This is a genomic window from Streptococcus sp. 3109, assembly GCF_013276905.1.
Classification (GTDB): domain Bacteria; phylum Bacillota; class Bacilli; order Lactobacillales; family Streptococcaceae; genus Streptococcus.
In genome coordinates, this window is sequence record NZ_VMLY01000011.1 from 1 (window position 1) to 115,343 (window position 115,343).

At 39.8% G+C, this 115,343-nt stretch carries 117 protein-coding genes, 3 pseudogenes and 1 riboswitch (1 of these 121 running past the window's edge); of the genes and pseudogenes, 87 read left to right on the top strand and 33 right to left on the bottom strand.

What is annotated here, in order from left to right:
• Nucleotides 1-1,188: FIVAR domain-containing protein (locus HT698_RS05980; protein WP_173264389.1), on the top strand; the 1,188-nt coding region annotated here is incomplete at its 5' end.
• 251 nt (nucleotides 1,189-1,439) lie between these two features.
• On the opposite strand, the pseudogene HT698_RS10520 reads toward HT698_RS05980, so the two are convergent.
• The 5 genes and pseudogenes from HT698_RS10520 to HT698_RS06015 all read right to left on the bottom strand — a co-directional run bounded on the left by HT698_RS10520 (nucleotide 1,440) and on the right by HT698_RS06015 (nucleotide 5,859).
• Nucleotides 1,440-2,916 (bottom strand): annotated as a pseudogene (locus tag HT698_RS10520) (IS66 family transposase).
• A complete protein-coding gene (locus tag HT698_RS06000) occupies nucleotides 2,891-3,097 on the bottom strand; it encodes a transposase (protein ID WP_101514840.1) in 207 nt (68 codons plus the stop codon). The pseudogene HT698_RS10520 and the gene HT698_RS06000 overlap by 26 nt, the downstream one beginning before the upstream one ends.
• Nucleotides 3,097-3,501, bottom strand: a complete 405-nt coding sequence (gene tnpB / locus HT698_RS06005) for an IS66 family insertion sequence element accessory protein TnpB (protein WP_240147151.1) — start codon at nucleotides 3,499-3,501, stop codon at nucleotides 3,097-3,099. The genes HT698_RS06000 and tnpB overlap by 1 nt, the downstream gene beginning before the upstream one ends.
• Complete coding sequence (locus HT698_RS06010) at nucleotides 3,482-3,667, bottom strand: hypothetical protein (protein WP_173218616.1); 186 nt, start codon at nucleotides 3,665-3,667, stop codon at nucleotides 3,482-3,484. Before HT698_RS06010 ends, tnpB begins: the two co-directional genes overlap by 20 nt.
• Nucleotides 3,668-3,762: 95 nt before the next feature.
• Complete coding sequence (locus HT698_RS06015) at nucleotides 3,763-5,859, bottom strand: GH92 family glycosyl hydrolase (RefSeq protein WP_173218606.1); 2,097 nt, start codon at nucleotides 5,857-5,859, stop codon at nucleotides 3,763-3,765.
• A gap of 170 nt (nucleotides 5,860-6,029) precedes the next feature.
• Between HT698_RS06015 and HT698_RS06020 the strand changes: the two genes are divergently transcribed.
• The 12 genes from HT698_RS06020 (at nucleotide 6,030) to HT698_RS06075 (ending at nucleotide 24,825) form a co-directional block, all read left to right on the top strand.
• The gene (locus tag HT698_RS06020) at nucleotides 6,030-7,310 is read left to right on the top strand and encodes a glycoside hydrolase family 125 protein (protein WP_173218608.1); all 1,281 of its coding nucleotides are present in this window, start codon (nucleotides 6,030-6,032) and stop codon (nucleotides 7,308-7,310) included.
• Nucleotides 7,311-7,407: 97 nt separating this feature from the next.
• The gene (locus HT698_RS06025) at nucleotides 7,408-10,053 is read left to right on the top strand and encodes an alpha-mannosidase (RefSeq protein WP_173218610.1); all 2,646 of its coding nucleotides are present in this window, start codon (nucleotides 7,408-7,410) and stop codon (nucleotides 10,051-10,053) included.
• 83 nt (nucleotides 10,054-10,136) lie between these two features.
• Nucleotides 10,137-11,006 (top strand): ROK family protein, encoded by an 870-nt coding sequence (locus HT698_RS06030; RefSeq protein ID WP_173218618.1) that lies wholly within the window; start codon nucleotides 10,137-10,139, stop codon nucleotides 11,004-11,006.
• A complete protein-coding gene (locus HT698_RS06035; protein ID WP_173218612.1) occupies nucleotides 11,000-12,880 on the top strand; it encodes a beta-N-acetylhexosaminidase in 1,881 nt (626 codons plus the stop codon). Before HT698_RS06030 ends, HT698_RS06035 begins: the two co-directional genes overlap by 7 nt.
• A 784-nt stretch (nucleotides 12,881-13,664) precedes the next feature.
• A complete protein-coding gene (locus tag HT698_RS06040; RefSeq protein WP_050242789.1) occupies nucleotides 13,665-14,180 on the top strand; it encodes a hypothetical protein in 516 nt (171 codons plus the stop codon).
• Nucleotides 14,181-14,521: 341 nt separating this feature from the next.
• Nucleotides 14,522-15,109: a hypothetical protein gene (locus tag HT698_RS06045; RefSeq protein ID WP_173220124.1), complete on the top strand. Its 588-nt coding sequence runs from the start codon at nucleotides 14,522-14,524 to the stop codon at nucleotides 15,107-15,109.
• A 14-nt stretch (nucleotides 15,110-15,123) separates the two neighbouring features.
• Nucleotides 15,124-15,468: a hypothetical protein gene (locus HT698_RS06050; RefSeq protein WP_050252545.1), complete on the top strand. Its 345-nt coding sequence runs from the start codon at nucleotides 15,124-15,126 to the stop codon at nucleotides 15,466-15,468.
• Complete coding sequence (locus tag HT698_RS06055; protein ID WP_023937337.1) at nucleotides 15,468-15,902, top strand: protein-export chaperone SecB; 435 nt, start codon at nucleotides 15,468-15,470, stop codon at nucleotides 15,900-15,902. Before HT698_RS06050 ends, HT698_RS06055 begins: the two co-directional genes overlap by 1 nt.
• Nucleotides 15,903-16,497: 595 nt before the next feature.
• Complete coding sequence (locus HT698_RS06060; RefSeq protein ID WP_173220086.1) at nucleotides 16,498-20,406, top strand: YSIRK-type signal peptide-containing protein; 3,909 nt, start codon at nucleotides 16,498-16,500, stop codon at nucleotides 20,404-20,406.
• 868 nt (nucleotides 20,407-21,274) lie between these two features.
• Nucleotides 21,275-22,204 carry a sugar ABC transporter permease gene (locus HT698_RS06065; RefSeq protein ID WP_007284784.1) on the top strand — a complete coding sequence of 310 codons (930 nt, stop codon included), beginning with the start codon at nucleotides 21,275-21,277 and terminating at the stop codon, nucleotides 22,202-22,204.
• Between the two features lie 13 nt (nucleotides 22,205-22,217).
• The gene (locus HT698_RS06070; protein WP_000818350.1) at nucleotides 22,218-23,141 is read left to right on the top strand and encodes a carbohydrate ABC transporter permease; all 924 of its coding nucleotides are present in this window, start codon (nucleotides 22,218-22,220) and stop codon (nucleotides 23,139-23,141) included.
• A 208-nt stretch (nucleotides 23,142-23,349) separates the two neighbouring features.
• The gene (locus HT698_RS06075) at nucleotides 23,350-24,825 is read left to right on the top strand and encodes an ABC transporter substrate-binding protein (protein WP_173220083.1); all 1,476 of its coding nucleotides are present in this window, start codon (nucleotides 23,350-23,352) and stop codon (nucleotides 24,823-24,825) included.
• 148 nt (nucleotides 24,826-24,973) lie between these two features.
• Here HT698_RS06075 and HT698_RS10325 read toward each other — a convergent pair whose 3' ends face one another.
• Nucleotides 24,974-25,360 carry a hypothetical protein gene (locus tag HT698_RS10325; protein ID WP_240147152.1) on the bottom strand — a complete coding sequence of 129 codons (387 nt, stop codon included), beginning with the start codon at nucleotides 25,358-25,360 and terminating at the stop codon, nucleotides 24,974-24,976.
• A gap of 183 nt (nucleotides 25,361-25,543) precedes the next feature.
• On the opposite strand from HT698_RS10325, the gene HT698_RS06085 reads away from it, so the two are divergent.
• Genes HT698_RS06085 through HT698_RS06095 form a run of 3 tightly spaced genes read left to right on the top strand, consistent with a single transcriptional unit; the run spans nucleotide 25,544 to nucleotide 27,975 of the window.
• Nucleotides 25,544-25,891 carry a LytTR family DNA-binding domain-containing protein gene (locus HT698_RS06085; protein ID WP_112444768.1) on the top strand — a complete coding sequence of 116 codons (348 nt, stop codon included), beginning with the start codon at nucleotides 25,544-25,546 and terminating at the stop codon, nucleotides 25,889-25,891.
• Complete coding sequence (locus HT698_RS06090; RefSeq protein ID WP_112444770.1) at nucleotides 25,888-26,637, top strand: response regulator transcription factor; 750 nt, start codon at nucleotides 25,888-25,890, stop codon at nucleotides 26,635-26,637. Before HT698_RS06085 ends, HT698_RS06090 begins: the two co-directional genes overlap by 4 nt.
• Before the next feature lie 3 nt (nucleotides 26,638-26,640).
• The gene (locus HT698_RS06095; RefSeq protein WP_112444772.1) at nucleotides 26,641-27,975 is read left to right on the top strand and encodes a GHKL domain-containing protein; all 1,335 of its coding nucleotides are present in this window, start codon (nucleotides 26,641-26,643) and stop codon (nucleotides 27,973-27,975) included.
• A gap of 106 nt (nucleotides 27,976-28,081) precedes the next feature.
• Here HT698_RS06095 and blpC read toward each other — a convergent pair whose 3' ends face one another.
• Genes blpC through blpA form a run of 3 tightly spaced genes read right to left on the bottom strand, consistent with a single transcriptional unit; the run spans nucleotide 28,082 to nucleotide 31,805 of the window.
• Nucleotides 28,082-28,222 (bottom strand): quorum-sensing system pheromone BlpC, encoded by a 141-nt coding sequence (blpC, locus tag HT698_RS06100; protein ID WP_112444774.1) that lies wholly within the window; start codon nucleotides 28,220-28,222, stop codon nucleotides 28,082-28,084.
• Nucleotides 28,223-28,279: 57 nt separating this feature from the next.
• On the bottom strand, nucleotides 28,280-29,641 hold the full coding sequence (locus tag HT698_RS06105) for a bacteriocin secretion accessory protein (protein WP_112444776.1): 1,362 nt from the start codon (nucleotides 29,639-29,641) through the stop codon (nucleotides 28,280-28,282).
• Between the two features lie 10 nt (nucleotides 29,642-29,651).
• A complete protein-coding gene (gene blpA / locus HT698_RS06110; protein WP_173220080.1) occupies nucleotides 29,652-31,805 on the bottom strand; it encodes a peptide cleavage/export ABC transporter BlpA in 2,154 nt (717 codons plus the stop codon).
• Between the two features lie 309 nt (nucleotides 31,806-32,114).
• Here blpA and HT698_RS06115 point away from each other — a divergent pair, with 309 nt between their 5' ends.
• The 7 genes from HT698_RS06115 (at nucleotide 32,115) to HT698_RS06145 (ending at nucleotide 37,216) form a co-directional block, all read left to right on the top strand.
• Nucleotides 32,115-32,342: a Blp family class II bacteriocin gene (locus HT698_RS06115; protein ID WP_173220077.1), complete on the top strand. Its 228-nt coding sequence runs from the start codon at nucleotides 32,115-32,117 to the stop codon at nucleotides 32,340-32,342.
• A 51-nt stretch (nucleotides 32,343-32,393) separates the two neighbouring features.
• Complete coding sequence (locus HT698_RS06120; RefSeq protein WP_173220074.1) at nucleotides 32,394-32,768, top strand: immunity protein; 375 nt, start codon at nucleotides 32,394-32,396, stop codon at nucleotides 32,766-32,768.
• A 5-nt stretch (nucleotides 32,769-32,773) separates the two neighbouring features.
• Nucleotides 32,774-32,992 carry a hypothetical protein gene (locus tag HT698_RS06125; protein WP_173213201.1) on the top strand — a complete coding sequence of 73 codons (219 nt, stop codon included), beginning with the start codon at nucleotides 32,774-32,776 and terminating at the stop codon, nucleotides 32,990-32,992.
• A 79-nt stretch (nucleotides 32,993-33,071) separates the two neighbouring features.
• Nucleotides 33,072-33,320, top strand: coding sequence for an immunity protein BlpZ (gene blpZ / locus HT698_RS06130; protein WP_173220071.1), 249 nt, complete (start codon nucleotides 33,072-33,074; stop codon nucleotides 33,318-33,320).
• A gap of 538 nt (nucleotides 33,321-33,858) precedes the next feature.
• On the top strand, nucleotides 33,859-35,052 hold the full coding sequence (locus HT698_RS06135) for an OFA family MFS transporter (RefSeq protein ID WP_173220068.1): 1,194 nt from the start codon (nucleotides 33,859-33,861) through the stop codon (nucleotides 35,050-35,052).
• 195 nt (nucleotides 35,053-35,247) lie between these two features.
• Nucleotides 35,248-36,234, top strand: a complete 987-nt coding sequence (locus HT698_RS06140) for a rhodanese-related sulfurtransferase (RefSeq protein WP_173220065.1) — start codon at nucleotides 35,248-35,250, stop codon at nucleotides 36,232-36,234.
• A 121-nt stretch (nucleotides 36,235-36,355) separates the two neighbouring features.
• Entirely contained in the window at nucleotides 36,356-37,216 is an 861-nt protein-coding gene (locus tag HT698_RS06145; protein ID WP_173220062.1) for a DUF4299 family protein, read from the top strand.
• 199 nt (nucleotides 37,217-37,415) lie between these two features.
• On the opposite strand, the gene HT698_RS06150 is transcribed toward HT698_RS06145, so the two are convergent.
• From HT698_RS06150 to HT698_RS06170, 5 genes are all read right to left on the bottom strand, one after another.
• Nucleotides 37,416-38,480 carry a DUF6574 domain-containing protein gene (locus HT698_RS06150; protein ID WP_173219416.1) on the bottom strand — a complete coding sequence of 355 codons (1,065 nt, stop codon included), beginning with the start codon at nucleotides 38,478-38,480 and terminating at the stop codon, nucleotides 37,416-37,418.
• Nucleotides 38,481-38,542: 62 nt separating this feature from the next.
• Complete coding sequence (locus tag HT698_RS06155) at nucleotides 38,543-39,454, bottom strand: DUF4097 domain-containing protein (protein ID WP_173219419.1); 912 nt, start codon at nucleotides 39,452-39,454, stop codon at nucleotides 38,543-38,545.
• A complete protein-coding gene (locus HT698_RS06160; RefSeq protein ID WP_023941404.1) occupies nucleotides 39,447-40,040 on the bottom strand; it encodes a DUF1700 domain-containing protein in 594 nt (197 codons plus the stop codon). Before HT698_RS06160 ends, HT698_RS06155 begins: the two co-directional genes overlap by 8 nt.
• Complete coding sequence (locus HT698_RS06165; protein ID WP_000273855.1) at nucleotides 40,027-40,353, bottom strand: PadR family transcriptional regulator; 327 nt, start codon at nucleotides 40,351-40,353, stop codon at nucleotides 40,027-40,029. Before HT698_RS06165 ends, HT698_RS06160 begins: the two co-directional genes overlap by 14 nt.
• A gap of 139 nt (nucleotides 40,354-40,492) precedes the next feature.
• Nucleotides 40,493-41,659 carry an MFS transporter gene (locus HT698_RS06170; protein ID WP_173219422.1) on the bottom strand — a complete coding sequence of 389 codons (1,167 nt, stop codon included), beginning with the start codon at nucleotides 41,657-41,659 and terminating at the stop codon, nucleotides 40,493-40,495.
• Between the two features lie 57 nt (nucleotides 41,660-41,716).
• On the opposite strand from HT698_RS06170, the pseudogene HT698_RS10525 reads away from it, so the two are divergent.
• From HT698_RS10525 to HT698_RS06180, 3 genes and pseudogenes are all read left to right on the top strand, one after another.
• A pseudogene (locus HT698_RS10525) lies at nucleotides 41,717-41,864 on the top strand (glycosyltransferase family 2 protein); the annotation flags it as partial.
• Entirely contained in the window at nucleotides 41,844-42,644 is an 801-nt protein-coding gene (locus tag HT698_RS06175) for a glycosyltransferase (RefSeq protein ID WP_188109850.1), read from the top strand. The pseudogene HT698_RS10525 and the gene HT698_RS06175, both read left to right, overlap by 21 nt.
• Before the next feature lie 85 nt (nucleotides 42,645-42,729).
• A complete protein-coding gene (locus HT698_RS06180) occupies nucleotides 42,730-44,580 on the top strand; it encodes a nucleoside-diphosphate sugar epimerase/dehydratase (RefSeq protein ID WP_173219427.1) in 1,851 nt (616 codons plus the stop codon).
• A 113-nt stretch (nucleotides 44,581-44,693) separates the two neighbouring features.
• Here the strand turns inward: HT698_RS06180 and HT698_RS06185 are convergent, their stop codons facing one another.
• From HT698_RS06185 to sdaAB, 3 genes are read right to left on the bottom strand one after another with little or no spacing between them, the layout of a single operon-like run.
• Entirely contained in the window at nucleotides 44,694-45,326 is a 633-nt protein-coding gene (locus HT698_RS06185; RefSeq protein ID WP_112444490.1) for an HAD family hydrolase, read from the bottom strand.
• A gap of 21 nt (nucleotides 45,327-45,347) precedes the next feature.
• Nucleotides 45,348-46,220: an L-serine ammonia-lyase, iron-sulfur-dependent, subunit alpha gene (gene sdaAA, locus HT698_RS06190; protein WP_112444492.1), complete on the bottom strand. Its 873-nt coding sequence runs from the start codon at nucleotides 46,218-46,220 to the stop codon at nucleotides 45,348-45,350.
• Between the two features lie 8 nt (nucleotides 46,221-46,228).
• The gene (gene sdaAB, locus HT698_RS06195; protein ID WP_000838912.1) at nucleotides 46,229-46,900 is read right to left on the bottom strand and encodes an L-serine ammonia-lyase, iron-sulfur-dependent subunit beta; all 672 of its coding nucleotides are present in this window, start codon (nucleotides 46,898-46,900) and stop codon (nucleotides 46,229-46,231) included.
• A gap of 241 nt (nucleotides 46,901-47,141) precedes the next feature.
• Between sdaAB and HT698_RS06200 the strand changes: the two genes are divergently transcribed.
• Nucleotides 47,142-47,762: a LysM domain-containing protein gene (locus HT698_RS06200; RefSeq protein WP_173219430.1), complete on the top strand. Its 621-nt coding sequence runs from the start codon at nucleotides 47,142-47,144 to the stop codon at nucleotides 47,760-47,762.
• Between the two features lie 36 nt (nucleotides 47,763-47,798).
• Here the strand turns inward: HT698_RS06200 and HT698_RS06205 are convergent, their stop codons facing one another.
• The gene (locus tag HT698_RS06205) at nucleotides 47,799-48,650 is read right to left on the bottom strand and encodes a helix-turn-helix transcriptional regulator (protein ID WP_173219433.1); all 852 of its coding nucleotides are present in this window, start codon (nucleotides 48,648-48,650) and stop codon (nucleotides 47,799-47,801) included.
• Between the two features lie 926 nt (nucleotides 48,651-49,576).
• Between HT698_RS06205 and HT698_RS06210 the strand changes: the two genes are divergently transcribed.
• From HT698_RS06210 to mnmG, 9 genes are all read left to right on the top strand, one after another.
• A complete protein-coding gene (locus HT698_RS06210; protein WP_112444496.1) occupies nucleotides 49,577-50,164 on the top strand; it encodes a hypothetical protein in 588 nt (195 codons plus the stop codon).
• 285 nt (nucleotides 50,165-50,449) lie between these two features.
• Nucleotides 50,450-52,558, top strand: a complete 2,109-nt coding sequence (locus HT698_RS06215; RefSeq protein ID WP_173219436.1) for a bacteriocin-associated integral membrane family protein — start codon at nucleotides 50,450-50,452, stop codon at nucleotides 52,556-52,558.
• Complete coding sequence (locus HT698_RS06220; RefSeq protein ID WP_173219439.1) at nucleotides 52,555-53,196, top strand: ABC transporter ATP-binding protein; 642 nt, start codon at nucleotides 52,555-52,557, stop codon at nucleotides 53,194-53,196. The genes HT698_RS06215 and HT698_RS06220 overlap by 4 nt, the downstream gene beginning before the upstream one ends.
• A gap of 206 nt (nucleotides 53,197-53,402) precedes the next feature.
• The gene (locus tag HT698_RS06225) at nucleotides 53,403-54,209 is read left to right on the top strand and encodes an ABC transporter substrate-binding protein (RefSeq protein WP_001038474.1); all 807 of its coding nucleotides are present in this window, start codon (nucleotides 53,403-53,405) and stop codon (nucleotides 54,207-54,209) included.
• A gap of 16 nt (nucleotides 54,210-54,225) precedes the next feature.
• Complete coding sequence (locus tag HT698_RS06230; RefSeq protein ID WP_173219442.1) at nucleotides 54,226-55,422, top strand: argininosuccinate synthase; 1,197 nt, start codon at nucleotides 54,226-54,228, stop codon at nucleotides 55,420-55,422.
• A 28-nt stretch (nucleotides 55,423-55,450) separates the two neighbouring features.
• Nucleotides 55,451-56,845, top strand: a complete 1,395-nt coding sequence (gene argH / locus HT698_RS06235; RefSeq protein ID WP_173219445.1) for an argininosuccinate lyase — start codon at nucleotides 55,451-55,453, stop codon at nucleotides 56,843-56,845.
• A 155-nt stretch (nucleotides 56,846-57,000) separates the two neighbouring features.
• Nucleotides 57,001-58,122: a tRNA 2-thiouridine(34) synthase MnmA gene (gene mnmA, locus HT698_RS06240; protein ID WP_001282955.1), complete on the top strand. Its 1,122-nt coding sequence runs from the start codon at nucleotides 57,001-57,003 to the stop codon at nucleotides 58,120-58,122.
• A 141-nt stretch (nucleotides 58,123-58,263) separates the two neighbouring features.
• Complete coding sequence (locus HT698_RS06245) at nucleotides 58,264-58,719, top strand: NUDIX hydrolase (protein WP_173219448.1); 456 nt, start codon at nucleotides 58,264-58,266, stop codon at nucleotides 58,717-58,719.
• Between the two features lie 9 nt (nucleotides 58,720-58,728).
• Nucleotides 58,729-60,642: a tRNA uridine-5-carboxymethylaminomethyl(34) synthesis enzyme MnmG gene (mnmG, locus tag HT698_RS06250; protein ID WP_173219451.1), complete on the top strand. Its 1,914-nt coding sequence runs from the start codon at nucleotides 58,729-58,731 to the stop codon at nucleotides 60,640-60,642.
• A gap of 201 nt (nucleotides 60,643-60,843) precedes the next feature.
• Here mnmG and HT698_RS06255 read toward each other — a convergent pair whose 3' ends face one another.
• Nucleotides 60,844-62,523 (bottom strand): ribonuclease J, encoded by a 1,680-nt coding sequence (locus tag HT698_RS06255; protein WP_050205233.1) that lies wholly within the window; start codon nucleotides 62,521-62,523, stop codon nucleotides 60,844-60,846.
• 1 nt (nucleotide 62,524) lies between these two features.
• A complete protein-coding gene (locus tag HT698_RS06260; RefSeq protein ID WP_000639572.1) occupies nucleotides 62,525-62,758 on the bottom strand; it encodes a DNA-dependent RNA polymerase subunit epsilon in 234 nt (77 codons plus the stop codon).
• A 280-nt stretch (nucleotides 62,759-63,038) separates the two neighbouring features.
• Between HT698_RS06260 and HT698_RS06265 the strand changes: the two genes are divergently transcribed.
• On the top strand, nucleotides 63,039-63,254 hold the full coding sequence (locus HT698_RS06265) for a hypothetical protein (protein WP_173219454.1): 216 nt from the start codon (nucleotides 63,039-63,041) through the stop codon (nucleotides 63,252-63,254).
• A gap of 323 nt (nucleotides 63,255-63,577) precedes the next feature.
• Here HT698_RS06265 and cibB read toward each other — a convergent pair whose 3' ends face one another.
• Together cibB and cibA are read right to left on the bottom strand one after the other, a co-directional pair.
• Nucleotides 63,578-63,730 (bottom strand): fratricide two-peptide bacteriocin subunit CibB, encoded by a 153-nt coding sequence (cibB, locus tag HT698_RS06270; RefSeq protein ID WP_000974044.1) that lies wholly within the window; start codon nucleotides 63,728-63,730, stop codon nucleotides 63,578-63,580.
• 1 nt (nucleotide 63,731) lies between these two features.
• Entirely contained in the window at nucleotides 63,732-63,917 is a 186-nt protein-coding gene (cibA, locus tag HT698_RS06275; RefSeq protein ID WP_173219457.1) for a fratricide two-peptide bacteriocin subunit CibA, read from the bottom strand.
• Between the two features lie 177 nt (nucleotides 63,918-64,094).
• Here cibA and tsaB point away from each other — a divergent pair, with 177 nt between their 5' ends.
• From tsaB to HT698_RS06360, 17 genes and pseudogenes are all read left to right on the top strand, one after another.
• Nucleotides 64,095-64,778, top strand: coding sequence for a tRNA (adenosine(37)-N6)-threonylcarbamoyltransferase complex dimerization subunit type 1 TsaB (gene tsaB, locus HT698_RS06280; protein WP_173219460.1), 684 nt, complete (start codon nucleotides 64,095-64,097; stop codon nucleotides 64,776-64,778).
• Nucleotides 64,775-65,212 carry a ribosomal protein S18-alanine N-acetyltransferase gene (gene rimI, locus HT698_RS06285; protein ID WP_112444512.1) on the top strand — a complete coding sequence of 146 codons (438 nt, stop codon included), beginning with the start codon at nucleotides 64,775-64,777 and terminating at the stop codon, nucleotides 65,210-65,212. Before tsaB ends, rimI begins: the two co-directional genes overlap by 4 nt.
• The gene (gene tsaD / locus HT698_RS06290; protein WP_173219463.1) at nucleotides 65,202-66,212 is read left to right on the top strand and encodes a tRNA (adenosine(37)-N6)-threonylcarbamoyltransferase complex transferase subunit TsaD; all 1,011 of its coding nucleotides are present in this window, start codon (nucleotides 65,202-65,204) and stop codon (nucleotides 66,210-66,212) included. Before rimI ends, tsaD begins: the two co-directional genes overlap by 11 nt.
• Nucleotides 66,213-66,318: 106 nt before the next feature.
• Nucleotides 66,319-67,182 carry an XRE/MutR family transcriptional regulator gene (locus HT698_RS06295; RefSeq protein WP_050271615.1) on the top strand — a complete coding sequence of 288 codons (864 nt, stop codon included), beginning with the start codon at nucleotides 66,319-66,321 and terminating at the stop codon, nucleotides 67,180-67,182.
• 719 nt (nucleotides 67,183-67,901) lie between these two features.
• Nucleotides 67,902-68,864: a ThiF family adenylyltransferase gene (locus HT698_RS06300; protein WP_050271616.1), complete on the top strand. Its 963-nt coding sequence runs from the start codon at nucleotides 67,902-67,904 to the stop codon at nucleotides 68,862-68,864.
• Entirely contained in the window at nucleotides 68,845-70,068 is a 1,224-nt protein-coding gene (locus tag HT698_RS06305) for a hypothetical protein (RefSeq protein ID WP_000603362.1), read from the top strand. The genes HT698_RS06300 and HT698_RS06305 overlap by 20 nt, the downstream gene beginning before the upstream one ends.
• Before the next feature lie 201 nt (nucleotides 70,069-70,269).
• Nucleotides 70,270-70,554, top strand: coding sequence for a hypothetical protein (locus HT698_RS06310; RefSeq protein ID WP_000415011.1), 285 nt, complete (start codon nucleotides 70,270-70,272; stop codon nucleotides 70,552-70,554).
• A 226-nt stretch (nucleotides 70,555-70,780) separates the two neighbouring features.
• Complete coding sequence (locus HT698_RS06315) at nucleotides 70,781-71,476, top strand: AzlC family ABC transporter permease (protein WP_000659737.1); 696 nt, start codon at nucleotides 70,781-70,783, stop codon at nucleotides 71,474-71,476.
• On the top strand, nucleotides 71,466-71,789 hold the full coding sequence (locus HT698_RS06320; RefSeq protein WP_000253947.1) for an AzlD domain-containing protein: 324 nt from the start codon (nucleotides 71,466-71,468) through the stop codon (nucleotides 71,787-71,789). The genes HT698_RS06315 and HT698_RS06320 overlap by 11 nt, the downstream gene beginning before the upstream one ends.
• A 103-nt stretch (nucleotides 71,790-71,892) precedes the next feature.
• Nucleotides 71,893-72,723, top strand: a complete 831-nt coding sequence (locus HT698_RS06325) for an amino acid ABC transporter substrate-binding protein (RefSeq protein ID WP_049513066.1) — start codon at nucleotides 71,893-71,895, stop codon at nucleotides 72,721-72,723.
• A 153-nt stretch (nucleotides 72,724-72,876) separates the two neighbouring features.
• A complete protein-coding gene (locus HT698_RS06330; RefSeq protein ID WP_023948487.1) occupies nucleotides 72,877-73,731 on the top strand; it encodes a MetQ/NlpA family ABC transporter substrate-binding protein in 855 nt (284 codons plus the stop codon).
• A gap of 99 nt (nucleotides 73,732-73,830) precedes the next feature.
• Nucleotides 73,831-75,204, top strand: coding sequence for a M20/M25/M40 family metallo-hydrolase (locus HT698_RS06335; RefSeq protein ID WP_173219465.1), 1,374 nt, complete (start codon nucleotides 73,831-73,833; stop codon nucleotides 75,202-75,204).
• Nucleotides 75,197-76,258 (top strand): methionine ABC transporter ATP-binding protein, encoded by a 1,062-nt coding sequence (locus HT698_RS06340; protein ID WP_000085666.1) that lies wholly within the window; start codon nucleotides 75,197-75,199, stop codon nucleotides 76,256-76,258. Before HT698_RS06335 ends, HT698_RS06340 begins: the two co-directional genes overlap by 8 nt.
• Before the next feature lies 1 nt (nucleotide 76,259).
• On the top strand, nucleotides 76,260-76,952 hold the full coding sequence (locus HT698_RS06345; RefSeq protein ID WP_000444652.1) for a methionine ABC transporter permease: 693 nt from the start codon (nucleotides 76,260-76,262) through the stop codon (nucleotides 76,950-76,952).
• 131 nt (nucleotides 76,953-77,083) lie between these two features.
• The gene (locus tag HT698_RS06350; protein WP_164226291.1) at nucleotides 77,084-77,953 is read left to right on the top strand and encodes an Rgg/GadR/MutR family transcriptional regulator; all 870 of its coding nucleotides are present in this window, start codon (nucleotides 77,084-77,086) and stop codon (nucleotides 77,951-77,953) included.
• Nucleotides 77,954-78,138: 185 nt separating this feature from the next.
• Entirely contained in the window at nucleotides 78,139-79,383 is a 1,245-nt protein-coding gene (locus HT698_RS06355) for a transporter (protein WP_173219467.1), read from the top strand.
• A 28-nt stretch (nucleotides 79,384-79,411) separates the two neighbouring features.
• A pseudogene (locus HT698_RS06360) lies at nucleotides 79,412-79,624 on the top strand (hypothetical protein); the annotation flags it as partial.
• A gap of 194 nt (nucleotides 79,625-79,818) precedes the next feature.
• Here HT698_RS06360 and HT698_RS06365 read toward each other — a convergent pair.
• Nucleotides 79,819-80,388, bottom strand: coding sequence for an MptD family putative ECF transporter S component (locus tag HT698_RS06365; RefSeq protein WP_112444527.1), 570 nt, complete (start codon nucleotides 80,386-80,388; stop codon nucleotides 79,819-79,821).
• A 134-nt stretch (nucleotides 80,389-80,522) separates the two neighbouring features.
• Here HT698_RS06365 and HT698_RS06370 point away from each other — a divergent pair, with 134 nt between their 5' ends.
• From HT698_RS06370 to nrdI, 5 genes are all read left to right on the top strand, one after another.
• A complete protein-coding gene (locus HT698_RS06370; RefSeq protein WP_112444529.1) occupies nucleotides 80,523-81,137 on the top strand; it encodes a DUF624 domain-containing protein in 615 nt (204 codons plus the stop codon).
• On the top strand, nucleotides 81,115-82,785 hold the full coding sequence (locus HT698_RS06375; protein ID WP_345789462.1) for a sensor histidine kinase: 1,671 nt from the start codon (nucleotides 81,115-81,117) through the stop codon (nucleotides 82,783-82,785). The genes HT698_RS06370 and HT698_RS06375 overlap by 23 nt, the downstream gene beginning before the upstream one ends.
• A gap of 11 nt (nucleotides 82,786-82,796) precedes the next feature.
• Nucleotides 82,797-84,083: a response regulator transcription factor gene (locus HT698_RS06380; RefSeq protein WP_173219471.1), complete on the top strand. Its 1,287-nt coding sequence runs from the start codon at nucleotides 82,797-82,799 to the stop codon at nucleotides 84,081-84,083.
• Between the two features lie 60 nt (nucleotides 84,084-84,143).
• Nucleotides 84,144-84,677: a hypothetical protein gene (locus HT698_RS06385; RefSeq protein WP_000729017.1), complete on the top strand. Its 534-nt coding sequence runs from the start codon at nucleotides 84,144-84,146 to the stop codon at nucleotides 84,675-84,677.
• A 77-nt stretch (nucleotides 84,678-84,754) separates the two neighbouring features.
• On the top strand, nucleotides 84,755-85,225 hold the full coding sequence (nrdI, locus tag HT698_RS06390) for a class Ib ribonucleoside-diphosphate reductase assembly flavoprotein NrdI (RefSeq protein ID WP_049539619.1): 471 nt from the start codon (nucleotides 84,755-84,757) through the stop codon (nucleotides 85,223-85,225).
• 285 nt (nucleotides 85,226-85,510) lie between these two features.
• On the opposite strand, the gene HT698_RS06395 is transcribed toward nrdI, so the two are convergent.
• From HT698_RS06395 to HT698_RS06405, 3 genes are all read right to left on the bottom strand, one after another.
• Nucleotides 85,511-86,773 (bottom strand): NRAMP family divalent metal transporter, encoded by a 1,263-nt coding sequence (locus HT698_RS06395; RefSeq protein WP_173219177.1) that lies wholly within the window; start codon nucleotides 86,771-86,773, stop codon nucleotides 85,511-85,513.
• 215 nt (nucleotides 86,774-86,988) lie between these two features.
• Complete coding sequence (locus HT698_RS06400; RefSeq protein ID WP_173219180.1) at nucleotides 86,989-87,447, bottom strand: DUF3021 domain-containing protein; 459 nt, start codon at nucleotides 87,445-87,447, stop codon at nucleotides 86,989-86,991.
• The gene (locus HT698_RS06405; RefSeq protein ID WP_173219183.1) at nucleotides 87,444-87,884 is read right to left on the bottom strand and encodes a LytTR family DNA-binding domain-containing protein; all 441 of its coding nucleotides are present in this window, start codon (nucleotides 87,882-87,884) and stop codon (nucleotides 87,444-87,446) included. Before HT698_RS06405 ends, HT698_RS06400 begins: the two co-directional genes overlap by 4 nt.
• Nucleotides 87,885-88,089: 205 nt before the next feature.
• Here HT698_RS06405 and mutL point away from each other — a divergent pair, with 205 nt between their 5' ends.
• From mutL to HT698_RS06420, 3 genes are read left to right on the top strand one after another with little or no spacing between them, the layout of a single operon-like run.
• Nucleotides 88,090-90,039: a DNA mismatch repair endonuclease MutL gene (gene mutL, locus HT698_RS06410; protein WP_173219186.1), complete on the top strand. Its 1,950-nt coding sequence runs from the start codon at nucleotides 88,090-88,092 to the stop codon at nucleotides 90,037-90,039.
• A 15-nt stretch (nucleotides 90,040-90,054) separates the two neighbouring features.
• Complete coding sequence (ruvA, locus tag HT698_RS06415) at nucleotides 90,055-90,648, top strand: Holliday junction branch migration protein RuvA (RefSeq protein WP_173219189.1); 594 nt, start codon at nucleotides 90,055-90,057, stop codon at nucleotides 90,646-90,648.
• Between the two features lie 9 nt (nucleotides 90,649-90,657).
• Nucleotides 90,658-91,221, top strand: coding sequence for a DNA-3-methyladenine glycosylase I (locus tag HT698_RS06420; RefSeq protein WP_173219191.1), 564 nt, complete (start codon nucleotides 90,658-90,660; stop codon nucleotides 91,219-91,221).
• Between the two features lie 84 nt (nucleotides 91,222-91,305).
• Here HT698_RS06420 and HT698_RS06425 read toward each other — a convergent pair whose 3' ends face one another.
• The 7 genes from HT698_RS06425 to HT698_RS10330 form a co-directional block, all read right to left on the bottom strand.
• Nucleotides 91,306-91,569 (bottom strand): SemiSWEET family transporter, encoded by a 264-nt coding sequence (locus tag HT698_RS06425; RefSeq protein WP_000166114.1) that lies wholly within the window; start codon nucleotides 91,567-91,569, stop codon nucleotides 91,306-91,308.
• Nucleotides 91,570-91,674: 105 nt separating this feature from the next.
• Nucleotides 91,675-92,709, bottom strand: coding sequence for a S66 peptidase family protein (locus tag HT698_RS06430; protein WP_173219194.1), 1,035 nt, complete (start codon nucleotides 92,707-92,709; stop codon nucleotides 91,675-91,677).
• Between the two features lie 273 nt (nucleotides 92,710-92,982).
• Nucleotides 92,983-93,660: a DUF1129 domain-containing protein gene (locus HT698_RS06435; protein WP_173219197.1), complete on the bottom strand. Its 678-nt coding sequence runs from the start codon at nucleotides 93,658-93,660 to the stop codon at nucleotides 92,983-92,985.
• 11 nt (nucleotides 93,661-93,671) lie between these two features.
• Entirely contained in the window at nucleotides 93,672-94,616 is a 945-nt protein-coding gene (locus HT698_RS06440; protein WP_000815623.1) for a magnesium transporter CorA family protein, read from the bottom strand.
• Between the two features lie 160 nt (nucleotides 94,617-94,776).
• Nucleotides 94,777-95,943 carry a site-specific integrase gene (locus HT698_RS06445; protein WP_173219200.1) on the bottom strand — a complete coding sequence of 389 codons (1,167 nt, stop codon included), beginning with the start codon at nucleotides 95,941-95,943 and terminating at the stop codon, nucleotides 94,777-94,779.
• A 160-nt stretch (nucleotides 95,944-96,103) separates the two neighbouring features.
• Nucleotides 96,104-96,928 carry a KilA-N domain-containing protein gene (locus HT698_RS06450; protein ID WP_078748291.1) on the bottom strand — a complete coding sequence of 275 codons (825 nt, stop codon included), beginning with the start codon at nucleotides 96,926-96,928 and terminating at the stop codon, nucleotides 96,104-96,106.
• Nucleotides 96,929-97,405: 477 nt separating this feature from the next.
• Nucleotides 97,406-97,963 (bottom strand): helix-turn-helix domain-containing protein, encoded by a 558-nt coding sequence (locus HT698_RS10330; RefSeq protein WP_240147153.1) that lies wholly within the window; start codon nucleotides 97,961-97,963, stop codon nucleotides 97,406-97,408.
• Between the two features lie 207 nt (nucleotides 97,964-98,170).
• Here HT698_RS10330 and HT698_RS06460 point away from each other — a divergent pair, with 207 nt between their 5' ends.
• From HT698_RS06460 to HT698_RS06580, 25 genes are all read left to right on the top strand, one after another.
• Nucleotides 98,171-98,371 carry a helix-turn-helix domain-containing protein gene (locus HT698_RS06460; protein WP_000040966.1) on the top strand — a complete coding sequence of 67 codons (201 nt, stop codon included), beginning with the start codon at nucleotides 98,171-98,173 and terminating at the stop codon, nucleotides 98,369-98,371.
• Nucleotides 98,372-98,385: 14 nt separating this feature from the next.
• Nucleotides 98,386-99,012: a Rha family transcriptional regulator gene (locus tag HT698_RS06465; protein ID WP_173219203.1), complete on the top strand. Its 627-nt coding sequence runs from the start codon at nucleotides 98,386-98,388 to the stop codon at nucleotides 99,010-99,012.
• Between the two features lie 280 nt (nucleotides 99,013-99,292).
• Complete coding sequence (locus HT698_RS06470) at nucleotides 99,293-99,802, top strand: hypothetical protein (protein WP_173219205.1); 510 nt, start codon at nucleotides 99,293-99,295, stop codon at nucleotides 99,800-99,802.
• Nucleotide 99,803: 1 nt separating this feature from the next.
• The gene (locus HT698_RS06475; protein WP_173219208.1) at nucleotides 99,804-100,004 is read left to right on the top strand and encodes a hypothetical protein; all 201 of its coding nucleotides are present in this window, start codon (nucleotides 99,804-99,806) and stop codon (nucleotides 100,002-100,004) included.
• A gap of 1 nt (nucleotide 100,005) precedes the next feature.
• Nucleotides 100,006-100,221 (top strand): hypothetical protein, encoded by a 216-nt coding sequence (locus HT698_RS06480; protein WP_173219211.1) that lies wholly within the window; start codon nucleotides 100,006-100,008, stop codon nucleotides 100,219-100,221.
• Entirely contained in the window at nucleotides 100,218-100,559 is a 342-nt protein-coding gene (locus tag HT698_RS06485) for a DNA-binding protein (RefSeq protein WP_173219213.1), read from the top strand. Before HT698_RS06480 ends, HT698_RS06485 begins: the two co-directional genes overlap by 4 nt.
• Complete coding sequence (locus tag HT698_RS06490) at nucleotides 100,552-100,827, top strand: XRE family transcriptional regulator (RefSeq protein WP_173219216.1); 276 nt, start codon at nucleotides 100,552-100,554, stop codon at nucleotides 100,825-100,827. The genes HT698_RS06485 and HT698_RS06490 overlap by 8 nt, the downstream gene beginning before the upstream one ends.
• The gene (locus HT698_RS06495) at nucleotides 100,820-100,975 is read left to right on the top strand and encodes a hypothetical protein (RefSeq protein WP_173219219.1); all 156 of its coding nucleotides are present in this window, start codon (nucleotides 100,820-100,822) and stop codon (nucleotides 100,973-100,975) included. The genes HT698_RS06490 and HT698_RS06495 overlap by 8 nt, the downstream gene beginning before the upstream one ends.
• Nucleotides 100,976-100,978: 3 nt before the next feature.
• The gene (locus HT698_RS06500; protein WP_173219222.1) at nucleotides 100,979-102,208 is read left to right on the top strand and encodes an AAA family ATPase; all 1,230 of its coding nucleotides are present in this window, start codon (nucleotides 100,979-100,981) and stop codon (nucleotides 102,206-102,208) included.
• Between the two features lie 458 nt (nucleotides 102,209-102,666).
• Entirely contained in the window at nucleotides 102,667-103,173 is a 507-nt protein-coding gene (locus tag HT698_RS06505; protein ID WP_173219225.1) for a hypothetical protein, read from the top strand.
• A gap of 185 nt (nucleotides 103,174-103,358) precedes the next feature.
• Nucleotides 103,359-103,517: a DUF2292 domain-containing protein gene (locus HT698_RS06510; protein WP_080710203.1), complete on the top strand. Its 159-nt coding sequence runs from the start codon at nucleotides 103,359-103,361 to the stop codon at nucleotides 103,515-103,517.
• 83 nt (nucleotides 103,518-103,600) lie between these two features.
• Entirely contained in the window at nucleotides 103,601-104,200 is a 600-nt protein-coding gene (locus tag HT698_RS06515; protein ID WP_240147154.1) for a hypothetical protein, read from the top strand.
• A complete protein-coding gene (locus HT698_RS06520; RefSeq protein ID WP_023935898.1) occupies nucleotides 104,200-104,439 on the top strand; it encodes a hypothetical protein in 240 nt (79 codons plus the stop codon). Before HT698_RS06515 ends, HT698_RS06520 begins: the two co-directional genes overlap by 1 nt.
• Nucleotides 104,440-104,502: 63 nt before the next feature.
• The gene (locus HT698_RS06525; RefSeq protein ID WP_023935896.1) at nucleotides 104,503-104,769 is read left to right on the top strand and encodes a hypothetical protein; all 267 of its coding nucleotides are present in this window, start codon (nucleotides 104,503-104,505) and stop codon (nucleotides 104,767-104,769) included.
• 130 nt (nucleotides 104,770-104,899) lie between these two features.
• Entirely contained in the window at nucleotides 104,900-105,160 is a 261-nt protein-coding gene (locus HT698_RS06530; protein WP_240147155.1) for a replication protein, read from the top strand.
• A complete protein-coding gene (locus HT698_RS06535; protein WP_173219231.1) occupies nucleotides 105,147-105,395 on the top strand; it encodes a hypothetical protein in 249 nt (82 codons plus the stop codon). Before HT698_RS06530 ends, HT698_RS06535 begins: the two co-directional genes overlap by 14 nt.
• Nucleotides 105,396-105,698: 303 nt before the next feature.
• Nucleotides 105,699-106,121, top strand: a complete 423-nt coding sequence (locus HT698_RS06540; protein ID WP_173219234.1) for a DUF1492 domain-containing protein — start codon at nucleotides 105,699-105,701, stop codon at nucleotides 106,119-106,121.
• Nucleotides 106,108-106,446 (top strand): hypothetical protein, encoded by a 339-nt coding sequence (locus tag HT698_RS06545; RefSeq protein WP_173219237.1) that lies wholly within the window; start codon nucleotides 106,108-106,110, stop codon nucleotides 106,444-106,446. Before HT698_RS06540 ends, HT698_RS06545 begins: the two co-directional genes overlap by 14 nt.
• A gap of 94 nt (nucleotides 106,447-106,540) precedes the next feature.
• A complete protein-coding gene (locus HT698_RS06550; RefSeq protein ID WP_173219240.1) occupies nucleotides 106,541-106,699 on the top strand; it encodes a hypothetical protein in 159 nt (52 codons plus the stop codon).
• A 373-nt stretch (nucleotides 106,700-107,072) separates the two neighbouring features.
• Nucleotides 107,073-109,904 carry an excinuclease ABC subunit UvrA gene (uvrA, locus tag HT698_RS06555; protein ID WP_173219243.1) on the top strand — a complete coding sequence of 944 codons (2,832 nt, stop codon included), beginning with the start codon at nucleotides 107,073-107,075 and terminating at the stop codon, nucleotides 109,902-109,904.
• Nucleotides 109,897-110,958, top strand: a complete 1,062-nt coding sequence (locus tag HT698_RS06560; protein ID WP_049493919.1) for a Xaa-Pro peptidase family protein — start codon at nucleotides 109,897-109,899, stop codon at nucleotides 110,956-110,958. Before uvrA ends, HT698_RS06560 begins: the two co-directional genes overlap by 8 nt.
• Before the next feature lie 57 nt (nucleotides 110,959-111,015).
• Nucleotides 111,016-111,166, top strand: a riboswitch (M-box (ykoK) riboswitch).
• A 194-nt stretch (nucleotides 111,167-111,360) separates the two neighbouring features.
• Nucleotides 111,361-114,021 carry a magnesium-translocating P-type ATPase gene (gene mgtA, locus HT698_RS06565; RefSeq protein WP_173219246.1) on the top strand — a complete coding sequence of 887 codons (2,661 nt, stop codon included), beginning with the start codon at nucleotides 111,361-111,363 and terminating at the stop codon, nucleotides 114,019-114,021.
• A 135-nt stretch (nucleotides 114,022-114,156) separates the two neighbouring features.
• Nucleotides 114,157-114,555 carry a transcriptional regulator Spx gene (gene spx, locus HT698_RS06570; protein WP_000591165.1) on the top strand — a complete coding sequence of 133 codons (399 nt, stop codon included), beginning with the start codon at nucleotides 114,157-114,159 and terminating at the stop codon, nucleotides 114,553-114,555.
• Nucleotides 114,556-114,620: 65 nt separating this feature from the next.
• Nucleotides 114,621-115,190, top strand: a complete 570-nt coding sequence (locus tag HT698_RS06575) for an SP0191 family lipoprotein (RefSeq protein ID WP_004269739.1) — start codon at nucleotides 114,621-114,623, stop codon at nucleotides 115,188-115,190.
• 86 nt (nucleotides 115,191-115,276) lie between these two features.
• Nucleotides 115,277-115,343 carry the beginning of an IreB family regulatory phosphoprotein gene (locus HT698_RS06580; protein ID WP_000507059.1) on the top strand. It continues 200 nt past the right edge of the window, so only the first 67 of its 267 coding nucleotides appear in the window; it begins with the start codon at nucleotides 115,277-115,279; its stop codon lies beyond the right edge, outside the window.

Sequence of the window (115,343 nt, forward strand, 5' to 3'; positions counted from 1 at the left end):
AATGATATAACACAAGCGCAAGCAGTAGCAAATAAAGGTGATGATGCGACAGCAACAGAAGTATCAGAGGCACAAGCGAAGGTAACCGCAGCACAAGCGAAATTAGACGAAGCTAAGAAACTGTTAGTACCGCAGTCAGACAATTCAGGATTAACAGCAGCTAAGAATGGATTAGATACAGAGGTTAATAAGGTTGTAGATACAGAAGGTAAGACACCAGCGTCAGTAGCAGAGTACAATGCAGCAAAACAAGCAGCACAAGCAGCATCTGCAGCAGCGCAAAAAGTATTAGACAACCAAAACGCAACAGAACAAGAAATCCAAGCAGAGATAACGAAAGTAAATGCAGCGAAAGATAAGTTAACAGCGGCAGCAAATGGATTAAAACCAGCAGCAACAGCGCAAGCAAAACAAGGATTAGAGGCACCAGTATCAACAGACGGAATGACACCAGATAATAGTGGTAACACTCCAGTCCCTGGTGTGACGACAGACGATAGTAGCAACATCATTCCTGCTACTCCATCGTCTACTGTTGGACAGGCTCAAGCAAGTACTCCAGCTCAAGAAACACCAGTTTCTACAAACACTCCAAACAATTCAGGCAATACGGTGACTCCTAGCGAGACTCGTCCTGTTGACAAGTCTGAGCTTGCTCGATTGGTTGAAGAACTGGAAACTCGTTTGAAAGACTTGGATGGTATAGATAGTACAACGCTTGAGTCAGCTAAAGCTCTTCTTACAGAGATTAAACAAGCTCTTAATGACGAAAGTTTGACAGGGTTCGATTTGCGTGATATTGTTAGAAGAATGAGAGAGGTAATAGACTCCTTGAAAGGTGTGAAAGAAGACCAGCAAAATCAAGAAAAAGATCAGATGAAATACGATAGTCAGACAACTACTGAATTTTCATATGTAGTAATGCTTGGCAGTCTAATTGCCCTCCTTGGTCTCCTTCTCTTCCTCATCGCTCGTCGTAAGAAAGAGTCAGAACTCAAGAAATTACTCAAGGAACTAAGCAAGCTTGAAGCAGAATTGGATTCTACAAGTGTAGATGCGAAAGTTCTCGACCAAGCACGAGAAGCACTCGCTCAAGCAGTTGCCTTCCTAGCCAATGAGAAAGAGTCTGACCACACAGAAGATGAGTTGATTGAGAAACTCAAAGCTATTCTTGCTCAGCTAAGATAAGCAAAGTTTAGACGAGTCGTAAACTAGCTAGAATAGTGATTGAAAGAATGTTGGAAAAACTCAATTTGAGGTGAACATTCAGAAAATCTTTCTCTGATAAAACGCATAATATCAAGCTTTTTAAGGCAAGGTATTATGCGTTTTTATCATTTTGAAACTTTTTCTTCCGTAACGTAACCGCCCAATAACGAAGTCTATTGAAAAATCTCCAGACTAGAGAACTCACGGATAGTTCCTAATCTGGAGATTTCTTATTTGCACTTTTCTTGTACAACTTTAGTCCATGGTAAATAAGCCTCTAAAACCTCTTTGTTTACGAGAGTTTCCTCGTTTGGAAGACATTCTAGAAGATAGGATAGATATTTCTCACTATTTAGTTGATGACGTTTAGCTATTTCCAATAAGCTCATAATAATAGCTCTTGCTTTAGCTCCTTCAAAACTTTGAGAAAACAACCACCCTCGCTTTTTTAAACTGAGCTCAGGCTAAAAGAGTCCACTGGACTCTTTTACTCCGTCCCATAACCAATGATTTAATGGCGCGTTCAGCTAGATTATTGGAAAGGACCAGATGTCCGTCTTTCAAAATGGCCTTAAAGGTTTCTTCATACTTGAGACTGTATTCAATTGCCCTTCCTAGTTTTGAACCAGGTAAAACTGACTGACGCCGACACCAAGCAAAGAAGTCTTCCATTAGGGGTTGGAGCTCTTCTTGACGTTTCTGTAGTCGTTCATCAGCTGGCAAAACCTCCCAGTCTCTTTCCAAGGCAAATAACTGGTCACAATAAGCTAAACCTTTAGCTCCTAAGGATGACTTATCTGCTTGCTTGGGGGTGGATTCAAAAAACTTCCTTCTCACATGCGCCCAACATCCAACAAGTTCAGCTTCTTCCAGTTGACGATAAGCTTCTAGCGGTTCGCAGTTTACCAAGCTTAGCGTCGCCTTGCTCCTAAACCTTGGACTGCTATCCCATAGGCAGAACTAGAGGACTAAAGTCCTAAGTTACTGCCGTAACATGTCACAATGCACATATCCAGAATAATCTCCTAGGAATTCTTGTACTACTGAACCACTTCGACGCTGATCATGGTGGTACAGCGTGATTCCTTGCTTCTCAGCTTTCCCAGACAAAAAAGTCCAATAGTAGGTCAGATGGCTATCACTCTCTAGCACCCTATAAGAAGTTTCATCCGCATGAAGTAAGGGCTGAGTCAATAGTCTCTCTCGCAAGAGGTTATAGAGGGGCTCCAAATAGTATTGACTCGCCTTGATATGCCAATTAGAGATTTCCTTACGTGTGATTGGTAAACCCATCTTAGCCCAATCTTCTTCTTGGCGATAATTGGGGACCTTCAGATTAAACTTCTGATGGATGGTGTGAGCGATAATAGAAGCTGAGCCAAGGCTATGCGCCAAAGGGGCTTTAGGGATAGGAGCTTTCACAATTTTATCACTCGGATTTTTCTCACTGCATGCTTGGCACTTATAAGCGTGTTGGGTATGATCTATTCGTTTTAATTGCGCAGGAATAAAGACTAATTCTTGTCCTTGAAAACTCGCTCCAATCTCTTTTAGCTCTCCCTGACAGTCAGGGCAAATGCAGTCCTCTAAGCGATGATGAACTTCTTCTGAATCAAATTGGGCAAGAAGAGCTTGACGTTTCCCTTTAGCTTTCTTACGTTTATAGGTGATTTCTTCTCTTTCAACTGGGAACCTCTCCATCTTCATCAGATGAAGCTTCCTCCTCAAAAAGGCTGACTTGTCCAGATGGACAAACACTTTTCTCAGAGGATTTTCCATAGAGCTTTTGCGTTAGATAAGCCACTTGTTCACGCAGAAGGGTAAGTTCATTGGTGAGACTATCAATTGTAGCACTCTGTTGTTGAATGATTTTTAATAAGTCTTTCATCATCTTCCCTCTCTGTTTTCTAACTTTATTATACTAAAAAGAAAGTCCTCATTTAAATAGAAATCACGACTTTCTGATGAATTTATTTGGGGAGTGATAGAAAAGCCCTTCATAAGCCAATCTACTTGTTCAGGCGTGAGAGCTTTGACATCCTTTTCTGTACTTGGCCAAGTCAGTTTACCATTCTCAAAGCGTTTATAAAGTAGCCAAAATCTTTGACCATCCCAGTAAAGGGCTTTAAAGCGGTCTTTACGTCCACCACAAAAGAGAAAGACTTGATCTGAGAAAGGATCCAATTCAAAGTTGGTTTTAACGAGATAAGCCAGTGAATCAATGCCTTGTCTCATATCCGTTTTCCCACATACGAGATAGACCTGCCCTAGGCTAGATAGATGAATTGTCATAAAGCAACACCTTATCCAAAAGCCGTTCTACCATTTCGAGATTGAGAGATTGAAAAAAACTTAGTTCAAGCTTGCCAATACGAACTTTAAGCAGAATATCATTTCTCTTTTTAGAATAAAAAGGACGAGATTGTGGAATCTCTACAGGAACAATAGGCTGTGGTATTACAATATCCTCCAATAGTTTTACTTTACGAATAGTATACAGGAGGTCTTCCATGAATGATAGATACCTTGTTATGACGCGCTTACTTTTGTATTTCAGGAAGTGAACGGCTGACTTGGTAACCAGCTGAGGGTAAAGGTTAACTGCTCAACTTTTAGGAGATCTTGGTGTTGAATAGTTGATACTAGTTTTTTGTCCAGTCGGCATTCTTTGACAAAGTTGAAGTGGCTGTGGTTTTGCTCCGTATGAATATCTAGCCATTTATTTTCTTTAGCAAGGTAGATACGGAGATGGTCAAAGAGAGGGATTCCGAGATCATAGATTGATTTTCCTGGACAGGTCGGATAAAATCCGAGAGCTGACCAGATGTACCAAGCAGAGAGACTACCATTGTCTTCATCGCCAGGATAGGCTTGCCAGCTTGGATGAAAGGCTTTCTGACGGAGTGTCTTGATAAGAAGGGCAGTATAGTCAGGGTAGTTACTGTAGCGGAAGAGATAAGGAATGTGGAAGCTAGGCTGGTTGGAAATAGCTATTTGTCCAAAAGGAGCAGTAGCCATTTCGCTCATTTCGTGAATCTCGTAACCATAGCCTGTTGTCTCAAAGAGGGGAGCATCTTGACAGGCTTTCAAAAGATAGTTGCTGAAGGCTTCTTTTCCACCCATAAGTTGGATTAAGTCTGGGATGTCGTGGAGGACGCCTAAAGTCGCTTGAATGGCAGAGCATTCGGCATAATCACGTCCCCAACTATAAGGAGAGAAGTCAGGGCGGAAGTTGCCTTGCTTGTCTCGCGCTCGCATGTAACCTGTCTCAGCATCAAATAGATGGCGGTAATTTTGTGAAGCAGTCCTATAGGTTTCCGCGATGTCATTCTGACCAAGTTTTTTGGCACAGCTGGCGATACAAAAGTCACTATAGGCATAGTCTAGGGTATGACTGACACTTTCGTGGTTGTCGGTAGAGAGGTAGCCTAGTTCTTGGTATTGGGCTAGTCCGTGGCGACCATTGATGCCGAGAGGGTCGAACTTGCTGGCTGTTTCAAGCATGGCTTGAAGGAGTTCTTCTTCCAAGTTGGGAGCCATGTCCTTGCAGGCGCTATCTGCGATAATGCCGTCTAAAAGAGTACCCGGCATCATGCCACGTTCATCTGGAGCCAACCACTTTGGAAGGTAACCAGTATCGCGGTAGCTATTGAGAAATCCTTCTAAAAAGCGACGATAGTGTTCCGGTATGATAAGGGCAAAGAGGGGGAAGGTGGTGCGGAAGGTATCCCAGAAACCATTGTTGCTGAAGAGAACCCCGGGCTTGACAGTACCAGTAGCCAGATCCATGTGGATGGCTTGCCTTGACTCATCAACCTCATAAAAAGTCTGTGGGAAGAGGAAGAGTCTGTAGAGGCAGTGGTCAAAGAAGGTTCGGTCAGCCTCTCCTGTCTCTATAACGTCAAAACGATGGAGGAGATTTTCCCAGTCCGCTTGGGCATTTGTTTTACAGTTATCAAAATCGTCTGGAGGTAGATTAAGAACAGCTTGAGAGTGAGAGATGAAAGAAGTGGCTAGCTGAATTTCAGCATGACTACTTGCTAAGTCAATTCGCCAGTCCCCACCTTCTTGGCTGATAGCAAGAACATCCGTATTCATTTGCAGGGCAGTGAACATCGTTAGTGGATTTTTGTTGGTTTCAGTTTTTCCTTCTTGTCGTAGGGCAAGATTCCTCTTATCTACTTGCTCCACGGTCAGTTCATCTGCTGCGTGAAGATAGAGGGAGAGGGCTTTGCCTTGCTTTTGCTCCAAACGAATAGAAGCACCGTAGCAAGTCGGTGTGAGCTGGGTTTCAATCTGATAGCGCAGGGAGAAAATTTTCAGATAATGAGGTTGGAAAGAGGCCTTATCCATATCATAGGAAGACTGACGATGGAAGAGGCTGTCTCCACCTAGCTGGCCTGTGACAGGAGTCAGGAGGAGCCAAGAGTAGTCCCCAATCCAAGGACTGGGCTGGTGGGTTAGTCGAATCCCCTGAAAGATAGGCAGATGCGGATCGAAAAACCAAGAGCCCTCCTGGTCACTGGTCTGGGGTACAAAGTAATTCATCCCAAAAGGCACGCCTGTGTATGGCAGGGTATTTCCCCGAGAAAAGGCATGCTTGCTGGCAGTTCCAAATCGGGTATTGATGCTTTCAAGTAGTGGTTTCATAGTCTTTCCTTTAGCTGTTTTTCTACATTATATCAGAAAAAGATAGCCTTTAGAAAAGGAGTTTCAAAGATAACTATTTTGTAGAAAAATGACTATCATTTGTGTATGTATTTTCTGTCTCAAAAGCTATATACTGAAAATGAAACTTGTTTGAAAGAGGATACTGCACGATGATTTATTCAAAAGAAATTGTTAGAGAATGGCTAGGTGAAGTAGCAGAACGTGCTAAGGACCATCCAGAGTGGGTGGATGTTTTCGAGCGTTGCTACACCGACACCTTGGACAATACAGTTGAAATCCTAGAAGATGGTTCAACCTTTGTGCTCACAGGAGATATTCCTGCTATGTGGCTTCGGGATTCGACAGCTCAACTCAGACCCTACCTGCATGTGGCTAAAAGAGATTCGCTCCTGCGTCAGACCATTGCAGGTTTGGTCAAACGTCAGATGACCTTGGTACTCAAGGATCCTTATGCCAATTCCTTCAACATTGAGGAAAACTGGAAGGGGCACCATGAGACTGACCACACAGACCTTAATGGCTGGATTTGGGAACGCAAGTATGAGGTGGACTCGCTTTGCTATCCTTTGCAGTTGGCTTATCTCCTCTGGAAAGAGACTGGCGAGACTAGTCAGTTTGATGAGACTTTTGTCGCAGCGACTAAGGAAATTCTCCATCTTTGGACGGTGGAACAAGACCACAAGAACTCTCCTTATCGTTTTGTCCGAGATACGGACCGCAAGGAAGACACCTTGGTAAATGATGGCTTTGGACCTGATTTTGCAGTGACAGGCATGACCTGGTCAGCCTTTCGTCCGAGTGATGATTGCTGTCAGTATAGTTACTTGATTCCGTCAAATATGTTTGCTGTAGTAGTCTTGGGTTATGTGCAAGAAATCTTTGCAGCATTAAACCTAGCTGATAGCCAGAGTGTTATCACTGATGCTAAGCGCCTCCAGTCTGAAATCCAAGAAGGTATCGAAAACTATGCTTACACCACCAACAGCAAGGGCGAAAAGATTTATGCCTTTGAAGTGGATGGTCTAGGAAATGCTAGCATCATGGATGATCCAAACGTACCAAGTCTGCTGGCTGCACCTTATCTGGGCTACTGCGATGTCAACGATAAAGTGTATCAAGCAACTCGTCGTACCATTCTGAGCCCTGAAAATCCCTACTTCTACCAAGGAGAATACGCTAGTGGTCTCGGAAGTTCTCATACCTTCTATCGCTATATCTGGCCAATCGCCCTTTCTATCCAAGGCTTGACAACAAGAGATAAGGCAGAGAAAAAATTCTTGCTGGATCAGCTGGTTGCTTGCGATGGTGGTACAGGTGTTATGCACGAAAGCTTCCACGTGGATGACCCAACTCTCTACTCTCGTGAATGGTTCTCTTGGGCCAACATGATGTTCTGTGAGTTGGTCTTGGATTACTTGGATATTCGCTAAGGAGCGCGCTTTCGCTCAACCGATTCTTGTCAGAATCACAAATTTACATTTAAAACGTTAACAATAAAAATTTAAATTTAGAATGAGGTTTTACTTCATGGAAAATGTTGTCGTACATATTATCTCACATAGTCACTGGGACCGTGAGTGGTACTTGCCTTTTGAAAGCCACCGTATGCAGTTGGTGGAATTGTTTGACAATCTCTTTGATCTCTTTGAAAATGACCCTGAGTTCAAGAGTTTCCACTTGGATGGACAAACTATTGTCCTTGATGATTACTTGGAGATTCGCCCTGAAAATCGCGACAAAGTCCAACGATACATCGACGAAGGAAAATTGAAAATTGGTCCCTTTTACATCTTGCAAGATGACTACTTGATTTCAAGTGAAGCCAATGTCCGCAATACTCTTATTGGTCAGCAAGAAGCTGCCAAATGGGGCAAATCAACCCAGATTGGTTACTTCCCAGATACCTTTGGAAATATGGGACAAGCGCCTCAAATCCTTCAAAAATCAGGCATTCACGTGGCAGCTTTTGGTCGTGGTGTGAAGCCGATTGGATTTGACAACCAAGTCCTCGAAGATGAGCAGTTTACTTCTCAGTTTTCAGAAATGTACTGGCAGGGTGCGGACGGAAGTCGTGTCCTCGGTATCCTCTTTGCCAACTGGTACAGTAACGGGAATGAAATCCCAGTTGATAAAGAAGAGGCCTTGACCTTCTGGAAACAAAAACTGGCAGACGTGCGTGACTATGCTTCGACCAACCAGTGGTTGATGATGAACGGCTGTGACCACCAGCCTGTACAGCGAAATCTGAGCGAAGCTATTCGTGTGGCAAATGAACTCTTCCCAGATGTAACCTTTGTTCATAGTTCTTTTGATGAATATGTCCAAGCCGTGGAAAGTGCCCTACCAGAGCAATTATCAACGGTTACAGGTGAGTTGACCAGTCAGGAAACAGATGGCTGGTACACACTTGCCAACACTTCTTCATCTCGTATTTATCTCAAACAAGCCTTCCAAGAAAATAGCAACCTCCTAGAGCAAGTTGTAGAACCCTTGACAATTATCACTGGGGGTCATAACCACAAGGACCAGTTGACCTATGCTTGGAAAACTCTTTTGCAAAATGCGCCGCATGATAGTATCTGTGGCTGTAGCGTGGACGAAGTTCACCGAGAGATGGAAACTCGTTTTGCCAAGGTCAACCAAGTAGGAAACTTTGTTAAGGCCAATCTTCTCAACGAGTGGAAGGGTAAAATTGCTACGGCTAAGGCTCAAAGTGACTATCTCTTTACGGTTATTAACACAGGCTTGCATGATAAGGTTGATACTGTCAGCACAGTGATTGATGTGGCGACTTGTGATTTCAAGGAATTACACCCAACGGAAGGCTACAAGAAGATGGCTGCTCTTACCTTGCCAAGCTACCGTGTGGAGGATTTGGATGGGCGTCCTGTAGAGGCTAAAATCGAAGACCTTGGGGCTAATTTTGAGTACGATTTACCAAAAGACAAGTTCCGCCAAGCTCGTATCGCTCGACAAGTGCGCGTGACCATTCCAGTTCACCTAGCGCCACTTTCTTGGACAACTTTCCAATTGCTGGAAGGAAAACAAGAACACCGTGAGGGTATTTACCAAAACGGAGTGATTGATACGCCATTTGTAACGGTGAGTGTGGATGACAACATCACAGTCTATGATAAGACAACTCACGAAGCCTATGAAGATTTTATCCGCTTCGAAGACCGTGGTGACATCGGAAACGAGTATATCTATTTCCAACCAAAAGGAACAGAGCCAATCTATGCAGAGCTTAAGGGCTACGAGGTCTTGGAAAACACAGCTCGCTATGCTAAGATTTTGCTCAAACATGAATTGACCGTGCCTGTCAGTGCCGATGAAAAACTAGAAGAAGAGCAAAAAGGCATCATCGAGTTTATGAAGCGTGAAGCTGGACGTTCAGAAGAATTGACAAGCATTCCTCTTGAAACAGAGATGACTGTCTTCGTTGATAATCCACAAATCCGTTGCAAGACTCGCTTTACTAACACTGCCAAAGACCACCGTATCCGTCTTTTGGTTAAGACTCACAACACGCGTCCAAGCAATGATTCTGAAAGCATCTATGAGGTGGTGACACGACCAAACAAACCAGCAGCTTCATGGGAAAATCCTGAAAATCCTCAACACCAACAAGCCTTTGTTAGTCTGTATGACGATGAAAAAGGGGTGACTGTATCCAACAAGGGATTGAATGAATATGAAATCCTTGGAGACGACACCATTGCAGTGACCATTCTGCGTGCGTCAGGTGAGCTAGGTGACTGGGGTTACTTCCCAACACCAGAAGCACAATGCTTGCGTGAGTTTGAAGTCGAGTTTGCACTTGAATGCCACCAATCCCAAGAACGCTTCTCAGCCTATCGTCGCGCCAAAGCCTTGCAGACACCATTTACCAGCCTTCAACTTGCTAGACAAGAAGGAAGCGTGGCTGCGACTGGTAGCCTCTTGAGTCATGCGGCCCTCAGCTTACCGCAAATCTGTCCAACAGCCTTTAAGGTAGCTGAAAATGAAGAAGGCTATGTTCTTCGTTACTACAATATGTGTAGTGAAAATGTACGTGTACCAGAAAGTCAACATCTCTTCCTTGACCTACTTGAACGACCATACCCAGTTCATTTAGGACTATTGGCTCCACAAGAAATTCGTACAGAATTGATTAAAAAAGAAGAAATCTAATTTCAAAAAGTAAACATAAAAAGAAAGGAGGGGCGAAAAGGTAAGAACTAACTGCTGATTCGCCCCTTTTTATGGTAAAAACAATGACCATTGCAACGATTGATATCGGAGGGACTGGGATTAAGTTTGCCAGTCTGACTCCTGATGGGAAAATACTAGATAAGACAAGTATTTCAACGCCTGAAAACTTGGAGGATTTACTAGCGTGGCTAGATCAACGCTTGTCAGAACAGGATTACAGTGGGATTGCTATGAGCGTTCCAGGTGCGGTCAATCAAGAGACAGGTGTGATTGATGGCTTCAGTGCGGTGCCCTACATTCACGGATTTTCTTGGTATGAGGCGCTTAGCTCTTATCAGATTCCTGTCCATCTGGAAAATGATGCTAACTGCGTTGGACTCAGTGAATTACTAGCTCATCCAGAACTTGAAAATGCAGCCTGTGTCGTAATTGGGACAGGGATTGGCGGAGCCATGATTATCAATGGTAGACTTCATCGAGGTCGCCACGGTCTGGGTGGAGAATTTGGCTATATGACAACCCTTGCCCCTGCTGAAAAGCTCAACAACTGGTCGCAACTAGCGTCAACTGGGAATATGGTGCGATACGTGATTGAAAAATCTGGTCAGACTGATTGGAACGGTCGCAAGATTTACCAAGAGGCTGCAGCTGGGAATACTCTTTGTCAAGAAGCTATTGAGCGCATGAACCGCAATCTGGCGCAAGGCTTGCTTAATATCCAGTATCTCATCGACCCAGATGTCATTAGTCTGGGAGGCTCTATCAGTCAAAATCCAGATTTTATTCAAGGTGTTAAGAAGGCTGTCGATGAATTTGTCGAAACCTACGAAGAATATACGGTCGCACCAGTTATCCAAGCCTGCACCTATCATGCAGATGCCAATCTCTACGGTGCCCTTGTCAACTGGTTACAGGAGGAAAATCAATGGTAAGATTTACAGGAATTAGTTCCAAACAAACTCAAGCTATAGAGTTGCTTCAAAAGCACATTTCGCTACCAGATATAGAGGTAGCTATCGCTCAGTCAGACCAAGCCTCTATCTCTATCAAGGGTGAGGGTAGCCGCTATCAACTAACTTATCGCAAACCTCACCAACTTTATCGTGCCTTGTCCTTGTTGGCAACAGTTCTAGCAGAAGGTGATAAAGTAGAGATTGAGGAACAAGCAGCTTACGAAGATTTAGCCTATATGGCTGACTGTTCGCGCAATGCGGTGCTGAATGTCGCTTCTGCCAAGCAGATGATTGAACTCTTAGCTCTCATGGGCTATTCAACCTTTGAACTTTACATGGAAGACACTTACCAGATTGAAGGGCAGCCTTACTTTGGCTATTTCCGTGGAGCCTACTCAGCTGAGGAGTTGCAGGAAATCGAAGCCTATGCCCAGCAGTTTGACATGACCTTTGTGCCATGTATCCAGACCTTGGCTCACTTGTCAGCCTTTGTTAAATGGGGTGTCAAGGAAGTGCAGGAATTCCGTGATGTGGAGGACATTCTTCTTATCGGCGAAGAAAAGGTTTATGACCTGATTGATGGCATGTTTGCTACTCTGTCTAAACTGCAAACCCGCAAGGTCAATATCGGGATGGACGAAGCCCACTTGGTTGGCTTGGGACGTTATTTGATATTGAACGGTGTTGTGGATCGTAGTCTCCTAATGTGTCAACACTTGGAGCGCGTGCTGGATATTGCTGATAAATATGGATTCCACTGCCAGATGTGGAGCGATATGTTCTTCAAACTCATGTCAGCGGATGGTCAGTACGACCGTGATGTGGAAATTCCAGAGGAAACGCGTGTCTACCTAGACCGTCTCAAAGACCGAGTGACTTTGGTTTATTGGGACTATTATCAGGATAGCGAGGAAAAATATAACCGCAATTTCCGTAATCACCACAAGATTAGCCAAGATCTTGCCTTTGCAGGGGGTGCTTGGAAGTGGATTGGATTTACACCTCACAACCATTTTAGCCGTCTAGTGGCTATCGAGGCTAATAAAGCCTGCCGTGCCAATCAGATTAAAGAAGTCATCGTAACTGGTTGGGGAGACAATGGTGGTGAAACTGCCCAGTTCTCTATCCTACCAAGCTTGCAAATCTGGGCAGAACTCAGCTACCGCAATGACCTAGACCGACTGTCTGCTCATTTCCAGACCAATACAGGTCTATCGGTTGAAGATTTTATGCAGATTGACCTTGCTAACCTCTTGCCAGATTTGCCGGACAATCTCAGTGGCATCAATCCTAACCGCTATGTCTTTTATCAGGATGTTCTCTGTCCAATTCTTGACCAGCATATGACACCTGAACAGGATAAGCCACACTTCGCTCAGGCTGCTGAGACGCTTGCTGACATTAAAGAAAAAGCAGGGAACTATGCCTACCTTTTTGAAACTCAGGCCCAGTTGAACCAGATTTTAAGTAGCAAAGTGGATGTGGGACGACGCATTCGTCAGGCCTATCAAGCGGATGATAAAGAAAGTCTGCAAGAAATCGCCAGACAAGAATTACCAGAACTCAGAAGCGCGATCGAACACTTCCATGCCCTCTTTAGCCACCAATGGCTGAAAGAAAACAAGGTCTTTGGTTTGGATACAGTTGACATCCGTATGGGCGGACTCTTGCAACGCATCAAACGAGCAGAAAGCCGTATCAAGGCTTATCTGGCTGGCCAGCTTGACCGCATCGACGAACTAGAAGTGGAAATCCTGCCATTTAACGACTTCTACGCAGACAAGGGCTTCGCAGCCACAACAGCCAACCAATGGCATACCATTGCGACAGCTTCAACGATTTACACGACCTAAAACAAGAACACCTTGCTTGGCGCAGGGTGTTTCGCGTGAAACAGAAGAATTATCTAGTTTCAAATGCCACAGTTAGACAAACTTATGATAAAATAGCAGAAAGGGAATGTTTCCTAAGAGCAATTCTATCGATTAGCAATTGGAGGTATTGTGGTACACTTAAAATTAGTAAAACAAGTGTTTTTTTTGTGATGGTTTCAGATAAGAGAGTTTTTTAATACTCAATGAAAATCAAAGAGCAAACTAGGAAGCTAGCTGTAGGTTGCTCAAAACACTGTTTTGAGGTTTCAGATGGAAGCTGAGGAGGTTTGAAGAGATTTTCGAAGAGTATAAATTTGTTGAGCGTGTAGCTAATACGTATCAAGTCTGGTAGATTGAGAAAACTTGACAAAAAATTAGATAGTGCTAGAATAACATTAACGAAAGACATTTGAGGGCAGAAAGATTCCTGTCACACCTTGCAAAAGGGTATCTGAGATTCTGGGTACACCGACCAGCCAAAGGGTCCGTTATTTCAAAGGAGGGGCTTAAATGCTCCTTTTTTATTTAAAAATTTCAAAATAGATTACACTCACCGCAGGCTTAGGCTTGCGTTTTTTTGTTTGACAAAATTAAAAAAATGTGTAATAATAAGTAGAATTGAAAACAGGAAAACTCACCTCCTTTCGATTCGTCTAGCCTTTTCGTGAGGCAATGAGGGGGCGGAGAGACGCGCTCGTCAACAGAAGTATCTCATTGGAAATGTTGCTCACTTTTTAGTGAGCTTTTTATCTAGGGAATAGAAATGAAAAGCAAAAAGTTAAAATTAGGTCAAATTGATTTAAAAATGTGCAAGGATTACGACCTTATTCAAGCGATGGACTATGACTTTAAGACGAAGGAAGTAATGAATAAAGGAAGGGGATTTGCGGTAACTGTTGTCAAAATACAGGGGCTAACTTTCTTGATTCCATTTAGAAGTTACATTCCTAAAAAGTATCAATTGAAGTATAAGCTTAGAAATTCAGCAAAAGAAGGATATGTTGAAGGATTAGATATTGGTAAAACATTGATTTTAGAAGATAAAAGTTATTTACTAAATACCACTTTTCGCCTTCGGAAAGTCGAAGATTATTATAAAGTAATGGATAATGATAAAGCTATAATCAATAAGTTAGTGAAAGCTATTATAGACTATAACCGTGCTTTAGAAATGAACGATAGAAACAAACTTGAAGATCCTAAACGCTTTAAATTCTCAACATTCCAGAATTATTCTACTAGATTAAGAGTCATAACAGAAAAAGACTATTTAGAATAGATAATGTTTCCGCAGGCTTAGGCTTGTGTTTTTTTATAGTAGATTGAAATAAGATTTGAACAAATTGATTAGGAAAGTCAAATTAATTTCTAGCAATGTTTTAGTAGTCGCAGTGTACTGTTCTAGTTCCAATTCACTCTATTCTTCAAAAAATCCCGATTTTATGGGGTTTTAATTCTGATAAAATCCGATAATTTCGGCATGATAAGGTGAGGTAGTTATTGTCTTAATGCTCAGTTACATTCTGGAAATCGCTAGAATTTTTTCAAAAAAGCCCGTAATAGTTGAATTATCTAAACTTTAACAGTATAATTAAGCTAGTAGCTTCATCAGGAGGTTCTATGCTACAATATAGTGGGTGGCACGGTACCACCAATAAAAGGAAAGAAAAAATTCTATCTGCTGGGTTTTCTTATGAGAAATATAAACCTGGTATTCATAAACAGAGACATCCGAACGACTTGGGTAATGGTATTTACTTTTTTCTACCTTTTGACAAAGATACTGGTAAAACGATTGCTTCTGCTTATGTCGCAAAGTATAAGTCATTTGAACTAAGCAAACCTGGGGTTAGGCCTGAGTTAATTCATGCTGAAATCACCCTAAAATCTATAGATAAGATTTTTATTTTAGATAACCCAAAAAACCAAAGGTTATTAGAGGAATATCGACAAGCGGCATCTATTCAAATTGAACGTGAGATTGCAGGTATTTCAGGTAGCGGAGCCAAAAATAGAGCTACTCTTCTTAACCAAAATCAAGGATTAATTATTGAGCTGTTGCTTGATTTAGCGTCTCAGCATGGGAAGAATTATGAAGCAGTGCAGTCCAAAACATATACTGCTATTCCATCTTTACCAGTAATTGACGGAAAGAATGGAGAGGAAATTTGTATCCGTGATTTAAATTGTATTACAAACATTTTATAAATAAGGAGGCTTTTATGAGTTTATTGTCAAACTTTTTAGGAACTGAAGAATTTTCTTTGATGGATTCTCCAATGTTCCAAGAATTAGTTGAAAATATTAAGGCCAACAAAATTTATTCAGTAAACAATGAATTTGATTATGATTTGAATATATCAGGAAGTCTTAAAAAATATAAAGATGAAATCCATTTTACTCCTCAATTAAATAATCAAAAAGAGTTTGATGATTTGAATTCTGTAACTAAAGTAAATGCAATGCCTGAATATAATATAAAAAACAAGAAGTCATGTTTTTCATATTTACCAATAGATTCTGAAAACTTAATTACAACAAAAGAAAATAGTGAGGTGGCAGCTTAATGTCCTCTTTACAATTTAAAGATTATTTTTTAAATGAAGTATCATACCGAAGAAATCCTAGTTTTGACCAAACAAATAGTACTATTAATTTACATCCTGAATTGTCTGCACAGATTTTAATAAGAAAATCTGAAAACCTTGCTTATGTTAACTTGATAACAAAGCAAGGAAATATAGATTCAGATGATTCTGCTTTTGAGCTTATTGTAGATATTGTTGGAGAATTTTCATTTATATATGACGAGACAGAATTTGATATTGATTTTGAAACTTTTCTTAAAGAGAATGGTTTAGCAATTCTTTGGTCCTATATTCGGCCTATCGTATCTGATATGATTACTCGGGGTAATGAGTTCCCCAACTTCATATTGCCTGTCGTTAACATTAAAAAAATGCTTGAAGACAAAGATTCTATCAAGTTAACATACGAATAAAAACAGTGTATGTATTTTTCAAAGCTCCAATGAAATACTTTCACATTTAAAAGGTATTCGGAGAACTATAAATCAAAATTGTGATAAAAATAAATAGGATCAAAGAGTTTTGTATGATAGTAGTTGCAATTTAAACTCTACCTTCTTCAAGACTCAGCTATCAATGAAAATCACCAGAAGGGCAGTATTTTAACGGCTCTTCTGGTGGTTTTTGAATTGTTTGGTTAGTGTGAGATATGAATAATTTGGAACTTAATACTCTTTGAAAATCTCTTCAAACCACGTCAGCTTCCATCTGCAACCTCAAAACAGTGTTTTGAGCAATCTGTAGCTAGCTTCCTAGTTTGCTCTTTGATTTTCATTGAGTACAAAAACAAGAACACCTTGCTTGGCGCAGGGTGTTTCGCGTGAAACAGAAGAATTGGATAAGATGCATGATACCAAGCTTAGTTCATAACATTTGATTTATAAAACAAAAAAGAGTATAATAACTTATGCCAGTCTAAAATATGCATAAATATTTTAGGGGGGGCTTTTTATTTGTCCTTCCATTATATATTAACCGATAATTATCGGAAAAGGAGCAAAATGATATATGTTTTATAAAGGTAATGAAGATAGAGAAAAACGCTTGCGGTTTTCGATTCGTAAGGTTAGTTTTGGAGCTGCTAGTGTTGCAGTAGCAGCCTTGTTCATGTTTCCAGGAAATGGGACAGTGTCTGCCACAGAGCCAAGTGTGACTCTTAATGCTTCCGAAAAGGAAATTTTAAACCTTCCATCTGATGAAACAAAAGATAAGAACTATCAGAATGGAGTTAATGCAAAGGATATTGTAACTACAAACCATGAGGGAGCAGTTGGAAATAGTACTGCTACAGAATCAAAATCTACGGAAGTAGAAATTCTGAACAAGGAATCTTTAACAAAATTAATTGAAGAGATCGATGGGAAATTCACTAACGGGAAATATGCTTCTAAAACAGAAGATAGTGTACAACAATTAAAAGTAGCTTTAGAAGAAGCAAGAACAGTTTTAAGCAATGCAAAAACACAAGAAGAGTTAACTAGGGCCTACAATAAGCTTGTTACAGCAACTACACAGCTAAAGACAAAACCAGAAGAGAAAAAAGAAGCACCAGCAGTTGATACGACAAATGGAAAAGCTACTGTAGGTATTAAAGCAACGAATACTGAAAAAACTACAGAAACTAATTCAATTGCACACTCAGGTTCTAGAGATGAACGTAATGGAAAAGCGTTGAATACAAATAACCCATTCCGTACAGATGCAACTACTACAAATGATGACCCGTCTGCGAATCAAACGTATACAGCTCCAGCTGAGAATGCGGATTTAGGAACTTTAGTGGAGAAACTAAAAGGGTTAGACTCTACAGTTGAAAATAACACAAAACTTTCACAAAATATGGATAGTTTAGGTGATAGTAAGAAAGTAGCAAAAGGTGCTGTAAAAGAAATTACCGAGTTCGGAGGCTGGAAAGCAGTAGATGGTGGTAAATTTGTCATTGCTAGAAAAACTGAAGCAGGAGTTTATCCTTTAGAAACAATTAATTCAACTTTAAATGACACTGTTTGGTTGCAAGAACAAGCATTGGATAGAAGAACAGAGTATACTTTACTACTTTCAAAGAGTATAACCAGAGCAAATCAAAAAGAAGCAGCTTGGGATAGTAGTGTATATAGACCAACTGGAGTAGCTAGTGGAGTTACCAAGAATGTTGCTGGATATAACGGGATTGAAAAAACATTTACAGCTTATTCAACTTTATATGGTTCAGATGTAGTAGTTAAGTTTAAACCTGGTTATGTTGGAGATAGTGATGGTTTTAAAGCTAACTATAAAGTTCAAGTCTATAGTATTACAGGAAATCAAGAGAAATTAGTATATGAAACAACTTTTGATCCTTCAAAAGATGCAAATGATGACAAAAAAATTGTTACAAAAGCAACGGATGGAAAAAATAAAGTCTCAATTAGAATTTCTAAAACACCAAATAGAACTACAATAGATGGTGGAGTAGATCATACTAAACGTGTAGATTTTATTGAAAAAAGTGCAGCAGAAAAGTTAATGGCGCAACCTGGAAATAAACCAAATGGAGCGGCTGGGACATTTACTAGTAAGCCTATTGCATTACCTAAAGGTGCAGATCATTATAAAGTTAGAATTTCTTTAGCAGATCAAAATCGTACAGGAATGAGTTATCAAGCATGGGATGAAAAATATTCATTACCTGTTACGGGATTAGATTTTTCGATTGCTCAAGATACAAGTAATGTAGCGAAAAATCTTTTACAAAGAATTTACGATAAGTTAAAAGCAACTGAAACAGCAGATACAGATGGAAAGACAAATGAAACAAAAGCTGCGTATTTAGCAGAATTAGAAAATATTAAGACACTTGTAACGAGTACGGATGTTAAGAAGACAGCAGAATATAAAGAAGCTTTAGAGTCCACTTTGTCGAAACAATTGGCATTAAGAGTTGATAAAACAGGTTTAACAGAGTCAAAAACTTTACTTGATGGTTTAGTGAACGAAGATCCAACACCAGGGAAGACTCAAGATACTGCTACTGCTTATAATGCAGCAAAACAAGAAGCTATTAAAGTGATTGAAGCAGCAAAAACAGTTATTGATAATGAAAATGCAACTGTAGCAGAGGTTAGAGATGCTTTAGCAACAGTAAATGCCAAAAAAACAGCTTTACAAAAAGCTAAGGATGGATTAATAGAAGCAGCCACAGCAGACGAAAAAGCTAAATTAAAAGCAGATTCTGAAGCATTGAAAAAAGCAGATACAACAGGTAAAACACCAAATAGTATTGATAAATATAATGAAGAGTTTAAAAAGTTTGAACAAGATTACAATTCGATAAAAACAGAAGTATCTAATATTATAGCTAAAGGGAATAATGCAACTAAAGCAGAGGTTGATACGGCATTAAGCAAGGTAGCCGAAATAAAAAGAAAATTAGATACAGCTGCAGGATTGTTAGTTAATAAAGGAAACAAAACAGAGTTAGAAAAAGCAGTAAGAGAAGAATCTACTGTTAAAGGAAACTTTAAATATTATAATGCAAACAAAAACAATAAGAATGCGTATGATTCAGCGATTACGAAGGGGAAAGATGTAATTAATAATCCAAATGCGACGCAAGCCCAAGTAGATGCAGCCTTAACAGCCATCACAGAAGCTAAACAAGCATTAAATGGAGCACTAACTGATAAAGAACAATTGATAAACACCACTGACGCATTAAATAATTTAATTTTAGAAGATTCGACAAAAGGAAAAACCAAAGCGACGATTGATGAGTATAAAAAAGTACAAGAAGAATCAGAGAAAGTTTTAAAAGAAGTTAAAAAAGTTATTGATAATAAAAATGCTTCACAAATTGAAGTTAACAAAGCCTTAGAACTAGCAATTCAGGCAAAAGATGCTTTAGAAATTGCGAAAAAATCATTACTTGATGCTGTAGAAGCTAGAGAAGTAGTTGAAACGACAGCAAATGAAAAAATTGCAAGTATCAAAGCAGATAAAAAACTTTTTGATGAAGAAAAGCAAAAAGCACTTGATACAGTTGAAGCCTTAAAAGAAAAAGCATTAGAAGCAATCAACAACTCCACAAAACAATCAGACCTTGATAAAGCACTCAGAACCTTCTTATACCAAGTTGATCAAGATGCACTTGTAGCTGATCTTCCAGAATTAAAACTAGAAGATGCCCTGAAAGCTTTAATCAATGGAGTAGTGAAAGTTGAACGCGGTACAGCCCTTTCCCAAGCAGATGTGTTAGCGAAATTAGATTTACCAGAAGAAATCTCAGTCATCAAGATGGTATTGCCTGATACGAATACTGTCGGTACTAAAGTTGCTACAGTGACATTAAGATTAGCGGATGGAAGCGTACAAAAACTTGAAGTTCCAGTTGAAGTGATTTCACCAAAAAATCAAAATATCATACCTCCATATAATGGAGGAAACGATGGACCTTCTGCTGATAACGGAACGACTAACACTGACGCAAAAGTGAATAAATCTAAGTTAGAAAGTGCTATTCATCAGCTAGATGAGCTAATCATCCAAGAATCAGCTAAGCTTGATGCAGAAACTGCAAAAGAAGCGAATGCATTATCAGCAGATGCTAAGAAAGTATTTGCTAACGTAGACGCAAGTCAAGCAGAAGTAGATACAATGGTGAAACGTATTGAAGACTTCATGGCTAAAGTTTCTCCAGCAGCTGACCATGTAACTCCAGCTGAGGATCAAGCATCTCAAACACCAGCTGTAGCTCCAGCTACTACTCAAGCAGCAGCTAATGCTAGCCAAGAAGCAGCAACAAACGTGCGTAAAGCATCTAAAGAATTGCCAAATACAGGTACAGCAGATTCTACTGTAGCTATGGTAGCAGCTGCCGCAAGTGCCTTACTTGGTCTTGGTCTTGCAGGCCGTCGTCGTAAAGAAGACGAAGAAGCTTAATTGGTAGATTGTTTGATAATTATCAGATGATAAGTCCGATTTTCAAAGCTGAAACAAGTACCTCTCATAAGAAAATCTCCTAGTAGGAAAGCCTGCTAGGAGATTTTTGCATGTCAGGAAGTGGACGGCAAACTATAACCGTTCAATAACGAGGTATATTGAAAAATTTTCAGACTCGAGAACTCACTGATAGTTACTAAGCTGGAGATTTCTTATTTGCACTTTTTGTAGGGAGTCAGTCTCGGAGAAATCAGACACTATAATGAACTGAGTCTGGACTAGTACAATATCGCTTCTAAAACATTGTTATAAATTGATTTGGCCTTGCCTTATACTCAATGAAAATCAACGAGCAAACTAGGAAGCTAACCGCAGGTTGCTCAAAACACTGTTTTGAGGTTGCAGATGGAAGCTGACGTAGTTTGAAGAGATTTTCGAAGAGTATTAGCTTTCTAAAAAAGTTGAGAAAAGTAGTACCTTTATTTTTAGACAGAGCTCATGATGAGTTTTGAGAAAAAACGTTAAAAAGAGAAAAACGCCTATGGTCAAAAGTCTAAGGAACTTGATAATAGGCTTTTTTTAAAAAAATAGTGGGCTTCATTGCTCCTAAAATTTTGTTTGAGAGACTAGCACAGGATAACAGAGTGACGCCATCACTGGGCTAATAGAGATAAAATAAACAATTGATTTAGGACATTTGTTTGATAGTGGTGATAAAGTTTTAAATCCGCTACATAATTTGTGGAGTTTTTTCTATAATTAGGAGTTTAACCTCATCTGCAAATAGGAGTATACTAATAATGTAATCGTTATCAAAAGTCTAAAAAGGAATTTTTAGATGGATATCAAAATAAAAAGGGAGGAAATTATGAATAAGTTTTCAAAAACCTTGAGAGACAACTGGATCTTTCTCTTGATGGTTTTGCCAGGGGCACTCTGGTTGATTCTATTCTTCTACATTCCAGTATTTGGGAACGTGGTTGCCTTCAAAGACTACCACATGACCAGTAATGGTTTCATAGATAGTATCATAAATAGTAAATGGGTCGGACTCGATAATTTCAGATTCTTATTTAGTTCAAGAGACGCCTTTATTATCACACGAAATACGGTCCTCTACAATCTTGGCTTTATCTTTCTAGGTTTAGTTGTATCTGTAGGGATTGCCATTATCCTCAGCGAGCTCCGTTCCAAGAGAATGGTGAAGATTTTCCAAACTTCTATGTTGTTCCCTTACTTCTTGTCTTGGGTTATCATCAGTTTCTTTACAGATGCCTTCCTAAATATTGATAAAGGGGTGTTCAATCATTTATTGGAAAGTCTTGGTCTCAAAGAAGTCAACTTCTATGCTGATTTGGGAATTTGGCCCTATCTCCTACTTTTCTTAGGTATTTGGAAAGGTTTTGGATATAGCAGTGTCATGTACTATGCGACAATCATGGGAATTGATCCAACCTACTACGAAGCAGCGACAGTGGACGGGGCCAGCAAATGGCAGCGCATTCGCAATGTCACCATTCCGCAGTTGACACCGCTGGTAACTGTATTGACCATCCTTGCAGTCGGAAATATCTTCCGTGCAGACTTCGGTCTTTTCTACCAAATCCCTCACAATGCTGGTCAGCTTTATAACGTAACCAATGTCTTGGACGTATATGTATATAATGGATTGACCCAGACAGCAGATATCGGGATGGCTTCAGCAGCAGGTCTCTACCAATCAGTAGTCGGATTGATTCTGGTGGTTCTATCAAACTTACTTGCAAGACGAGTTGATCCAAACTCAGCTTTGTTCTAGAAAGGAGGAGAATATGGCAGAAAAGAAAATTAAAAAAGAAAAAATTGATAATGTCGGCATTCACTCCTTCAGTAAGAAAGCAGATATCTTCTTCAGTACCATTTCGGGTTTGATTGCCCTCTCTTGTATCCTACCCTTCGTATTCGTTATCATTATTTCAGTGACGGACGAGAAAAGCCTCCTCCAATACGGCTACAGCTTCTTCCCATCCCAATTTGGATTAGACGGTTTTGAGTTTTTGGCACAGTTTAAGGATAAAATCTTACAAGCCCTCTTCATTTCTGTCTTTGTAACCGTAGTTGGGACATTTACAAATGTCTTTATCACAACAACCTATGCCTACGCTATTTCACGGACAACCTTTAAGTATCGCAGATTTTTTACCATCTTCGTTCTGCTCAGTATGTTGTTCAATGCTGGTTTGGTACCAGGTTATATCATGGTGACCCGTGTGCTTCAGCTTGGTGACACTGTTTGGGCCTTGATTGTTCCAATGCTTCTCTCACCCTTTAACATCATCTTGATGCGTTCCTTCTTCAAGAAGACCATTCCAGAAGCCATTCTCGAATCGGCTCGTATCGATGGTGCTAGTGAGGCTCGGATTTTTTTCCAAATCTGTTTGCCATTGTCACTACCAGGTATCGCAACCATCACGCTTTTGACAGCTCTTGGTTTCTGGAATGACTGGTTCAACGCCCTTCTTTACATCAAGAGTGACAACTTGTATCCATTGCAATATTTGCTCATGCAAATCCAACAAAATATGGACTATATTGCCAAAGCGGTCGGCTTGACTGGTCAACTGGGAGTTGCTCTACCGAAAGAAACAGGTCGTATGGCCATGGTTGTGGTTGCAACCCTTCCAATCGCGATTTTGTATCCATTCTTCCAACGCTACTTTGTAAAAGGTTTGACTATCGGTGGTGTGAAAGAATAGTGCTTGTTGAGAAAAAACATTTCTCAGTTCCCAACTTCCCTTGTGTGAAGTTAATACTCTTCGAAAATCTCTTCAAACCGCGTCAACGTCGCCTTGCCGTATAGATGTTACTGACTCCGTCAGTTCTATCTGCAACCTCANNATTTTCATTGAGTATAAGATCATTACATTGTTTATAAGTTTAAAAATAAAAAAAGGAGTTTTTATCATGAAAAACTGGAAAAAATATGCTTTTGCATCTGCTAGTGTAGTCGCTTTGGCTGCAGGTCTTGCTGCTTGTGGAAACTTGACAGGTAACAGCAAAAAAGCTGCTGATTCAGGTGACAAACCTGTTATCAAAATGTACCAAATCGGTGACAAACCAGACAACTTGGATGAATTGTTAGCAAATGCCAACAAAATTATCGAAGAAAAAGTTGGTGCCAAATTGGATATCCAATACCTTGGCTGGGGTGACTATGGTAAGAAAATGTCAGTTATCACATCATCTGGTGAAAACTATGATATTGCCTTTGCAGATAACTATATTGTAAATGCTCAAAAAGGTGCTTATGCTGACTTGACAGAATTGTACAAAAAAGAAGGTAAAGACCTTTACAAAGCACTTGACCCAGCCTACATCAAGGGTAATACTGTAAACGGTAAAATTTACGCTGTTCCAGTTGCAGCCAACGTTGCATCATCTCAAAACTTTGCCTTCAACGGAACTCTCCTTGCCAAATATGGTATCGATATTTCAGGTGTTACTTCTTACGAAACTCTTGAGCCAGTCTTGAAACAAATTAAAGAAAAAGCTCCAGACGTAGTACCATTTGCAGCTACTAAGAACTTCATCCCTTCTGAGAACTTTGACTATCCAGTAGCAAACGGGCTTCCATTCGTTATTGACCTTGAAGGTGATACTACTAAAGTTGTAAACCGTTACGAAGTGCCTCGTTTCAAAGAACACTTAAAGACTCTTCACAAATTCTATGAAGCTGGCTACATTCCAAAAGACGTCGCAACAAGTGACACTACATTTGACCTTCAACAAGATACTTGGTTCGTTCGTGAAGAGACAGTAGGACCAGCTGACTACGGTAACAGCTTGCTCTCACGCGTTGCTAACAAAGACATCCAAATCAAACCAATCACAAACTTTATTAAGAAAAACCAAACAACACAAGTTGCTAACTTTGTCATTTCAAACAACTCTAAGAACAAAGAAAAATCAATGGAAATCTTGAACCTCTTGAATACGAACCCAGAACTTTTGAACGGCCTTGTTTACGGTCCAGAAGGCAAGAACTGGGAAAAAATTGAAGGTAAAGAAAACCGTGTTCGCGTTCTTGATGGCTACAAAGGAAACACTCACATGAGTGGATGGAACACTGGTAACAACTGGATTCTCTACATCAATGAAAACGTTACAGACCAACAAATTGAAGATTCTAAGAAAGAATTGGCTGAAGCTAAAGAATCTCCAGCGCTTGGATTTATCTTTAACACTGACAATGTGAAATCTGAAATCTCAGCTATTTCTAACACAATGCAACAATTTGATACAGCTATCAACACTGGTACTGTAGACCCAGACAAAGCGATTCCAGAATTGATGGAAAAATTGAAATCTGAAGGTGCCTACGAAAAAGTATTGAACGAAATGCAAAAACAATACGATGAATTCTTGAAAAACAAAAAATAATCAGCTAAATTGATTTCGTGTATTCATTCCTAACTCCTAAAATAAGAATCACTGCTTTCCTCAGGTTGGTCTGAGGAGGGCAGTGATTTTTTGAAAGTTGTTGAAGCCATGTATGCTGAGGAAATGTATAAAGACTACCAAACCTAATTTATTTCAGGTTGTTATAAATACCATCTAAATATGAGTGAATTTCTTGTCGTATAGATTGTAAAGAATGATTTCTAGCTGTATCAATGACACCGAATATTCTGTAATGACTACGGAAAAGTTTATCATAATCAATGTAACTTCCTATGATGATAATGTTGGCAAATTCAGAACGGAGTTGTATATCTTCTATATAAGAATACATTGTATCTGAAGATAAGAACATTGATTTTATGATAAAATAGGTAGTAGTGTTATAGGAATAGATGATACGCCTAGAAGCTATAATTCTCGTTTTTGTTGATAAGTTTTCTTTAATATAAGAATTGATGTCACTTGTGATGATATATCCTAATAATGAAAAATGTAGAATTTGAATTGTATCCATATTTCTCCTCTGGCTCTATCATATCAAAAACATCCGATAGAAGATGTCGAAATCTTAGATTGTATAACTGTTAGCATGAAATGTTGAAAAATAACCATTTATGATAACTCAGATACCTTTTAAGATTTTTTCCATCATAGGATACTAGTTTTGATATGATATAGGAGAGTAAGGAGGAAAAATATGCAAGAATATATTTTAAGCCAAGGCAGAGCAGTTGTTAAAGTGCCTCATTCTAAGGTTTACTATGTGACAACACATCCTACGAAGGCACATGCTGTTATTTTTATTACAGCTGATGGAGTATTTGAGAAGTATATGAGCCTAGCTAGAGTTGAGGAAATGAGTCTGGGGAAATTGTTCAGGTGTCATAGAAAGTTTCTTGTTAACTTATCCAAAGTAATAGGATTGAAGTATGAAACGAAGACCATTTTATTTATGGATGAAAGAGTATCGGATATTATCTGCTCTAGAAGATATTTTAAAACTGTAAAAGAAAGATGGTTAAATACTAAAGGAGACGAGAAATGAATATCTTTATATTAGAGGATGATTTTATACAGCAGACTAGGATGGAAAATCTGGTGTATGATATTTTAGAGAAGAATTGTTGGGAAGTAAAGCACTGTGGTGTTTATGGTAAACCAAATCAATTGTTAGAAGATATGATGGAACGTGGAGGTCATCAACTTTTCTTTTTGGATATTGAAATTAAAAACGATGTTAGAAAAGGGTTAGATATTGCTTTGGAAATCAGAGATAGAGATCCAAATGCAGTCATTGTTTTTGTAACAACTCATTCAGAATTTATGCCTGTTAGTTTTCAATATCAAGTATCAGCTTTAGATTTTATTGATAAGGAATTACCTGAAAGTGCTTTTAGGGAACGTGTGGAAAAAGCAATCGCTTATGTTCACAAGAATAAACATCAACTAATGACTGAAGATTCTTTTGTGTTTACAAATTCTAAAGCACTCGTTCAGGTTCCGTTTTCGGATTTGCTTTATATAGAAACGTCAATGATTCCTCATAAGCTAGTTCTTTATTCTATGAGAGAAAGAATAGAGTTTTATGGTAAAATTTCTGATATATTGAAGCAAGAACCAAGATTGGTTCAGTGTCATCGCTCTTTTATTGTGAATCCTTATAATATCTCTTCAATAGATAAGGAAGAAAAACTAGTCTATTTGAAGAACGGGTCAAGTTGCCTAGTATCTAGGTTAAAAATGAGGGCATTGCTGAATATAGTTAAAGATTTACATGATAGTAAGGAGTAGTAAATGTCTTTTGTGTTAGTATCTTTGAATTTTTACATACTTTTATTTCTTCATGCAAAAATTTATGGCTATCAATTGACTATAAAGAGATCTTTAGAGTTATTGTTTTTCTATTTTTTATTAGAGTTTTTACTTTTAACCTTGATTAAGATGTTCTATATCCCTGTTGTTATTACAGTACTAGATTATCCCATCTTTTTTATTATCTATACATTGTTGTTGGATAAAAAGAAATACAGTCTGCTATCGACACTTTTTTATGCTCTGTTTCCTATCACATTTTGGTCGATCATCTATGATTTTTTTGTTGATTTTATTATTCCTAATTTTGCTAGTTTAACAGACATATATGTTTATTACGATGCTACCATTTTCTCAATTTTAGCAAGTCTCCTATCTTTGCTTATAATAAAAGTTTTTCAGTATGATTTTAGCTATCTAAGAAGTAAAGTGTTGGATAAACATTTAGCTCAAATAATGAGGATTGCTAATGCTGCAATGTTGGGTTATTTTATCTTGGTTCCTTTTATTGGTTATATTAAAAAAATCTTGAACTTATCTATAAATCATTATCAAGGAGCTATAACTGCAATCTATTTCTTTTTATTTATCTATTTTGTCAATATACTGGATAGAAATGTACGTGAGGAATTGCAAAAAGATTTAGTACTTCAAAAAGAGATTCAACTTCAAAATCTTAAGAGCTATAGTAAACAAGTAGAAGGACTTTATCAAGAGGTTAGAAGCTTTAGGCATGATTATGCAAATATCTTAACAAGTTTAAAGATAGGAATAGACCGAAAAGATATTGATTTAGTTGCTCAAATTTATGACAGTGTCTTGAAAGACTCAGGGAAAAATTTAAAAGATACAAAATTTGATGTAGTGAGATTGAGAAATATAGAGGATTTATCCTTGAAGAGTTTATTAATCTCAAAATTATCCGAGGCTCAGAGTTTACTAGTGCCAGTTTCTTTGGAAATAGAAAAACCAATCGTTATCAAAAAGATTGAGGAAATTGATTTTTTAACAGTTGTTTCTATATTGTTAGATAACGCGATAGAGGCCGCTGCAAGCGCCACTGTCGAGGAACCTCTAAGTGTTTGTTTTTTTGAAGATATGAGAAATAATAAGCAAGTTTTAATTATCCAAAATCCGACCCTAGATAGAGAGATTGATGTTACAAAAATATTTGAGAGAGGAATGTCGTCTAAAGGGCAGAATAGAGGAGTTGGTTTGTCTAATGTTAATAGTATTTTGACAAAATACCCAAATATCATTCTAAAAACTACAAGTTCTAATTTTAGATTTAAACAAGTCTTAGAGATAGAAGTATAGGTGGGGATGGGTGACTTGTATCTTCTATAATCTTTTCATGATAAAACGCATAGTATCAGTCATTTTGAAATCTGATATTATGCGTTTTTATAATTCTATAGATTTTTTATGGTTTGAAAGTAGTCCGTAATTTTAATGGTGTTGTTATAGTTTCATATAGCTCTTCCCACAATCCTCCACCTGTAATCTGGTTGAGTTCAGTAGTTGTTAGTTTTTGAAATGAAGTTAGGTTTTGTTTCTTATCCATGTTATGATTCTCCTTTTTGATAAGATAATAAATTAGTTATAGAGTGTTATCTGAAAATTAATCAGAATGTGTTAAAATTTTATCTTTGAAATAATCAAAATATGTTTTCTTTGCAGTTACACTAGTGACGCGACCTTGTAAGCCGTATTGGATGAGTTTACTATCCTCATTAGATAGTTTTGCAAGAGCGGTTAATTTAAAGAGATTTCCTTGCTCTGTTCTGGTAGGAGTTTGATCAATTGTCTGAAGTTGGCCGATGATGGTAATGCCGTGATTTCCAATTTTCTCCAGTTTTAATCTTACAGTTTGTCCTTTATCTAGTAGAGGTAGATAGTCAGAAGATACGTAGTAAGTGATTAGTACTTCTCTTGTATCTGTGATGACAGGGAATATTTGAGCAATTTCTGTACCAGTTGGAATTCTATTTTTACCTTCAAATTCACTGTTTAAGTGAATGATACCTTTACTTGGGGCGGTTAAGGTATTGTTTTCTAAGCGCTGCGTTGCTTGATCTAGTTGTACTTTTAATTCTGTTAATTGATTCTCCACGGTTAGTTGTTGCTGTGAGGCTGTTTGTAAAAATTGAGTACGGAGTACTTCAATTTTGGTTGCTAAACTATTGTCATAAGTTGCTACACTTCCGATACCAGCTTGCTGAATTTTGAGGCTTGCGATAGATGATTCAAGACCTGCAATACTTTGATTAATTTGAGATAAAAATGGCTCCTCTGCAGTTCCTTGTGTTTGTTCTTGTGAGGCTACAAGATAACGATTCAAAATTGACTGGTGCGGATTGCCAGTTGGTAAGCGAGCCCTTTTATTTATGATAGCATCTCTCAGCTCTTGATATTCTCCAATTTGTTGTTGAACTTTTGTGATTTCTTGTTCGATGGCTGATGAACTGCTATTGGCAAGATTAGCTTGATTTGAAACCTCAGTGTTAGTCTTTGTGATACCCAGTTCAATATCATGGGATTGTTTAGTAAAATTCCTAAAGGTATTATGGTAGCCAAATTCATCCTCGCCAGAAAAAAGATCAGTCGCTGTTTCTAAGCTTTGTTTCAAAATTCCAAGTCCTTCTTTTTGCTTCTCAAGTCTTTGTAATTGAGTTTCTAAGGCAGTTTTCTGACTTTCTTCCATTGTTTCAGAGTATTTGATGAGTAAGTCCCCTTTTTCAACTACTTGATTTGCCACTAAATGATTAGCAAGGATAGGATTATCACTGGTTGACTGAATGGATGCAATGACACTTGTAGGGGCGATTTCTCCTTGGGAAGTAACAGTAATTTCTTTTGTGGCAACAAGGGAGAAAATCAAGATGAAAGTAAATAATAATGAAAGAGGTATGATTAACACTGTCGCATAGTTATGGTAACGTCTCTGATAAAACTCGACGCTTCTAAAAAGATTAGGATTCATGACATTCTCCTTATTTATTGAACAGATGATGGTAGAAGCCTTGCGCCTGCATTAACTCTTGGTGACTACCCACTTCAATGATTTTCCCCTGGTCAAGAACAATGACACGGTTAGTTCGTTCGGCTATACTGAGACGATGGGCTACAAAGAGAATGGTTTTATCAGTTAGGGACATAAGATTATCTATAACCTTTTTCTCAGTCAAGACATCAAGACCGCTAGTAGCTTCATCCAGTATTAAAACAGGAGCTTTAGTTAAAAGAGCACGAGCGAGGGCTATTCGTTGCTTTTGTCCTCCTGATAGACCAGCTCCATCAGAGAGCTGAGTTTGATAGCCCATAGGCATTCTTTCAATGTCTTGACGGATTTCAGCTAATTCACAAGCTCTTAGAATATCTTCTTGGCTAATCATATGATTACCACCCAAGGTTAAGTTTTCCAAAATAGAGCCATTAAAGATATAGGCTTGTTGGGGTAGGTAATTAATATGACGGCGCAAGACTTTTTTATCAATGTTTTTAATATCCTGATGATTGATGGAAATATGTCCTTTGTAGGGTTCAAAGAAATTGACAATCATTTTGGCTAAAGTTGTTTTACCAGAACCACTAACTCCAACTAGGCTAACCTTATCTCCTTGTTTAATCGTGAGATTAATATCTGTTAAGGTATCTCGTCCAAAACCATACTTATAAGAAAGGTCATCAAATTCAATATCGCCCATCAAAAAATGTGAATGAACAGGGTTTTCTTGAACTTGAAATTCAGATTCGACTAGATAGACTTCGTTCAAACGGTTATTAGCAACCTTCGCAGATTGGAGTTTGGTTTGGAGGTTGATAATATTTTCCATAGGAGTTGTAAAGTAAGAAAGAAGTGTGTTAAAGGTAATCAACTGACCGATAGAAATCTTACTAGATATGACTAATTGAGAGCCAAACCATAGGATAAGGATATTCAGAACTAATTTTGTTCCCTGCTTTAAACTCGTTTGTAAAATAGAATACTTACTGAGCTTAAAGGATTTTTCCAAATAATCTACAAATTCGCTGTCTATATTTTGATAGCGATTTTCTTCACTCGTGAGCGACTTTATAGTTTCAATCCCGTTGATATCTTCGATAATGGCAGAGCTAACCATAGAATTACTTTGCATGACATCATGGTTCATTTTTTCGAAAGGCTTTATAAAAGAGAAGATGATGAACATGTATATAGGAATGGAAATAAGAGAAAGAAGGAAGAGATTAGGGTTTTGTGCCAGTAAGACGCCTCCTACAAGAATCAGAATAGAAACATCCAGAAAAAGAGAAAGAATGGTAGAAGCCAAGGCATCTATAATAGAGTTAGCATCTGTGAACCGTGAAATGATTTCTCCTGTACGACGTGTCGCAAAGAAAGACATAGGAAGTTCAAAAATATGGCGAATATAGGATAAAATCACATCAATGCTTAATCTCTGACTCAGAACAGTTAGGAGATAATCTCTGGAGAAGCCCATGACTTGTTGGAGGATATAGGTGATAACCAGACCAACTGAGATGATTCCTAAAGTTGATTTCATCTGATTTGGGATGTATTCATCCAAGATTCCTTGAAGATAATAAGAACCACCGATATTGATAATCGTGACCAATAAGCTTGAGAGAACAATGTAAGCAATGAGAGATTTTTGTTTGAAAATCAAAGGAAGGAAGCTTAGTAGACCATTCTTTTTATCTTTATGGGGTTGATAGCTGGGTTTGGGAGCTAGAAAAATAGCTACTCCAGTCCATTCAGAGAAAAAGCGTTCTTTTGACATTTTAGTGATTTTTACAGAAGGGTCAGGATCACCAATAATCAGATAGTCTTTCTTTGTTTGATAGACAACATAGTAATGTTGGAGTTTTCCTTCTTTGTTAACGTGAACGATAAATGGATAGGGGACATCACTCATGTTAAAGAGCGTTTTATCTGCTTGAACAGGTCTTGTTTCAAAGCCCATTTCATCAGCGGCTTTTACAATGCCAAGAGCAGTCGTTCCTTCTTTATTGGTCTCTGCAAGTTCTCTCAAGTGAGCTAGAGAAAAATCTGAACCATAGAATTTAGCAATCGAGGCTAAGGCAGCAACACCACAGTCTCTAGCATCTATTTGAGGAACAAATGTACGTTTATAAGAAGTCATTGGCAATCCCTTTCATATAGTAGATAGATATATTATGCCAAACTTTACTAAAAAACTTCCTGCTAAATCGTAAACGGTATTTATATTGTCATGAACAGTAATTTTTATTAAGTAAGATGAACCATTGATTTTTATAGTTGACGATAGTATATATTAGTTTTGGTCTTTGATAAAATTTATGAAAAACATTTCGTGATGAAAAAAAGACATTTTATGATTTTAAAGAAATGATATCAGTTGATTATGATATATTGATGTTGTCAAGGTTGCAACAAAACAAAAATTAAAAATAAAAAGGAGGTATTCATCATGAATACAAAAACAATGTCACAATTTTCTGTTATGGATAATGAAATGCTTGCTTGTGTTGAAGGTGGAGATAAAGTAGGGGCTGGAGAAGTTGTTCAAGCATTAGGAATTTGTACAATAGGAGGTGCAGCTCTGGGGAGTGTTATCCCAGTTGTGGGAACTCTTGCCGGCGGGGTTTTAGGAGCACAGTTTTGTACAGCGGCTTGGGGAGCTTTTAGAGCAAGTTAAACTTTTAGCGATATAGTAGATTGGAAATAGTAGTAAAAGGAGGTGATTTATATGAAATACAGATTATTTTTTGTTATTTTATTGAGTAGTATGTTGGATATTCTTTTAGGTACATTTTTGAAAATCTCGAATGTATCGATTGGGTGGATTGTTCTCTACAGTGGCTTATTTGAAGCAGGAGTTTTCCTTCTTGCTAATAAAGGTTTGGCGGTAAAAATCAAGGAAGCAGACATTCAAAAACGCTTTAAATTTATTTTTGGAAAAACGTTATGGTTTCAAATTCTTTTGCTCATCTTTTTGGCGGTAAAACTTTATCTTGGTTTGGATGAGAGACTGATTTTACTTTATGGAAATATTTTCATTGTCTTTAATGCCTTAGTTTATCTTTTGTCTACTAGCCAAATTAATTTAACAAAGAAAGCGTGAAAAGAATGGAACAATCAGTAAATAATTTTATCATTTTATCCGATGAAAAATTAACAATGATAACAGCTGGTGATAAACAACTTGCAGACAGATTTTTAAGTGGAGTAGGTGGTGCAGTTGAGGGGCTTTCGCTTTGTGCACAGACAATCCCTTTCCCAACTCCGCAGATTTATTTAATTTGTGCAGCTGGTGGGGCGGCAGCTTCAGTTTTATGGCCACATTAGAGGATTTAGTTAGGATATAGAATTATTAATCTGGGTATCTCTTTGCGCTTATACTCTCTATACTGTATAGGAACGTATCATGTATAAACACTTATTTTTTCCATATTCAAAAATCTTAGACTGGTTGACACCCTATATTCTAGTCTTGGTTTCTGACACCATTGCATTTAATGTTTTTGTGCTAACCTTTGTATCTGTAGTGGTTTTTTCTTTCCTGAATCCCATGCTAGCTTTTATAGCTATATTCTTAGGGGCTGGCTATGTTGTCGGATTTTGGTTATTAAAATGGTTTGTTTTAGAGAGATTGGAGGTAAAGGATGACTTGTAGGAAGGTGTACTTAGTGTTTAAGTGGTTATCTTTATGGTCGTTTTCAATAAAGATTATACCTTGTTTTTGATTTTTAGTATAGTAACGTCAAATGTAGCTCCTTACATTCATTCCTAACTCCTAAAATAAGAATCACTGTTTTCCTCAGGTTGGTCTGGGGAGGGCAGTGGTTTTTTACCTTATTTAGATAATTATCCGAATTAGATGATATAAACAATATTAAAATGATAACAGATGATTAAAATATTAAAATTTCTTATATCTTTATTAATTTTTCTTAAGTAGATTTTTAGAATAAAGTAGCTTATAATAAGAGTACAATGAAAGCGCTTAACATTGTGAAAATTCATCTTGTTCTGATTTAAGAGATCTATAGATACAAATTTTTAAGCAGTCGTATATAGATGTATATCATTTACATAGTTCTATATACTTAAAAATTTATACAATGATCAATTTAAACGAGATAGGTGAAAAAATGATAAAAGTTGTTCTCTATTCTTTTTAGGAACAAGAAATTTTACATGAGGTTATTCAAATGAAAAAAACACCCAATCGATGGTTAATTTTGGCAGCAGCCATTTTAACGAATCTATCTCTAGGTGCTGGTTACGCCTGGTCAGTTTTTCAAAAGGCGCTGCTAGAAACCAATTCTAGTCAAGGATGGGTTCAATCCCAAACTTCTTTGGCCTTTAGTATTTCTTTTGCAATGGTACCTGTTGGTATGATTATTTTCGGTCCTAAGGTTGATTCAGCAGGACCTAAGAAATTTGTATTCCTAGGTGGTATTCTCTTCGGTGCTGGTATGTTTGCTACTGGATTTGCTACTTCTCTTCCAGTCCTTTACCTCACTTACGGGGTTGTCCTAGGACTTGGTATTGGTTCAGCTTATGGAGCATCTACTTCAGTTGCCACTAAGTGGTTCCCAGATAAAAAAGGTTTAGCTGGTGGTTTGACAGCAGCAGGTTTCGGGTTAGGCCCGCTCATTATCGGTCCAGTTGCCAAAGCTTTGATTGCTTCTATGGGTGTTTACTCAACATTCAAAGTATTGGGTATCATTCTTCTAATTGTTATTTGCACTTCTTCATTGGTAATGGAGAAAGCTCCTGCAGCAGCGCCGGCATCTGGAACAGCTCAACCAGAAGGTAAAACTTACAAAGAAATGCTTCGTGATGGAAATTACTGGCTTCTATGGTTGATTTACGTTCTTGGTGCTACTGGTGGAATGATGATTATCGGTACTGCAGCATCAATTTCTGACCAGTATAAACTTGTAGGAGAAGCTACACTCTTTGTTATGCTGGTATCTATCGCTAATACATTTGGTCGTATCTTCTGGGGTACGGTATCTGATAAGATTGGTCGCTATCCTACTGTTATTGCCATGTTTGGAGCGGTTGCTACTGGTTTGTTGCTCACAGCCTTATTCAAAGGTCCTGGAAGCATCTTGGCCATCCTTGGAATTATGATGGTTGCCTTGTCATTTGGAGGCTTCCTAGGTTCATTCCCAGGAATTACTGCTGAAAACTGGGGAGTTACATACGTAGGGACAAACTATGGATGGATGTTTACTGCTTATGGCGTAGCTGCTATTGCTGGTCCTCAGTTAGGAGCACGTCTTGCACAGGCAAACCAAGGAGATTATACAATGGCCTTCTTTATCGTTATCGGCATGGCTATCCTTGGTATTTTACTCCAACTGTTCTATATGGCTAAAGCTAAAAAAGTTTAAAAATGAATCCTTGGAAAATCCAAGGATTTTTTAAAATATGATTGATACTAAGTGTAGTGTACAAGAAATTTTTTTCTAAATTGAAATATAGCAATTTCCAGTCAAATAAATTGCATTCGTTTTCTCAAGCAGGTATACTAGTATGGATAAATAAAAAATTTAGAAAATTTAAGAATAGAAAAGAGAACAAATCTTATGGCAAAAGATATTCGTGTCTTACTTTACTACCTTTATACTCCAATTGAAAATGCAGAGCAATTTGCTGCAGACCACTTGGATTTCTGTAAATCGATCGGCCTTAAAGGCCGTATCCTAGTCGCTGACGAGGGAATTAACGGAACAGTTTCAGGTGATTATGAAACAACTCAAAAATACATGGACTACGTTCACAGCCTCCCAGGTATGGAAGACCTCTGGTTCAAGATTGACGAAGAAAATGAACAAGCCTTCAAGAAGATGTTCGTTCGCTACAAGAAAGAGATTGTCCACCTTGGTTTGGAAGACAACGACTTTGACAATGACATCAACCCACTTGAAACAACAGGTGCTTACTTGTCTCCAAAAGAGTTCAAAGAAGCGCTTCTTGATAAAGATACCGTTGTCCTTGACACACGTAACGATTATGAGTACGACCTAGGACATTTCCGTGGGGCTATCCGCCCAGACATCCGCAACTTCCGTGAGTTGCCACAGTGGGTTCGTGATAACAAGGAAAAATTCATGGACAAGCGTGTCGTGGTTTACTGTACAGGTGGCGTTCGCTGTGAGAAATTCTCAGGCTGGATGGTCCGTGAAGGTTACAAAGATGTCGGCCAATTGCACGGAGGAATCGCAACTTACGGTAAAGACCCAGAAGTTCAAGGTGAGCTTTGGGATGGAAAAATGTATGTCTTTGACGAGCGTATCGCCGTTGATGTCAACCATGTCAACCCAACTATCGTAGGGAAAGACTGGTTTGATGGAACACCATGTGAACGTTATGTCAACTGTGGAAATCCATTCTGTAACCGTCGTATCTTGACATCAGAAGAAAATGAAGACAAGTACCTTCGTGGATGCTCACACGAGTGCCGTGTTCACCCACGTAACCGCTATGTTTCAGAACATGAATTGACACAAGCTGAAGTGATTGAGCGCCTAGCCGCTATCGGTGAAAGCTTGGATCAAGCAGCTACTGTATAAGATCAAACAGTCCTCAGGGGCTGTTTTTCTATGCTTTGTACTCAAAAATCTAAAGTTTGTTTCTGTATCTTTCAGGAAAATAAGGTTTACTGTATGTAAACGATTTCAAAGGAGTCCAGTTATGGCGAAAACATTTTTTATTCCAAATAAACAGAGCATTTTAGGAGAACAGGAGATTTTGACTGCCAAGTCTATCTTGGCCTTGGTAGATGGCTTGGAGTCACATAGCTATGATGCAGTCTATCTCCGTCAGCCTCTTAACCGTCTTGAGTATATCGAGTGTGCGATAGTGGGGCAATCACAATTTCTTTTTAAGGTCAGTTATGCTGATGGTCAAAAGGCTTACCGTGTCGATCTTCCTGACCTACTAACGCAGATAGACTGGGAGATCATCAAGTCATTTTTAGATGCTTTGCTTGCTTATACAGGAACTGAGATTGAGGGACTCGATGATTTTGACTTTGAAGATTATTTTCAAGCAAGTATTCAAGCCTATCTGGCAGACACTGCAGCCCGCTTTACGATTTGCCAAGGAATTTTTAACCCTGTTTTCTTTAGTCATGAGGACTTGGAAAGCTTTTTAGAGGAAGATGGTTTGGCTCAGTTTGAAGCGTGTGTGCGTGCGGTTCAAGAGACAGATGCTTACTTTGCAAGAGTTTCCTTCTATCAGGATGGAGAAGCCCAAGTGCACGGTGTTTACCATCTGGCTCAAGGGGTCAAGACTGTTTTACCGAGAGAACCATTTGTACCTGCTGCCTATATTGAGCAATTGGTGGATAAGGAAGTCCAGTGGGAGATTGACTTGGTTCAAATCACAGGAGACGGCTCTAAACCAGAAGACTATGAAGCCATTGCCCGATTGGACTATGCAAAATTCCTAGAGTCACTACCATCAGCATCTTACCACCAACTAGACGCCAATCAATTAGAAGTACAACCCATCTTAGACAAATATTTTAAAGCATTAGCACAAGAAAAGTAAAGCAGAAGCAGGTCAATCGACTTGCTTTTTTGGCATAGAAAAATCCTGCCATGAAAGACAGGATTGCTACTCAATGAAAATCAAAGAGCAAACTAGGAAGCTAGCCGCAGGCTGCTCANNGACTGACAAAGTCAGGAACATATATCTACGGTAAGGCGAAGCTGACGTGGTTTGAAGAGATTTTCGAAGAGTATGAAGTTTAAAGAAGGGCCAAGATACGAAGATAATCTCCAATCAGTGCGACTTCAGCTACAAAGAAGAGGAGGATAATAACTCCGTTCACAAGGACAGACAAGAATAATTGATAGAAGGAGTCGGCTTCACTTGCTTGACTTGGTCTGGTAATGATATGGAGACTAGCAAGCAGAATGATTCCAATGCTAATCACACATAAAAGGGCTGAAAATCGTAGGCTATCAAAGAAGGCAAAGAAACTAGCAATAGCAGTGAGGAAGATTGGAATTGCCAAGAGTTGACTATATTGTTGGAGAACCTTTTCTAGCGTCCAGTCCTTTTCTTGGTAGATAAATCGTCTCACGACGAAACTACCCAAGAGGAATGAAAAGAAGAAGAGTGTTGTCGCTACTAGGATAGAGATGATCGAAAAGAGATTTAATGAAGCAAATTGTTCAGGGAAGTGATTATGCATAGTTGCTATATGTCCATAGTAAGCATGTTTGATATGGTAGATACTAAAGAAAAAGGAAGATGCAGAAAACAGAATGAGCAAGAGAAAGGCTGTGTAGCTGTGTGTGCTACTTGTTTCAAGCTTGCTTGTAGGAGATTTGAGAGCCTCCACTAGCCAAGACCAAAAATCAAGTACTTGCTCTTTCCATCTATCCGTAGATTTTGGAGCTTGGTCGGGGATATAGGGACTTTCTAAGGATTTACTGAGAAGAAGAGGCTCTTTCAAGATTGTTTTTTGCTGAGGAAGTGCTTCTTGGCTTTCTTCAGCTTTAGTGACTTTTTCTGTTTCCTCAGAAAGATCTTGCTCTTCTTCAGTAGAATTAGATGCCTTCTTTTCTTCTATTTCTGTTCTCGCTTCACCGCCTTCAGGAGTTTCAATTTTCTCTTCTTGCTGGCTTTCCAGTTCGACTTCAGCTTGAGAGACTTCCTCCTCTACTTGAGTATTTTTTTCAATTGGTGTATCGAGATCGGCTATCGTTTCTTCAGCCTTGTCTGCAACCTCTTGAGCTTGCTCTTCAGGCTTGTTCTTGCTTGTTGTTTTTACAAAATCATTACTTTCAAACCATTCTTGTTTCATGGTAGAACCTCCTTTTTAGTTAGATAAATATGCTTCTATAGTAGCAGATGTAAGCGTTTTTGTCAACGTCTGCTTGGTGTGGATATTAGTTCAATATCATCATCAGATCTCGCAATGAGTTGATCCTTGACATCGGTTTTTTCAGTTTTGTAAGGGTTGCTTAATTCCGTACCTCTTGATTCAGGCTCTTCTCTTGTGAATTGGAAGATAGAACCATAGTTGCTTGAGATGTCCCAGTTAATTCGTTGGCTTTCTTTCTGGTCTAGGATGATTCGGAGATAATCTTTGGCAGTCAGTTCAACCTTACCATGGACTTGGATATTTTCAGCGTGGAAGTGATGTTCTGTTGACTCTAGCTGACTATCTGTCAGATTTGTATCAAAGATATTAACGATATTGGGCGTTGTGAGTTTACTGTTTTTGATACGACTTCCTTCAATTCGGAGGATATAGCCGTTTGTATTGAGGGTCGTATTTTCAAGGCTAGCATTTATGATGGTGGTTTGTCCGCGATTGGCTGAGATGTTGATCCCTTTTAGAGTTCTCCCTTTCGGTAGTCCGATGATGACATCATTAAAACGATTAGATGAACTACTTACAATATGGAGAATCCCATCAATTCCAGAAGAGATAAATGGACTTTCAGATAGTTTCTTATCAGTGAGACTCAGAGTTCTATCGTTCTGATTTGTGATAAGATCATGGTGAGCAGAAAGTGATGGATGATAAGAAATGTGGATTTGATCATCGAAAGAGTCTGTGATGGTCAGCGCGTGTTGGTGGAGAGTAATTTCTAGGTTTTCGACTTCCTTGCCAAAGGTTAGCTCTTCCGTACGGCTATCATAGACAGGTTCTTTGGACATGGAAAGTAGGCTCTTGATTCCGTCAGATTGGATGCCTACAAAGAGCAGGATAAAGCCGATAACGGTAGTCACCACACCAAAAATGAGAAATCCTTTTGTCAATTTACGCATGCTGGTCACCTCTCTTTCCTTTTTTAAGAACAAATTGCACCAAGCGAACAATGAGTAGACCGAAGAAACGAGCTACATAGGAAATGCCTAGTAAAACTAGTGAAGAAGCACCGATAGCCAGTAAACCAGAACCGAAAATCAAGATAAAGGCTGGTTTGGCTTGGGCTAAGACAGTGAAACTTTCAACTAAAAATAGGAATCCGCCAATGATACCAAGTATGGAAATCGCAAAGAAAGCCAGAATGACAGTCAAAGCGGCCACAAGGATTGCGAACAGGGTCACGAGGATGGCGATTCCCAGAGGAATGCCGATAGGTGCTGCAAGGAGAGCTAACAAGGCGATATGTAAAATTTGTCGGTTATTTTTTTGAGCGGGTGCCTCATTGATTTTTTTATCGAGAAGATTGGATAGAACTTCGTGGGCTGCTTCTTTGGGAGTTCCCAAACTGGCAATGAGTTCTTCTTCTCCTTCGACTCCAGCATCGTCAAAGAGTTCCCTGAAATAGTCCATGGCTTCAATTTGGTCAGCCTGAGGCAGTTTTTTGAGATAAAGTTCTAGCTGAGTCAGGTATTCAGTTCTTGTCATGGCGGATACTCCCTTCTATGATGCCATTGATGGTGTCTGTATAGAGTGTCCATTCATCTTTTAGGGTCAAGAGCTGCTCTATACCACCATTTGTCAAGGAGTAGTATTTGCGCATGCGACCTTGGAACTCTCTAGAATAGGTTGTCAGAAAGCTATTGCCTTCCAATTTTTTGAGAATGGGATAGAGTGTGGATTCTTTGATATTAGCGATCAGCTTAATGGTCTGGCTAATCTCATAACCATAAGAATCCCCTTTTTCCAGTACGGCCAAGATGAGAAATTCAATCAAGGCAGAGGATGTTGGAAAGTACATGGGAAACCTCCTTTTCTGATGTGTAGGATTTTTATATATAATTTTTCTATACATACATTGTACATCTAAAAGAAAGCCCTGTCAAGAGAAATGTGTAAAATTTTTATATATAAAAAAACTTCTAGGAAAAACTAGAAGTTTAGAGGATTTTATCAGCTCTGTCTACTATAAAGAGTGAGATAGTCATCAGGATATCGACGAGTAAGAGGGCAGCTACAGCTGGTACCCAAGAGTGGAAAAAGTCAAAACTGTAACCAAAGAGGGTTGGCCCAAAGGCTGCTAGGATATAGCCTCCTGTTTGAGATAGACCTGACAATTGGGCTGTCTTTTCAGGAGCGCTTGTCTTGAGTGAAAAATTGACCATGAGATAAGGGAAGAGGGCGCTGGTTGCGGTTCCGATGAGGAGATGGATGGCAAGCCAGTAAAAGAAATTACCGACTGGGAAAAAGAGCATGGAAATGCCGATAACACCAGCTAGTGAAACCAGAGTGAGCATGAGCTGACGGTTGCGAGTAGATAAGCTGGTTGTCAGGCTTGGGATGGTCATTGAAAAAGGAATGCTAATCAGAGAGAAGATAGAGGTCAGCAAGCCAGCTTCGTGACTGGATAGGCCTGCATGGATAGCCATGGTAGGTAGCCAGGTCATAGCGGTGTAAAAGAGCAAGGATTGAAAACCGGCAAAGACAATCACTGCCCAGACCTGTTTATTATGCATGACCTTTGCTTTGCTTTTTTGTTTTGTTTGTGGAGCCAGTCTGTGATTATAGCAGTGATTAGGCAGCCAGACCAAAAAAGTTGCTAGGCAGAGCAGGGTGAGGAGGATGATAAGTCCTTTCCAAGAACTAGCTTGTGTAATAGGCACGGCTAGATAGGAAGCCAGAGCCGTTGCAATCCCCATAGAGGTTACATATAAGGTGGTCAGAAAACCAATCTTCTTTGGTTGATTGGCTTGGATAAGACTAGGAAGCAGCACATTGATGACTGCGATACTTGCCCCAACCATCAAGGTTCCTAGATAGAGCAGGTGCAGATTGATTAGTCGAATGAGAGAACCGATGGTCAAGAAGAAGAGGCTGTAGGTGAAGAGATGCTCCAAGCCGATTTTCTGAGCCAGTCGGGTAGAAAATGGTGAAAAGAGGGTAAACATAAGGAGAGGAAGGCTGGTCAAGACACCAAGCGAACTAACTTCTACTCCCAGCCCTTGCGAAATATCTCCCAATATAATGGGTAAAACAGTAAAAGGAGTCCGCAAGGAAACACCAATTAGTATAATACCTGGAACAAAAAAGAGTGATTGCTTTTTCATAAAATACCTCTTCTAGCTGATTTTAATAACAGCTTATTTTAAGGCTTTTTCCCTATAATGTCAAGTAAGGTTTCTGGCTTTCAAGATAAAAATGGGAAAGTCTTGAAAATTATGATAAAATAGTGGAAGGAAATCTATACATTGGAGAAAAACTGTGTCTGAAAAGCAAAAAATCAGCGTATTGATGTCGGTCTATATCAAGGAAAATCCGACATTTTTAAAGGATGCTATTGAGAGTGTTCAAAATCAGACCCTGAAACCGAGCGAATTGGTTCTGGTTGAGGATGGGCCTTTGACACCTGAGCTCTATCAGGTATTAGACCAGCTTGAAGCTGAGTCTGATATTCCAGTGAAACGCTATCCTCTTGAGCAGAATCAAGGTTTGGGTCTGGCTCTTCGACAGGGTGTTTTGCGGTGTCAGTATGATATTATTGCCCGTATGGATACGGATGATATAGCTGTTCCAGACCGTTTTGAGAAACAGGTTCAGTTAATGGAGAAGGACAATCTTGACCTATTAGGTGGCCATATTGCAGAATTTATTGATAATCCTGATGAGATTGTTTCTTACCGTCGTGTTCCAACCCAACATGCAGATATTGTAGCTTATCAAAGGATGAGAAGTGCCTTTAACCACATGACTGTTATGTTCAAGAAGGACATGGTTCTCAAGGCAGGCAACTATGAGGATGGCCTTTATATGGAGGATGACCTCCTCTGGCTCAATATGATTGCTGCAGGAGCCAAGACTGGAAATCTGGATCAAATCTTGTGTCAGGTTCGTGTCGGAGCAGGGATGTTTGAGCGTCGTGGGGGACTGCGTTACCTCAAGCTCTATCGTCAGGCTCGTCAACGGATGCTGAAGCGAGGACAAATTTCTTACATGGAGTATGCCAAGAGTGTTGCGATTCAGATGGTTGTTGCTCTTTGTCCAGGATTTGTCCGACAGTTTATTTTTATGAAACTGTTACGAAAAAGCAAGTAAAAGATTGTAGCAAATCGTAAACTGGATAAAAAGTGTTATAATAACAATATAAATATCCAGCTCTTTTAAGGAGGAGTAAATTTCTATGAATAAAAAACTCACAGATTATGTGATTGATCTGGTGGAAATTTTAAATAAACAACAAAAACAGGTTTTCTGGGGAATATTTGATATTTTCAGTATGGTGGTTTCCATCATTGTATCTTATATCTTATTCTACGGCTTGATTAATCCAGCACCTGTTGACTACATTATCTATACGAGTTTGGCCTTCCTGTTCTATCAATTGATGATTGGATTTTGGGGCTTGAATGCTAGTATTAGTCGTTACAGCAAGATCACAGATTTTATGAAAATCTTTTTTGGTGTGACTGCGAGCAGCGTCTTGTCATATAGTATCTGCTATGCCTTCTTGCCACTCTTTTCAATCCGTTTCATCATTCTCTTTATCTTGTTGAGTACCTTCTTGATTTTATTGCCACGGATTACTTGGCAGTTAATCTACTCTAGACGCAAAAAAGGAAGTGGCGATGGAGAACACCGTCGAACCTTCTTGATTGGTGCTGGTGATGGTGGGGCCCTCTTTATGGATAGTTACCAACATCCAACCAGTGATTTGGAACTTGTTGGTATTTTGGACAAGGATGCTAAGAAAAAGGGCCAAAAACTTGGTGGAATTCCTGTTTTGGGTTCATATGATGATCTGCCTGAATTAGCCAAACGTCATCAAATAGAGCGTGTTATCGTTGCGATTCCGTCGCTTGACCCGTCAGAATATGAACGTATCTTGCAGATGTGTAACAAACTGGGTGTCAAATGTTACAAGATGCCTAAGGTTGAAACTGTTGTTCAAGGCCTTCACCAAGCAGCTACTGGGTTCCAAAAAATTGATATTACGGACCTTTTGGGACGTCAAGAAATTCGTCTTGATGAATCGCGTCTGGGCGCAGAACTTACAGGTAAGACGATCTTGGTTACAGGTGCTGGTGGCTCAATCGGTTCTGAAATCTGTCGCCAAGTTAGTCGCTTCAATCCTGAACGCATCGTCTTGCTCGGGCATGGGGAAAACTCAATTTACCTTGTGTATCATGAATTGATTCGCAAGTTCCAAGGGATTGATTATGTGCCAGTTATCGCAGATATTCAAGACTACGACCGTCTCTTGCAAGTCTTTAAGCAGTACAAGCCAGCTATTGTTTATCATGCAGCTGCCCACAAGCACGTTCCTATGATGGAGCGCAATCCAAAAGAAGCCTTCAAAAACAATATCCGTGGAACCTACAATGTTGCTAAGGCTGTTGATGAAGCCAAAGTACCTAAGATGGTTATGATTTCGACAGATAAGGCGGTTAATCCACCAAATGTTATGGGAGCAACCAAGCGCGTAGCTGAGTTGATTGTCACTGGCTTTAACCAACGTAGTCAATCAACCTACTGTGCGGTTCGTTTTGGGAATGTACTTGGTAGCCGTGGTAGTGTCATTCCAGTCTTTGAACGCCAGATTGCTGAAGGTGGGCCTGTAACGGTGACAGACTTCCGCATGACCCGTTACTTCATGACCATTCCAGAAGCTAGCCGTCTGGTTATCCATGCTGGTGCTTATGCCAAGGATGGGGAAGTCTTTATCCTTGATATGGGTAAACCAGTCAAGATTTATGACCTGGCCAAGAAAATGGTCCTTCTAAGTGGACACACCGAAAGTGAAATTCCAATCGTTGAAGTTGGAATCCGTCCAGGTGAAAAACTCTACGAAGAACTCTTGGTATCAACAGAACTCGTTGATAACCAAGTTATGGATAAGATTTTCGTTGGTAAGGTCAATGTCATGCCCCTAGAAGTCATCAGTCAAAAGATTGAAGAGTTTCGTACTCTTAGTGGAGATGAGTTGAAGCAAGCTATTATCGCCTTTGCCAATCAAACTACCCACGTTGAATAAAAAAGAAAAACGCATATTATCAGGTCAGTACAGAAGAACCTTGGTAATATGCGTTTTGTTATGTATAGATTTACTTCATTTTATTCTGAAATGGGGTTGTTGCCCAGTCTATGTTATTGAAAATACCCTAAAACTTCTAATGGTTTGTGGGCGATATAATCAGGTTGATAGTCTAGCAAGTCTGCTTGCTCCCCAAATCCCCAAGTGACGGCCAATTTCTGAATGCCTGTTTCTTGAGCTCCCAGCATATCAAACTTGGTATCTCCGATGATGATGGCTTGTTCCGGTGCTAGTTGATGTATCTGTAAGGCCTGGCGAATGACATCTGCCTTATGAGGTGTTTCAGGGCTGGAACCATAAATGCCATCAAAGAAATGATAGATTCCCAAGTTTTTAGTCATGTCTTGAGCGGTTGGAGTATTCTTTGTAGTGGTGATATAAAGAGGATATTTGCTCGATAGCTTCTCAAGCAAGTCTACAATCTGAGGAAATAGTTGAGCTTCATAGATACCTTTTTCCTTGTAGTAAGAACGGTATATCTGCACGGCTTCAGAAATTTGTTCTTTAGGCAGGCAGGTCGCAAAACTACTTTCGAGAGGTGGTCCCATAAAACCACGAATCGTTTTGGCATCAGGGCTAGGTATCCCCAGCTCCTTAAAGGTATGGGTAAAGGCATTGTGAATCCCGATAGAACTGTCAACGAGGGTTCCATCCAGATCGAAAAAGATAGCTGAGATAGAGGTCATGATTTCTCCTATTTGATAAGCTTATTCTCCGAAAATTTCTTTTTGGAGGTGACGACCAGTAGGGGTGGCAGCAAGTCCACCTTCAGCTGTTTCGCGAAAGGCAGTTGGCATGCTTGAACCCACTTGGTACATGGCATCGATCACTTCATCAACAGGGATTTTAGATTCGATACCTGCCAAGGCCATGTCTGCTGCGATAAATGCAAAGCTAGCTCCCATGGCATTGCGTTTGACACAGGGAACTTCGACCAAACCGGCCACAGGGTCACAGATGAGGCCCAGCATGTTTTTAATGACAAAGGCAATAGCTTGACTGGCTTGATAGGGTGTCCCGCCTGCAGCCAGAGTCAAGGCGGCAGCGCTCATAGCAGAGGCAGAGCCGACTTCGGCCTGACAGCCACCCTCAGCACCTGAGATAGAGGCATTGTTTGCGATGACTAGTCCAAAGGCACCGGCAGCAAAGAGGAAATCCAGCTGTTGCTCGTGGCTGAGGTCTAATTTTTCAATAGCAGCAGTGAGAACGGAAGGCAGACAGCCAGCACTTCCAGCGGTCGGAGTGGCACAGACCAAGCCCATTTTAGCATTGTGTTCATTGACTGCGATAGCATTTCGGGCAGCAGAGAGAATTGTGTAATCTGACAGAGTTTTTCCGTTTTTGATGTAGTGATCCAGTTTGGCAGCATCTCCACCTGTCAGGCCACTACGAGATTTATTTTCATTGAGGCCAAGTTGGACAGAGGCTTTCATGACTTCCAGATTGCGTTCCATGAGAAGGAAGACTTCTTCACGTTCGCGACCGGTCAATTCAAACTCTGTTGTAATCATGAGTTCTGCGACATTTCCTTGAAAGTCCAGATCAGCTTGCTCGACCAATTCTTTGATAGAATAAAACATGCTTCCTCCTATTTAAAGAAATTGACATTGTGGAGATGAGGGATTTTTCGAATTTCTTCGATAGCCTCATCACAGTTGCGACTGTCAACTTCGATAATCATAATAGCTTTTTCACCAGCTTTTTCACGAGTGACATTCATCTGGGCGATATTGATACCATAGCGTGAAAGGGCTTCTGTTACGAGGGCAATCATACCTGGAATATCTTGATGAACAATGATGATAGTCGGTGTATTCATATTGAGAGAGACGGCAAAGCCATTGAGTTCGGTTACCTGAATATTTCCTCCACCGATAGAAATACCAGTCACACTGATGGTCTTGTGGGCATTTTTAACGGTAATTTTAGTGGTGTTTGGATGAGGAGCATTGCTGTCTTTCTGAATGGTCCAGACAATCTTGATGCCACGCTTGTGGGCAATCTCCAGACTATTTGGGATTTCAGGATCATCTGTATCCATGCCTAAAATACCTGCAACAAGGGCTAGGTCTGTTCCGTGACCACGATAGGTCTTGGCAAATGAGTTAAAAAGTTGGAATTCGACTTCTGTCGGAGTATCATCAAAAATGGAAGAGACAATCTTCCCAATACGAACAGCACCAGCTGTATGGCTACTAGATGGGCCAATCATAACTGGTCCGATGATATCAAAGACAGATTGAAAACGAAGTGATTTCATCAGTTTCCCCTTATAAAAATTCTTATCTCTATTATATCAAAGAATGAGGGTCTTGGCTTTAATTGCGGATGAAAACCTTTCTAATACCTCAAATAGCATAAAAATAGTATCTTTTATGACAAAAAACACCTTATTTAGGGAAATAAAAAATAATTTTGTAATATTTCTACATAAAAGTGTCAAGAAACAGTAATATTTAAAGGGTATGATAGAAGTATAGAAAGAAGGAGAATTTTCAAATATGAAATCAACAACTAAAAAGATTAAAACAACTCTTGCAGGAGTAGCTGCCTTGTTTGCAGTATTTGCTCCATCATTTGTATCTGCTCAAGAATCATCAACTTACACTGTTAAAGAAGGTGATACACTTTCAGAAATCGCTGAAACTCACAACACAACTGTTGAGAAATTGGCAGAAAACAACCACATTGACAACATTCATTTGATTTATGTTGGTCAAGAGTTGGTTATCGATGGCCCTGTAGCGCCAGCAGCACCAGCTTCAACGACTTATGAAGCTCCAGCTGCTCAAGATGAGGCTGTTTCAGCTCCAGTGGCAGAAACTACAGAGGTAGAGGAAGAAACTCCAGTAGTAAGTGAAACAGTAGCAGAAGAAACAGTTGCTTCAACTGTAAGCGGATCTGAAGCAGAAGCTAAAGAATGGATCGCTCAAAAAGAATCAGGCGGTAGCTACACAGCTACAAACGGACGTTACATCGGACGTTACCAATTGACAGATTCATACTTGAATGGTGACTACTCAGCTGAAAACCAAGAACGTGTAGCAGATGCCTACGTTGCAGGACGTTACGGTTCATGGACAGCCGCTAAAAACTTCTGGCTTAACAATGGCTGGTATTAAGAAAATATAGAAAAGGAAGTCTCAATGGCTTTCTTTTTAGTTTACAAAGATGTTAACTTCACGCTCTAGCTCTGTTAGTAAGTGTTCATCTTCTACTAGTTTAGCTAAGGAGAGTCCATTCTCTATTAACTGAGCATCATTAGCACAAATGCCGATACGAATATAGGCAAACGCAAGTGTATCATACTGTTTGCTTGCTTTTGCCTCCTCTAAGAGAGTGTAGCAAAGCTGTTTGCAAAGCAACTTATCACCATTGTAAAGATAAAGAGTTGAGAGATTCAGAAGTAACATCATACGAAGCTGAAAGATAGAACTATAGTGTTTATAAACCTCTAGTCGTTCGAGAATTTTTTCGGTAATCTGATGAATATACTCTATAGGAAAAGCAAAGAGAATGGTATTAAGGACTTTGAGGTCGCTCTCATACCAAGTATCTTGTTTCTCAATCTTATCCCATAATCTATTTACAATGTTGTCAACCTTACTTGACAATTTTTCTATCCCATTTTCACGGATGTAGATAACGATTTCGAGCATATCTTGTAACTGCTGGATGGGGAAATCATGATGTGTTTTTAGATAATGTTGACATTTTTTGAGTAATTTACTTAAGTCGCTCGTACCACTAATAGAAGCCATTTTTAGAAAAGTCTGCATGATAGTTGATCGTTCACTTGGGTGGTAGAGATGGCAAATATAGTCAAACTCTTCAAAACTCATATTGATTTGCCGGAGAAGAAACTCCATATTTTCATATTTGGGAGTTGCCTTGCCACTTTCAATTTTTGATAAGCTGGTTCTTGATAGAACCTCCCCACAGACCTCTTCTTGGGTCAATCCTTTTGACTCACGTATTTCTTTATAGACTTTTCCGAAATCATAACGCATGGGCTTTCTCCTTTTCGTGAAAAAAGTTAACAAATAATAAAATCCAATTAAAAATATTGTATCATAGTAACAGGAATAGTAAAAAAGAAAACTAAAATAATGTGTGAAAAAAGTTTTTCGCTTTTTAGTTCTTCTTGCTTTCTTATTTAGCATTGCTACGGTTTTCCCATGGAGATGGCCGATGTGATGAGTTTGTTTTTAATAAAGAAGGAAAGTGAGTCCAATGGGGAATCCTAAATAATATATAATAGGGCGGCTAAAATTATATTTTGAAATTGGTCTTATAGAGATTGAATAGAATAACCGATAGACTGGAGGTAGAAAGATATTTAAAACAATAAAATATACAGTAACGGTTTGTACTGTTTTAGCCTACATTATTTGGTTTTGGATGAGGATAAAATTAACTGATTTAATTGGACTTGTTATTGTAACACTGATGATTGAAAATTTTATTTTTTATTTTTTCAATGATAAAAAGAAAAAATAAGAATTTTTCTTGTTTACTAAAGTTAATAATCTAAATTTACCTCATCTCAATTAGCTAAATTTAATGTAGCTGTTGTTGTAGCAGGAGTAGCATTAAATGCTATCTCTTGTTAGGGGACTTAGTTCGCATATAGTAGGAAAAGTATTTTATAGTAGATTGAATTAGGAAGAGACAACGTAATTAAGATATTTGAGTCTGGGACAAAAGTCTAACCTTAAATATAAAAAGCGAACAAAAACAAGTTATATGGCACTCATAATTCTATTTTGTTCGTTTTTTTGTCTAATCTATCGATTTTAAAAACTTATAATAAAGAATTCGTAAAATCAAAATCTTTTTGTCCCAGACTCGTCTTGTTCTAACCTCAATATACTATAATATAAGTCGTCTCTACCCTATGTTGATTAGATTAAGTCGTGAATCAGGAGGTTAAGTAATGAACTACAATTTAAAATATCTTTTATCAGGAATATTTGTCCTAGTCTTTATAGGTTTCCTAGTCTGGATGCGTTATTTTAATCAGAAGAAGGAAGAAGCGCATTCGGATGTGTCTTTTGAAGCGAGGTTAGATAGTGAGGTCAAGGCCTTATATAAACAACTAGGATTGGGTGAGGAGCCTCATTATTTCTTAGCCTATCGCTACCTACATCCCTGGTTTAATTTGGCGATTTTACCACCAACAGTTGAAATTTTCTTAACTAAAATAGCGCTGGTGATGGTGACTCCAGATGAACTACTGATAAGAAATCTTGGGAATGGGATGACTTTCACAAGTGAGCACCATCGTGATTTGCGACAAGGACTTATCCGCATTCCAAAATCAGAGATGAAAGAATTTGAGATTCGCAACTGGAAAAGAGTTTTTATATTTGGCGATTTTTTGACAATTAAAACAAGCCAACATAGCTATTATTTGCAGGTTAGAGATGATGGACTTCAAAAAGGAAGTCTTTCTACCAAACATTTCTCCGACTTGAAACGACAAGATTTTCTAGGATTATTGACAGATAAAAGAACATTCTGATTGACAATTGCCCTAGTTGTTTATTGTAAACTTTACAAATGAGCTGTAAACACTAGAATCCATTCAGAAAGGCAATTCCTATGAAAAATAAAATTTTAATCATTGTCTATCTTTTAGCCTCGCTAATCATCAGTTTTATAATCTTTTCACTTTTGCATATTGATTTTAAATGGTGGACAACTCTGGCTATAAGTGCAGGATTTATTTACACCTACTTAAAATTTAGTAAAAAATAAAAAGTACCTGCACCTATCTCGCTTTCGTCTCTTCACAGGAGGTATCTCTATGAAAAAAATCAGTCATCTCTGTATGCTCCTGCTCTTGCTGTGTACTACGTTTTTTGTCCTGAATGTAAATGTTACACGAGAAATAGTGCGGATTCAGGAGATGGGCAAGACAACTTATTCATTTGACTTGTACTTGAAAGATGTCACTAAACCGACAGAAACGATTCTCCAGTTTTTTGAAGAGGTTGCAAGTCAAGACAAGGTCTCTATTATCAAAGTAGATAATGGCGATGAGGCCGTCAAGGCTGGTGTTTTTAATAAGGAAACCTTCCCCTATCAGGAGTTCGGTCTGACTTCTCTTGATTTTTCAAAGAATGAGAAGGGAGTCTACAGCAACCAGGACCTTCCCAATAATCTAGGAACCATTCCCACCTTTTTAAAGGTGAAACTCATTCGACTCCAGACCTTCCAATCCTATATTGAGGATAAATCCCATACTGTAAATGGACGTTACATGATTACCTCCAGCAAAGAGATAGATCGTGATACCATTCTACAAAAGTGGAGTGATTTTTTCCAGATAGATAAGACGATTTTGTTAGAACCCACTTACCGAAGTCAGGTTGGAGTGCTAAATCAAGAGTTGTTACTATCTATCATTATCTTTATCTTGGCAATCTTGCTTGTGATTTTAATGACAGTTTATCAGCCGATGATGGAGATGAAACGAGTGGGGGTTCAAAAGTTACTTGGTTTCCAAAGTAGAGCGATTTTAGCTGGTTTTGTAAAGACTAATTTTTATCTTCTCTTGGGTGGAAGTCTTATCATTGACTTGGGACTATTTTTAGTGCTGGACTACAGACCAAAACTTCTGTTCCCAAGTTTACTCTTATCCCAATTTCTGCTTTTACAGTTGTATTTGTTCATCAGTTGGCTGACCTACCTGATGATTCAGAAAATGACAGTCAGCTCCATGTTGAAGGGTTTTTCATCTGTCAAACTTGGTCTCATCTTCAATTATGTGATGAAAATAGGGACAACTATTTTACTGACGGCCTTACTGATTGGGGTGGGCAGAAGTTTAGAACAAGAAAACAAAGAATTGGCTTATCAGCAACAGTGGGTAAGTCAAGGTAATTACCTGACCTTAGAAACCTTCAAACTCAATGATAATCTGTGGCAAGAAGAGCTAGCAGGGTCAGGGAAATCTACAGATTATTTCTATCGATTTTATCAGGATTTGGTAGAAAAAACGCAGGCGGGCTATGTGCAGAGTAGCAGTCTTCCTGTAAAAAATTTTGTCCAATCAGAACAGATTCAGCAATATCAGTTAACAGATACGGTGGATGTTTACTATGCCAATCGCAATTTTCTAAAGAGCAAGGGATTCAAGCTACCAGATACCGGTATTAAAAAAGTTATTTTGATGCCAGCAAGTACGAAAGGTGAAGAAGATAAAAATCAGCTCTTGGGGAAGTTAATTGCCTTTCATTCGATGAAGTATGAAGAGCAGCAAAAACGAACGATAGAGGAGATGGATGTCGAGATTGCCTATTATGAAGGAGATTGGTCATTTTTCCCATATAGTGATAAGCGAAAGGAAAATCTCTCCAATCCAATTATTAGCTTGGTCAATGATTCTGATATGATGTGGGATGAGAAAGCCTCCCTGTCAACAACTGGCTTAAATAATCCGATTAAAATTGAAAATACGGTTCAACATCAAAAAGAGATTACAGAGTTAGTTGAGAAATTGTCAGATGGAAATTATTTAAAATTTTCATCTATTCAAGCCATTCAAGAGGGGATAGTTGATACCTATCGGGATTCTGTTCGTAATTTTAACGTTCTTTTTGCCTTATTTGCTCTTCTCAGTATGATTGTCTCCTACTTTTTACTCGTTACTACTTTCTTGTTGAAGCGCAGGGATATTATCACCAAGAAGTTTATGGGGTGGAAACTGGTCGATCGCTACCGTCCTCTCCTCGTTCTGCTCTTGCTGGGCTATAGTCTGCCTCTTCTAGTCTTGATTTTCTTTGCCCATGCGTTCTTGCCATTTCTGCTGTTTGCAGGCTTTACATGTCTGGATATACTATTTGTGCTAGGCTTGGCTTCTAGGATGGAGAAAAGAAGTCTAGTAGAGTTATTGAAAGGGGGCATCTTATGATTGAGTTGAAAAATATTACCAAAACCATTGGGGGAAAAGTGATTTTGGATCACTTATCTCTCAGGATTGATCAGGGAGATTTGGTTGCCATCGTTGGAAAAAGTGGTAGTGGTAAGTCAACCTTGTTAAATTTATTAGGTTTGATAGATGGTGATTATAGCGGACGGTATGAGATTTTTGGTCAGACAAATCTAGCGGTCAATTCTGCCAAGTCACAAACAATAATCCGTGAACATATCTCTTATCTATTTCAAAATTTTGCCCTGATTGATGATGAAACGGTCGAGTACAATCTCATGCTGGCGCTGAAATATGTGAAATTGTCTAAGAAAGACAAACTCAAAAAGGTGGAAGAGATTTTAGAGAGAGTAGGTTTGTCAGCTACTTTGCACCAAAAGGTCTCCGAGTTGTCTGGTGGCGAACAACAACGAATTGCAGTTGCTAGAGCCATCTTAAAACCCAGCCAGCTGATTTTAGCCGATGAACCAACAGGTTCTCTGGATCCTGAAAATAGAGATTTGGTCTTGAAGTTTCTCTTAGAGATGAATCGAGAAGGGAAAACAGTTATTATTGTGACCCACGATGCTTATGTAGCCCAACAATGTCATCGAATCATTGAATTGGGCGAAGGGAAATGAGTTCATTCAGCTCATTTTGACTGGCTGAATACTCATGTTTCCCAGAGAGAAATAGCATAAATACACCTAGAAATGACATTTTTATGTAGTATTTCTAGGTTTTTTTGTTTCAAATTGAAAATTTTTTCAATTTAGGCTTGACAAAGGATGAGTATAGGAGTATTATTTATACAACAAAAAAGAATAAACATAAAGGAGGCTTTGTTATGAATAAGATGAAGAAGGTGTTGATGACGATGTTTGGTTTAGTGATGCTCCCCCTACTATTTGCTTGTAGTAACAATCAATCGGCTGGAATTGAAGCCATCAAGTCCAAAGGAAAATTGGTTGTAGCCCTTAATCCAGATTTTGCTCCATTTGAATACCAAAAAGTGGTTGATGGGAAAAATCAGATTGTGGGTTCAGATATCGAATTAGCCAAGGCTATCGCAACAGAACTAGGTGTCGAATTGGAACTATCTCCCATGAGTTTTGACAATGTACTGGCTAGTGTTCAATCAGGAAAAGCCGATCTTGCCATATCTGGTGTTTCTAAGACAGATGAACGGAGCAAGGTGTTCGATTTTTCAACTCCCTACTATACTGCAAAAAATAAGCTCATTGTCAAAAAATCTGACTTGGCCACTTATCAGTCTGTAAATGACTTGGCGCAGAAAAAGGTTGGAGCGCAGAAAGGTTCGATTCAAGAAACGATGGCGAAAGATTTGCTACAAAATTCATCCCTCGTATCTCTGCCTAAAAATGGGAATTTAATTACAGATTTAAAATCAGGACAAGTGGATGCCGTTATCTTTGAAGAACCAGTTGCCAAGGGATTTGTGGAAAATAATCCTGATTTAGCAATCGCAGACCTCAATTTTGAAAAAGAGCAAGATGATTCCTACGCGGTCGCCATGAAAAAAGATAGCAAGGAATTAAAAGAGGCAGTCGATAAAACCATTCAAAAGTTGAAGGAGTCTGGAGAATTAGACAAACTCATTGAGGATGCCTTTAAAGCGTCCATTGAAAAATAGAAAGAAGGAAAAGAACATGAGTAAAGAAAAAGTAATTTTGGCCTATTCTGGCGGTTTGGACACATCAGTTGCTATTACCTGGCTGAAGAAAGACTATGATGTTGTTGCAGTTTGTATGGATGTGGGTGAAGGGAAAGACTTAGATTTCATCCATGATAAGGCTCTTAAGGTTGGGGCAGTCGAATCTTATGTCATTGATGTCAAGGACGAATTTGCTACAGATTATGTGCTAGTAGCTCTCCAGTCACATGCCTATTATGAACAAAAGTACCCCTTGGTATCTGCCTTGAGCCGCCCTCTTATTTCTAAAAAATTGGTTGAAATAGCGCATCAGACAGGAGCGACTACAATTGCCCATGGTTGTACAGGTAAGGGGAATGACCAAGTACGTTTTGAAGTATCGATTGCAGCCTTGGATCCCAATTTAAAAGTGATTGCGCCAGTTCGTGAATGGAAATGGTCTCGGGAGGAAGAAATTCATTATGCCAAGGAAAATGGGGTGCCTGTTCCTGCTGACCTTGACAATCCCTACTCTGTCGATCAAAATCTTTGGGGACGTGCCAATGAGTGTGGTATTTTGGAAAATCCATGGAATCAGGCTCCAGAAGAAGCCTTTGGCATCACAACTTCTCCAGAGCAAGCTCCAGATACGCCAGAATACATTGATATTGAGTTTAGTGAAGGTGTCCCTGTTTCCCTTAATGGAGAAGGGTTAAAATTGGCAGATTTGATTCAAAAACTCAATGAAATAGCTGGAAAACATGGGGTTGGACGGATTGACCACGTGGAAAATCGTTTGGTTGGGATTAAATCAAGAGAAATCTATGAGTGTCCAGGTGCAGTGACCCTGCTGACAGCTCATAAGGAAATTGAGGACTTGACGCTTGTGAGAGAAGTGGCTCATTTTAAACCAATCATAGAAAATGAATTATCAAATCTCATTTATAATGCTTTGTGGTTTAGTCCGGCTACACAAGCCTTGATTGCTTATATTAAAGAGACTCAAAAAGTTGTCAATGGGACTGCAAAAGTTAAACTGTATAAGGGAAGTGCTCAGGTCGTGGCTCGGAAATCACCAAATTCACTTTACGATGAAAATTTGGCGACGTATACTAGTGCAGATACCTTTGACCAAGATGCAGCTGTTGGCTTTATTAAGTTGTGGGGACTTCCAACTAAGGTTCATTCTGAGGTTCAAAAAAGCGCCAAATAGGGCGATTGACTAGAGAGGTGGATGTGATATGGCTAAGAATACAAAATTATGGGGTGGTCGCTTTGAAGGTACTGTCGAAGACTGGGTAGAGCGCTTTGGTGCGAGTATATCTTTTGACCAGAAATTAGCTAAATTTGATGTGATTGGTTCCTTAGCCCACGTTCAGATGTTGGGTCAGACGGGCATTTTGAGTTTGAAGGAGTCAAAAAAGATTCAAGCAGGGTTGAAAGAGCTCCTAGAAGAGCTAGAGTCAGGCCAACTTGACTTTGATATTGCAAACGAAGATATTCATATGAATATGGAAGTGTTGCTGACAGAAAAAATCGGTCCCCTTGCAGGGAAGTTACATACAGCTCGTTCTCGAAATGACCAAGTTGCGACAGATATGCACTTGTATCTCAAGGAGCAACTAGGCCATGTCCTAGATAAACTGGCTCATCTCAAGGGTGTTTTATTAGACTTGGCGGAAAATCATGTAGAGACGATCATGCCGGGCTATACACATCTGCAACATGCCCAGCCTATTAGTTTTGCCCACCACCTGATGGCTTACTACAATATGTTTCAGAGAGACAGTGAACGTTTTGAATTTAACCAGCAGCATACAGACCTATGCCCTCTAGGTGCGGCAGCTTTGGCAGGAACGACTTTCCCCATTGATCGTCAATTTTCTAGCGATTTGTTAGAGTTTAAGCAACCTTATACAAATTCTTTGGATGCTGTTAGTGACCGCGATTTTATCTTAGAATTTCTATCAAATGCCAGCATACTCATGATGCATATGAGCCGTTTTTGTGAAGAAATGATCAATTGGTGTAGCTTTGAGTACCAATTCATTACCTTGTCAGATACGTTTACAACAGGTTCCTCTATTATGCCCCAAAAGAAAAATCCAGATATGGCTGAGTTGATTCGAGGAAAGACTGGTAGAGTTTATGGGAATCTGTTTGGACTATTGACAGTCATGAAGTCCTTGCCTTTAGCTTATAATAAGGATTTGCAAGAGGATAAGGAAGGAATGTTTGACACGGTCGAAACGATTTTAAATTCTCTGGATGTGTTGGCCGGTATGTTATCTAGTTTGCAGGTAAACAAGGAAAAAATGCAAGAATCGACAGAGAAGGACTTTTCAAATGCGACTGAGTTGGCAGATTATTTGGCAGGGAAAGGCTTGCCATTTAGAGAAGCTCATGAGGTTGTAGGAAGATTAGTGCTAGACTCTATCAAGTCTGCTAAAAATATTCAAGATTGGACTTTGGAGGAATTACAAACCTATCATTCCCTCATTGCCGAGGATATTTATGTCTACTTGCAACCTAAAACTGCTGTTCAAAGACGAAATTCCTTGGGAGGTACAGGATTTGACCAAGTGAAATACCAGATTGCAGTCGCTAAGAAAGCGAATGAAGCTAAAAAGTGCTAGATTGATAGGTTCAGAATAAGAGGTTGGTCGATTGACAGCCTCTTCCTTGTCTTCTCCAACCAAGCGTGTTATAATGAATACTGCTCAAGCGACCTTCAATCGTGAAGCACACACGACCTTCAATCGTGAATAAACGAATAGATGGGAGACTTACCATGAGTGATAACTCTAAAACACGTGTTGTTGTGGGGATGAGTGGTGGTGTTGATTCGTCGGTGACGGCTCTTCTTCTCAAGGAGCAGGGCTACGATGTGATCGGTATCTTCATGAAGAACTGGGATGACACAGATGAAAACGGCGTCTGTACGGCGACCGAAGATTACAAGGATGTGGCTGCGGTGGCAGACCAGATCGGCATTCCTTACTACTCTGTCAATTTTGAAAAAGAGTACTGGGACCGCGTCTTTGAGTATTTCCTAGCGGAATACCGTGCAGGACGCACGCCAAATCCAGATGTGATGTGCAACAAGGAAATCAAGTTCAAGGCCTTTTTGGACTATGCCATGACCTTGGGTGCAGACTATGTAGCGACTGGGCACTATGCCCGAGTGGCGCGTGATGAGGACGGGACAGTTCACATGCTTCGTGGCGTGGACAATGGGAAGGACCAGACCTATTTCCTCAGTCAACTTTCGCAAAAACAACTCCAAAAAACCATGTTCCCCTTGGGACATTTGGAAAAGCCTGAAGTTCGCAGACTAGCTGAAGAAGCAGGACTTGCGACTGCTAAGAAGAAAGACTCGACAGGGATTTGCTTTATCGGAGAAAAGAACTTTAAAAACTTTCTCAGCAACTATCTGCCAGCTCAGCCTGGTCGCATGATGACTGTGGATGGTCGCGATATGGGCGAGCATGCAGGTCTGATGTATTATACAATCGGTCAGCGTGGCGGACTCGGTATTGGAGGCCAACACGGCGGTGACAATGCACCGTGGTTCGTTGTCGGAAAAGACCTAAGCAAGAATATCCTCTATGTCGGACAAGGATTCTACCATGACTCGCTCATGTCAACAAGCCTAGAGGCCAGTCAAGTCCACTTTACTCGTAACATGCCAGAGGAATTTACGCTCGAATGTACAGCTAAATTCCGCTACCGTCAGCCTGACTCTAAGGTGACAGTACATGTTAAAGGAGATAAGGCAGAAGTTATCTTTGCGGAACCGCAACGCGCGATCACACCAGGACAGGCAGTTGTCTTTTACGATGGTGAAGAGTGTCTAGGTGGTGGTTTGATTGACAATGCCTACCGCGATGGACAAGTTTGTCAGTACATTTAGATTGACAAATTTTCTCAATTTGCTACAATAATAAAAGCAATAGAAATGATGGTCAAAGCTCATGGATGTTGCAGGCTTTTTTGTCCTGCACTTCTTTGGAGTTTTGACTGTTTTTGTGTCGTTTTAAGGGAAAGGACAAGAATGACTCAACAAGACTTTCGGACAAAAGTGGACAATACGGTTTTTGGTGTTCGAGCGACAGCCTTGATTCTCCAAAATGGCAAGCTCCTAGTTACCAAAGATAAGGGTAAGTATTACACTATTGGCGGTGCGATTCAAGTCAATGAAAGAACGGAAGAAGCGGTAGTCCGTGAAGTAAGAGAAGAACTGGGAGTCAAAGCTCAAGCTGGACAGCTAGCTTTCGTAGTTGAAAATCGTTTTGAACAGGACGGTGTTTCTTATCACAATATCGAGTTTCATTATCTGGTGGACTTGCTTGAAGATGCTCCATTGACCATGCAGGAAGACGAAAAAACGAAGCCCTGTGAGTGGATTGACTTAGACAAGCTTAAGGGTATCAATCTAGTTCCAGCCTTTCTAAAAACAGCCCTGCCAGATTGGGACGACCAACTAAGACACATTCATCTTGAGGAATAGGAGAGAAACATGACTTATAATTTTACTGAAGAATACGATATTATTGTAATCGGTGCGGGACATGCTGGGGTCGAGGCTTCCTTGGCCGCTAGCCGTATGGGTTGTAGGGTCTTACTTGCGACTATCAACATTGAAATGCTGGCTTTCATGCCTTGTAACCCCTCTATCGGTGGTTCTGCCAAGGGGATTGTCGTGCGTGAAGTTGATGCCCTCGGTGGCGAGATGGCCAAAACCATTGACAAGACTTACATCCAGATGAAGATGCTTAATACAGGGAAGGGGCCAGCTGTCCGTGCCCTTCGTGCGCAGGCTGACAAGGAGCTTTACTCTAAGGAAATGCGCAAGACGGTTGAAAATCAAGAAAATCTGACCCTTCGTCAGACCATGATTGATGAGATTTTGGTTGAAGATGGTAAGGTTGTCGGTGTCCGTACAGCTACTCACCAAGAGTATGCTGCCAAGGCTGTTATTGTGACGACAGGGACTGCTCTCCGTGGGGAAATCATCATCGGAGACCTCAAGTATTCGTCAGGTCCTAACCATAGCCTAGCTTCTATTAACCTAGCTGACAATCTCAAGGAATTGGGACTTGAAATTGGTCGTTTCAAGACAGGAACCCCTCCACGTGTCAAGGCTTCTTCTATCAACTACGATGTGACAGAGATTCAGCCAGGAGACGAAGCGCCTAATCACTTCTCATACACTTCACGTGATGAGGATTATGTCAAAGATCAAGTGCCATGCTGGTTGACCTATACCAATGGTACCAGTCATGAGATTATCCAAAATAACCTCCACCGTGCGCCTATGTTTACAGGTGTGGTCAAGGGAGTGGGGCCTCGTTACTGTCCGTCGATTGAAGACAAGATTGTGCGCTTTGCGGACAAGGAACGTCACCAACTATTCCTTGAGCCAGAAGGGCGCAATACTGAGGAAGTCTATGTTCAAGGACTTTCAACCAGTCTGCCTGAGGATGTCCAGCGTGACTTGGTTCATTCTATCAAAGGTTTGGAAAATGCAGAGATGATGCGGACAGGTTATGCCATTGAGTATGATATGGTCTTGCCTCACCAGTTGCGTGCGACTTTGGAAACCAAGAAAATCTCTGGACTTTTCACTGCTGGTCAGACAAATGGGACGTCAGGTTACGAAGAAGCTGCTGGTCAAGGGATTATCGCAGGTATCAATGCGGCTCTGAAAATCCAAGGCAAGCCTGAGTTGATTTTGAAGCGCAGTGACGGTTATATCGGGGTCATGATTGACGATTTGGTGACCAAGGGAACCATTGAACCCTACCGTCTATTGACCAGTCGTGCTGAATACCGTCTCATTCTCCGCCATGACAATGCCGATATGCGTTTGACTGAGATGGGACGCGAGATTGGCCTTGTGGATGATGAACGCTGGGCTCGCTTTGAAATCAAGAAAAATCAATTTGATAATGAGATGAAACGCTTAGACAGCATCAAACTCAAGCCAGTCAAGGAAACCAATGCCAAGGTTGAGGAGATGGGCTTCAAGCCGTTGACCGATGCAGTGACAGCCAAGGAATTCCTTCGCCGTCCAGAAGTTTCTTACCAAGATGTGGTGGCCTTCATCGGACCAGCTGCAGAGGAATTGGATGACAAGATTATCGAATTGATTGAAACAGAAATCAAGTACGAAGGCTATATTTCAAAAGCCATGGACCAGGTTGCTAAGATGAAACGCATGGAAGAAAAACGCATTCCATCCAATATAGACTGGGATGACATTGATTCTATCGCAACGGAAGCCCGTCAGAAGTTCAAACTCATCAATCCAGAAACCATCGGCCAAGCCAGCCGTATTTCGGGAGTAAACCCAGCAGATATTTCTATTTTGATGGTGTATCTTGAAGGTAAAAATCGTAGTATTTCTAAAACTCTTCAAAAATCAAAATAATACGTCGTCGGCTTCTTACGAATGAGTTCAAAGCTTGGCTTTGATTCATCTACAGCCTCCCATAGTTCCCCGAACTATGGGAGCTAACTCAAGTTATGCTTTCGCCTAGCCTTCTAGTCTGATTTCGATTTTTATTGAGTTTTAATCTCAAAAGAAAGCATAGAGAAAAACAGCTCCGAAAATCGGGGCTGTTTTCTTGCTTTATTCTTCATCTGGTGTGAGAATCATCGGGATGATAATCGGTTCACGTTCGGTATTTTCATAGAGGAAGGGGCGAATAGCGTTGACAATGGCACCATTGACTGATTGCACGCTAGCGTCCTTGTTTTTCAGTGCGATACGAATGGCATTGAAGAGGATACGCTGGCTTTGGCGAATCAAGTCGCCAGACTCTCTCATGTAGACAAAGCCTCGGCTGAGGATGTCTGGACCAGACAGAATCATCTGCGATTTGAAGTCAACAGTTGCGACTGCCAGAACGACACCGTCTTCAGATAGATCGCGACGATCTTTGAGGACAGCAGCGCCGATTTCACCGATACGATTTCCATCGACATAGATATCTTGGGCGTTGAAATGACCTGCTATACGAGCTGAGTCAGCAGTGAGGGCAAGCACATCACCATTGCTCATGATAAAGATATTGTCCTTCTCAACCCCAGTATCTACCGCCAGTCCAGCGTGGACTTTTTGCATGCGGTATTCACCGTGGACAGGCATGAAGTATTTTGGCTTAATCAAGCGGAGCATGAGTTTTTGCTCTTGCTGGCCACCGTGTCCAGATGTATGGATATTGTTCACTTTACCGTGGATAACTTCGACACCAGCTTCTGAAATGATGTTAATCAGCTTGTTGACGCTAGTAGTGTTTCCAGGGATTGGACTTGAAGAGAAGATAACGGTATCACCTGGTTGGAGTTGTACCTGACGGTGAGTTCCGTTGGCGATACGAGAGAGGGCCGCCATAGGCTCACCCTGACTACCTGTACAGAGGATAAGAATCTCGCCTGCAGGGTAATCTTTGATTTCATTTGGCTCGATAAAGGTTCCCTTAGGAGCTTTGATGTAGCCAAGATCGATTCCGTTGACAATGGCCTTTTCCATGGAGCGACCAAAGACCGCAATCTTACGTCCAGTCTTAACAGCAGCTTCTGTTGCTTGCTGGAGACGGAAGATATTTGAGGCAAAGGATGCAAAGATGATACGTCCTTCAATACCTTGGATAATCTTCATGATGGACTGGCCAACGACTTTTTCAGAGTTGGTAAAGGTTGGAATTTCTGCATTTGTCGAGTCAGACAGGAGACAGAGTACACCGTCTTCACCAAGAGCTGCCATACGGTGCAAGTCTGCTGGTTCACCAACTGGTGTTAAGTCAAACTTGAAGTCACCCGTACAGACAATTTTCCCTTGAGGAGTATGAATGACAATCCCCAAAGGTTCTGGAATAGAGTGAGTCGTTCTAAAGAAAGTTGCCTTGAGATTTTTAAAGGTCAACTCAGTATTGTGGTTGATTTCGTAAAGTTTGGCGTTGCGCAAGAGGCCGTGTTCTTCGAGTTTCCCACGGATCAAAGCCAAGGCAAGCGGCCCAGCGTAGATAGGGACATTTGCTTGCTTGAGTAGGAATGGAATCCCACCGATGTGGTCCTCGTGTCCGTGTGTGATTAAGACAGCCTTGACGCGGTCGATATTGTCTACGATGTAAGAGTAGTCAGGAATGACATAGTCGATACCCAGCAAGTCATCTTCTGGGAATTTAATCCCAGCATCGACGATGATAATCTCATCTTGGTATTCAATTCCGTAAGTGTTTTTCCCGATTTCTCCCAGACCACCGATGGCAAAAACGCCGACTTCTTCAGGTTTAAGAGTGTAGGCCATATTAGAACTCCGTAATTTCGAAGGCGCCAGTTTCTTTTTCGTAATCTAGCAATTTGTCAGACAAGAGTTCGATATATTCGATATTGTACTCTGGGCGATTTTCTTCGACAAGTTGGCGAGCAGCGATACGGCCCTCAAGTTCTGAGCTGGCATCGATGTCTAGGTAAAGTGCGCGTGTTGTTTCACGACGTGGGCTACGTTCTTTTGTTTCTTGATAAAAAACTTTGTAAATCATATAGTTCCTTTCTATTTTACAGGTCAGCTTATTCCAAACTTTTAGCATAGATTTGCTTGATTTCATTCCATTTTGTGTCTAGATTGACCTTGATTCGTTACAATTATTTCAATTATACCACAAAATGAAAAATTAGTAAAAGACGGAAACGAGAAAGTCATGGGATAATTCCTTTAGTAAGCGCTTGCAAAAACGAAGAAAATGTGTTATATTGATAACAGAAGTGGAATTTATTGTTTGTCATAATTCCATATAGTTTTTAAGTCAAGGAGGTTGCCCTATGTATAACTTATTTGCTATTGCTATCGGAGCTCGCTTGGTAGCTTTTATTGTTTTTGTTGCTTGCGTTTATGGAGGGAATCTTCTATTTGCCAAACTGGAACGACGACAAAGCAAGTTCTTGTGGAAGATTAGTTTTATGACTCTCTACTCGCTTTTTCTCCTCCTCGTAACCTATGTCGTTTGGTTTGTATTTTACTTTGGATTAAATGCTTAGATGCTCTGCTTATGCTGGGGCATTTTTGTTTGGGGATATAGTGATAGTAGATTTACGACACGAAAATTCCACCCCATCTATCAAGATGAGGTGGTCTTTGCATTTTTCTAAAATGACATGACAATCGAATTTTCATAGCTTATTAGTTTTATGTTAATGATTCTTCTGTTCAAAAATAGAGTTGAAGCATAAAAATAAAACAATACAAACAGATAAATCAATTGGTAAAGGGATAGTAGTCATGTTTAAATCATTGAGAATGCTGAGCAAACTGTAAGAGATAAAGATAATAAAATTTATCTTTCTAAAAATGTGTTTTTTATTTAGCATGACTTACCAAATTTTTTACGAAGGTCTTTTCCAATGGTATAACCTGCCATAAATAAAGCGATACCAACACCTACACCAAAACCACCCTTTATTTCTTGCAATTCCTTATTAGAAATTTCACAATAGTTGTTCAAATCTTTCATCATATTAATCTCCTCCTAAAAAATAACCAGCTGCCAAACCAGAACCTATAAGTGCTGTTCCGCCTGCAATAGCTTTCCAAGATACTGCTACTCCAAAGATAATCAAGGGAGCGAGACCGCCATCAATATCTGATAATTCATTTTCAGATAGGGATAAAAATTGATTGTCAAGAACGTCAAAATTTGTCATTGAACTTTCCTCCTTTTTTCTTGTTCACTTTTATATTCGGAAAAGAAAAGGAAAAGCGAACATTTTTTAAATTATTTTTTAGCTAAGTATAGGCATTTTTGTTTGGGGATAAAGAAAATTCCCATGTGCCAGCTTTTGTAGTATAATAGTAAGCAGACAAAAAGATAGGAATGTGTTATGAAAGTATTAGCTTTTGATACGTCTAGCAAGGCTCTTTCTCTCGCTATTTTAGAGGACAAGCAGGTTCTTGCCGAGACGACGATTAATATTAAGAAAAATCACAGTATTACCCTTATGCCTGCCATCGATTTTTTGATGGCAAGTTTGGACTGGACGCCCAAGGATTTGGACCGAATCGTGGTGGCGGAAGGGCCAGGTAGCTACACAGGCTTGCGAATTGCGGTAGCAACTGCCAAAACTTTGGCTCACACTCTGAACATCGAGTTGGTTGGTATGTCTAGCCTCTTGGCTCTGGTGCCCTACCAACAAGAAGGCTTGTTCGTCCCTTTGATGGATGCGCGTCGCAACAATGTTTACGCAGGATTTTATGAAAATGCTAAACCTGTCATGCCAGAAGCTCACCTGCCCTTTGAGCGAGTGATTGAGCTAATCAAGGGTGCTAGTCAGGTAACCTTTGTCGGAGAAGTTGTCCCCTTTGTGGAGCAGATTCAAGAACACTTGCCAAGGACTAATTATAAAGAAACATTGCCTAATGCAGCTAATCTAGCTCTCTGGGCCTGGGACAAGGAAGCAGACTCCTTGCATGATTTTGTGCCGAACTACCTCAAACGAGTCGAGGCTGAGGAAAACTGGCTCAAGAACCACACCGAGTCTGGCGAGTCTTACATTAAACGCCTATGATTGAAATCAGACGAATCCAACAGCAACCTGATCTGGCTCAAGCTATCTACGCTGTCATGGCAGTTGTTTACCCAGTCAGTCCTTGGACTCTGGAACAAATCCAAGCAGACCTGTCCCAAGATCAGACTTGGTATGCTCTGGCTTATGATGGGGCAGAAGTGATTGGCTTTCTAGCTGTTCAGGAAAATATCTTTGAGGCAGAAGTCTTGCAAATCGCTGTTAAAGGAGCCTATCAGGGTCAGGGAATTGCGTCAGCCTTGTTTGCTCAATTGCCGACAGACAAAGAGATTTTCCTCGAAGTCAGAAAGTCAAACCAACGAGCGCAAGCATTTTACAAGAAAGAAAAGATGGCGGTCATCGCTGAGAGAAAGGCCTACTACCATGATCCAGTCGAGGACGCCATCATCATGAAGAGAGAAATAGATGAAGGATAGATATATTTTAGCATTTGAGACATCCTGTGATGAGACCAGTGTCGCCGTCTTGAAAAACGACGATGAGCTCTTGTCCAATGTCATTGCTAGTCAAATTGAGAGTCACAAACGTTTCGGGGGCGTAGTGCCTGAAGTAGCCAGTCGTCACCATGTCGAGGTCATTACAGCCTGTATCGAGGAGGCTCTGGCAGAAGCAGGGATTACCGAAGAGGATGTGACAGCTGTTGCGGTTACCTACGGACCAGGCTTGGTCGGAGCCTTGCTAGTTGGTTTGTCAGCTGCTAAGGCCTTTGCTTGGGCACATGGACTTCCACTTATCCCTGTTAACCACATGGCTGGTCACCTCATGGCAGCTCAGAGCGTGGAGCCTTTGGAGTTTCCCTTGTTAGCACTTTTAGTAAGCGGTGGACACACAGAGTTGGTTTATGTTTCTGAGGCTGGTGACTACAAGATTGTTGGGGAAACGCGAGATGACGCGGTTGGTGAGGCCTATGATAAGGTTGGCCGTGTCATGGGATTGACCTATCCTGCCGGTCGTGAGATTGATGAGCTAGCTCATCAGGGGCAGGATATTTATGATTTTCCTCGTGCCATGATTAAGGAAGATAATCTGGAGTTTTCATTCTCTGGTTTGAAGTCTGCCTTTATCAATCTTCACCACAATGCCGATCAAAAGGGAGAAAGCTTGTCCACAGAGGATTTGTGTGCTTCCTTCCAAGCAGCTGTCTTGGATATTCTTATGGCAAAAACCAAGAAGGCTTTGGAGAAATACCCTGTTAAAACCCTTGTCGTGGCAGGTGGTGTGGCAGCCAATAAAGGTCTCAGAGAACGCCTAGCGGCCGAAATCACTGACGTCAATGTCATCATCCCACCTCTGCGCCTCTGCGGAGACAATGCAGGAATGATTGCCTATGCCAGCGTCAGTGAGTGGAACAAAGAAAACTTCTCAGGCTTGGACCTCAATGCCAAACCAAGTCTCGCTTTTGATACCATGGAATAAAATGGAGTCAGCTTAAGGCTGGCTTTTTCAATCACCAAAGTGTCAGAATATTTTGACAAAACTATAAAAATAATGATATAATATGCAAAAGCTAGGAGGTGGTAAGATGATCGAGAGAATGGAATTGGGAGAATTTTACAAGGAGTTGCGCTTGGCTAGAAAGCTCAAGCAGTCAGATGTGGCTTGTGCTGGACTAACAGCTTCTCAGCTGTCCAAGTTTGAACTAGGGCAGTCTATGCTATCTGCGGATAAGTTGATTCTAGCCATCCAAGGGATCAATATGAATTTTGATGAGTTTGGGCACAAACTCAACAACTATCAAGAATCTCCACATATGCAGATTGGTAGGAGGGTTGTGGATCGCTTTGCCCACCAAGATATAGCTGGCTTAGAGCAACTGTTGGAGGAAGTCGAGCAAGGACAGATGGCAGAGACCTATCGTTGTTTGAATGCCATTGTGATTAAAAATGCTATTCATTCCTTAAATAAGAGCTATCTGCTAACAGAGGAGGATAGGGAGTTTTTGACTACTTATCTCTATGCTATTGAGTCTTGGACCTGGTTTGAACTCTATCTTTTTTGCAATACCATGCCCTTCCTAAGCAATCAAGATCTGATTTTTTTATCAACCTCTTTGCTTGAAAAATCCAAAGAATTTAAAGAGTTAGTACACAATCGATTGTATATGAAGCAAGGACTATTAAATATCTTATCAGAGCTCATGGAGCGCAAGCTTTTCTCCTATATCCCAATCTTTGAAGCAGAGCTGGAGAGTATGCTCCGTCCATACGATGTTTTTGAGAAATTATCGTGGCAATTTTTAAAGAAAATGAGTATATTTCTTCAAACCAAAGGAAGTAATCAAAAAGAGATTGAACACTTTATCCAATCTCTGCAAGTATTAGAAAATTCACAATTAACAGCCCTCTTCGAATTGCGTTTTCAGCAATACAAAGAACTTATCGATTGATTAGAAACGGGAAGACGATAACCCACTCCGAAATAAGCAGGAGTATCAGTTGGATTTTTCTTTTCTTCATCATTATATCCCTCCTTGTTAGTAATAACTTTATTATACCAGTGAAATAATCAAATCCACTAAAATCGCAAATCAGAAATTTCTATAAGAAAAAATATCAAATATGCGATTTTCTCAAATACGCCAATTTTCGTGTTATAGTGTTCTTGTAAAGTACTTGAAGCAAATCCTAGGTCGCATAAGTGGTTTACAAAGAAAAATAATTGGAGGAGAAACAATGTCTGCTGTACCATATTCATTTCAAGGGCATCGTTTAGGTGGCCGTTAGTTAAATAATAGCAATCTATAGGATAGAAAAGATAAACTTTGGATTAGATATAGTGGATTGAAATCAAGATAAACATATACGACAAAAATTCTAATTAATATATATTTTGCTGCAAATGCAACGGATATTATACAAAAAATCTTAAATCTTAATAATTGTGAAGAATGATGATATTCATAATGTTTAAAAGTTAATATCTGCATGCTATTAAGATTTTAACTGAATTTTAGAAGTCGATAAGTTTTTTGTATTTTAATTTATTATATGGATAGAAATTATAAATGAGTTGTATTCGTATTTATAATTTTGGAGTTTAGGAAAATATTTTCCAAACTCCTATTTGTTGTTTATCTTTTAATAGTTTTTGATTAGGAGGATCTAAATGAGAATAAAGAGAACTCTTCAACCGTATATATTTAAAGATAAAATAAAATTTGGTTTTGGTAATGCTTCTCTTGTAAGGGAGATTGATTTTAATGAAGAGAACATCAATTTAATAAAAAAATTAGATAATGACATTGATATAAAATTGTTGTCTAATGGAGAAAAACAAGTTGTTGAGTCGATGATATCTATGGGATTAGTGACTAGTAATCAATATGATAATTCCAAATATTCCCGAAATATTAATTTCTTTGAGTGGGTTGATTTGTCAGAAAATTTAGACCCTAGTAAGTATCAGGATAGATTATTAAATTCAACAGTTTTAATTGTTGGTGTAGGGGGTATTGGATCAACAACAGTCGAAATTTTAGCTCGTCTAGGTATAGGTAATTTCATATTAGTAGATTTTGACATTGTGGAAGAGTCAAATCTTACTAGACAAACATCCTTTAAGAAATCTGATATTGGTAAGCTAAAAATAGACATAATAAAACAGCATATTCAAGAGATTTCTGATTCAAATGTGACAACTATTTATAGGAAGTTAGAGTGTCAGAATGACTTAGAAACTATTTTTAAAGATTATAATTTTGACATTGCTTTATGCTGTGCAGATACTCCTAGAATAGAGATAGACTACTGGTTTGATGATTTAGCTCATAAATATACGAGACCTATTATTGTTGGCTCATATGCATCTACGGTAATAAACTACCTACATATTATTCCGGGCAAAACTATTTCATTGAGGGAGTTTTATAGGGACTTTATGATAACAGATGATCATGTTTTGGATAGTAGAATACCGTATAGTGTTATTTCTCCAATATCATATATGGCTGCATCAATCATATCTTATAAAGTATTAGATACTTTAACAGGATTATTGAATTTAACGGATTATATTCAAATCGATTGCATGAATTTTGAGGTTTATAAGCATGATATTAAGAAAATTTAGCCAAAATTTTATAAATTTAATATTAGGTAGATCGTCTAGGAATATTGCAGATAGTTTTTACTTTATTGCTTTATCGATAGGGTTAGTAAGTGTATATCATATTGAGGCAGGACAGTTATCTCTATTTACTCTAATTGGTTTTATCCCAAATTTGCTTGCTGTTTTTTATGGAAGTTTTATAAATAAAATTCAGAGAGATAAAATTTGGCTAGTGATTTTCCAGATTCTCCAGTTTATTATAATTGTGATTACAATTCTGTGTTTAAGGTATCATTTTCGTGTTGTGTATATCTATGTATTGAATTTTTTGTTCGCATTATCAACTAATTTATTAAATACACTGCAGATGAAAATTGTTCCAGAAACTTTAAATAATGATGACATGCTAATAAAGAAATCGATAGATGTTCAATACTTGGCATCAAATGTGTTAGATATTATTAGTAATTTAACTGCATCTCTACTATTAGGGCTTCTATCTTATTTTGTTGTTTTTAATTTAAGTATTCCGTTTTTTGTGGCTGCTATTTATTTTATGATTAAAATCAGATTGCCCGGTTCCAAAAACAATACTAAAAGTGTTCGACCTGAAAAGGTAGATTTGGAAAGTAATTCTTCTTTCCAATTTTTGGAAACTGTTTCTGCTTTTCGAGAATCAAAATTTGCCTCTTTTATAGTAGTTACAGAGTCAATTTTAAGTGGGGGTACAGATCTACTTTTAACTTTAATGCCACTGTATCTTTTATCAGAAGGCATACCTATTCAATATTTGGGATTGGTACTAGGAGCTCAAAGATTTGCCGATTTGATAGGAGCAATTTTGGCTCCTAGAGTGGGAATTCCGTATAAAATGTTTTTCTTTATTGATTATACTGTATCTGGATTAGCACTCATGCTAGTATTTATTACTCCATTTCCGTTAATAAAGTTGTTGTTATTTTTTTTAGCATTTATTTTAATAGGTATATCAGGAAATATGTTTGAAAAAATGATTTACTCAGAGTATAGATACGACACTATGGGATTGATATATTCGACTAATTCAAGTTTATATGCTTTATTTGCCATTCTATTTTTGATTATTCCTCAATTTTATACAGATATAAAAATTTTGGGTATTTTAATAAATGGATTTACACTATCTATAGGAATTTATTTATTAGTTATTTGTAATTTTTTCAAAAAGAATGATACTAATTGTTAAAATTTATTTTATATGAATGTTGCATGATTATTTGAAAAGAACTTCTAAAAATTTTTAGAGGTGTCCATGAAAGAAACGAAATTTCACCTAGCAACTGGAAGTCTGTACAATATATTTCTAATTTGGAACACACTGTAAATGTTATGGTGGATGGTTGGGCTAAATATGGTCCTTGGCGTCCTAGATAAAATGAGGTAAACGATGGAAAAACAGAGTCAGTTACAAATTTTAATTCATTCCCTGTACAATAATAAAGAAATTAGCTTGACGGAAGAATTTAGGAAGCAATTGCTGGAAACAGCAAAACAGTTCTCTAGTACTAGTGAAGATTTGCTAGCTGTACGTCTCTCATTTGCCGTCTCTAAAGAATTATTGGGCTTTAAAGGTGAACCACCGACAGAGTTATTGGATTTGGCAAAATTTGTCCAAAAGAAAGAAGCTAAATATAAGCAGGGAGTAGTGTGGTCTGGTATTTTTAAAATATGATTCATTATAAAATACGGCATGAGCATCGCATAATGGATGAATCTGAATATGAGCAAGACTTGGATTTCAATGCCAAACCAAGTCTTGTTTTTGATACTATAGAATAAAATGGAGTCTGTCTGATTACAATCAGCAGACTTTTTTCTCTTTCCTGAATATGTTATAATAGTCCATGCTGTGGCTGGAGCCTTTTCAGCCCATTTATTAAGACAATATGAGGAGAAAGATGAAAGAAAAAGGATTTTGGGAGGGGGCGCAGGCAGCTATGCCAACGGCACTTGGTTATGTCAGTATCGGCCTGGCCTGTGGGATTATTGGTGCGCCCTATGTGACACCTGTGGAGATGGGCTTGATGAGCCTCTTTGTTTATGCTGGGAGTGCCCAGTTTGCCATGCTGGCACTGATTGCGGTTCAAGCACCTGTAGCAGCTATTGCGATGACGGTCTTTTTGATCAATTTGCGTCTCTTTTTGTTGAGTTTGCATGCGTCGACCTATTTTCGTCATACTAGTCTCTGGCACAATATCGGTATGTCTAGCATCTTGACAGATGAGACTTATGGCGTTTTGATGGGCGAGTTAGCCCATACAGACAAGGTCAATCCTATGTGGATGCACGGAAACAACCTCAATAGCTATGTGGCTTGGTTTGTGGGAACAGTGGTTGGAACGGCTCTGGGTGGTCTGCTGCCAAATCCAGAAATCTTTGGCTTGGATTTTGCCCTGGTTGGGATGTTCATTGGGATTTTTGCTTCGCAATTCCAGATTATGCAAAGACGGATTCCTGTCCGCAATCTGCTTATTATTCTAGCAGTTGTTGCGGTGTCCTTCTTTTTGCTCTTGACAGTGGTGTCTCAGTCACTAGCTGTTCTGTTTGCGACGCTACTTGGTTGTACAATGGGGGTGGTTTTAGATGGTCAGTAAGTATCTTTTATTAGCAGTTCTCTTCTCTGGCTTGGTGACCTGGATTCCCCGTATGATTCCCTTCATCTTGGTCAAGTATAAGGGTTTGCCTGCAATCGTTGAGCGTTTTTTGAAGTTCTTGCCCGTTTCTATTATCTTTGCCTTGATTCTTTCAAGCGTAGTGACAGGCAAGGTTGGGAACCTTCCTCAAATCAAATGGCTGGACTTCTTAGCAGTATTTCCGACGGCTTGGATAGCCTTTCGCTACCGTAATCTAGTCGGAACGGTTCTCTTCGGAGTAGTCTTGATTGCCATCTTGCGTTTGGTCTTTTAAATCAGCCATAAAGAAAACTTATCACAGAGATAGATATCATATAATGGCGTAAATAGTCTTTTTCTGTTAAGATTATAAGGTATTCTATTTTGGAGGAAATGACATGAAAAAAATCGTTAAATACTCATCTCTTGCTGCTCTAGGGCTTATTGCTGCAGGTGTGCTTGCGGCTTGTTCAGGTGGTGCTAAGAAAGAAGGAGAAGCAGCTAGCAAGAAAGAAATCATCGTTGCAACCAATGGCTCGCCAAAACCATTTATCTATGAAGAAAATGGTGAATTGACTGGTTACGAGATTGAAGTCGTTCGCGCTATCTTTAAAGATTCTGACAAATATGATGTCAAGTTTGAAAAGACAGAATGGTCAGGTGTATTTGCTGGTCTTGACGCTGACCGTTACAATATGGCTGTCAACAATCTGAGCTACACTAAAGAACGTGCGGAGAAATACCTCTATGCCGCACCAATTGCCCAAAACCCTAATGTCCTTGTAGTGAAGAAAGATGACTCTAGTATCAAGTCTCTCGCTGATATCGGTGGAAAATCGACGGAAGTCGTTCAAGCCACTACATCAGCTAAGCAGTTAGAAGCATACAACGCTGAACACCCGGACAACCCAACTATCCTTAACTATACTAAGGCAGACTTCCAACAAATCATGGTACGTTTGAGCGATGGCCAATTTGACTATAAAATTTTTGATAAAATCGGTGTTGAAACAGTCATTAAGAACCAAGGTTTGGACAACTTGAAAGTCATTGAACTTCCAAGCGACCAACAACCGTACGTTTACCCACTTCTTGCTCAAGGTCAAGATGAGTTGAAATCATTTGTAGACAAACGCATCAAAGAACTCTATAAAGACGGAACGCTTGAAAAATTGTCTAAACAATTCTTCGGAGACACTTACCTACCGGCAGAAGCTGATATTAAATAATTTCTTGAAGTCATCCATTCTGAGTAAGATGGGTGATTTCTCAGTTTTTAGATATATAGTTTTAAACTATATATCTGACTATCTAATAACAATTTGTGCAATTGAACAAAGTATGAGATACTAGTACGGTATTATTTTTAAGGAGAAAGAATCATGAAAATTAAAAAATGGCTTGGTGTAGCAGCCCTTGCTACAGTCGCAGGTTTGGCTCTTGCAGCTTGCGGAAACTCAGAAAAGAAAGCAGACAATGCAACAACTATTAAAATCGCAACTGTTAACCGTAGCGGTTCTGAAGAAGCGCGTTGGGATAAGGTCCAAGAATTGGTTAAAAAAGACGGAATTACCTTGGAATTTACAGAGTTCACAGACTACTCACAACCAAACAAGGCAACTGCTGACGGCGAAGTAGACTTGAACGCTTTCCAACACTACAACTTCTTGAACAACTGGAACAAGGAAAACGGGAAAGACCTTGTAGCGATTGCTGATACTTACATCTCTCCAATCCGCCTTTACTCAGGTTTGAATGGAAGTGACAACAAGTACACTAAAGTAGAAGACATCCCAGCAAACGGAGAAATCGCTGTACCAAACGATGCTACAAACGAAAGCCGTGCGCTTTACTTGCTTCAATCAGCTGGCTTGATTAAATTGGACGTTTCAGGAACTGCTCTTGCAACAGTTGCTAACATCAAAGAAAATCCAAAGAACTTGAAAATCACTGAATTGGACGCTAGCCAAACAGCTCGTTCATTGTCATCAGTTGACGCTGCCGTTGTAAACAATACCTTCGTTACAGAAGCAAAATTGGACTACAAGAAAGCACTTTTCAAAGAACAAGCTGATGAAAATTCAAAACAATGGTACAACATTATCGTTGCGAAAAAAGATTGGGAAACATCACCAAAAGCTGATGCTATCAAGAAAGTGATCGCAGCTTACCACACAGATGACGTGAAAAAAGTTATCGAAGAAACATCAGACGGTTTGGATCAACCAGTTTGGTAATAAGAAACAGGGAGGTGGGAGAGAAAATTCCACCTCTTGCTTTTGTATAGAGCATGGATTGTAAAGAAGACTATAGGTTCATAGAAAGGTAGAGAGAATATGGTTTTTCCTAGTGAACAAGAACAAATTGAAAAATTTGAAAAGGATCATGTAGCCCAGCATTATTTTGAGGTTTTGCGTACCTTGATTTCTAAGAAATCAGTCTTTGCCCAGCAGGTGGGACTCAAGGAAGTCGCAACCTATCTGGGTGAGATTTTCAAGCGTGTTGGGGCTGAAGTGGAGATTGATGAGACTTACACGGCGCCTTTTGTCATGGCGCATTTCAAGAGTTCGCGTCCAGATGCCAAAACCTTGATTTTCTATAACCACTATGACACTGTGCCAGCGGACGGGGATCAGGTCTGGACAGAGGATCCCTTTACGCTTTCGGTGCGCAATGGCTTCATGTATGGGCGTGGGGTTGACGATGACAAGGGTCATATCACAGCTCGTTTGAGTGCTTTGAGAAAATACATGCAGCACCACGATGACCTGCCTGTCAATATCAGTTTTATCATGGAGGGAGCGGAGGAATCGGCTTCAACAGACCTAGATAAGTATCTGGAAAAACATGCGGATAAACTCCGTGGTGCAGATTTGTTGGTCTGGGAACAAGGGACCAAAAATGCCTTGGAACAGCTAGAAATTTCTGGTGGAAATAAGGGGATTGTGACCTTTGATGCCAGGGTGAAAAGCGCTGATGTCGATATCCACTCTAGTTATGGTGGTGTTGTGGAGTCAGCTCCATGGTACCTCCTTCAAGCCTTACAGTCTCTTCGTGCAGCAGATGGCCGTATCTTGGTTGAAGGCTTGTACGAAGAAGTACAAGAGCCGAATGAACGGGAATTGGCCTTGGTGGATACCTATGCTCAACGCAATCCAGGGGAAATCAGCCAGATTTATGGTTTGGAATTGCCTCTCTTACAAGAGGACCGTGCAGCCTTTCTGAAACGTTTCTTTTTCGAGCCAGCCCTTAATATCGAAGGGATTCAGTCAGGTTACCAAGGACAAGGGGTTAAAACGATATTACCTGCAGAAGCCAGTGCTAAGTTAGAAGTTCGTTTGGTTCCTGGTCTAGAACCACATGATGTTCTGGAAAAAATTCGGAAACAGCTAGACAAAAATGGCTTTGATAAGGTAGAATTATACTATACCTTGGGAGAGATGAGCTATCGAAGCGATATGAGCGCACCAGCCATTCTCAACGTAATCGAGTTGGCCAAGAAATTCTATCCACAGGGCGTTTCAGTCTTGCCGACGACAGCGGGGACAGGGCCTATGCATACGGTCTTTGATGCCCTAGAGGTGCCAATGGTGGCCTTCGGTCTAGGAAATGCCAACAGCCGAGACCATGGTGGAGATGAAAATGTGCGAATCGCCGATTATTACACCCATATTGAATTAGTAGAGGAGCTGATTAGAAGCTATGAGTAGAGATATTATCAAGTTAGATCAGATCGATGTGACTTTTCACCAAAAGAAGAGAACCATCACAGCGGTCAAGGATGTGACCATTCACATCCAAGAAGGGGATATCTACGGAATCGTTGGATATTCTGGAGCAGGGAAATCAACCCTTGTACGGGTGATTAACCTCTTGCAAAAACCATCTGCAGGGAAAATCACCATTGACGACGATGTGATTTTTGATGGTAAGGTGACCTTGACGGCAGAGCAGTTGCGTCGTAAACGTCAAGATATCGGAATGATTTTCCAGCATTTTAACCTGATGAGTCAGAAGACTGCAGAGGAGAATGTGGCTTTTGCCCTCAAACACTCTGGACTCAGCAAGGAAGAAAAGAAGGCTAAAGTAGCTAAGTTGTTGGACTTGGTCGGCTTGGCAGACCGTGCTGAAAATTACCCTTCACAACTATCTGGAGGGCAAAAACAGCGTGTGGCTATTGCGCGTGCCTTGGCCAATGATCCAAAAATCTTGATTTCAGATGAGTCAACTTCTGCCCTCGATCCGAAGACAACCAAGCAGATTTTGGCCTTGTTGCAAGATTTGAACCAAAAATTAGGCTTAACTGTTGTCTTGATTACGCATGAAATGCAGATTGTCAAAGATATTGCCAACCGTGTGGCAGTTATGCAGGATGGGCATTTGATTGAAGAGGGCAGTGTCCTTGAAATCTTCTCAGACCCTAAACAACCTTTGACCCAGGACTTTATCTCAACAGCAACAGGAATTGATGAAGCTATGGTCAAGATTGAGAAGCAAGAAATCGTGGAACACTTGTCTGAAAACAGCCTTTTAGTGCAACTCAAGTATGCAGGTGCTTCAACAGACGAGCCACTTTTGAATGAATTATACAAGCATTACCAAGTAACAGCTAATATCCTTTATGGAAATATCGAAATCCTCGATGGCACTCCTGTTGGAGAATTGGTTGTGGTCTTGTCAGGTGAAAAAGCAGCGTTGGCAGGTGCCCAAGAAGCCATTCGTCAAGCAGGCGTACAGCTAAAAGTATTGAAGGGAGGACAGTAAGATGGAATCATTGATTCAAACCTATTTGCCAAATGTCTATAAAATGGGCTGGGCTGGTCAAGCAGGCTGGGGAACAGCTATTTACCTAACCCTCTATATGACAGTTCTTTCCTTCATCATCGGAGGGCTCTTGGGACTGGTTGCAGGGCTTTTCCTTGTCTTGACAGCTCCAGGTGGGGTCTTGGAAAATAAAGTTGTTTTCTGGATTTTGGATAAGATTACTTCCATTTTCCGTGCGGTACCATTTATCATTCTCTTGGCAGTCTTGTCACCCTTCTCTCATCTAATCGTAGGAACAAGCATTGGTCCAAATGCGGCTATCGTACCGCTATCTTTTGCAGTCTTTGCCTTCTTTGCCCGTCAAGTGCAGGTTGTCTTGGCTGAGCTAGATGGTGGTGTCATTGAGGCGGCTCAAGCGAGCGGAGCGACTTTCTGGGACATCGTGGGTGTTTACCTATCAGAAGGTCTTCCAGATTTGATTCGCGTGACAACTGTGACCTTGATTTCCCTTGTTGGTGAAACAGCCATGGCCGGAGCGGTTGGAGCTGGTGGTATTGGTAACGTAGCCATCGCTTATGGATTTAACCGCTACAATCACGATGTGACTATCTTGGCAACCATCATTATCATTTTGATTATCTTTGCAATCCAATTCTTGGGAGATTTCTTGACTAAGAAATTGAGCCATAAATAAAAAAGAGCTAGGCCATCTGTACATCAATTCATAGGAGTTGTCGTTATAGTCAAGACTTAAAATTCTCTGTACTAGCTGCTATCAACCGTTACTTTTAAGAGTAAGAGAGTTAAGAATTGTGGGGAGTCAATATGCAAAATCTGGGAGAAGTTTTTAAAGAATTGAGAAAGAGTCGGAATGTATCTCTACAGGAGGCGACGGGAGGAGAGTTTACTTATTCCATGCTAAGCAAATTTGAGCGTGGAGAAGCAGACTTATCATCTATGAAATTGATTACTGCCTTAGATAACATCCACTCTGATTTGAATGAATTTATGTACTTGGTACGTGGTTTTTCTCAGAAAAAGGTCCTGGCTTTTCAAGAAAATCTTTGGGATTTATATGACAGAGAAGGGATTGATTCTCTCCATTCCTTGTATGAAGAGACGACTCAAAAGTATAGATCAAGTGGTGAAACAAGCTATCTTTTACAAATGATTCGTCTCAAAAGCCTTCTCGTGTTTTTTGATTCAAACATAAGAGCAACGGATGAAGAACTGACTTTTCTCTATGACTATTTTTTTACTATTGACATCTGGGGAAATTATGAATTGGAACTATTTTCAACGATTTCTACTTTGTTTCCTCTGCCCCTCTATTTTAAATATTCTAGGGAGATGTTACAAAAGACGGATTTATTAGGCTCTTTACCTAGTAACAAAGCTGGTATTGATACCATTTTGATGAATGGACTTTTTAAAGCGATAGAGGAAAAGGATAAATTAAAAGCAGATTATTTTATCTTTCAGATTGAAAACCGCGATTTACCAGAATCTCAAGCTTATCTTAAAATCATTTATATGATTGCTAAAGGGTATTATGATACTAGTTTTAAAGTAGAAAATAAGGGTCTTGAAAAAATCCAGAGAGGCATTACAATCTTACAAGATTTAGAGTATGTAGATGGTGTAAGATACTATGAAAACTATTTTGCAAATCAGCTTTCAAATAAAGATTTGTAATATATTCTCGTTACATCGACTGATGAAAAATAAATAGGCTTGTAGATGGATTGATAATTAGCAATTTCTAGGCGCTAGAGTTTCTATTTTCAGAAAAAATATATTACAAAAAAGTGGGGAGTCCCGCTTTTTTTGTTAGACTGGTTTCAATAGAATACTCTTTGAAATATGGAGAAAGCCCTGTTATGAAACTATTCTTAAAACATCATTTATTTAGAATACTGACCTTATCAAGGTTTTTGAGCTCAAGTGGAGCTTATATTTATAATCTGGTATTTATCGTTTATGCTACGAGTCTACCCTTTAAAAATATAGCTGTATTTATGGCGAATATGATTACGATTTTACCTTTCCTATTTACTTTTTATGTTGGGATTAAGGCTGATCATACTCGGAATAAAGCAGGGACAATTATCTGGGTTGGTTGTGTGCAAAGTCTGCTATTTCTTTTGATTGCTAGTGTGATTCATGATCCGAACTTCGTAACGTTTGCTGTTATCTGTATGGTTAATATCTGTTCAGATATTTTATCAGATTATACAGCAGGCCTTCGTATGCCGATTATCCAGCATAATATTTCGGAAGATAAGCTCTATGAAGCTTATTCCTTTACTCAGTTTGTCTCCTATTTATCAAATCTAGGAGGTCAAGCCTTAGGAGTGTGGTTACTCACAACCAGCCATCAAAATTTTTCTTTTGTTGCGATTGTGAATGCTGGTTTCTTTTTACTATCTTCTCTCATTTTGTTCAAAAATAGCAGAGAATTGACGTATTTGTCTGTAACGGTAGAGAATGAGCCTATTAGTTTACTTCAACAAGTTAAGGCAATCTATGCGGACATGGATAATATATTTAGACAGAGAGAAAGTAAATCTTTGTTTAAAATGATTCTTGTCATTTTGGTAATGAATACTTTGGGAGGGGCTGTTGGAGGTATTTATCACTTTTACTTATTAGACCATACTATCTATCATCTCAGCTATGCTCAAGCCCTATTTTTAATTGAATGTGTTAGCTTGGGAGGAGCTATTCTTGGTAGCCTAACTCCCCATGATTATTTTGGGAAATTGTCGTTTTCAAGTTTGCTATCGCTCAATGCAATTCTGTTTGTCTTGCTTGCTGCTACTAATATTTTAGATTTTTCTCCTCTAGTAGGTGTTGCTTGCTTAGCCTTTGTCATGTATTTGATGTCGAAATCAATGCCTAAATTAGATACTCTGTTACTGTCTAATTTGAGTGCGGATGTATTAGCTAGAAGTAATAATCTCTTGAGTATGATTTTTTCCCTAACATTACCCTTGGGGATGTCTGTATTTTCCTTCTTAGCTTTACAAGATATCAGACTTTGTTGGTGGGTGTTTTTGGTAGTGAGTGTGATAGGGTTGATTTTATCACTAGAAAAAAGAAGTTTTTCAGGTAAAAAATGTTAACCTAGGAAGCTAAGGCTTACTAGAAGATCTTCCAGATTTGATTCGTGTGACGACTGTGACCTTGATTTCCCTTGTTGGGGAAACAGCTATGGCTGGTGCGGTTGGAGCTGGTGGTATCGGTAACGTAGCCATCGCTTATGGATTTAACCGCTACAATCACGATAAAACTATCTTGGCAACCATCATTATCATTTTGATTATCTTTAAATTCATACTCAATGAAAATCAAAGAGCAAACTAGGAAACTAGCCGCAGGCTGCTCAAAACACTGTTTTGAGGTTGGAGATAAGACTGACAAAGTCAGTAACCATATATACGGCAAGGTGACGTTGACGTGGTTTGAAGAGATTTTCGAAGAGTATCAATTCTTGGGAGACTTCTTGACTAAGTCTTGAGCCATAAATAAAAAAGAGCCGCCTGGCTCTTTTTTAGTAATCAGATTTTCTGTGCAAATTTTTTACTCAAGGCTTGTCCAATCAAGGCACCAACTAGGGCTCCGATGACAATACTTGCGATAAATAGAAGGACAGTTCCAGGGTTTGGTGCAACCATGATACGGTCGATATATTCTTGGGATTTTCCTCTTGCTAGAAGGGTTGCCATATAGGCTTTGGGCGCAATCCACATAAGCAAGATTGGACCGGTTGAGCTAAAGGCAAAAATAAGGAAAGAAAGGAAGTTCTTTGTTTGGTTCTTGTATTTTCCGAGGCTAGCTACTCCATCTGCTAGCAGACCACAGATAATTCCAGGAAGGAAGGCACCAGCACCGTGTTTAGTTCCCAAGAAAAAGAGGGCGATGACAAGGCCGATAGTGGTAATGGATCCAAAGCGTGGAACTTTTGCGACCAGAATCATATAGACGCTACCGCCGACAAGGGCAGTAAAGGCAGGCGCATAAAACATGTTTCCAGTTTGGTCAAAGAGATTGCCCAAAAGGACACCAATACCCATGCAGAGGAAGTAAAGAACTGCAAAAAGCAGTGTAGTTAAGATAGATTTTTTCATGAATCATCTCCTGATAATTTTTTCACAATTCTCATTTTACCATGGTTTGGTGGGATTGTAAATGGATACTAGAAGTTTTTGAAAACGCTTGAAATATGATATAATAGTTTCATAGTTATTTTTAGGAGGATATCATGGGGAGATTTTTAGATTTTGTCTTTAATCGTTTCTTTTTAGGGATGATTGCGACAGCCTTCTTTTGGCTATTAACTTTAGCAGGAGGGATTATCCTTGGTCTAGCGCCGGCTAGTGCCACCTTGATGAGCTTGTATGCAGAACATGGTTATAGCTTTCGGGAATACAGTTTGAAGGAGGCTTGGCCTCTTTATAAGCAAAATTTTGTCTCAAGCAACCTGATTTTCTATAGCTTTTTAGGAGTGGATTTAGTTTTGGTCTATGGCTTGTATCTCTTGGTTCAATTGCCTCATCAGACCATCGTTCATTTGATTGCGACCTTTTTTAATGTTCTAGTAGTTGCCCTGATCTTTTTGGCTTATACAGTATCTTTGAAATTACAAGTTTATTTTGACTTGTCTTATCGAAATAGTCTCAAACTATCCTTGATTGGCATCTTTATGAGTCTAGCAGCTGTGGCCAAGGTTCTCCTTGGAACCGTGCTACTTGTGGCAATTGGTTACTATATGCCTGCCCTGCTATTTTTTGTAGGAATTGGGATGTGGCATTTCTTTATCAGTGATATGTTGGAACCGGTCTATGAAAGTATTCATGAAAAATTGGCGACAAAGTAGGATGAAACAGTTTTGGCTACATACGCTTCTGCGAACCTACAGTTCAGTTATGATCATTATTATTGCGAGTTTTGCAATCTTACTCTCCCATGCTGACTGGGATTCACGGGAAAAGGAAGCCCAGAGAGTAGCCCAGCGTGTAACTGCTAGAACAGTGAGTGAAATTGAATATTACCATAGAGAGTCAACCCAAATAGCTCAGGCTTTAGTTGAAAATCAAGCTCGTATTGAGGGAATCTATAAATACTTTAGCCTTAGCATGCCAGACTATTTTTACTGGCAATTAGAGCGGAAAGCTTCGCCTTATGTATCGGTCTCTCTGCATGAAAATGTTGATGACCTCTATGTTCGAAATGATTTTGTAACTGGGGTGGCCATTGCTTTTCAAGATTACAAGGAAGTCTATGTTTCTACTAAAGACAAACGTAGTGGAGAAAAAATCAGGGCTGAGGATTTCAAACCAGCAGGAAATAGTTTTGCCATTCCGGTGTCAGATCCAGTGTCAGATCAAGACTTAGGAGTGATTTACATCTCCTTGGATCCTGCTGTTTTATACCATGCCATTGATAATACTAGAGGTCATACTCCGATGGCAGTAACAGTGACCTCACCTTTTGATACGGAGATTTTTCATATTGGTGAAACAGTTGATAAGGAGAGTGAAAATTGGCTAGTTGGCTTAACTTCTCATGGTTATCAGGTTCAGGTGGCAGTTCCCAAAAACTTTGTTTTACAAGGAACGGTGACCAGCTCTGCTTTGATTGTGGGCTTGAGCCTTCTCTTTATTGTCATTCTCTATCTGACGTTGAGGCAGACCTTTGCTAATTACCAAAAGCAGGTAGTGGATTTGGTGGATTCCATCCAAGCTATTGCCCAAGGGGAAGAAGGTCTTCGCATTGACACACTTGAAAAGGATCAGGAATTGCTCCTAATCGCAGAGACTACTAATGATATGTTGGATCGTTTGGAAAAGAATATCCATGATATTTATCAGTTAGAGCTTAGTCAAAAAGATGCCAATATGCGGGCCTTGCAGGCGCAAATCAATCCTCATTTTATGTATAATACGCTGGAGTTCTTGCGCATGTATGCAGTTATGCAGAGTCAAGATGAGTTGGCAGATATCATTTATGAATTCAGTAGTCTCTTGCGTAACAATATTTCTGACGAAAGAGAAACTCTTCTCAAACAGGAATTAGAATTTTGCCGTAAATACAGCTATCTCTGCATGGTTCGCTATCCCAAGTCCATTGCCTATGGTTTCAAGATAGACCCAGAGTTAGAGAATATGAAGATTCCCAAGTTTACCTTGCAACCGCTGGTAGAAAATTATTTCGCGCATGGTGTTGACCACAGACGGACAGATAATGTGATTAGCATCAAGGCGCTTAAACAGGATGGTTTTGTGGAAATTTTAGTGGTAGATAATGGCCGTGGAATGTCGGTTGAAAAATTGACAAGTATTCGAGAAAAATTAAGTCAGAGACATTTTGAACACCAAGCCAGTTACAGTGATCAAAAGCAGTCTATCGGGATTGTCAATGTCCATGAGCGGTTTGTGCTCTATTTTGGGGACCGCTATGCCATTACGATAGAGTCTGCGGAGCAAGCAGGTGTTCAGTATCGTATTACAATTCAAGATGAGTAGAAAGGGAGAAAATGTATAAAGTATTATTAGTAGATGATGAGTACATGGTGACAGAAGGTCTGAAGCGTTTGATTCCCTTTGATAAGTGGGATATGGAGGTCGTCGCAACAGCCAGTCATGCCGATGAAGCCCTAGAATATGTTCAGGAAAATCCCCTCGATGTCATCATTTCAGATGTCAATATGCCCGACAAAACAGGGCTTGATATGATTCGGGAAATGAAAGAGATCTTACCAGATGCCGCCTATATCCTGCTTTCAGGTTATCAGGAGTTTGAGTATGTAAAAAGAGCCATGAATCTTAGTGTGGTGGACTATTTGGTCAAGCCTGTTGATAAGGTAGAGTTAGGAAATCTGCTGGAGAAGATTGCAGATCAGCTCGGCGAGAGAGGGAAGAAAAGCCAGACCCTCAGTCAAGATTTAGACGAGACTGGATTTGTTAGTTATTTAGGGGATAAGGAGAATTGGTGGATAGGTCTATCCAAGGAAAAACAAGGTTCCTTCACCATTCCCTACTATGTCTTGGGTCAAGATTGGCAGATTTTCATTTCTGACCAACCCCTAGATGGTTTGGTCGTTACACCTTTTGAAGCTCCTTATCAAGAACACTTTGAACGCTGGAAGCTGAATGCTGAGAAAGCCCTCTTTTACGGCTCTGTAAATCTACAGCAGTCTCAGAGTCTCTTTGCCTACTACGAACCGATTTATAGGGTTATCATTCAGGGGAATCTCAATCAAATCGTAGAAGAGTTGAACCTCTTGGAGAAGGTGGTTCTTGAAAATACACCTCGTGTTCCGATTACCAAACAGCTTTTTATCCAGTTTGTCATGGATGTCTTTCACTTGTTTGAACATCTCAAAGCTGATGATATGACGGACATTGTCAAAACCATTCATGCTATTCAATCCTTCGATGAATTGGTTTCTTATATCAAGGAAACTCTGACCAGCTTTTTCGGTCAATACCGCATGAATGAAAATGTGGTCAGTGTGCTGGAAGTCATTGGTCGTGATTACCAAAAAGAGCTTTCCCTCAAGGATATCAGTAAGGCCCTCTTTATCAATCCTGTCTATCTAGGTCAGTTGATTAAGCGAGAAACCGATTCGACCTTTGCAGAATTACTAAACAAACAACGTATTAAGGCTGCTCAGCAGCTCTTGCTTTCAACCAGTGACAGTATCGAAGATATTTGTTATGCTGTTGGTTACAGTAACCTTGGATATTTCTATAAAGTGTTCCGAAAATTGTGCGGAAAATCGCCAAAAGCCTACCGAAAACAGGTAGAAACGATACTATAAGATTTGTATTCCTTTACAAAATGTGCTATAATAAAAATAATATTATTAGGAGGTTCTATCATGAAAAAGAAACCGATTTATCTATGGGTCTTGTTAATCTTGTCTGCCCTTATTTCAGCTATGTCTCTGTTTGGAATGTTGAGTCCCTTACCTAGCAAAGAAGCCCTTCGTGCTGCTCAGAAACAAGTTGCAGGGGTCAGTGCTCAGCAATTAGAAGACCAGCTTAATTACAACTATGGAGTAGCAGAAGCGTATCATTCTATTTTTAATATGGCCTTGATTGTGCTATCTGCTATTTTAGTGGTCGTAGCGATTGTCTTCCTTATTCGTAAGAATTTGCAATATGCAAACTATACTTACGTTGGCTATGTTTTGTTAGCTATTATCGGTTCGATTTATGGCTATGTTGGTTTACAGGACGCTGTGCAGTTGGTTCAAGATGAGACCATGCGTTTGACAATGAGTATTGGTTCAAAAGCTGTCAGCATTTTCTATATCGTCATCAATATTCTCTTCCTAGCTCTTGTCTTCTATAAGATGTGGCGTCAGCAGAAAGCCTTGGCAGAAGAAGAGGAAGCAGAAAATCTTGCCTAAGTATTGACAAAAAAGAACTATCAAGATACAATCTTGGTAGTTCTTTTTCGATTAAAAATAAAATCATGGAGGTACATATGAAGACAATTTCTTTAGTTTATATTAGTTTGAGTGGCAACACTGAAAGTTTTGTGACGCGCTTGAAAGATTATCTCTTGTCCCAGTACGAGGGGATTGAAGTCCAAAAGATTCATATCAAGGATTTGGTCAAGGAAGGTCATGATTTCTATGAAATGGACCACCCTTACGTCGCTTTTTTGCCGACCTATCTCGAAGGTGGGAATGGCGTGGATAATGGAGATGTCGAGATTTTGACGACACCCGTTGGGGATTTTATCGCCTATGGTGACAATGCTAGTAAGTGTTTTGGCGTAGTTGGTTCAGGAAATCGTAACTTTAATAACCAATACTGCCTGACAGCCAAGCAATACAGTCAACGCTTTGGTTTCCCTGTCTTGGCTGACTTTGAAATGCGAGGCATGCTGGAAGATATCAAACGTGTCGCAGCCATTATCGCAGATTTGTATGAGTTGGAAAAGGAGAATTAAAGTCAATATAAGAGGCACTTGGGATTTTTTAACTGTTTTTTTGAGTATAAACAGTCTTTAAGAACGTAAAAAAGCATAAGTTCAGGTCTTTAAAACCTTGTTCTTATGCTTTTTATCATAGAAATATTTGCTGCATTTTCTCTTGAAAGGAAACCTTATACTCAATGAAAATCAAAGAGCAAACTAGGAAACTAGCCGCAGGCTGTACTTGAGTACGGCAAGGCGACGTTGACGTGGTTTGAATTTGATTTGCGAAGAGTATTATCTTCATCTCGCGCTTGTCAGTTAACCTGCTTTTCCGATTGCAAGTGCGTAGATAAAGAAGATGGCGAAACCAAAGAGGAAAAGCAATCCTGCAATGGCAAGGTGTTTGAGCCAAGAAGGAAGATTTTTGTTTTCACGCGTTACCAAGGCGTAGTTTAAAAGAGCGAAGAATGGTGTTGTCAGGAAAGAACCAATCATAGCAAAGCGGAGCATGGTTGAAACCTGACCAGCGAAGAACTTGATAATGACGATACCGATGATAGCAGTGATGGTCATCCAAATGTTCAAAGATTTACTACTGTCTTCTTTTTGACTGATTAGCAGTCGGAGAGATTCCTGATTAACACGAGAATAGCCATCGATAACAGTGATAACTGTTCCAAAGATACAGAGGAAGGCGATAAAGGTAATCAAGTAACGGGACCATTCGCCAAGAACAGAGGCATACATGCCCACGAATTGAGAGATGTATTTGGCTGAAGCAGCTTCAACCGCCTGCCCTGTAGGATACTGAATCAGTGCTCCCAGTGCCACAAAGAAGACGGCTAGGATAGCTGTTCCAATATAACCAGTGTTAAAGTCAAACAGAGCGTCTTCTGTGTTAAAGTTGACGGTCTTTCTCTTTTCAGCTGACCAAAGTGAATTGATAGCTGAAATTTCAATAGGAGCCGGCATCCATCCTAGGAGGGAGACGATGAAGGGCAGAGCTGCCATTTGCCAAGGTGTCTTCTCGACAAAATCAGAGCTGTATTCGGGATGCTTGACCGCCGCAATGATAACTGCAAGAACAGTCGCAATGGTCAAAGCAGACATAATCCATTTGACCATGCCGTCTAAAAGTTTGTAGCCTCCAAAGAGTAGCATAGCCCAAATGATTGCAACGAGAATGAGGGACCACTGAGTGATGCTAAGTCCAATCATTGGGAAAGCACTGGCGATGATGGCTGAGCACAGAATGGCGACACCAGCTGTGTTGACCATAGCCGAAAAGACATTGAGGATAAAGAAAATCCAGAGATAGAGTTTTCCTTTTTCGGCGTAACCTTCAACCAAAGTCTTTCCGGTATCAGCTGTATATTCAGCACCAAAACGGAAAAATGGATATTTAAAGACATTGGCTAAGATGACCAAGAAAAGTAGAGACCAACCGTAAGAACCGCCAGCTTGAGTTGAGGATACAATATGGGAACCTCCAACAGCGGCAGTTGCCATTAGAATTCCAGGTCCCATTGCTTTTAGTTTACTTGCCCAGGTTGATTGATTTAAGGAAATAGCTTGCGACATGATAAATACTCCTTTTTGAATTTTCAGAATAATCTGGATATGTAATCTATATTCTACAAAAAACTTTGGGAAAATGCAAGAATATTTTGAAAAAAGATAGAAAATTACAGAAAATTTACAAAGAAGATCTGAAAATAACTGCTATGATAGCAAGGTACAGCAGGGTAAAGAAAAACCGAGAAGTTTCTTTCTCGGACTTGCTTATTATGAGGTTCCTATTTTCTATGCTCCAAGAGTTGATTGATATGGTCTACTTTTTTAGCTTCTTTTTTATAAAGAATAACCCAGATGATAAGGTAGACAATCGCAAACTCGATAATGAGCTGGAGATAGAAGAACCAGTGGAAAGGGAACCAACCTGCCAGAGTTGCTAGTGGGATAAAGCCTACTAGCATGAGGAAGAAATGGGAAAGCGTCGCACGAAGCATGCTCCAGTCACGGCTGAATAATCGTTTACCAAAGTTGAAGAGCATACCGATAGCTGCCCAGATAAGAGTACAGTAGAGCAAGATTAGGGCACCGTGAACCTGATGCTGAGCCATCACTTGGCCGATGAGAGAGTAGGGATTTAGTGGGGCATAAGTACTCGGTGCATAAATGAGTGAAAAGATGATAGAGAGGATGAGGCCGATAAGGACACCAGTAGCTGCATCGTGAAATACTTGTTTTTTCATAGTTCTAATTTCTCCTTGATGGTTTTTAGGTAACGGCGTGAAGAGTAGGTGAAGCTTTTGTTTTTCAAGAAAATTTCTACCAGACCGTTGGGCGTGAGATTGAGATGAGAGATGGAATCGATATTGATGATTTCTGATTGGGAAATTTGGATAAAATTGGTTGGCAGAATTTCAAGGACCTGATAGAGTCGCAAATCAATGCTGTAGGTCTGACTCGCGGTTTCTGCTAGAACCTTCCGATTCTCGATATAGAAGCGTTGAATCTTGCCGATCTCAACGAGATAGACCTGATTATCGATTTTCCCTTTGATTTTTTCTGTTAGATCCAGATTTTCTGCGAACTCGATGACTTTCTGGACTTTCTCGGTTTCTTGAGGTGCTTGGACAATCAGTTTCTCCTCCTCGTAAGTCTCACTAATCTGTAGTTCTACTTTCATAAATTTCTCTCCTTGTTTTTCATACAAAATTGTGATCACTTCTTGTACACCTTTATTAAACACTATTTTACGCCCTCTGACAAGGGACTTTGTCTATGTGGAGGGATTTGACTCCTATGTGGCGCTTGCTTTTCTGTCCTTTCTGAAATATGGTATAATAGCATTATCAATTTCTAGGAAAATAGATACGGAAAGGGGCTGAAAGATGTCTCATATTATTGAATTGCCAGAGGTGTTGGCAAACCAGATCGCAGCTGGAGAGGTTATCGAGCGTCCAGCTAGCGTTGTTAAGGAGTTGGTAGAAAACGCTATTGACGCGGGCTCTAGTCAGATTATCATTGAGATTGAGGAAGCTGGTCTCAAGAAGATCCAAATCACAGATAATGGTCATGGAATTGTCCACGATGAGGTGGAATTGGCCCTGCGTCGCCATGCGACCAGTAAGATAAAAAATCAAGCAGATCTCTTTCGGATTCGGACGCTTGGTTTTCGTGGTGAAGCCCTTCCTTCTATCGCGTCTGTTAGTGTTCTGACCCTTTTGACGGCGGTGGATGGTGCAAGTCATGGAACCAAGTTAGTCGCGCGTGGGGGTGAAGTTGAGGAAGTCATCCCAGCGACTAGTCCTGTGGGAACCAAGGTTTGTGTAGAGGATCTCTTCTTCAACACGCCTGCCCGTCTCAAGTATATGAAGAGCCAGCAGGCGGAGTTGTCTCATATCATTGATATTGTCAACCGTCTGGGCTTGGCCCATCCTGAGATTTCTTTCAGCTTGATTAGTGATGGCAAGGAAATGACGCGGACAGCTGGGACTGGTCAATTGCGCCAAGCTATCGCAGGGATTTACGGTTTGGCGAGTGCAAAGAAGATGATTGAAATTGAGAATTCTGACCTTGATTTCGAAATTTCAGGTTTTGTGTCCTTGCCTGAGTTGACTCGGGCCAATCGCAATTATATCAGCCTCTTCATCAATGGCCGTTATATCAAGAACTTCCTGCTCAATCGTGCTATTCTTGACGGCTATGGCAGTAAGCTCATGGTGGGGCGTTTTCCACTGGCTGTCATTCACATCCATATCGACCCTTATCTAGCGGATGTCAATGTTCATCCAACCAAGCAAGAGGTGCGGATTTCCAAGGAAAAAGAATTGATGACGCTGGTCTCAGAAGCTATTTCCAACAGTCTCAAGGAACAAACCTTGATACCAGATGCCTTGGAAAATCTTGCCAAATCGACCGTCCGCAATCGTGAGAAGGTGGAGCAAACTATTCTCCCACTCAAAGAAAATACGCTCTACTATGAGCAAACAGAGCCGACAAGACCTAGCCAAGCTGAGGTGGCTGATTATCAGGTAGAATTGACTGATGAAGGACAGGATTTGACCCTGTTTGCCAAGGGAACCTTGGACCAATTGACCAAGCCAGCAAAATTGCATTTTGCAGAGCGAAAACCTGCTAACTACGATCAACTAGACCATCCAGAGTTAGATCTTGCTAGTCTTGATAAGGCCTATGACAAGCTGGAGCGAGAAGAATCATCAAGCTTTCCAGAGTTGGAATTTTTCGGGCAAATGCATGGAACCTATCTCTTTGCCCAAGGGCGAGATGGGCTCTATATCATAGACCAGCACGCGGCTCAGGAACGGGTCAAGTACGAGGAGTATCGTGAAAGCATTGGCAATGTTGACCAGAGCCAGCAGCAACTCCTAGTGCCCTATATTTTTGAATTTCCTGCGGATGATGCCCTTCGTCTTAAGGAAAGAATGGCACTTTTAGAGGAAGTTGGAGTCTTTCTAGCAGAGTACGGAGAAAATCAATTTATCTTACGTGAACATCCTATTTGGATGGCAGAAGAAGAGATTGAGTCAGGCATCTATGAAATGTGTGATATGCTACTCTTGACCAAGGAAGTTTCTATCAAGAAATACCGGGCAGAGCTGGCTATCATGATGTCCTGCAAGCGGTCTATCAAGGCCAATCATCGTATCGATGACCATTCGGCCAGACAGCTCCTTTATCAACTTTCTCAATGTGACAATCCCTATAACTGTCCCCATGGACGTCCTGTTTTGGTGCATTTTACTAAGTCGGATATGGAAAAGATGTTCCGACGCATTCAGGAAAATCACACCAGTCTCCGTGAGTTGGGGAAATATTAAACTAAAAGGAAAACTATGTACGAATATTTAAAAGGAATCATTACCAAAATCACTGCTAAATACATTGTTCTTGAAACCAACGGTATCGGTTATATCCTGCATGTGGCCAATCCCTATGCTTACTCGGGACAGGTCAATCAGGAGGCTCAGATTTATGTGCATCAAGTCGTGCGTGAGGACGCTCATCTGCTTTATGGATTTCGCTCAGAAGACGAGAAAAAACTCTTTCTCAGTCTGATTTCGGTCTCTGGGATTGGTCCTGTATCAGCTCTTGCTATTATCGCTGCTGATGACAATGCTGGCTTGGTTCAAGCCATTGAAACCAAGAACATCACCTACTTGACCAAATTCCCTAAAATTGGCAAGAAAACAGCCCAGCAGATGGTGCTGGACTTGGAAGGCAAGGTAGTAGTTGCAGGAGATGACCTTCCTGCTAAGGTGGCAGTGCAAGCTAGCACTGAAAACCAAGAACTGGAAGAAGCCATGGAAGCTATGCTGGCTCTGGGCTACAAGGCAACAGAACTCAAGAAAATCAAGAAATTCTTTGAAGGAACGACAGATACAGCTGAGAACTATATCAAGTCGGCCCTTAAAATGTTGGTCAAATAGGAGTAGAGCATGACAAAACGTTGTTCGTGGGTCAAGATGACCAATCCGCTCTACATTGCCTATCATGATGAGGAGTGGGGCCAGCCTCTCCATGATGACCAAGCATTGTTTGAGTTATTGTGTATGGAAACCTATCAGGCAGGCCTATCTTGGGAAACGGTGCTCAACAAACGTCAAGCTTTCCGAGAAGCCTTTCATGGCTATCAAATTCAAGCAGTTGCAGAGATGACCGACACCGAATTGGAAGCCTTGTTAGACAATCCAGCCATCATCCGAAATAGAGCCAAGATTTTTTCTACACGCGCTAATGCTCAAGCCTTTCTACGACTACAGGCAGAGTACGGCTCTTTTGATGCCTATCTTTGGTCTTTTGTTGAGGGGAAAACGATCGTTAATGATGTTCCCGACTACCGCCAAGCCCCAGCTAAAACACCCTTGTCTGAAAAATTAGCCAAAGATCTCAAAAAAAGAGGTTTCAAGTTCACAGGCCCAGTCGCTATCTTGTCTTTTCTACAGGCTGCAGGGCTAGTTGATGACCATGAGAATGATTGTGAGTGGAAAAGCGGCAATTAGTGAGTATAGGTAATTAGAATATCTGAGAATATAGAAAAAAGCTGAGAAACTCTTCCCAGCTTTTTATATATACTATTAGATTTGTTAGAGTGAAGTCAAAAAAGTGATTCCACCTAAAATAACACCAGCTGAATTTGGAATGATTAGTATCCAATCCTTCTTAGGTTCCTTTGTCCATCCATAAATAACCCAGATTAAGCAAGATATAGCAGCTGATAAAGGTTGAAATGGTTGAGCTTTATTTCCCTGTAAATTAGCGATAATTTGAGGTATGTAGGCAATAAATACTATAATTCCAATAAAGGCACCAATAGAACCTACGATTCGATTAATTTTTTGTTTTGTCATATACACCTCCTTCAAAAGGATAACATAGAAATTAGCGAAATGCAATAAATTCAGATACAAATTGTAACGAAAACGAATACAAAAGCACAAAAATAGAGAAACTATTTATTTTTTGTTATAGTCAAAGCGAATGACTTGCTCCTGTGCATCTACATGGGCATGGACGCCAAAGGGGACAATTGCTCTCGGAGTTGCGTGGCCGACATTTAGATTATAGATAATCGGGATATTGCTGTCAATAATATCCAATAGTGCCTCTTTATAGTCGTCATAGAAAGTTTCATCCATAGGTTTTCCGACCAGGAGTCCACTGATGACCTCGAATATACCAGTGTCCTTTAAAGTCCGCAACATCTTTTTGAAGTATTCCGGATCAGGCTTTTCTTCGCTTGTTTCTAGCAAGAGGATCTTTCCTTCCCAGTCTGACAAGTCAGGGAAAAGTTTGTATTCTTGGCAGAGCTCCGTGCTATCTGTGTATCGAGAGTTGTCAAAGATATCATAGAGGGACTCAAGACACCCACCGAGGATTTTTCCCTCGAACTGGGCATTTCCTTGCAACAACTCCAAACCAGTATTTGCATGACTGATACGATGTGTCCCCAGAGCCTTGGGACTAAAATCCGTTCGTTCCTCATACCAAACATTGCTAGGGCGGATTTCTGAAATTCTTCCAGTCTCAATCAATTCTTTAAAGTAGTGAAAGCTATAGGGCAACATCTCCTTGTCTAATTCACAAATGTCTGCTAAGAAGGATTGACCATAAAAAGTCTTGATTCCTAGTTTATGCAACATGAGATGGTTCATGGTTGTATCCGAGAAGCCAAGAAAAATTTTTTGTTTGATAACCTTTTGGAGTTGGTCATTTTCAAAAAGATAAGGTAGTAAGCGATAGGTATCGTCCCCACCGATGGCACATAGGATTATGTCGATGTTATCATCAGAAAAGGCATGAATCAAATCCTCTGCACGAGCTTCAGGATGGTTCTTGATAAAGTCTAATCCTTTTAGCGAATGGGGCAAAAAGATAGGATTGAGTCCCAGGTCCTTGAGACGTTGGACACCCAAGTCCACTTCGTGTTTGACAAAGTCCTCTCCGATAATGCCACTAGATAAACTAACAATACCAATAGTAGAAATCATATCTCATCCTCCTAGAAATAGATTGATACTCTTCGAAAATCTCTTCAAACCACGTCAGCTTTGCCTTGACGTATGTATGGTTACTGACTNNTCAAAGCAGTGCTTTGAGCAACCTGCGGCTAACTTCCTAGTTTGCTCTTTGATTTTCATTGAGTATGAGCCTATTTTATCACAAAAGATTAGATAGAGCTATGTGGGATTTCAGAAGAATGCTTTTAAATCAAGAAAGTAGTGAAAAAGCAACCGCACCTGCAGTTGCTTTTATGATTCTTCTTAATAACGTGTTGGTCCTGCACTTGCGCTGCGGATGTTCAAGCGTTTCTTGAGATAGAAGCGAAGGGCTAGGAGGGCTACTCCGATAATAGCCAGCGGCACTGGAGCAAGTACTGGGTTAAGGCTAGCTGGTAGGAAGCTTGTTGCAAAGAAGACAAGCAACCAAAGGAACATAGAAGCTAGGATAACCAGTACAGATTTCCAGAAAGGTGGGCGTTGACTGCGGTCCATATCTGGTCCATAGTATTGGTAAACGAAGTAGTACATCAAGTAGAAGGCAAATCCACCAACCAGTCCAACTAGCAGGAGGGTAATCAAACCGTAACCGATAGCCTGATCTGCTGAGAAGAAGGTTGTGAGGGCGCTGACGAGGGCGAAGAGGCTAGTGATGAAAAGGGCTGAGTCCATAATCATGAGTTTTGGATCATCATTTTCTTTTGGATGCTCTTTTTCATATTGCTCCTTGACAGTGAAGCTGTGAACCCAGTGAGTTGGTGCACCGTAGAGGGAACGAGCAGTAGTGCCTTTGGCTTGCTCTTCAAGGATTTGGGGAATAACTTCCTCAAAAATAGCCTTAATTTCAGCATCTGTTTTTCCATCTTTGATGAATTGTTGGGTAGCGATGTGGACAAATTCTTGGTTTTTCTTAGTTAATTTTTGTAGATCAATCTGAGACATAGGAACTCCTCTTAGAACCATTTTTTATGGATGAGATAGAGAGTGAGCGAGACACTCATAGCAAAGGCGATAAAGACGATTAACCAGAAGGCATTTGGCTCTCCGTTTAGGGGGATTTCATTATCCTTAAAGTTCATCCCGTAGGCAGAAAAGACCATGGTTGGGATGGACATAACGATGGTCACAAGGGCCAAGGTTTTCATGATGTTGTTCTGGTTGTTAGAAATGATAGAGGCGAAGGTCTCTGTCATAGAATGCAAGACGTTTCCATAAATATCTGCCATCTCGATGGCCTGTTGAGTTTCAATCAGGGTATCTTCAAGCAGGTCTTCGTCTTCAAGGTATTTCTTGATATTGCTGGTTGAGCTGGTCAATTTTTTAATCACACGCTCATTTGTTTTGAGGGAAGCCTTGAAATAGACGATGGTTTTTTCCAATTCCATGAGCTCAATCAATTCTTCATTACGAGTTGATTGATGCAGTTGACTTTCGATTTGTTCACTCTTGCGGTCAATCGAACGAAGGGCTGTTAGGTAAAGTTCTGCATTGCGATAGAGAATCTGGAAGATGAAACGCGAACGCATGAAGGTGTAGAAATTACGCAATCGACGGTTGATAAAGACATCGAGGACCGGTAATGGTTCCAAACACGTAGTGATAATGGTTTCCTCGGTGATGATAATACCAAGCGGGATGGTTACGTAGTAGGTGCGGTTATTTCTTTCTTCTGTGACCGGCACGTCAACGATAATCAGGGTGTACTCGTCTTCAATCGTAATACGAGACATTTCTTCCGCATCGAGCGGTGCTCGAAGGTCGGCAATATCAATATCGAAGGCGTTAGCGATTTCGAGTGATTCATTTTGAGTCGGATTGACGAGATTGATCCAAGTACCCGGTTCAAGCGTATCGATCTCTTTAAATTCAGTTGTTGTAGAGAGAAAAACTTGTTTCATATCCCTTATCCTTTCTCATTTTTCATATTTTTTCACACCGTACTATTATACTATAAAATCGGCCTTTTTCAAAATAAATCTAACAAAAATCCTGTTGCTATTGGATTTTTACTTTGTCTTGAAATGTTGATTTTAAAATTTGCTCCCCTTTTTGCTCCCCCTATAGTGCTTTTAGTGCAGTTTCGTAGAATGAGACTGCTTTTTTTGCGTTCTCTTTTGAGAGGTGGCTATATATATCCATGGTCATTGATAAAGTGGAATGACCTAGGCGGTACTGGAGTTCCTTGTATGGTATTCCAGAGTTAAGCAAGAGACTAGCGTGAGTGTGACGGAATCCGTGAAATCCAATGTTAGGAACATCAGCACGCTTAAAATGTGTTTGCAATCTTCTTTTAAGTCTTGAACTGCTAGGATACTCATGAATGAAATCAGAAAATACTACACTTTCACGTTGCCCTATCTTCCAGGCCTCTTTAGTTTGGCGTAGTTTGTACTGTTTTAGCATGCTAACAGTCGCTTGATCTATATCTATATCCCGATAACTAGTCTTAGATTTTGGGCTATTGATTTCTAAATCCCGATTTAGTGTTTTGGTAACATGTACCACGGCATTATCTAAATCTATATCAGACCAGGAAAGAGCTAAAGCTTCATTGATACGGCAACCAGTAGCCAATAGGAACTTATAGAGCGTTGTCTCATAGTAGTAACGATATCTATCGCTATCTAAATTATCGAGATAACCAAGAAACTTTTTTAGTTCTTGATTTTCAAAGTGTTTTACCTTTCGGCGCTTTGCTTTCTGAGTGTTGCGAGGTAAAACAACATCACGCGCAGGATTAGACGGTATAGCTTGCATGGTTACGCCATACTGTAAGATACGTTTATTTAAAGCGTGTATCTTGTCATAGTGTAGAAAAGCCCCCTTTTCCCCTCTATTAGTCTTGTCAGCAAGTTCGTTGATAATTGACTGGATAAGTGGAGTAGTGAGTTTATCGAGCTTGTAAGCCCCGAAAATGGGCAATATATGATTATCGATTAACTTTCTAACATTGCCTTGAGTGTTTGGCTTAACCGTATTCTTATAACTTTCTAACCAGAGATTGGCTAATTCTTGATAGTTTTTTATGGTGCTAGCCTTTTGTCTAGTAGATCCTGTTTTTTGAAAAGCTATTTTTTCTTGAGTAGCTTTCTGCTTAACTTCTTTTTGTGTCCGCCCCGTTACCTTAGTTTTAACTTTCTTTCCTGTTACCTGGTCAACTCCTAGATATACATTAGCACGATAGACTTTACTACCGTCTTTTTTTATAACTTCAGTTATTTTCATGATTTAAACCTTTCTAAAATACATCAGCAGGCAAGCTATTATCAAAAAGGTTTTAGATTGTGGTTTATATCATGCTAGGGCTTCACAGATTGCCCTGTATTCAATTTTAAATAGTCAGACGGTAAATAATACCAGAGTAGGAAACAAGGCGGATATGGGGCTATTTATCGGCTAGGCGTTTTAGATTGTCCAGAGCTTTTTGATTGTTTTTGTAAAGTACCTCTAACTGTTCTTTGGCGATTCTATTGAGTTCAGTTAGGCGGTTGCTTTGTGATAGCCCTTGTTTTATCATTTCAGCGTTAAGACTTTGTAAATTATTAAGAACTAATAACTGTTCAATAGTGGCATTATCTCGCTGATTGCCGTCTTTTTCTGGGAAAGCTTTCTTGTATTCTTTGGCAGTCATACCGAACAAGGCAACATTAACCAAGTCAGCTTCAGAGGAGTAAGCGTATGATATTTGAGACGGCTGGAGTGTTGGGACAATATTTTCTTTAATTGCATCAGTTTGTATTGTGTAATTGAGTTTTGAAATATAGCGGTTCACTTGCCAATCTAACTGATTTCTATAGGCCTCTTCTTGTTTAAGCCGTTGATAGTCTTGAATGATGTAGAGTTTGAACTCTGGGGAAATCCAAGAAGCAAACTCAAAGGCTATGTCTGAGTGGGCATATGTTCCACCGTAACGGCCAGCTTTTGAAGTGATACCGATGGCGTTCATTCTTTCTATCCATTGTTTAGAAGTCATTACAAGCCTACCAGGTTCATTTCTAACCGTATGGAATTCCATACGGTTAAAATTTGGGTTATTAATACTTTCCCAAGTTGCTAAAAAATCTATAGTAGCGTAACTACTAAGCCAGTTTGATATGACTATTCTAGGATCTTCGCTATTTTTATATTTAGCTATATCGGTCAAGCTGATATAATCAGTATTATTGGCTAGTAAAGTGATTTCTTTACCGTTTGCGTTGATTTTAACCATGGTAGTCCTTTCTAAAACATTGTAAGTGGTTGATATTTGTTGACATCAATAAAATTAGTAGATATGGGGCTTATATAGGCTTGAAGCACGAACGAACCACGAGAATCCACGCGCTTCAGGATTGTTGAACATTGTGGCGCGTGGGCATGCTATAGGTCGCATTTTAAATTCAAGAGTGGTATAATAATGTTGTAATCATCTTATCGGGAGCGTCCTCTATAGTGTATAGAGAGTTAGCACCATCTGGTTCAATTAGGTTGATTATATTAGTCTTGATTAAAGGTAAGGGTATTGACTTACCTTTTTTTGTTGCTATTCTTCAATTTCGCTCATTTTTGCGCTTTAGTCTGTAAAATTGGCTTTCTATTCTTCAATTTCCCCCGTTTTTGCACAATAGACCATGAAAAGATGGTTGATATTGGCAAATATGGGGGATTTTTATCTATATAGACTTACGACTTTGCTGATGGCGTGATATTAGTCATCGTTATATGATTTATCGAAGAAGATAGTGTATCCGTTATTTTCTAAGAAATCAACAGCTTTAGTAAAGTCTTCATCTGCCACTTTTTCAAATAATTTCTTTTTATTTCCACTGTTTAAATCAGCAGTTAAAAGCATATTGTAAAAATTTTCAATTTCTTCATCGTTTAAAACGATTATATTTGATTTTAAGAACTTAACAAAGTTTCTAAATTTTTTGTTGTTTTGCTTTTCTTTTTTTAATTCAGCTTGATACATTAATTCAGCGAGTAAGTCACCTTCTTCTGTAAAAGCAAAATTCATTGCCTCTGTACCGGACATTTTAGAAATTTTTTGGCCTAATTCTTTTATTAAGCTAGAGTCATCCTCATACCCCAGCAGATACCCAACGCTTACCCCGAAGTAGTCAGCTAGTTGCTGGGCTTTTTCTGGTTTAATTTGGCGTTCCTCGTTTTCCCATCGCAATACGGTGATTTTAGATACAGAAATTTCATCAGCTAATCCTTGTTGGGTTAGCCCTTTTTGTTTTCTCAGTTCTTTCAATCTATTCATAATTTATCACACCTTTCACAGATGATTATATCTGATTTTTATAAAAGTATCAAGAAATGATACAAAAAATTCTAAAAAACAGTTGACAATTAACCGAAATGGATATATAATAAAACGAAAGTTATCCAAATTGGATACCACTCCCTTCAACCTTTCACACTTTCAATCTATTCATGGAGGGGGATTTTTTTAGAAAGGAGCAAATCTATGAGCAAACTACGAGGCTATCGGGTTATGTTAGGACTAACTCAGCAACAAATGGCGGACAAGCTAAAAATTTCTTTGCAGTCGTACAACAACAAAGAATTAGGTAAAACGCCATTCAATGACAAAGAACGCCTAGCGATTAAGTCAATGGTTGCAGAAATCAAATCAGATATAACCATAGATGAACTATTTTATAGCTAGAAAGGAGCAAACCGATGGAACTAGTCTATATGGACGGTAAAAAAGAGCCGTATACTACGAGTGCAATCATAGCTGAATGCGCTGGAATAAAACACCACGCAATACAGGAACACATTAGAAAACAAATTGGACGACTGGAGCAATTTGGAAAGGTGTCATTTAAAATGCGACCTTTACAAAGTGGCCAGAATACCAAGGACTATATTTTGAATGAGCAACAAGCAACCTTGTTAGTTACATTCTTAAAGAATACCGAGCAAGTGGCCAACTTCAAAACCAACCTAGTCAAAGCATTCTTTGAAATGCGTGAGGAACTTTCTAAGTTTCGTATGCAGAGGGCGCTAGAAAAGCCAAAAAGAAAAACCTTGCATGACAGTATTGAGAATTGGGAACAAGCCCCAAAGTACCCGCATAGCACCATGAACAACCTGCTACTAAAAGCAGTAACCGACAGGAACGCTAAGCAGTTAAGGGAAGAACGTGGGGGCTATAATGGCATTGATAGCTTGACCAGTGACGAGCTGGAGCAATACCAAGCATTTGAGGATATGGTAATAGCCATGATTGGCTTGAATATGAGTTATCAGGAAATCAAAGCTATGGCATTCAGAAATAAAAAAACACGCCAAAGAAGCGCGTGATTGCAACAAAAAAGGCTTAGCAATAACCACACCGCAAAGCCTTTCACACTAACACTAAAACGAATTTAACAAAAAGCAGGCAAGCTATTATCAAAGAGGTTTTAGTAAAGATTTATACCTAGATTATAGCATATCTAGGGCATTTTGACCATACGGAGAGCGCTAATTCTTTAAACTGGACACCACTTCCAAGCGTTCGCCAACTTGGGGCAATCGCCCAGCGTTTGGAGTGGTGCCAATCCTGTATAAGAAACGACATTAAAGGCCAACGGAGGAAAATATGATAGCAGATAAATTAGAAGCTATTTCAACAAATTTAGAAGAAATACAAGAAAGTCTTGTAGGGGCTGAAACTGCATTAGCTAAAAGAGAAATCAGTAGGGTATTGAACGACTTGGATGATGTTTACAATGAACTAAACAGTACAGAATATCGTGAAAAACAGCAAACACTTAAGGAACAGAAGGAAAGGATGAAACAGAGAGTAGTTTCTGAGGTAATAGGAGAATTGGAGTGGGAAGAACGCTCATTTTATGGAAATTATTGGGGTAACACTGATTTTATAAAACTGGTTTCTAGATTTGATGGATTTCTTTTCTTAACCACTTATCTAGCAGAATTGACCAAAGAGAATGTTTATCCTATGGATCAAAGTCAATTATTAAATTATGTATGGGAACTTTTAGCAGTTGATATTGCCAAGAAAAAACGAGGTAAAAAAAATCTCTTGGACTTATGGACAAGTTCGATTGGGTACACCCGTGGAATGATGATTCATGAGGAGGGTTAAAATGACACTAGACCTAGACAACATGACACAGGCAGAATTTGATGAAGTAATGGCTGAGATTAAAGCGAAACGCCCAAACCTCTTCCAGTTTATTGCTGATTTTGTAGATAGAAAGGTAAGCACCGAAGAGGTGGACGAGTTCCTGAAGATGGAGCGAACTGATCAAGTGGACTATATCAAGAATTACAAAGCGAGGGCATAACATGAATGAATTAGATTTGACCAACACACAAGCGGTAATCTTTATGGTGGTATCGATTGGCATATTGCTTTATCTAAACCACCGAGACCGCAAAAAAAGCGCCCAATTTGAGCGAGAAAACCAACAGACGATAGAAACACCTAGCGAGGATTTAAACCCTGATTATGGGCGATATATCCAGCTTGCAGGGGTAAGAGTTTACGGAGGAACTGAATGAGTCTATCAGAGAATGACAAACGAGTATTAAGACTAATCAAGGTAGGGGCTGAGAACTCCATAACAGGGGCAGAAATCAGCCTGATCACTAAGCTGGCAGAAAGAACCGTGCAAGATATTATCAGCCGTCTGATCACGCGCTACGGTGTTCCTATCATCGGGGTACGTCATGGGACATTTAGAGGATATTTTATCCCTGCTAACAAAGAGGAGTTACTGGACGGAGCAAAAGCATTCTATAACCAAGTACAGGAAGAACAGAAACGCCTAACCGTCCTTTTAAATGCTGATTTAGAGAGCTACAAGCAACTACTGAAGGGAGCTGATGAATATGTTTAGTCTTAGTAAAGAGAGCGAATATGAGCTAACTCATGGCGTTCTGGAGCTTGTGGAGAATTACCTGGAGGCGCGTGATACAGTCAAACCACGTTTGACAGGGTTAATCTCAGCCCAGGAGGCTATGGACGAGTTAGATATAAAGTACAAGACACTCCAAAAGTGGGAAGATGCTGGGCTAAGACGATACCAGCCCCCACTAGAAGACACTAGGAAAATCTATTATAAAATATCTGACATCTGGAAGTTTATGGGGGTGGAAAATGGCTAGCTTTGAAAGATTCCCCGGACAGAGAAAATCTGTCCGGACTACCAACGGCTACACTTGGAAAAATAGACAATTAACGCTTGAGCAACGAAAAGAGTTACAACAATTAAAGAAACTGAAAAAGAAACGATTGAAAAACCAGAAAGGATAACCAATGACAGAAATTAAAAAACTAGGACAAGTTCCTGCCGAGACAATAGGGCCATCTGCTAGCATTTTGACAGGATTGTTGAGACGCGGGCAAGTATTGGGTATATCGGCGCCAAGAAGATCCTTAAAGACTAGCGTAGTTATTTCCCTAGCTCTATCTTTAGCCCAGGGGAGTAATTGGCTAGAGTGGAAGAGTAAAAGAGCTTTCAACGTCTTGTATATCAATACGAATCATAAAGAAAACGACTGTTTTAGTAAGTTCATGCAGATTGCCCAACTTTTAGAAGTTGAGCAAAAAGATCTTGACAATATTTCTATCTTAACTCTTCCAAAGTCAACGGCCTTAGAAGATTTAGCCAAAGTTGTAAAAGATAAAGTACCAAACAACGCTTTTCAAGTGGTTATTATTGATAGTATTGATAATTTGAAACTACTGCAGTTCGGGGGCTCCTTAGGGGATTATTTGCAACAGATTAACCAACACGTAGGCGGTGGCCTGATCTATACACAAAGTCATAGAGATAGACCGAAAGGGACTACGGAAAGTTCAGACTTTGCCCAGTGGTCAGAGTCCCTAGCTCATTGCGATAGCTTGTTAGAATTTTTCAAGATGGAATTAGATCCCGAATTGTTACGCCTAGAGAGATTAGAAGCTGTCTGGGATTTGGCCAAGAATGTAATAACTACGCACAATAAAAGATATTTTCAGCTAAATGTAACAAATGACTATATCAATTTCAAAAACAAGAGAGCAACAAGCGAGGATTTACGAAACCATATAGAGGTAGCGCTGGAACATTTACCTACTGAACAAACGCGAGAAATTCTACAAAATTTTGATAACATAGATTTGCCATTAAAAACACGAACTTATTGGAGACTTGAAGCGGTCACCTCGGAAGTTGATTATGACGGGGAGAAAAATTTTCTTTTCTACTATCCACAGTTGATAAACGATAAGGAGAAAATATTAGCTTACCACGAACCAGGAATACCATTACCAAAGGATATTAAAGAAAAGGTGTTGGCTAATGAAGAAATTAGAGAAAGAGCGACGAATAAATTAAAATCTATGATAGCAGACTTTGAACAGGTAAATAATAGATTACCAAGAAAATCAGAGCTTTCACGTTTCGCAAAAATTAGTAGACCTAGCTTAGATAAACTAATTGAGGAATCTGATAATAATGTGGTGGTTATAGATGGATTGATACAAGAAAACCCAACTTATTAACAATTCAAAATGTGTAAAGACTTGTAAATTTTACAATGTAAAGACTTGTAAAAAGTTGTAAAAAAAGTGTAAAAATTTTACAAGATTTTACACCTTTACAAACGTAAAATTTACAACTCTTTACAACTCGGTGTAAAAGATGTAAAATAGCGTTTTTTTACATTTGTAAACTAATAAATAATACCTTTAAACCATTGGTTTTATGGGGTTTGTTGGAATATGTAAAGACTTGTAAAGCGTTGTAAAATTTTACAATGTAAACAGGGACAAAATCAGGGACACGACTAGAATAGCCTAGCGTCAATTCTAGTTTGTCCAAGTGTCCGTGAATTGTGGAAGTAAGAACAGGTACAGGAACAGGGGCGATTGAGCTACGCCCCCTGTAACCCTGTAACCCTGTCCTTCAACACTTCCACGGTGCGCGGGTGTAACTTGTAAAGAAATGGAGTAGGTAACTAGTGGTAAAGAAGAGATTAAAAAAACGAGTTATCCAGGATAAGCACTTTTTAGCATTCAAGACAATGCCCTACATGGAAAATATTGGAGAAGTTATTAAGTGGACTGGTGATAACGAACCGATGAGGTATATTTTTGATAAAGCAAGAAAATATCTAGTGTTCGATAAGCTAACCTGTACATGGCAAGGTATGAACTTTGGAAATCCATCTAGGGAATTGCTGTCTAAAACTCCACGATTAAGGCATAGCACAAAAAGGATATACGAGAAGATGGAGGAAAGAAAGTTGGATCTTCTTTCACCACAAGATGGAGAATCTGCTTCTTATATTTCTGACTGGGAAACTTTTAAAAACAGTGAGCTTATTCAGACTTTGAAGCATGAAGACCAACTACTAAAACATTTTGTAATTATAGCCATACAACAGGGATATATTATCCACGATGAACGTAAAAAACTTGTGGGGATTGACTATCGGAGTATAAAAAAAGGAGGAAAAACAACATGAAAATTAAACTATTTTATCAGAAATACAAGTAAAGCCTAGAGGATTTTGAAAGCCGGGTAAATGGTTTTATGGCAGGCGTTGAAGTTATTGACGTGAAATATACAGAGGCAACAGTGGGGAATAGTGAGGATATGGATACACTAACCAGTATGATGGTTCTATACAAATAGCATGAGAGGCTAAACATGGAAATACAAGAAGGCTTTATTTATTTCAAAAGTTATGGTATAATAAAACTGTTAGAGGTTCCAAGGTTTGGGAGTATCACGCTTAAAATACAAGACGGCGAGATTGTCTCCAGCGTGGAATCTAAAACAACAATATTTAAAAAGAATACTGACTGAAAAAATCAGAGGTATAGCATAAAGTAGAGTAATCTATTTTGGCTATGCCTCTTTTGTTTTTGGAAAGATTGGAGGAAAAAGAAATGCCAACATTGCAAGAAGTCAAAAACCAGATGGACAAAGTACGGACTCAATTAGAGATTTTTGATCGCTTTGATGAGGAAATCAAGAAAACCGAAAAAGAAGTTGAGGCTATTAAATCTAAGAAAGCTGAGTTACAAACTTTTGAAGATTTTAAGGCAGTCAATTCTAAAGAGAAATATATTGCTGATATGAAAGCACAAAGAACAAAACTCGAAAAAGAACGAATTGACTCAATAGTGGCAGACGCTAGAAAAATTAATGCGAAAGGTTATTTAGAGACAGCATTAGAACAAGATGAAACAGTGAAACGCCAGCGTCAAGAAATCAAACAGAAATCTATTGAGCTTTTAGAGTTGATTGCAAATTATAACGAAAACTACAAAAACACTGCTAAGAGATTGGCTGATGAGGTAAGAGAAACAGGTATCGAAGAGTTATTTGACCGCCTGAATACATCTCCAGAATATAGTGGAGTAAGTAAGCCTTACATTTACAGTGGTGTAGCTGGTTATATGGGAAACCAGCACCGCTATTTAGATCCGAGTGATGATTTGGCGTATTTTGTGAATCGTATTAACTATTTTGAGGGAGAACAATAATGAAAGATGAACATAAACAACTGTTTCAAGAAATCGAAGAAGAGAAGAGACAAGCTGACTTACTGCAGGGGCTTGCCAAGAACGTAGAAAGTATTTCAAAATCTTACGAAGAGGAAGCTGTAACCCTTGAAGAGTTTAAGGCTATGGGCTACAAGCGTAGACATGAACTATATGAGAAAGATAAAGCCTTGTATGATAAGCTACTGGGCAAAGAAAGACGTGGTTTATTAGGTTTGTGATGTGGAGGGGAGCAATCCCCTTTTTTTACATAAATCAGACAGAATTACACACGAGGTAGGGGAATGGTTAGAAGTTTAAAAGCAAGACTAGAAAAGTTAGAAGAGTATGCTGGAAAGACGGAATATGCAACAACTGATGAATGTATATCTTTATATGTGGATTGTTTAAGATTTGCTTTTCAGCAAGATGAAATAAAGATAGATATGGATGATTTTATTAAAACACCATTTAAAGATATTAAGCTAGCAGACTATAAGAAATCAAAAAAACGTATGGATGAACTTAGGGAAATGACTGGGATAAGTGAGTTTCCAGAATTAGACCAATAAAGTGAGGTGACTAGTATTTGACAGAATTAAGCAGAAAAAAAGAAATATTTATGGCCAATTATCTCATGACTGGGAATGTAAAAAAGCTAGTGAATTAAGTGGAATAACCAGAAGGACGGCTTACAATTACTTGAACGATGTAACTTTTAAGAGGGTTTACCGTGAAAGACGTAGCGAACAACTCAAGGAGTCTACTACGCTGTTACAGAATGCGAGTGTTGAGGCTGTAACCGTATTGAGGGAAATTATGCTAGATGAGACAGTAAGCCCTTACGCTAGACAACAAAGCGCCCAGAGCATTCTAAACATGGCTTATAAGGCGGTTGAAATGGTTGAAGTAGTAGAGCAATTAGAAATATTAGAGGCGAAGATACTAGATGAAGGCGATTAAAAACCGTTTAAATAAGTTGAATAAGTTAGCGGTGGTTGATGAAGTTGATACCGTGTTTTTGACGCAGATTGATACTGGACATTTTGAGGTAAGATATAGGATAGGTGGAAAAAATCCCAAAGATATTATAGAAGTCTATCCGACAAAAGAAGAAGCAGAAAAAGCTATTTCAGAAATTAAAAATACAAAAGGATTGCGGATATTCTGGGACAATATAGGTTTTTGTAATGAATAGAGCTTATCAGTTATCAAGCAGATAAGAGCAATAAAAACCCTCCTTAACTCCCTGAGAAATGACAAGCAGATAAGCAAAGAAATAACTTGCCTTAATTGCTTGCAGAATGACAAGGAAATAAGAGAGATAAAAACATCCCTTAATTGCTTATCAAACCACAAGGAGATATGGGGGGCTATCTCCCTCCCCACGCGCTTCTATGAGCTTCACACCGTCACTGTACATTTTTTCTCACGGGAAAGCATTTGAAGCTAGAGCGAACATAGAGAAAACGCAAATATTACACCAAAAAGGAGAGTCAACTTGACCATTAAAGAAATAGAGGAACAACTAAAAAGAGTAAAGAAAGGGAACGACCTTATCCAGAGACTGCAACTAAAGTACCAAAGTTTAGACAATGGACTATTATCTGGATCCAATCAATTCACTACAAGGGTAAAAACTAGCAAAACCAATACTACTGAGGATAAGATACTTGAAATCTTGGAACAAAAAGATGAGATAGTGGAGCAAATGAGCGCCCTTATAGACGAGCGGATAGCAACAATGAAATTAATAGATCAGCTAGATGAAATTGAAGAATGTTTGGTATTGACAATGATATATGTGAATAACCTACCTATGGCTGAGGTTTGTAAGGAGTTAAATTTTAGCAAAGTACAAATTTACAGAATTAAGAAAAAAGCCATTGAGAACTTGGCCAAGGTTAAAAATGCCAATCGATAAAGAAGAGACAACAAAGCAGGCCTACAGATTTCTGAAAAGCTATCACTCACTGGTTAAATTGAGCCTATACGGTCAAGATGGAGCATTTGAAGCCAAAGCGCTGGAATTGGTGCGCGTGATTGAAGCCTTCAGGGACAATCTGGACGATGTAAGGCGTGATATATTCTCCAATCTCTTTACAAGGCGAACTGGAGAGAGGTTAAAGATATGGCAGTTATACGAGGCATTGGGCATTGATAAGGCTGAGTATGAAAGTCTCAAAGCTGAGATACTGCTAGACTTTGCTAAAAGCTATCGAGACGGTGTATTGTTGATTGAATATTAGGATAGGAAAGTTTATAATGAAGTCATAGCGTAAGAGAAAATACTTAAAATTTTATGTGAAGTGTTTAAATTTGAATTTGGAAGGATTGAATGATATGGTTAAAAAAGATATTTATGATTGGCCAGAAGCCGAAGACGACAATCTGGATGAATTGTTAAAAAAAGCCTATGAACGAAATAAAAACAAAACTGTTGAGGAGTTAGATGACGAATGGGATGAATTTGTCAGGAGTCTAAAACTAGAATCAATTTAATTAAGCACCTAGAGAAATCTAAGTGCTTTTTGATATGAGTTATTTTTGCCTTTTATATACTACGTGGTATAATGAACTTATCAGCAATAAAAAAGCACGTTTGACCGTGCTAGTTTCTTGCCTGCTGAACTCATCGATTGATTGCCCTTTTGTGGGGCTTTTTTGCTCCCCTTTTTGCGTACTTTGGGGGAGCAAGTAGTAAAAAGTAATGTTAGTATTTTTTGTTCAAAAGCGCGTGATATAAGGGTTAGGAAGCCCTAAGGAAACATAAAATAAGAAGTTTTTTATTATACTATAAATTCATCCTTTTGGGTAATAGAATCTCACTTTTTTTGGTATAATGGTAAGCAATAATGGACTAGAAAGAACAAAGATGCAAGATAAAATTGTCATTCATGGGGCGCGTGCCCATAATTTAAAAAATATTGATGTGGAGATTCCACGAGACAAGTTGGTTGTCGTGACCGGCTTGTCAGGTTCAGGGAAATCCAGTCTGGCCTTTGATACCCTCTATGCCGAGGGACAACGGCGCTATGTAGAGAGTTTGTCAGCCTATGCTCGTCAATTCTTGGGAAATATGGAGAAGCCTGATGTAGATGCCATTGATGGTCTGAGCCCAGCTATTTCCATCGACCAGAAAACGACTAGCAAAAACCCTCGCTCGACGGTGGGAACAACGACTGAAATCAACGACTATCTGCGTCTCCTCTACGCGCGTGTGGGGACGCCTTACTGTATCAACGGGCATGGAGCTATCAAGGCCTCTTCTGTGGAGCAAATTGTGGATAAGGTTTTGGAGTTACCTGAACGCCAGCGCCTGCAAATTTTAGCTCCTGTCATCCGCAAGAAAAAAGGTCAACATAAGAGTGTTATTGAGAAGGTTCAGAAAGACGGTTATGTCCGTGTCCGTGTGGATGGGGAAGTCTATGATGTGACCGAAGTGCCAGAGTTGTCTAAGAGCAAGCAACACAATATTGATGTCGTAGTTGACCGTATTGTCATCAAGGAGGGCATTCGTAGCCGTCTCTTTGATTCCATTGAGGCTGCCCTTCGTATCGCAGAAGGTTATGTCATTATCGACACTATGGACGACTCTGAGTTATTGTTCTCTGAGCACTATGCCTGTCCAGTTTGCGGTTTTACTGTCCCAGAGTTAGAGCCACGTCTCTTCTCCTTCAATGCTCCTTTTGGTTCTTGTAGTGAGTGTGACGGCTTGGGCATCAAGCTGGAGGTGGATACTGATTTGGTGGTGCCAGATGCCAGCAAAACGCTACGCGAGGGAGCCTTGGCTCCTTGGAATCCTATCTCATCCAACTACTATCCAAACATGCTAGAGCAGGCTATGACAGCCTTTGGAGTGGATATGGATAAGCCTTTTGAGGACTTGTCAGAAGAAGATAAGAACTTGATTTTCTATGGTTCAGATGGCAAGGAATTCCATTTCCACTATGAAAATGAATTTGGTGGCGTGCGCGATATTGACATTCCGTTTGAAGGAGTTGTCAATAATATCAAGCGTCGTTATCACGAGACAAACAGCGATTACACTCGCACCCAGATGCGCCTCTACATGAATGAGCTGACCTGCGGAACCTGTCACGGTTATCGTCTCAATGACCAGGCCTTGTCTGTCCGTGTGGGCGGCGAGCAAGGGCCACATATCGGAGAAATTTCAGACCTGTCTATCGCAGACCACTTGGAGTTGGTGAGTCAGTTAACCTTGTCTGAAAATGAAGCCATCATCGCCCGTCCCATTCTCAAGGAAATCAAGGACCGCTTGACCTTCCTGAATAACGTGGGTCTCAACTATCTGACCCTATCTCGTTCAGCAGGAACCCTTTCAGGTGGGGAAAGTCAGCGCATTCGCTTGGCGACCCAGATTGGTTCCAACTTATCAGGTGTCCTTTATATCCTGGATGAGCCGTCAATCGGTCTCCACCAGAGGGACAATGACCGCCTGATTGCCAGTCTGAAAAAGATGCGCGATTTAGGTAATACCCTCATCGTGGTGGAACATGACGAAGATACCATGCGTGAGGCGGATTATCTGATTGACGTTGGTCCCGGTGCCGGTGTTTTTGGTGGGGAGATTGTTGCGGCAGGAACCCCTAAGCAAGTGGCTCGCAACAGCAAGTCTATCACAGGTCAGTACTTGTCAGGCAAACGTGCCATTCCAGTGCCAGACGAGCGCCGTACCGGAAATGGTCGTTTTATCGAAGTGACAGGTGCGCGTGAGAACAACCTGCAAAATGTCACAGCTCGCTTTCCACTAGGAAAATTCATCGCGGTGACAGGTGTGTCAGGTTCAGGGAAATCGACCTTAATTAACAGCATCCTCAAAAAAGCCATTGCTCAAAAACTCAACCGCAATTCAGACAAACCTGGTAAGTTTAAAACGATTACAGGGATTGAGCATGTAGACCGCTTGATTGATATTGACCAAAGTCCTATCGGACGAACGCCGAGGTCTAACCCTGCTACCTATACAGGAGTTTTTGACGATATACGTGACCTTTTTGCCCAGACAAATGAAGCCAAGATTCGAGGCTACAAGAAGGGGCGTTTCAGTTTCAATGTCAAGGGTGGTCGCTGTGAAGCCTGCTCAGGTGACGGGATTATCAAGATTGAGATGCACTTCTTGCCAGATGTTTATGTGGCTTGTGAAGTTTGCCACGGGACCCGTTACAACAGTGAAACCCTAGAAGTTCACTATAAGGAAAAGAATATCTCGCAAGTCTTGGATATGACCGTCAACGATGCGGTGGAGTTCTTCCAACACATTCCAAAGATTCAACGTAAACTTCAGACCATCAAGGATGTGGGACTGGGCTATGTGACGCTAGGTCAACCAGCTACCACCCTTTCTGGGGGAGAAGCTCAGCGTATGAAGTTGGCTAGCGAACTTCACAAACGATCGACAGGAAAATCTTTCTACATTCTGGATGAGCCGACGACAGGACTCCATACAGAGGATATCGCTCGCTTGCTTAAAGTCTTGGCTCGCTTTGTTGACGATGGCAATACAGTCCTCGTCATTGAGCACAATCTGGATGTTATCAAGACGGCAGACCATATTATTGACTTGGGACCTGAGGGCGGTGTCGGTGGTGGAACCATCATCGCAACAGGAACTCCAGAAGAAGTAGCGGCCAACGAAGCAAGCTACACAGGACACTATTTGAAAGGAAAGTTACATCATGAATAAACGCGTACAAGCATTTCTAGCTAAAATGCAAGAAAAAGAACTAGATGGTATCATCATCAACAATCTTAAAAACGTCTACTACTTGACTGGTTTTTGGGGGTCAAACGGAACAGTCTTTATCAGCCGTGATCGTCAGGTCTTGGTGACAGACTCTCGCTATATCATTGCGGCCAAGCAAGAAACCAGTGGTTTTGAGATTGTGGCTGACCGTGATGAATTGGCTGTCATTGCGGGTATTGTTAAGGACATGGGCTTGTCTCGAATCGGTTTTGAGGACGAGATTTCAGTCTCTTATTATCACCGTATGCAGGCAGCTTTTGCAGGTTTGGACTTGCTTCCACAGACTCAGTTTGTTGAAGGTCTTCGAATGATTAAGGATGAAGCGGAGATTGCAGCTATTCGCAAGGCTTGTTCTATCTCAGACCAAGCTTTCCGCGATGCGCTTGACTTTATTAAGCCAGGAAAGACTGAAATTGAGATTGCCAACTTCCTTGACTTCCGCATGCGTGAGTTGGGAGCATCTGGCTTGTCTTTTGACACTATCCTAGCCAGCGGTATCAACTCTTCTAAACCCCATGCCCATCCCATGCACAAACCAGTGGAATTGGGAGAAGCCATTACCATGGATTTCGGCTGCCTATATGACCACTATGTCAGTGATATGACACGAACTATCTACTTGGGGCATGTTAGCGACGAGCAGGCAGAGATTTACAATACGGTTTTGAAAGCCAACCAAGCCTTGATTGACCAGGCTAAGGCTGGCTTAGGTTTCCGTGACTTTGACAAAATTCCTCGTGATATTATCATCGAGGCAGGCTATGGCGACTACTTTACCCACGGTATTGGACACGGTATTGGACTGGATATCCATGAAGAGCCTTACTTTAGCCAAACTTCTACAGAAACTATTAAGGCAGGTATGGCATTGACAGATGAGCCAGGTATCTATATCGAAGGCAAATATGGCGTTCGTATCGAGGATGATATTCTGATTACAGAGACAGGTTGTGAATTATTGACCCTTGCTCCAAAAGAGTTGATAGTTATTTAAGAGTTAAACAACTCAAATGATTGACTTTTAAATTTTAAAGGTTTATACTGAAAGACGAAAACGGTAGGTGAGGCTACCATAGGGATACGGATGACTACCGCAAAGCAGTGGAGACACTACTCGTTGGTCAACAGTCCTGGTCGCGAAGGCCAAGACTAAGCTCATTACATTGCCCTATGGAGTTAAAGCTTGAACGAAAAACAGATAATTAGTTTTTTAATCCTGCCATTTTATGGTGGGATTTTCTACTGTTTAAATCAAAGAAAGGAGATAAACGATGCAAATTGACGATCATCCGGAACCGCACATACACAGCCAATCGCTGATTTGTGTCGTTCTGTCCTTATAAAGTGATTGGTCTCTGTGTATGAAACACATCATTCATACAGATAGGAGAAACCAATGAAAACTACAAAAGAAAGATTAGCAACAGCTATTCATACATCTTTAAACGAAACTCTATCTTTTTATAAGACAAGTCTAACAGGCTTGACTGAGGAGCAGGTGGAGAAAAATCGTGACCTATATGGCGAAAATACCATCACAAAGGGTCAAGAAGACAGTATCCTCAAAAAGATTTACGAATCCATTATCAATCCTTTTACGATTATCTTACTGGTCATCGCCGTGATTTCCTTGGTGACCAATGTCTGGTTGGCAAAACCAGGTCAAGAGGATCCGACGACTTCTATTATCATCGTTGTCCTAGTCCTCATTTCTGGTGGCATACGCTTTGTCCAAGAACTCCGTAGTGATAAGGCTGCGACCAATCTATCAAAAATGATTGTCAACACAGCGACTGTCATTCGTCAAGGAGAAATTCAAGAAGTACCTATCGATGATTTGGTAGTGGGTGACGTGGTTAAATTAAGCGCTGGAGACATGATTCCAGCAGATCTTCTTTTATTTGAGTCGCGCGATTTCTTTGTACAACAGTCGGGCTTGACAGGTGAAAGTGAATCGGTTGAAAAATTGGCCTTGACCAAGGCAACAGTTCAACAATCTGATAGTCTGCTAGAAGCAGAAGCGCTCTCCTTTATGGGAACCAATGTCTTGTCTGGTAGTGCCAAGGCCGTGGTTTTAGCAGTTGGTGATGATACCATGATGGGGGCCATTGAGCAGACTTTGAACACCTATGATGAGCCTACTTCGTTTGAACGGGAGATGAATAGTATTTCGTGGCTCTTGATTCGTTTGATGCTGGTCATGGTGCCTATCGTTTTCTTGTCCAATGGTTTAACAGATGGAGATTGGTTAGAAGCTGGCGTATTTGCTTTGAGTGTTGGTGTTGGATTGACACCTGAGATGCTTCCTATGATTATCACGGCCAGTCTAGCAAAGGGCTCCATCATTATGGCCAAGGAAAAAGTGGTTATCAAGAAACTCAATGCCATACAGGACTTAGGGGCGATTGATATTTTGTGTACAGATAAGACAGGAACTCTAACCCAAGACGAAATTGTCCTTGAATATCCCTTGGACATCCACGGACGCTTGGATTTGACCGTCTTGAGACGAGCTTATCTCAATTCTTATTTTCAAACGGGCTTGAAAAATTTGATGGACAGAGCCATCATCAAACGGACTGAAAAGGAAGCCAAAGAACACACCCTCTTACAAAATCTGGATCAAACTTTTCAAAAAATAGATGAGCTTCCCTTTGATTTTGAACGTAGACGGATGAGTGTTATCGTTAAGGATGAACACGAAGTTGTTAGTTTGGTAACCAAGGGTGCCCTAGAGGAAATGTTGACGATTTCCAGTTATGCGGAATACCAAGGAGAGATTACTCCCTTGACAGATGTTATTAGAGAAGAAATTTTAGCAGAAGTCAGACAACTAAATCAACAAGGTTTGCGTGTCTTGGGAGTGGCCTATAAGTCAGGTTTGAGGGAAGGCCATGCCTATACAGTTGATGATGAAGGGGAGATGATTCTAACTGGTTATTTAGCCTTCCTAGATCCTCCTAAACCATCTGCAGCACCAGCAATTAAGGCTCTATTAGAACATGGAGTTCAAACAAAAATTTTGACGGGAGACAACGAAAAAGTTACCCAAGCAGTCTGTGAAAAGGTTGGTTTGGATATCAATCAGATGCTGTTAGGATCTGAAATCGATCAGATGAGTGATCAAGAATTGGCTCAAGCCGTGGAGGAGGTAACCGTCTTTGCCAAGCTTTCACCTGACCAAAAAGCAAGGATTATTTTGCAATTTAAGGCTAATGGTCATGCTGTAGGCTATATGGGAGATGGGATCAATGATGCTCCTTCTATGAAAGTTGCAGATGTGGGAATTTCTGTTGATACAGCAGTAGATATTGCCAAAGAAACAGCTGATGTTATCCTACTTGATAAGGATCTCATGGTGCTTGAAAAAGGACTTGTTGAAGGGCGTAAGGTCTATGCCAATATGACCAAATATATCAAAATGACAGTGAGTTCTAATTTTGGAAATATCTTATCCCTATTGGTCTCTGGAATCTTTTTGCCATTTTTACCAATGGCACCAGTCCATTTGATTATCCTAAATCTAGTCTATGATTTGTCTTGTATTGCCTTGCCTTTTGACAAGGTGGATAAAGATTTTTTGAGAAATCCGCATACCTGGGAAGCTAAGTCCATCACACGTTTCATGATTTGGATGGGGCCTATATCTTCTGCCTTTGATATTTTGACCTTTATTTTGCTCTATTTTATCATTGTACCCATGACGACAGGTCAAGTTTATGTTCATGGGGCAGAGTCTGCCGTAGGATTTATTGTCTTGTTTCAGACAGGTTGGTTTATCGAGTCCATGTGGTCACAGACCATGGTTATTCATATGCTGCGTTCAGCTAAAATTCCCTTTTTACAAAGTCGTCCGGCTTGGCTAGTCCTTGTGACAACCTTATTGGCTGCAGCCTTTGTGACCTTCCTTCCCTACAGTCCACTCGCAATCCTACTTCATCTAACTCCTTTAAAACCGATTTATTTCATCTTTTTACTTTTCATCATTATTTTGTATATGATTAGCGTGACAATTGTGAAAAAAATTTATATCAAGAAATATCAAGAATGGCTGTAAATTTTATTTTGTCAAGAAAAAAGTACGAAAATGACGAAAAAAGTCAAAAAAATTTAAAAATAGGTCGCAAGTCGGATGTTTTTTATGGTATAATAGACTAAACTGATAGTAACATGTAGCGAAAGGGGTAGGTACATGATTAAAATTTATACAGTCTCAAGTTGTACTAGCTGTAAAAAAGCAAAAACCTGGCTCAATGCCCACCAGTTAAGTTATAAAGAACAAAACCTTGGTAAAGAAGGAATTACGAGAGAAGAATTACTGGATATTCTAACCAAAACAGATAACGGAATAGCCAGCATCGTTTCGTCTAAAAATCGCTATGCCAAAGCCCTTGGAGTGGATATTGAAGATTTGAGTGTCAATGAAGTCCTTAATCTGATTATGGAAACACCGAGAATTTTAAAGAGCCCAATCCTTGTGGATGAAAAACGCCTGCAAGTTGGCTATAAGGAAGACGATATTCGTGCCTTCCTACCACGCTCTGTCCGTAATGTAGAAAATGCAGAAGCACGTTTGCGTGCAGCTCTATAAACATCAAGGCTGGGAGCAATTCCCAGTCTTATTCTATTTTAATTTCAAAAAGAAAGAAGAAAGAAATGAAAAAAATAGTTCTTGTTAGTCTAGCTTTCCTTTTTGTCCTGGTTGGTTGCGGACAGAAAAAGGAAACTGGACCAGCTACAAAAACAGAAAAGGATACGCTTCAGTCGGCATTGCCAGTTATTGAGAATGCTGAGAAGAATACAGTTGTGACCAAGACTTTGGTCTTGCCCAAGTCAGATGATGGTAGCCAGCAGACACAAACCATTACTTACAAAGACAAGACTTTTTTGAGCTTAACGATTCAACAAAAACGTCCAGTCTCAGATGAGTTGAAGACCTATATTGACCAACATGGAGTGGAAGAAACTCAAAAAGCTCTTCTTGAGGCGGAGGAGAAGGATGAGTCCATCATAGAAGCTCGTAAATTGGCAGGATTTAAGCTTGAAACCAAATTATTGAGTGCAACAGAACTTCAAACAACAACTAGTTTTGATTTTCAAGTTCTGGATGTCAAGAAGGCTTCTCAGTTAGAATATTTGAAGAATATTGGCTTAGAAAATCTCTTGAAGAATGAACCAAGCAAATATATTTCAGACAGATTGGCAAATGGCGCGACAGAACAATAGAAAATCCAAATAAATAGACTGCCTGAATTGTAGAACGTAAGGAATTATGCTATAATGGTACTATTCTAAGGAAAGAGGGTGTTAGAATGGGATTTACTGAAGAAACAGTACGTTTTAAATTGGACGATTCCAATAAAAAAGAAATTAGCGAAA

Coding starts and splice junctions, on each gene's coding strand:
- HT698_RS06000 (WP_101514840.1), bottom strand. CDS start 3,097: ATGAAAGACTTATTAAAAATCATTCAACAACAGAGTGCTACAATTGAT.
- tnpB (WP_240147151.1), bottom strand. CDS start 3,501: ATGACAATTCATCTATCTAGCCTAGGGCAGGTCTATCTCGTATGTGGG.
- HT698_RS06015 (WP_173218606.1), bottom strand. CDS start 5,859: ATGAAACCACTACTTGAAAGCATCAATACCCGATTTGGAACTGCCAGC.
- HT698_RS06020 (WP_173218608.1), top strand. CDS start 6,030: ATGATTTATTCAAAAGAAATTGTTAGAGAATGGCTAGGTGAAGTAGCA.
- HT698_RS06025 (WP_173218610.1), top strand. CDS start 7,408: ATGGAAAATGTTGTCGTACATATTATCTCACATAGTCACTGGGACCGT.
- HT698_RS06030 (WP_173218618.1), top strand. CDS start 10,137: ATGACCATTGCAACGATTGATATCGGAGGGACTGGGATTAAGTTTGCC.
- HT698_RS06035 (WP_173218612.1), top strand. CDS start 11,000: ATGGTAAGATTTACAGGAATTAGTTCCAAACAAACTCAAGCTATAGAG.
- HT698_RS06040 (WP_050242789.1), top strand. CDS start 13,665: ATGAAAAGCAAAAAGTTAAAATTAGGTCAAATTGATTTAAAAATGTGC.
- HT698_RS06045 (WP_173220124.1), top strand. CDS start 14,522: ATGCTACAATATAGTGGGTGGCACGGTACCACCAATAAAAGGAAAGAA.
- HT698_RS06050 (WP_050252545.1), top strand. CDS start 15,124: ATGAGTTTATTGTCAAACTTTTTAGGAACTGAAGAATTTTCTTTGATG.
- HT698_RS06055 (WP_023937337.1), top strand. CDS start 15,468: ATGTCCTCTTTACAATTTAAAGATTATTTTTTAAATGAAGTATCATAC.
- HT698_RS06060 (WP_173220086.1), top strand. CDS start 16,498: ATGTTTTATAAAGGTAATGAAGATAGAGAAAAACGCTTGCGGTTTTCG.
- HT698_RS06065 (WP_007284784.1), top strand. CDS start 21,275: ATGAATAAGTTTTCAAAAACCTTGAGAGACAACTGGATCTTTCTCTTG.
- HT698_RS06070 (WP_000818350.1), top strand. CDS start 22,218: ATGGCAGAAAAGAAAATTAAAAAAGAAAAAATTGATAATGTCGGCATT.
- HT698_RS06075 (WP_173220083.1), top strand. CDS start 23,350: ATGAAAAACTGGAAAAAATATGCTTTTGCATCTGCTAGTGTAGTCGCT.
- HT698_RS10325 (WP_240147152.1), bottom strand. CDS start 25,360: ATGGATACAATTCAAATTCTACATTTTTCATTATTAGGATATATCATC.
- HT698_RS06085 (WP_112444768.1), top strand. CDS start 25,544: ATGCAAGAATATATTTTAAGCCAAGGCAGAGCAGTTGTTAAAGTGCCT.
- HT698_RS06090 (WP_112444770.1), top strand. CDS start 25,888: ATGAATATCTTTATATTAGAGGATGATTTTATACAGCAGACTAGGATG.
- HT698_RS06095 (WP_112444772.1), top strand. CDS start 26,641: ATGTCTTTTGTGTTAGTATCTTTGAATTTTTACATACTTTTATTTCTT.
- blpC (WP_112444774.1), bottom strand. CDS start 28,222: ATGGATAAGAAACAAAACCTAACTTCATTTCAAAAACTAACAACTACT.
- HT698_RS06105 (WP_112444776.1), bottom strand. CDS start 29,641: ATGAATCCTAATCTTTTTAGAAGCGTCGAGTTTTATCAGAGACGTTAC.
- blpA (WP_173220080.1), bottom strand. CDS start 31,805: ATGACTTCTTATAAACGTACATTTGTTCCTCAAATAGATGCTAGAGAC.
- HT698_RS06115 (WP_173220077.1), top strand. CDS start 32,115: ATGAATACAAAAACAATGTCACAATTTTCTGTTATGGATAATGAAATG.
- HT698_RS06120 (WP_173220074.1), top strand. CDS start 32,394: ATGAAATACAGATTATTTTTTGTTATTTTATTGAGTAGTATGTTGGAT.
- HT698_RS06125 (WP_173213201.1), top strand. CDS start 32,774: ATGGAACAATCAGTAAATAATTTTATCATTTTATCCGATGAAAAATTA.
- blpZ (WP_173220071.1), top strand. CDS start 33,072: ATGTATAAACACTTATTTTTTCCATATTCAAAAATCTTAGACTGGTTG.
- HT698_RS06135 (WP_173220068.1), top strand. CDS start 33,859: ATGAAAAAAACACCCAATCGATGGTTAATTTTGGCAGCAGCCATTTTA.
- HT698_RS06140 (WP_173220065.1), top strand. CDS start 35,248: ATGGCAAAAGATATTCGTGTCTTACTTTACTACCTTTATACTCCAATT.
- HT698_RS06145 (WP_173220062.1), top strand. CDS start 36,356: ATGGCGAAAACATTTTTTATTCCAAATAAACAGAGCATTTTAGGAGAA.
- HT698_RS06150 (WP_173219416.1), bottom strand. CDS start 38,480: ATGAAACAAGAATGGTTTGAAAGTAATGATTTTGTAAAAACAACAAGC.
- HT698_RS06155 (WP_173219419.1), bottom strand. CDS start 39,454: ATGCGTAAATTGACAAAAGGATTTCTCATTTTTGGTGTGGTGACTACC.
- HT698_RS06160 (WP_023941404.1), bottom strand. CDS start 40,040: ATGACAAGAACTGAATACCTGACTCAGCTAGAACTTTATCTCAAAAAA.
- HT698_RS06165 (WP_000273855.1), bottom strand. CDS start 40,353: ATGTACTTTCCAACATCCTCTGCCTTGATTGAATTTCTCATCTTGGCC.
- HT698_RS06170 (WP_173219422.1), bottom strand. CDS start 41,659: ATGAAAAAGCAATCACTCTTTTTTGTTCCAGGTATTATACTAATTGGT.
- HT698_RS06175 (WP_188109850.1), top strand. CDS start 41,844: ATGTCGGTCTATATCAAGGAAAATCCGACATTTTTAAAGGATGCTATT.
- HT698_RS06180 (WP_173219427.1), top strand. CDS start 42,730: ATGAATAAAAAACTCACAGATTATGTGATTGATCTGGTGGAAATTTTA.
- HT698_RS06185 (WP_112444490.1), bottom strand. CDS start 45,326: ATGACCTCTATCTCAGCTATCTTTTTCGATCTGGATGGAACCCTCGTT.
- sdaAA (WP_112444492.1), bottom strand. CDS start 46,220: ATGTTTTATTCTATCAAAGAATTGGTCGAGCAAGCTGATCTGGACTTT.
- sdaAB (WP_000838912.1), bottom strand. CDS start 46,900: ATGAAATCACTTCGTTTTCAATCTGTCTTTGATATCATCGGACCAGTT.
- HT698_RS06200 (WP_173219430.1), top strand. CDS start 47,142: ATGAAATCAACAACTAAAAAGATTAAAACAACTCTTGCAGGAGTAGCT.
- HT698_RS06205 (WP_173219433.1), bottom strand. CDS start 48,650: ATGCGTTATGATTTCGGAAAAGTCTATAAAGAAATACGTGAGTCAAAA.
- HT698_RS06210 (WP_112444496.1), top strand. CDS start 49,577: ATGAACTACAATTTAAAATATCTTTTATCAGGAATATTTGTCCTAGTC.
- HT698_RS06215 (WP_173219436.1), top strand. CDS start 50,450: ATGAAAAAAATCAGTCATCTCTGTATGCTCCTGCTCTTGCTGTGTACT.
- HT698_RS06220 (WP_173219439.1), top strand. CDS start 52,555: ATGATTGAGTTGAAAAATATTACCAAAACCATTGGGGGAAAAGTGATT.
- HT698_RS06225 (WP_001038474.1), top strand. CDS start 53,403: ATGAATAAGATGAAGAAGGTGTTGATGACGATGTTTGGTTTAGTGATG.
- HT698_RS06230 (WP_173219442.1), top strand. CDS start 54,226: ATGAGTAAAGAAAAAGTAATTTTGGCCTATTCTGGCGGTTTGGACACA.
- argH (WP_173219445.1), top strand. CDS start 55,451: ATGGCTAAGAATACAAAATTATGGGGTGGTCGCTTTGAAGGTACTGTC.
- mnmA (WP_001282955.1), top strand. CDS start 57,001: ATGAGTGATAACTCTAAAACACGTGTTGTTGTGGGGATGAGTGGTGGT.
- HT698_RS06245 (WP_173219448.1), top strand. CDS start 58,264: ATGACTCAACAAGACTTTCGGACAAAAGTGGACAATACGGTTTTTGGT.
- mnmG (WP_173219451.1), top strand. CDS start 58,729: ATGACTTATAATTTTACTGAAGAATACGATATTATTGTAATCGGTGCG.
- HT698_RS06255 (WP_050205233.1), bottom strand. CDS start 62,523: ATGGCCTACACTCTTAAACCTGAAGAAGTCGGCGTTTTTGCCATCGGT.
- HT698_RS06260 (WP_000639572.1), bottom strand. CDS start 62,758: ATGATTTACAAAGTTTTTTATCAAGAAACAAAAGAACGTAGCCCACGT.
- HT698_RS06265 (WP_173219454.1), top strand. CDS start 63,039: ATGTATAACTTATTTGCTATTGCTATCGGAGCTCGCTTGGTAGCTTTT.
- cibB (WP_000974044.1), bottom strand. CDS start 63,730: ATGATGAAAGATTTGAACAACTATTGTGAAATTTCTAATAAGGAATTG.
- cibA (WP_173219457.1), bottom strand. CDS start 63,917: ATGACAAATTTTGACGTTCTTGACAATCAATTTTTATCCCTATCTGAA.
- tsaB (WP_173219460.1), top strand. CDS start 64,095: ATGAAAGTATTAGCTTTTGATACGTCTAGCAAGGCTCTTTCTCTCGCT.
- rimI (WP_112444512.1), top strand. CDS start 64,775: ATGATTGAAATCAGACGAATCCAACAGCAACCTGATCTGGCTCAAGCT.
- tsaD (WP_173219463.1), top strand. CDS start 65,202: ATGAAGGATAGATATATTTTAGCATTTGAGACATCCTGTGATGAGACC.
- HT698_RS06295 (WP_050271615.1), top strand. CDS start 66,319: ATGATCGAGAGAATGGAATTGGGAGAATTTTACAAGGAGTTGCGCTTG.
- HT698_RS06300 (WP_050271616.1), top strand. CDS start 67,902: ATGAGAATAAAGAGAACTCTTCAACCGTATATATTTAAAGATAAAATA.
- HT698_RS06305 (WP_000603362.1), top strand. CDS start 68,845: ATGATATTAAGAAAATTTAGCCAAAATTTTATAAATTTAATATTAGGT.
- HT698_RS06310 (WP_000415011.1), top strand. CDS start 70,270: ATGGAAAAACAGAGTCAGTTACAAATTTTAATTCATTCCCTGTACAAT.
- HT698_RS06315 (WP_000659737.1), top strand. CDS start 70,781: ATGAAAGAAAAAGGATTTTGGGAGGGGGCGCAGGCAGCTATGCCAACG.
- HT698_RS06320 (WP_000253947.1), top strand. CDS start 71,466: ATGGTCAGTAAGTATCTTTTATTAGCAGTTCTCTTCTCTGGCTTGGTG.
- HT698_RS06325 (WP_049513066.1), top strand. CDS start 71,893: ATGAAAAAAATCGTTAAATACTCATCTCTTGCTGCTCTAGGGCTTATT.
- HT698_RS06330 (WP_023948487.1), top strand. CDS start 72,877: ATGAAAATTAAAAAATGGCTTGGTGTAGCAGCCCTTGCTACAGTCGCA.
- HT698_RS06335 (WP_173219465.1), top strand. CDS start 73,831: ATGGTTTTTCCTAGTGAACAAGAACAAATTGAAAAATTTGAAAAGGAT.
- HT698_RS06340 (WP_000085666.1), top strand. CDS start 75,197: ATGAGTAGAGATATTATCAAGTTAGATCAGATCGATGTGACTTTTCAC.
- HT698_RS06345 (WP_000444652.1), top strand. CDS start 76,260: ATGGAATCATTGATTCAAACCTATTTGCCAAATGTCTATAAAATGGGC.
- HT698_RS06350 (WP_164226291.1), top strand. CDS start 77,084: ATGCAAAATCTGGGAGAAGTTTTTAAAGAATTGAGAAAGAGTCGGAAT.
- HT698_RS06355 (WP_173219467.1), top strand. CDS start 78,139: ATGAAACTATTCTTAAAACATCATTTATTTAGAATACTGACCTTATCA.
- HT698_RS06365 (WP_112444527.1), bottom strand. CDS start 80,388: ATGAAAAAATCTATCTTAACTACACTGCTTTTTGCAGTTCTTTACTTC.
- HT698_RS06370 (WP_112444529.1), top strand. CDS start 80,523: ATGGGGAGATTTTTAGATTTTGTCTTTAATCGTTTCTTTTTAGGGATG.
- HT698_RS06375 (WP_345789462.1), top strand. CDS start 81,115: ATGAAAAATTGGCGACAAAGTAGGATGAAACAGTTTTGGCTACATACG.
- HT698_RS06380 (WP_173219471.1), top strand. CDS start 82,797: ATGTATAAAGTATTATTAGTAGATGATGAGTACATGGTGACAGAAGGT.
- HT698_RS06385 (WP_000729017.1), top strand. CDS start 84,144: ATGAAAAAGAAACCGATTTATCTATGGGTCTTGTTAATCTTGTCTGCC.
- nrdI (WP_049539619.1), top strand. CDS start 84,755: ATGAAGACAATTTCTTTAGTTTATATTAGTTTGAGTGGCAACACTGAA.
- HT698_RS06395 (WP_173219177.1), bottom strand. CDS start 86,773: ATGTCGCAAGCTATTTCCTTAAATCAATCAACCTGGGCAAGTAAACTA.
- HT698_RS06400 (WP_173219180.1), bottom strand. CDS start 87,447: ATGAAAAAACAAGTATTTCACGATGCAGCTACTGGTGTCCTTATCGGC.
- HT698_RS06405 (WP_173219183.1), bottom strand. CDS start 87,884: ATGAAAGTAGAACTACAGATTAGTGAGACTTACGAGGAGGAGAAACTG.
- mutL (WP_173219186.1), top strand. CDS start 88,090: ATGTCTCATATTATTGAATTGCCAGAGGTGTTGGCAAACCAGATCGCA.
- ruvA (WP_173219189.1), top strand. CDS start 90,055: ATGTACGAATATTTAAAAGGAATCATTACCAAAATCACTGCTAAATAC.
- HT698_RS06420 (WP_173219191.1), top strand. CDS start 90,658: ATGACAAAACGTTGTTCGTGGGTCAAGATGACCAATCCGCTCTACATT.
- HT698_RS06425 (WP_000166114.1), bottom strand. CDS start 91,569: ATGACAAAACAAAAAATTAATCGAATCGTAGGTTCTATTGGTGCCTTT.
- HT698_RS06430 (WP_173219194.1), bottom strand. CDS start 92,709: ATGATTTCTACTATTGGTATTGTTAGTTTATCTAGTGGCATTATCGGA.
- HT698_RS06435 (WP_173219197.1), bottom strand. CDS start 93,660: ATGTCTCAGATTGATCTACAAAAATTAACTAAGAAAAACCAAGAATTT.
- HT698_RS06440 (WP_000815623.1), bottom strand. CDS start 94,616: ATGAAACAAGTTTTTCTCTCTACAACAACTGAATTTAAAGAGATCGAT.
- HT698_RS06445 (WP_173219200.1), bottom strand. CDS start 95,943: ATGAAAATAACTGAAGTTATAAAAAAAGACGGTAGTAAAGTCTATCGT.
- HT698_RS06450 (WP_078748291.1), bottom strand. CDS start 96,928: ATGGTTAAAATCAACGCAAACGGTAAAGAAATCACTTTACTAGCCAAT.
- HT698_RS10330 (WP_240147153.1), bottom strand. CDS start 97,963: ATGAATAGATTGAAAGAACTGAGAAAACAAAAAGGGCTAACCCAACAA.
- HT698_RS06460 (WP_000040966.1), top strand. CDS start 98,171: ATGAGCAAACTACGAGGCTATCGGGTTATGTTAGGACTAACTCAGCAA.
- HT698_RS06465 (WP_173219203.1), top strand. CDS start 98,386: ATGGAACTAGTCTATATGGACGGTAAAAAAGAGCCGTATACTACGAGT.
- HT698_RS06470 (WP_173219205.1), top strand. CDS start 99,293: ATGATAGCAGATAAATTAGAAGCTATTTCAACAAATTTAGAAGAAATA.
- HT698_RS06475 (WP_173219208.1), top strand. CDS start 99,804: ATGACACTAGACCTAGACAACATGACACAGGCAGAATTTGATGAAGTA.
- HT698_RS06480 (WP_173219211.1), top strand. CDS start 100,006: ATGAATGAATTAGATTTGACCAACACACAAGCGGTAATCTTTATGGTG.
- HT698_RS06485 (WP_173219213.1), top strand. CDS start 100,218: ATGAGTCTATCAGAGAATGACAAACGAGTATTAAGACTAATCAAGGTA.
- HT698_RS06490 (WP_173219216.1), top strand. CDS start 100,552: ATGTTTAGTCTTAGTAAAGAGAGCGAATATGAGCTAACTCATGGCGTT.
- HT698_RS06495 (WP_173219219.1), top strand. CDS start 100,820: ATGGCTAGCTTTGAAAGATTCCCCGGACAGAGAAAATCTGTCCGGACT.
- HT698_RS06500 (WP_173219222.1), top strand. CDS start 100,979: ATGACAGAAATTAAAAAACTAGGACAAGTTCCTGCCGAGACAATAGGG.
- HT698_RS06510 (WP_080710203.1), top strand. CDS start 103,359: ATGGAAATACAAGAAGGCTTTATTTATTTCAAAAGTTATGGTATAATA.
- HT698_RS06515 (WP_240147154.1), top strand. CDS start 103,601: ATGCCAACATTGCAAGAAGTCAAAAACCAGATGGACAAAGTACGGACT.
- HT698_RS06520 (WP_023935898.1), top strand. CDS start 104,200: ATGAAAGATGAACATAAACAACTGTTTCAAGAAATCGAAGAAGAGAAG.
- HT698_RS06525 (WP_023935896.1), top strand. CDS start 104,503: ATGGTTAGAAGTTTAAAAGCAAGACTAGAAAAGTTAGAAGAGTATGCT.
- HT698_RS06535 (WP_173219231.1), top strand. CDS start 105,147: ATGAAGGCGATTAAAAACCGTTTAAATAAGTTGAATAAGTTAGCGGTG.
- HT698_RS06545 (WP_173219237.1), top strand. CDS start 106,108: ATGCCAATCGATAAAGAAGAGACAACAAAGCAGGCCTACAGATTTCTG.
- HT698_RS06550 (WP_173219240.1), top strand. CDS start 106,541: ATGGTTAAAAAAGATATTTATGATTGGCCAGAAGCCGAAGACGACAAT.
- uvrA (WP_173219243.1), top strand. CDS start 107,073: ATGCAAGATAAAATTGTCATTCATGGGGCGCGTGCCCATAATTTAAAA.
- HT698_RS06560 (WP_049493919.1), top strand. CDS start 109,897: ATGAATAAACGCGTACAAGCATTTCTAGCTAAAATGCAAGAAAAAGAA.
- mgtA (WP_173219246.1), top strand. CDS start 111,361: ATGAAAACTACAAAAGAAAGATTAGCAACAGCTATTCATACATCTTTA.
- spx (WP_000591165.1), top strand. CDS start 114,157: ATGATTAAAATTTATACAGTCTCAAGTTGTACTAGCTGTAAAAAAGCA.
- HT698_RS06575 (WP_004269739.1), top strand. CDS start 114,621: ATGAAAAAAATAGTTCTTGTTAGTCTAGCTTTCCTTTTTGTCCTGGTT.